Origin of the sequence: Candidatus Planktophila dulcis, from assembly GCF_002288225.1 — a bacterium.
In the GTDB taxonomy this organism is placed as follows: Bacteria; Actinomycetota; Actinomycetes; order Nanopelagicales; family Nanopelagicaceae; genus Planktophila; species Planktophila dulcis.
In genome coordinates, this window is sequence record NZ_CP016777.1 from 1,254,233 (window position 1) to 1,348,019 (window position 93,787).

The window sequence follows — 93,787 nt, forward strand, 5'->3', positions numbered from 1 at the left end:
GTATCTCACGGCCAAACAGAGATTGATATGTTGGTTGAAGATTTCCGTGAATTCGCTAAGGCAATACGCGCTTAAATTTAAGAATAGAAAAGGCCCCGCACTCTCCCTCAAAGAGTACGGGGCCTTTTCTATTTATTTAGTTGTGTCCCGGAGTTAAGAACCGAAAACAGTCTTCCAATCAGAGATTGTCAGGCTGTAGTAAGCGCCACCTTCAAGAGTCTTCTGGTTGAACTTCAAGATTCCAGAAGATGACTTTGTGGTCAGATCTGGACGCGCTGTATATGCGCCAGTTGTGTGTACCTGAGCGTTGAAGTAGAAGTACTTCTTTGTATCGCCAGGCCTTGCCACTATTGATGTGACATCGATGATTCCTGATGATTCCTCATCAGTTGTCATGAACTTTGAGCCATCCGCAGAGAAGTGATCTGGGTTGAACTGTGCAACTGTTGCAAGCTTTGAATCCTTAATGCGGAAAGCAACGATTCGTGCAACCAGTGCGTTTTTGCCTGGATCTTCTTGGATCAAGACAACGCCATCAGATGTAACAGCCAGGTTATCTGGCTTGCTCAAGAATGGAGCTTCTGTTCCATCAAGAAGGAGTTCAAGCTTTGCGCCAAGTTCAGGCTTTTGACCATCAACAAATGTCAGTCTCCATAGTCCGCCACCATCGCGTGAAACGCTTGGTGTTGCTGGGTTTGGAGTTGTTGCGCCTGGATCCTTGTTGGATTCAGTAGTCAAGAAGTAGAAGACGTTTGGATTTGATGGATCCCATTCGCCATCTTCAACGCGAGACATTTCTGTTCCCTTTGCAGCATGATCTACCTGCTGAGTCTTCATATCGCCATCCCAGATTGTCTTTGCGAATGTCACATCGACAGCCTTGTTCTTGCCATATGCGGCGCGGAATGCGTTGTCATTTGCGATATTTGGAATGCTCATAACGTGAAGGTCACCGTTTGTGAGGCCTGCCTTATCAGCAAATGTTCCTGACGCTGTCTTTGTTCCGACATACATGAAGAGCTGAGAATCTGTTGCATCTCCATCTTCGTTACCCATGACAACAGTGTTCTTGCCTGGCTTGAGGTTAGGCATCAAGTTCTCCCATGATGCAAGTCCCATACGTGGAAGGTTGATTCCCTTTCCATCCATGTCGAATGCGAATCCGCGACCGTAACCGCTATCGCCATCTTCTTCACCTGAAAGGAATACTGCTCCTTCATAACCAAGTGTTGTTGATCCATCCTTGAATGAAAGTGCTCCTGCTTGTACGAGAGTTGCTGAACAGAAACGGCTGATGAAGCTATCCATGCCAACTGTTTGTGTCTTTGGCGCAGCTCCAACTGGAGATTCTTGGTATTGACCTGTGTTGTAGTTGTAGAAGCTCCATGATGTAACCATGTCTGAAGCCCTGAGAACACGATCGCCTGCCTTGTTCAATGTGAACTTAGTAATTGATGTTCCCTGGATTGCCTTGCCCTTATCTGCAGCCTTAGCCAATGTTCCGATTGCTCCATATGAAGGAACTTCGTGAACTGAAAGAAGTGTGATTGTTCCATCTGCATTGCGCATTGCGCCCATTCCATCTGGAATACCTTGAATGGTAAAGCCAGAGAATGTATCTCCTGCGTAAGCAAGTGGCTTAATCTCTGCTGCATCTGTTGAAGAAGTGATGTATTCAGGCTTTGTAAGCACTGAGTTTGCTACAGCTGTTCCCGCAAGCAATGTTGCTATCGAGAGCACCGCAGCTACTTTGTAGCGAAGCTTCATATTGATCCATTTCCCTTGAGTCCGAATTGAGCCGGGTTCGGCTCGACCATGTGGCGAAAGTTTGGCTTGCCCGGAAATCTGAAGAGAAAATGCAGGGTGAAATTGAAGCAAAGACTTACCTCAACCTTTTCTCAGCAAATTCACTACCCGTTCACCTTTCTCATTTACGATATGAAAGTGAATGCAATTTCGCGAAGAATCCTGGGTTTCGGATTCATATCCGCCCTAGCCACAATCGCCTTTCCAGCGCTGGCTGCGACAACACCACCAATAAAGTGCCGAGTTCTTGGGCAAACCACTACCTACAAGGGCAAGCTCTATACCTGCATCAAGGCAAAGAGCAAAGGTAAGACTGTCCTGGCTTGGGATTCTGGGAAGGTTATTCCTGTTACAAAACCTTCTCCATCTGCATCAGCCACAGCATCCCCAGCACCTTCTGCGACACCAACTCAATCGGCCGCAGCTGTTGTTAATAAGATTGATATTCCTATTGCCAAATCTTCAGAAGTTCCAGCAAATTCAACAAAGTCATTTACCGCTAAGAATCGTTATGGGTATAGCACTACCTATTTCATCGCTCGAGGCTCAGATGGACTCATTGGGATGAATGCCACCTGCACACATAATGGGTGCACTGTGAAACAAGAGAGTGAAGGTCTGCTCTGTCCTTGCCATAGCGCGCTCTTTGATCCTAAGAATGGTGCGCTACTGCGGGGACCTGCCTCATATCCACTTGAGCGTGTACCAGTGCGTGAAGCAGATGGCACAATCTATATAACTGATTAAAGCTGCCAGGCACGCACTCCGCCAGCAACTCCAGCAGAGTTCGGAACAATCACAACGTCATCGCCCATCAAATTAAGGTCACGTTGTTGAATGCTGTGTGAATTACCGCCACCGATATAGAGGCGATCCCAGAGGAATACTGGGCGAAGTTCAGAGACCATCAAGCGCACGCGGCGTGACCAGAATGTATTTCCCATTCGGTGGCGTTCGCGATCGCCAATCCAGGTGTCATATGTTGTATTGCGGCGGGTTGTTGCATGTGAAAGTTCAAAGTGCGGAGAAAGCTTTCCGCCGTGGAAGACTGAGAAACCAAGACCAGTTCCAAGAGTCAGAACGATTTCAAGTCCTGAACCAGTAACTACGCCTGCACCATGTACTTCTGCATCATTTAAAACTTTAGCTGGCATGCCCAAACGTTCAGCAACTGCGGCTTCTGCATCAAAGCCCCACCACTGATCCTTTAGTTCTTGGTTCATACGTGTATGCGGACCGGCATCATTGATGTAGTGAGGGGTTGCAACTACAACACCATTACGAATCATCCCTGGCAGACCAACAGTGACGCGCGCTGCCTTAGGAAGAGACTTTGCGATTGACTCAACGGTGTCGAGGAAGCGTTCAGGTGAAAGTGGGTATGGGGTCTGCACACGCGTTGGAGCTGCGTGCATAGTTCCCGATTCATCAAGAACACAGCTCTTAATAAAGAGACCACCGCAGTCGATGGAGAGAGTGAATTGGCTCATGAGAGTGGATCCATAACGGTAATCATTTCACCAAAAACTAGATCTTTAGCCACGCTCTGCCATTCCTTACTGTTCTGATTAACCATATGCGAATCCCATGATGGGCGATCACTCCAGATTTCCCAGACATTTACAACGTTCTCTTTTTGAGTATCGCGATAAATATCGATGAATTCACACCCAGATTCGGTGCGAATCACAGAGATGTGCTTGGTAAGACCTTCAACAAACTCTTCATATTTTCCTGGGCGCACATCAATAGCCACAAAGAGGAAGATTTTGCTCACTGGATAACGATACCTGCTTATCCAATGACTGGTAAATGCACGTCAGGAATTCTATGTTCGCGATGAGCGACAACTGATGCGCTGTGATATTTCTCAATCTCACCCAAGAAATTGGCATCGAGGTATGGACGGCCATCAACCATTGAGCCCTTCACCCCTTCGATGACTGCTGCCACATCTTCTCCCGACATTGTTTTATATGTCTCGAGAGCATGCGCTAGCGCCAATACTTGATTGCGATTTTCAAGCAATATCTCTTCAGCTTGAGTCAACAATGAACTTAAGTTCTCTTCGATGCGATCGCTCAAAGCCATTCTCATCTGCTTCTCAGTGTCTTCTTTTCCTTTTCCACCACCAGGAGAACCCATCTCAAAGCGACGGTTACTCACGTGTGATGAAATGGTTGAGCCCATTCCCCAATGTCCTTCCATCAAGGATGCAATAGTGGTCGCACTCTCGAGGTCTCCTGAAACACCGGATGAGTTATCTCCATCAAAGAACATTCGCTCACCGGCCAATGATGCGAGTGAAACCAAAATATCTGACTTATATTCACTCTTCCAGCGAGTGAACTGATCATCGGGCGGAATACTTGCCACCATTCCTAAGTAATCAGAACCCTTTTCAATCGTTGCTAAATCAATAGACATATGTTGGCGCGTGCGATGGGCCATGACAGCGTGACATGCTTCATGAACAGCAATTGCATGTCGCTCGCGCTCGATGTATTCAACATCTTCCGATGGGCCAAGCTCTTTCTGTTGCTTGGCCTTAACAATGTCTGACCATTCAATAGATGTTCGGCCATTACGAATAGCCATAATCAACGCTTCGTTGATTGTGTCTTTAATCGTCGCACCAGTTGCATAAGGAGTAATCGTTGCAATCTTGTCGATCTCATCCGCCGTCAGTGAGTGTGAAACCTTTGAAAGATATCCCTCATATGTGCGCACGCGTCCAGCTTTACTTGGATATCCAACGCGATACATACGATCAATACGTCCAGGACGTAAGAGCGCTTCATCAAGTGCTTCAGGCATATTGGTTGCCATTACAACAAGGATTCGATACTTCGGTGGATTCTTTGGGCGCATGCCAAGTGTTCTGCGCACCACTCTGTTAAAGAAACCACGTGGCTTCTTAAGGCCAGAAAGTTCGGTCAAGAGCGCTTGCAGCGTTCCCATTCCACCGCCTCCACCACCTGCAGCTCCACCCATAACAAACTTCTCACGTGCAATCGCAGAGGTTGCAGATTCGGAGAGATACGTGCCTCCGTGGCAATTGCTCTTAAATATTGAGGTTGCATCCATAGTGGAATTTCTCTGTGGGCCACCGGCCGAGACAATTCCACGATTGCCTAGTGAATCTGCCTCATCGAAGAAGACAACAACTCCACCGTAGCGAAGAGCTAACTTACGAAGTTTGCGAAAGAGGCTCTTAACCTTGAGCACGCCAACACCAAAGAACATATTGGTAAAGGCACCTGGATCTACGAATACGAATGGTTTACCTGTTTCTCCCGCCATTGATTCAGCCATCAGCGTCTTACCTGTTCCAGGAGGGCCCCACAAGAGAATTCCGCCTGGGACATATCCACCATGCTTTTCAATCTCCTCCGGTGTTTCAAGGAAGAGAAGATTTTCACGGATGCGGTTGAGAACATGATCTTGTCCCCAGACATCGCTAAATCGAGTTCTGATGTCATCAGGGAAGTAAGTATCAACACCACCGCGGCTTAGGAACCAGAAGATTGCACCGAATTGAATGATGACAAAGAAGACAGCAAAGAGAAGTTGTCCTAGAAATGGAAGTGCGGTGATGAATGCTTTAGGGGCTAAGAAGAGCGCTTTGATTGGTGGTTCGTCATAAATAGCACCGAGGATGACGGCAAGAAGGAAGATAACAAGTGACCATTTGAGAACGCGCGAGAGGCGAAAACGAGTCCAGTCACTGAGTCTATGAACTTGACGATCGATAAATGCAAAATACTTTGTCCAAATGCCGTGATAGGGCGCAAGAAGCTCGGCGATAAGGAAGTGAATCTGGCGAATGACTTCAATGACAGCGAGAACTAGGAGCCAAGATTTAGAGCGCGCAGTCTCTCTCAGCGCATCTTCAACGCTAAGAATGGGGTTTTCCGCAAGGCTTGACCAAGTTAGAACTAGGAAGGTGATACCAAAGAGGAGTAAGAATTTAATGCGGTCGTAAAATGAGAGATGGATGCGAGTCTTTCTGTCAGTATCGCGTGGACGACTCGTTACTTTTTCAATCTGACTCATTTTGCTCCCTGTACTGTGTATGACTTCACGATCTCTTCAATGACTTTCTTATTCTTTGTGTAGCAAGTAGTCGCGCATCGAACCATGAAGATATATAGAGTCGAACGATCATTAGACATTAATGAGGTCTGGTTTAGTGTCTGTTCTACTCCATCGATGGAGAAGCTATAGATGGTTTGAATGCCACGGGCACCTTTTTCCACTACTTCCCCATCTTCAAGAATCTTAAAATCAGGAACTCCCAAATCAACTCCCTCAGCTAATTGCGTGATGGGGGTAATGACATCGCGAAGAGAGTTGTAGGAAAAATCATTTGCTTCAGGACCGGTCAAGTCTCGAACTCTGACAAAAACAAGCGGTGATGTTGGTGGCTTTAAGGTAAATACTTGTGAGACTTTTACCTTCGGATCAGTTGAGTATGCGACCTGCCATCTGACTAGAGATTGTCGTGAATCGGTTTCATCATCTGATGAACTCTTTTCATACTTATTGAGTGCAGCAGTGCTGAGTCCAGTCCAGTTCTTTGGGACCGAGAAGAAAACTCCATCTGCCTTTGAGGCTGGGTACAACTTGGAACTTTCACCGCAGCCTGTTAGTAGAAGGGTTAAGGTCAAAGACAGACCAAGGGCGCGCACGCTTCTCATTCCGAGATTCTGCCTGAGAAAACAGGAGTCCGCTAGATGAAATCAGGCTGCTACCGGCAGGTGCACGCCCGCTTTTTTCCTCTGGTGAGCGTGATTGGGCAAAAAGAAAAGCCCCCGGTGTGAAAGGCACCGAGAGCTTAACTTGTGCGCGCGAAGGGATTCGAACCCCTAACCTTCTGATCCGTAGTCAGATGCTCTATCCGTTGAGCTACGCACGCTTATTGAATTGTGTATTGCGAATGCGAATACTACAGGCTTTTTCTAACCTTGAAAAACTGCCCTAATTAAGCCTATTTCAATGCTTAACCACGCCAAGAAGTATTTAGTGGACGACCTTCTGCATAACCAGAGGCGGATTGAATTCCAACAACTGCGCGCTCTGCAAACTCTGCAAGGTTATGTGCACCTGCGTATGTGCATGATGAACGTAATCCAGAAATGATTTCATCAATCAAATCTTCAACTCCTGGGCGGTTTGGATCAAGGAACATTCGTGATGAAGAGATTCCTTCTTCAAAGAGTGATTTACGTGCACGATCGAATGCATCTTCTTGTGATGTGCGTGCACTTACTGCTCGCTTTGATGCCATACCGAAAGATTCCTTATAGGCACGGCCAGAACTATCGCGCATCAAGTCGCCAGGTGATTCGTATGTTCCGGCAAACCAAGATCCGATCATTACCTGTGATGCACCCGCAGCAAGGGCTAGTGCAACATCGCGAGGATGACGGACTCCGCCATCTGCCCAGACGTGTGCACCTAACTTCTTTGCCTCTGCTGCACATTCAAGAACTGCAGAAAATTGTGGACGGCCAACACCGGTCTGCATACGTGTTGTACACATTGCACCTGGCCCGACACCGACCTTAATAATGGTGGCACCTGCTGCAACAAGGTCACGAACACCATCTGCTGTAACAACATTGCCAGCAACGATAGGAACATTCAGGTTCAGCTTCTTAATAGCTTGTAGCGCTTCAATCATCTTCTTCTGATGGCCGTGCGCAGTATCAACAACAAGCACATCAGCTCCTGCTGCAACGAGTTTTGCTGCCTTATCGGCCACATCACCATTGATACCAACTGCCGCGGCAATTCGAAGCTTGTTGTTCTTATCAACAGCAGGTGTATATAAAGTCGCACGAAGTGCGCCCACCTTGGTGATAATTCCAACGAGTTCACCGCTTGCTGAAACCACAGGGGCCACAGTGCGAAGACGTTCATTGAGGAATTCAAATGCTTGGCGTGGATCAAGAGTGTCAGGCATTGTTGTGAGCTCTTGGGTCATTACTTGGCTCAGCTGAGTAAAGCGATCAACGCCAGCTAAATCTTCTTCAGTCACGATGCCAACAGGCTTCTTGCCATCGACAATGACGATTGCACCATGTGAGCGCTTATGGATAAGCGATGCTGCATCAGCCACAGTCTCTTTGAGAGTCAGAGTGATGGGTGTTTCAAAGAATGTGTGGCGAGCTTTGACGGATGCGATGACGTCGGCAACAACAGGAATCGGAATATCTTGTGGGATAACAACCATTCCACCGCGACGAGCCATGGTCTCAGCCATGCGACGACCTGCAATAGCGGTCATATTTGCAACTACTAATGGGATTGTTGTCCCGCTGCCATCATTGGATGTCAGATCAACTTCCATGCGGCTGGTGAGTTCGGAATTGCTAGGAACCATGAATACATCGTCGTAGGTGAGGTCATAGACCGGATTGTTAATAAATCGCACGTACTGAAGCCTACCGCCGATAAGGCAAGGGCGACATAATCGCCTCATGATGCGCTGGCGCGGGGCGATGCTCGATATATCTCGCCATTACTTTGATGCCACCTTCATCAAGAAGACCATCAGCTCCCTAGCCATCTTCGACTACAACACCTTGCACCTGCACCTAACTGATGATCAAGGTTGGCGCCTTGAGAGCAAGGTATTCCCGCTTCTTCATGAAGTGGGTTCGATTCGCAAGCAGAGTCAGAACAATCACGGCCTTCTAGAACCTACCTATGACGGCAAAGAACATTCTGGCTATCTCACACACAATGATGTGCGCGAAATAGTTAGCCATGCACACTCACTTGGGATGCAGGTAGTTCCTGAAGTAAATATCCCAGGACACACAGGTGCACTACTAGCCGCCTATCCTCAATTCGGAGTAAACAAAGCTGCAGTAGAAGTAAGTGGGCGTTGGGGAATTTCAGATTACTTACTTCGACCATTTCCAGAAACATTTGAATTTCTCACAAAGGTATTTGAAGAAGTAGCAGAGCTCTTTCCATCCGAATACATCCATGTTGGCGGAGATGAATCACTGATTGATAATTGGTTGAAAGATCCTGAAGTTGTTGCCTTTATGAAAGAGAAGGATTTTGCCTCAACGAAGGAACTCTTCATGTTCTTTATGAAGGAGATTGAAAAGATTATTTCAGGCTTGGGCAAGAAGATGGTGACCTGGGATGATGCTTTTGCATTTGATCCTGAGCAAGCAACACAAGCCACAGTGATGTCATGGCGTGGCTCTGCCATTGCACAGATTGCACTCGATCATGGACGTGAAGTAATTCAAGGTCCAGTCTTTCCAACATATTTAGATTACTCACAAGAAGTATCTGAATCTGAGCCCCTTGCCATTGGTGGTCCTGTCACTCTCGAAGATGTCTTGGCATTTACTCCACTTCCCGGTGTTACAGGAGTTCAATTCCAGCTATGGAGTGAATACATTCAATTCCCTTTGCATGCCGAATACATGACGTGGCCGCGAGCTGCAGCACTTGCTTTTCGCTGTTGGGGTGAAGGACAAGACTTTGAGAGCTACTTCGCAGAACGAAGGCCACTTCTTGAAAAACTCGATGTAACTATCCGCGATGTGGACCCTCTCAAGAGAGCCAAAATCGCCCACTTGGGAATAGGTCCCTACGATCGAGGATTCGACACAGCATCCATGATGGAAGCACTGGAGAAATCAGCTGTGGCAGGAGAAGTAGCGCACGATTTCTAAAGTTTCTTTGCAACTCCGATTTCACCGGGGCGTTCAAAGATGATCTGGTATCCAACAGCCTTATAGAAGGCGAGTGCGTTCTGATTCTTTGCACTTAAAATCAGGTGAACACCTTGAGAACCAGCGCTGCGCAACGAATCCTCCATTGCCTGCATCAACTTCTTTCCCCACCCTTTTCCTTGCATCTCTGGAACAAGGTTGATGTGTGCATGTGAGGGGAATTCTTCGAGGAACTCAGATGGTGACCGCAAAGGATTATGAATCAGATGAGCAATTCTTTCATCTCTGCTCCATGAATCCTGCTGAGAGAGATCGGGCTTTCTATAGAAGGCTTGCTTGGCAGGCCACCACACCGCGTCAGTAACTGATTCAAATGAGTTCGTATCAAGAGTTGCAATGCAATATCCCAGAGGGACTCCATCATCATTTTGCACTACATAACAATGATCTGCGGATAGGTGCAGATAGGGACCGACCCAAATATCACCCAATAGATCTGGTTGGTCAAAAATTCCCGTTGCATCTTTACCTGAATCCCCAGTGATGACGCAGATGTCATAGAGAGTTCGCTCATCTTCTAGAGAGGCTAAACGAATATTCATCGCTACTTCAATAGCGCTAGAAGTCGAGCAACTTCAGATGCAACAGCGTCGCGGCCTGGAGCGATGTATTTGCGAGGATCTACTAACTTCGGATTGGCACCGAGCGCTTGGCGAATTTCATGGGTGAAGACATTGTTAAGGTGAGTTGCAATATTGATCTTGCTCATCCCAGACTTCACAGCCCTCTGTAAATCAGGATCACTGACACCAGATGATCCATGCAAGACAAGAGGAACTCCCACAGTCTTTGCGATCTCTGCAATCAAGTCAAAATCAAGCGTTGCATCGCGAGTGGTCATTGCATGAGAAGAGCCAACAGCCACAGCCAATAAGTGCGCTCCAGTAGCCTCTGCAAAGGCCTTTGCCTCTAAGGGATTAGTTCGAACTCCAGGGGCGTGAACGCCATCCTTGCCACCGACTTCACCGATCTCAACTTCAAGGGTTGCGCCATAACTCTTGCAGAGATCTGCCATGCGAGCACTGGCTGCGACGTTCTCATCATAAGAAAGCTTTGACCCATCGAACATTACTGAGTCATAACCGAGATCAAGTGCTTGCTTAACTAGATCTTCACTCTCCGCGTGATCAAGGTGAACAGATACGGGAACAGTTGCACCTTCTGCGATAGCAATTGTTGCAACAGAGATTGGCTTTAACCCTTTGTGATAGCTAACGCAGTTCTCGCTGATCTGCAAGATGACAGGAAGTTTTGCTTGCTCTGCCCCAGCTACGAGTGCTTCAGCATGCTCGAGCAAGATAACGTTAAATGCACCAACGGCAGAACCAGCACTCTTAGCTTCGAGTACTAGCTTGCCTGCATTTGTCCGTGACATCGCGCTCCTTAGACAATCACGATTTCAACGCCAAGTGCGCGGAAATCTTTGACTATCTTAGGGTCTATTCCATCATCTGTAATGAGGACATCAATTTCACTAATGGGGCGGATAGATGCAAATGCGCTCTTGGCAAACTTGGAACTATCTGTGACAACGACAATCTTGCGGGCACGTGCTGCAATCTGGCGATTGACTCGGGCTTCATCTTCATGTCGAGCTGCTGCGCCAATGACTGAATCAATTGCTTCAACGCCAAGGAATGCAATATCAATATTGACTTCCTTCAATACCTCTTCAGCAAATGGTCCCGTGAGCTCATATGACTGTGGGCGAGCAACCCCACCAGTCACAACAATCTTGATTTGATGTCGCACAGTCAGCTCAGCCGCAATATTCACTGCGTTTGTAACGACAGTGAGCGCTGGTTGAAGATCAGATGGATCACCAGGTGCGAACTCTGAACGAGCAACAATGGCGCGAGCAACGGCTGTTGTCGTTGTTCCACCGTTGATGCCGATGATGTCATAGCGAGAGACCATCTCAGCCGCAGCCTGCGCTATCCGCTGCTTTACCTCATCTTCTTTTGCAACCTTATAGGTCAGTGGAATACCGAGTGATCCACCGGTTGCAACAGCGCCACCGTGTGTGCGAGAAAGAAGTTGTTTCTTTGCTAGCGAATCAAAATCTCTGCGAATAGTTGCAGCCGAAACTTCTAACTCTTGTGCGACATCTTCTACTTCAACGCTACCTTTTTCGACAACTATCTCCAAGATTCTGGAAAGTCGTTCTTGTCTACTCACTTCACGCTACCGGCAGTAAGTCCGCCAACGAGCCACTTCTCGATGAGACCAAAGAGGATGACGACTGGAACAATGGCAATCAAAGAGCCTGCAAAGAGGTACTGCCACTGCACTTGATAGAAACCAATAAGGGCGGTTAGGCCAACCGTCAGTGGCTCTTGCTCGGGCGATGATGTCAATGTGAGAGCAATTACGAACTCATTCCATGCGGCGATAAATGTGAAGATAAATGCCGTCGCAAGTCCAGGAAGAGAGAGTGGAAGAACGATGCGCACGAGTGTTGAGACGCGGCTGCATCCGTCAATCCATGCAGCTTCTTCAATCTCCTGAGGGATGCTTGAAAAGAAGCTAGAGAGGATCCAGATAGAAAATGCCATGTTAAATGCGGCATAGACAAGAATCAGTCCCAAATAAGTGTTTACAAGATTTAACTTTGCAATCTCGCGGAAGATTCCAATTACCAAAGCAGTAGGTGCAAACATTTGTGTGACAAGAACTAAGAAGAGGAAGACCTTGCGGCCGCGGAAATTATTACGTGCAACGTAATAGGCAGCAGGAACTGCAATAAAGATTACGATGAGGGTTGCTGACATAGAAATGATAAATGAGCTCTTGATAAAGGTTCCAAGAGGAATCTCTTTCCACACATTTATGAAGTTCTCAAATGCCCACTTCTTAGGAAAATATGTAGGGGGAATTGAGGTGATCTCTTCCTTAGGTTTGAGTGCTGTAAGAAGCATCTGAAAGTAAGGTGCAAAGAAGAGGAAACCCAAGACCCATGCAGAGATGGTCAAGCTGACCTTCTTGCCGGTAAAGCGCTTATGGCGCTTAGGAAGGAGGATTGTTGTCATGAGTTCCGCTCCTGGCTCTTGGAGACCTTTAGGAAGATGCCGATAAAGATCAGAATGATGATCAAGTTAAGAGATGCCATTGAGGCAGATTGGCCAATATCTTGATCACGGAAGGAGATCTTGTATCCAAGGGTTGTGGTCGTATCAGTCTCATAACCAGGGCCACCTGCAGTGATAACCCAGATGATTGGGAAGGCATTAAAGATATTAATCAAGTTAATTGCCATGGCAACTAAGAGTGCAGGCTTAATCAATGGGAATTTGATGAATCGATAACCCTTCCAGGCTGTTGCACCATCAACAGTGGATGATTCAACAATGTCATCTGGAATAGTTGCAAGTCCTGCAAGGATGACAAAGGATGTAAAGGGAATTGATACAAAGACTGCAACAATCATCAACCAGACAAATGATTGTTTTGGATTTGCAAGAAAATCTACTGGTTCCTTATATAAATGTAGATCAATCAAAATCTTGTTCAGCACACCGTAATATGGGTCGAGAATCCACTTCCAAATTGTTGAGCTCATAACTACTGATGCTGCCCAGGGAATAATCACTGCCCAGCGAACAACTTTGCGCCCCGGATACTTTGCATTGAGAAGTTGGGCCACCGGCAAAGAAATAATGATTGTAAAGAAGACAATTCCTACTACCCAAATAAAGGTGCGGATAAGGACGTTAGGTAGATCTGGGTTGGCAAGGAGTGTTTGATAGTTTTCAAGGCCTGCCCAACCTTTGGTAATTCCTGATGAGCTCACATCTTGGAAAGATGTGCGGATCATTTCAAATGCTGGCCAGAGTACAAATCCAAAGATCATAAAGAGCGCCGGGAAGATCCACGGAAAGGCACCGAGACGTGACTTGCGTTTGAGCATATTCGGCATTCGCCCTGATCTCCTTAGATGTGATTGCGGTCATTCTAATTGTTGCCAGAAATATAAAGTAGAGCGGGGGTTCGCGATTATTCGCGAACCCCCAACCCTTACTTCTTTGTCACCAAGAGTGACAGGTCGTGCGACTACTTAGAAGCTGCAAGCGCCTTTGCTTGGAGTGCATCCATAGTCTTCTTTGGATTTACAAGTGCTGTTCCGATCTGCTGCTGGATAGCACCCTTAACTGCTGGGAATGCTGCCTGATCTCCTGGATAGAAGATTGCAGATGGAAGCAACTTGATGAATGGTGCGAGCTTTGCATCCTTGGCTGCGATTGCTCCTGCTGACTTAGTCGCAGGAATAAATCCGCCTGCAGCCTTAAGGAATGCTGCGTAGTTTGTTGGCTCGAAGATGAAGTCCATCCACTTCGTGATTTCAGCCTTATGTCCATTTGCCTTGTATGCAGTGAAGTAATCCTGAACACCAAGTGTTACAGGCTTCTTTCCTGGAGCAGCAACGAATGAACCTGAACCGATGTTGATTGAAGCTCCACCGTTGTCCTTAAGCCATCCTTCAAGGAAGACTGAACCGTTGATGAATGCCGCCTTACCTGCTGCAAAGAGTGCCTGTGCACATGCCGTGCGGTCACACTTAGCTGGGTTTGGCTGTGTCAACTTCTGATCTGTGAGCTTCTTAAGGAATTCCATTGTCTGGATATTTTCCTTAGAGTTAAGAACCCACTTGCCATTCTTAAACATTACGCCACCGTTACCGCCAGCCCAGATTGCGAATTCAGCTTGTGCTTCTTCTGGTCCAAGTGGAAGTGCATATGGGTAAACGCCTGGAACCTTAGCCTTGATCTGCTTGAGAACCTTCTCAAGTTCAGGCCAGGTTGTTGGAAGCTTTGTTACGCCAGCCTTCTTAAGGATGTCCTTGTTATAGAAGAGTGCGCGTGCTGATGCTAAGTCTGGAACAGCGTAAGCAATGCCGTTGTACTTAGAGTTGTTAAGGAATGTTGGGACGATGTCATCAAGAGTTGCCTTGCTGACTACTTCATCCGCACGGTAGAGAAGACCTTCAGCAGCAGCTGCTGAGTAGTCGCCCTTGTTAACAATGTCAGGTGTCTGACCTGTTGCAACAAGTGTCTTTACCTTGTCATCGATTGTTTCCCATGAAACTACGTTGACTGAAACTTTGATTGTTGGGTTTGCCTTTGTAAATCTTGCTGAGAGTTCATCCCAGTATGGCTGCATATTTGCGTAATCTGCTGCGACCATCTTTAGTTCGACTGGATCTGCTGCCTTAGCTGATGTGCCAAGGACAGAAGCTGCGATCAAACCTGTAGCTGCAACGAGTGCGCTGAGGCGAGTCACTTTCTTCATGCGTATTACTCCTGACGGGTTTAGGCCCCGGTAAAGGGGCTTCGTTGGAGGTAGTCGACCACCTTCGATGAGGTAAAGCAACGATTTGCAGGTAACTGTTTGATAACGAACACATAACGACAAAAATGTGCAAAATTCTTGACTTTAGCATCGCCCTACGCCTACGGTTGCGCCATGACAACCGCCCTCCACGCAGATGCCGAAATCGCCTCCCAGCCCCAGATCTGGCGCCAGGTAGCTGACTTCGCCCCTAGCGTCTTTGGCAAGCTCCCCCAGAAGGGCGAGCGCGTTGCCGTCGTGGGCTGCGGAAGCTCCTGGTTTATGTCGATGGCATATGCCTCACTGCGTGAAGCTGCCGGCCATGGCGAGACCGATGTATACGCCGGATCTGAATTTAACTATGACCGTAAATATGACCGCGTTGTCTCCATCTCTCGCTCTGGGACAACATCTGAAATCGTAGAACTTCTTGGCAAAATCAAGACACCGTCAGTTGTCCTTACAGCGATTCATAACTCCCCTGTTGAAGATCGTGCAACTGAAACCATCATTATGGATTTCGCAGATGAGCAATCAGTACTACAAACTCGTTGGGCAACAGCGGCCCTTGGTCTGCTCCGCGCTCACCTTGGCTTTGATCTCAACTCTATTGTCAAAGATGCTGAGGCAGCACTTGCAAGTGATATCTCAAATCTCGTTGAAGTAGAACAGATCAGCTTCCTTGGACGTGGTTGGACAATCGGCCTTGCACATGAGGCAGCGCTGAAGACTCGCGAATCATCACAGTTCTGGGCTGAGGCATATCCGGCACTTGATTACCGCCACGGTCCTCTTTCTATCTCACAGCCAGGTCGCGCAGTCTGGGCATTTGGCGATATCCCTGCTGACTTAGTCCGCGATATCAAATCAACGGGCGCTCTCTTTGAATCAAGCACTCTCGACCCAATGGCCCATCTGATCCGTGCTCAGCGTGTAGCAATCGCTATCGCTAAGAAGCGTGGAGTAGATGCTGATAATCCACGCGGTCTAGCACGCTCCATCATTCTCGATAAGTAATTACACTCATCTCTGTGAGCTATGTAGTCGCAGTAGATGTAGGCGGAACCGAGATCAAGAGCGCTCTGGTCGACTCTGATTTCAACGTTATCGCAACTACCACTGCGCCTACTCCAAAGGCCGATACAACCGGCGTCGAAACCGTGAAAGCAATCGCTGCCATCGTCGCACAATTTTCCACACAACATCCTGTTGATGCTGTCGGATTAGCAGTACCAGGCGCACTCGATGAGCCAGCAGGAACATCTCGTTGGTCAGGCAATCTGCAGTGGAAGAACCTTCCTATTCGTAATCTCTTAGAAGATGCCATCAAGATTCCAGTTGCATTCGGCCATGATGTGCGCACAGCAGCTGTTGCTGAGATGCGCAGTGGCGCAGCAAAAGGTGCTCGCAATGCAATCTTTATTCCCGTTGGAACCGGTATTGCTGCAGCGCTGATCATCGATGGCGAGATTCGATCTGCAGAAGGATTTGCAGGCGAGATCGGCCATGTGAATGTCAATGGCAAATATCCATGCGTCTGTGGCAAGAGTGGATGTTTAGAACCTGCAGCATCGACTCTCGCAATCAGTAAAGCCTATGAAGCGCAATCCGGAAAGAGCGGAACTACCACTGAGGAAATTTACAAACTTGTTGTTGCAGGCGATGCTGTTGCAATAAATGTTTGGAACGATGCAACGGCTGCCATGGCGCGTGCATGTGAATTACTCATCACCATTCTTGCACCAGAAGTAATTGTCTTTGGTGGCGGACTATCTAATGCAGGAGAGACATTCCTTAAGCCTATTAGAGATTACTTAGATTCATCTCTGACCTTCCAGCGCAAACCCCGACTTGAAATTGCACATTACGGCGCAAAGGCCGGAACTATTGGTTGTGCGATGTTGGCATTTGATCGTGTGAAGGCAGGCAAGTAATGCATATCCACGGATCATCTGCCGTTGTTGATGGAAAGCTGCAAGAGAAGGTCTGCATTAAGGGTGCCGATGGAGTCATCACTGCAATCACTCTGAACTGCGCAGAAACTCCTGATTCAAGCCACTCTGGCACTTTGATTCCGGGCTTCGTTGATATCCACTCACATGGTGGCGCTGGCTTCTACTTCTCAGATCTCTCACCTGAAAATGTTGCAGCAGCGCGCAATACCCACCTTTCCCATGGCACAACAACTCATATTGCATCCCTTGTCACAGAACCCATTGGTGTTCTTGAAGAACAGATTCTGCGATTAGTTCCGATGGTTAACGCTGGTGTCTTTGAAGGCATTCACTTAGAAGGTCCTTACCTATCTCATGCACGCTGCGGAGCACACGAGCCATCCCTGTTGCGCTCACCTGATATCGATGAACTATCCGCTCTGCTTGATGCAGGGCAAGGTGCAATCACGATGATCACTCTTGCTCCAGAACTCGATAGCGGCATTGAAGCAGTTGAATACTTAACTTCCCGTGGAATTACTGTGGCCCTTGGCCATTCACAAGCAGATGCAGCAACTACTAACGCTGCCTTTGCAGCAGGGGCTAAGCTCGTTACCCACTTCAGCAATGGGATGCCTAAGCCATCAGCGGGTGCAACAACTATCGCTGAAGCATCACTTGCCGAGAAGCGAATTCCACTTGAAATGATTATTGATGGAGTTCACGTCTCTAATGAAATCCTCAAAGAAGTTCTCGCATCCGGTGATCAACGCACTATTTTGATTACAGATTCGATGTCGGCGGCAGGTGGTGCTGACGGTAGTTACTCGATTGGATCCCTGGATGTAGTGGTCATTGATGGAGTAGCACGATTGACTTCAAATCATTCTTTGGCAGGAAGTACGCTCACCATGGATCAGGCGTTTATCAACTTCCTCAAAGTAAATAACAACATTGTTGATTGCGTATTTGCAGCATCCACTCTGCCTGCAAAGACCCTTGGTCTGCATGCAGTCGGTGAGATCGCGGTTGGAAAGAAGACACATATTCTCGAATACACGGGTACTGAAATTAAGGTGGTTGCCTCATGAGTTCACTCGAATCTAATCGCCAAGCAGCTGCTGATTTCTTTGAACAAATCTGGAATCAGAAAGATGAATCAGCTATCGATCGCTTTATCGCACTTGATGCAGCAGGTAATGACCCAAAGTTTGGTGTGGGGCGTGAATCTTTTCGCGAACAGTGGAAGAAGTGGCATGCAGCATTTCCTGATCTTCACTTTGATGTTCGAGAAATCATCGCTGAAGGCGATCGCGTTGTAACTCGTTGGCATCTGACTGGAACACACACCGGTGCTGAGTATTTAGGTAAGGCGGCATCGGGTGCAAAGATTGCCGTTGATGGTGTTTCCATCGACACCATTAAAGATGGCGTTGTGCTTGATGGATTTGATGCCTGGGATTCACTCGGTTTCCGTGAACAACTAGGAATTATCAAGCCGCTTTAAAGTCCTGCATCTCTTTTTCTATCGCAGATTAGTTTGTTACAAAAGGTAAGAGGCGCCTAGTTTCCTAGGCGCCTCTAATCCCGATTACCCTCTAATCGAGAATTTACGCGACTTTCTTAATACGACCATCTGCTGCTGGAACTTGGGTTACCTTTCCAGCGGCTAGATCTGCCTTAAGAGCATCTACAAAGAGATCAAGGAGTGCTCCCTGAACCTTTGCTTGAGCTGGTGAGAACACATTCACATAGCCATCTCCACCGTAGATAACGAAGTCGAGTGTTGTGATTGTGTATTGCTTTGCATCCTTAGGAATTGCAGTTCCATCTAGCTTTGTTACTTCAACAATTCGGCTACCAGCCGGCTTTGTTGAGTCAAAGCTGAACTTGAATCCTGAAATCTGTGGGAAACGTCCATCACCTGGGTAGTTTCCTCCGACTCCATTTTCAAGTGCCTTCCACAGGTTTTCACCAGTTACTACTGATGTAGCAATCTGATTTCCAAATGGGAAGACTGTGAATGCATCTCCTAACGTCACATCAAGCGCCCCTGTCCCGGTGCGCACAAGTGAAGTATTTGCAGGAATGTATGTCTTTGCAGGGAAGGTATCGCGTATTCCACCACCATTTTGAACTGCGAAATCTGTCTTGTATTTAGCGCGCATGAGATCTGCAATGTAATTACCCATTGGAGTTTCTCCAGAGCGTTCTACTGCCGGTGTTCCACCACGTGGGAAGACACCTGAAACTGTTCCGATCTTCACATCTAGCTTGGCGGTGAGTTGGTCCTTATAGGTCTTCACCATCGCAGCAGCTGCAGCATCTTGAGTTGTTACTGTGCTTAAGACACCTGTGTTGATAGTTGGTGCAGCAGCCTTCAATACATGCTGGATTGATTGACCAACTACTTTTCCGCGCTTGATACAGATCTGGGTACGTGTGTACTCAACGCCTGCATTGCGAGTCTGGCCGAGGACAACTGGATTGGTTCGAATTGTTCCTGGAGTCAGTGTTGCAAAAGTCTGGTGGCTATGGCCACCGTAGATTGCAGTTGCTCCCTTGATCTGTGCAGCTAACTCATTGAGTTGACCCTTTGCAGTTCCATCAGAGTTCTGTAGCCAACCCTGGTGAAGGAGTGCAATAACAATCTCAGCGCCAGCAGCCTTAGCCTCTGTAATCGCCTTATTTACCCCAGCAACACCTGGGTTAATTGTGATGGTCTGCTTGGCACCAGATGCACTTACGTAATCCAAGTTACCTGGGAATACCTGTTCAATAGTCTCTGGGGTATTGGAGCCGACAACGCCGACTTTCACGCCACCACGTTCGATTATCGAGAAGTTCTTCATCTGCTTGGTTCCTGATTTAAGAACTGCAAGTGAGTCTGCGTCATAGTTTGAGACAACCCACTGGAAATTTGAGAGACCGATCATTTTATTGAGGTGATCTAGCTTTCGGTCATGCTCGTGATTTCCTGGAATTGAAACATCGAGTTTGATTGAGTTAAGAGTTTCAATGGTTGGAATTTCTTCAAATTCAGTTGAGATAGGTGGCGCGGCACCAATGTTGTCACCGGATGAGAGAGCAATGGTTGCTACGTTTGCTTTGCGGTCCGCTTCCCAGTTGCTAGCCAATAGCGCTGCTCCGAATGATGTGCCGACCTCAATCGCTCCATGGAGATCACTGAGCTGTAGGACCTGCACTGCTTTGTTCGTAGGAGAGGCAACAGTTGCAAGTTGTGCTGCTGTGTAGGACTTAGTTGATGCTTTTGGTTGTGAAAAACCATACTCATTCACTGCCTGAACAACAGGAGTACCTGCAGGTTGACCGATCACAACGGGCATTGTCACAACGTTATTAGCCTTCGCTGGGACAAAGATTGGACATGAGCCAGCACCAGCTGAAACTACATAACCAGAAATCTTTGGTTCCACATCCACACCTGGTGTCCATCGAACAACAACTCCACCAGAGCCAAGATATGAAGTAACACTTGTTGGCGCATTAGGTAGTGCATATGTTGATGCCTGTGCACTTGGGGCTATAACGAGCCCAGTTGCCGCGATGACCGCGGTTGATAGAAAGAATGAAAAAGCTGATTTGAGCATAATTGAGGATTTCATGAGAGGAGTTAACTCTTCTCCTTATTTTTTAATTGGAATAGAAAGTGAAGAGCAGGTTAATTACTGGTGAAAACTCCCTACAAGCCCGCTCTGCTTAGCAGATCCTGGCGGTCCACAAACTTGCGACGTGGCTTTCCAACCGATTCACCTGCAGCAACTTCAGCAGTGTTGATTGCCTGCCAGTGCTGCTGAGTTACAACCCTGTTATGTGTAATTACATCGGTGATATCACCTGAAGTTTTAGGTGTTCCAAGATCTTCAAGGAGCAACTGCATCACATCAGCTGCATCCGATTTATTGGTGCCGATAACCCCTGAAGGTCCGCGTTTTGCCCATCCAACGACATAGACATTTTCACTTACTCGGCCATCGGTATTAACAACCTTGCCCTTTTCGTAAGGAATTCCTTCAAGAGATGCTGCCTCATAACCAATGGCGGTAATTACTAAGCCACACTTAATACTGAAGGTTTCATCACTTCCGGTCTTCTGGAAGACAACTTCTTCAACACGAGCGTTGCCCTTGATCTCCTTAGGTGTTGCCAAAAACTGGAACTTCATCGTGCGTTCGTGGTTGGTGGCATCTTTTTCCGAAATCAAAAGCATTGCATCGAGATTGCTCTTCACATCTTTCTCAGGTGCATCTCCTGCGCGAGCAATGGCCGCTTCTATATCTGCCTTATCCATGACTACGTTGGTGTGTTCTAGCTTAGGAAGGTCGCGAAGTTCAGGTGAGGTAAAGGCTGCATGCTCAGGGCCACGACGGGCGCTGATGATTACTGTGCGCACTTTGCTCTCTTTAAAAGTATCAATTGCATGATCTGCCGTATCAGTTGGATCTAGCTCACTTGGCTCAAGTGCCAACATGCGAGCAACATCCATCGCTACATTTCCAGCGCCAATAACGACTGCCGTATTGGTACTCAAATCAATTGATTCATCTTTGAAATCAGGGTGCGAGTTATACCAAGGCACGAAAGTCGCTGCAGACATTGATCCCGGAAGATCTTCGCCAGGAATTCCGAGTTTCTTGCCGAGTGCTGTACCTGTTGCAATTACAACAGCGTCGTACTTCTCTTTAAGCTGTTCGATGGTGAGATCGCTACCAAGCTCAACGTTTGCAAATAATCTGAAGTTTGGTTCATTAGCAACTTTTTCAAATACCTTGGCAACTGTCTTAATCTTTGGGTGATCAGGTGCAACACCGCTACGAACCAAGCCCCAAGGGGTTGGAAGACGCTCAATCATGTCAATTGCGAATTGGAGTTCTTCTGTTTGAAGATTCTGCAGAGCAAGGGCTGCAAAGTAGCCGGCAGGTCCTGCACCGACGATTGCTACTTTGTATTGAGGCACACGAATCCTTTGCTAAAGAAATACTGGCGGAGACGAGGAGATTTGAACTCCTGAAGGCTTTTACACCTTACCTCGTTAGCAGTGAGGCGCACTCGACCGGGCTATGCGACGTCTCCAAGTGGTGAGGCAAGTCTAGCGCGTGAAGGAATGGGTAATCACTTCAGGCCTGAGACCGCTTCCGCGTGAAGATTCTCAGGGCAACGAGGCTAAAGAGTAGAGATGAAACTAGTAAGGCTGCGATGGAAAGTGGCTTCCAGGACGTTGGGTCTTGGGGGCGAATCTCATCACCGGGTACATCAATCAGCTGTTCTCCACCAACTGGCAATCCTTCAATTGTGTAGGGCGCATGATCATTCCCAACTAATTCAATGCTCACCAACTGCTCACCAGATTTATCAGCGAATTGGAAGGTATTCAGGTGAAACCATTGATTGTAAATACGCATTATCTTTCGTCCATCTAAGTACACATGAGCATGCCCTTCACCATTGACATGACGCATCGAAGCCATCTCGGGACGCCATGTAAAGCCTGCTGTGAGAACGCGAACATTAAACCCACCCGTTGGATCTTTGGTAATTTCAAGTGTGGCAGTGGGGGCATCAACCTTTGAAATCTCATGAATCGCACTTGCACCATCGGTGTGAGCAATGGCAGGACTACTGGTTGCAAATGTCAGAATCCATATGGTCAGTAGGGTGGAAATTAACTTCACCCTGAAAATATAGTGTAGGAAATGAAAATGTAATATCTCAAGTGTTCACTTTATATTCACTTAAGACGCTCTTTATCTTTTGACATGTTTTTTTCACCAACTTAGGCTTCTGGTATGAAGCTAAGAATTCTGACCTTAAGTGCCATTCTCATCGCATCCGGAGTAGCGCCTTCTCACGCTGCAACTGTGACAGATAAGATCGTTGTGAATAAGAAAACTGTTGTTACATATTCACTTGCTAACTCTGTCACTCTCAATCCCAATGGATGTGAAGAGGTCTACATCAAGTACACAATAGATAATTCTTACAACTTCCCAAATGCCTATGTCATGTTTGGACTTTATTCAGCCGAAAATAACGAGGCACAGTCAATTTATGTTCAACCTGGAAACGGGAAGAATGGACAAGGTAAAGATGCCTGGGTGGGTGATAAGGAAATGATCTTCTGTGGGAAAGCTAAGAGCTATGTCAATGAATACGGCGACAAGGTCACCGCACCTGCATTCTCAAAGGGGAAATACACTTTTTCTGCGCGCTTTACAATTCTCAAACCTAAATTGTCTACAACTCAATCTAAGAAGATAGCTTTCACGGTTAACTAGTAATTGGCTTAGGTAAGCCCTGAACATGCTGGCTTAGGCCCACCGTTGGGATTGCCATAACGGTGATAGGTGATTGCAACTGATTGCTCGAGCAACCATCGAGGAGTTTCGATATCTCCACGTTGCGCAATAGGGCGATGATCTACCGAAATGCCTTTGAGCATCTCCTCATAAATGGGTGGCTTACTTGAAGCAAGCCAGCGAATGCGAGCATATTTCTCTTTCACATCCCTTAAGTCAGTTGTGAAAATAACCTTTGCCCCAGTTTTTTCAGAGATGTAATGAATCAGTGACTTTTCATCTTGTGTCGTTGATTCATCGACTACAACAACAATTGGCGCTAAGTAATGACGATAACGCTGGAAGTTCTTCTCAACAATTAGACCACTTCGATCGATTGCTTGTGAACCAACTTTTGCCCACCATGTGTTCACACCAAAGATTGCAGCCTCTACATTCGTCACTTGCAGCCAGTTGCGAAGTGTGTTGACGTAGTTAAGTCCGCCAGCTTTAGCGTTAGGTCCAACAGCAGAGCGCTTCCATCCACCAAATGGTTGGCGATTAACAATCGCCCCAGTAATTCCGCGGTTCACATAAAGGTTTCCAGCCTCAATGCGATTGATCCACTCTTCGCACTCTTTCTCATCAAGAGATTGAATTCCAGCTGTTAACCCAAAATCTGTTTCATTCTGCCAAGTAATTGCTGTATCAAAATCTGGCGCTTCAATCACAGCAAGTACTGGACCAAACCACTCATTGCGATGTGACCAAGACTTTGCTTTCACTCCAAGCTTCACACCTGGGCGCCACATGAGTCCTGCATCATCTAATTGCTTAGGTTCAACAAGCCATGTTTCACCATGCTCAAGTTCTGTGAATGCGCGGGTGAGTGCTGCCTCTGATGGGCGAATGATGGGGCCTACCGTTGTTGAGAAATCCCATCCTGCTCCCACATGCAGAGATTCCACAGCATCTTTGAGCTGACGAACGAATGCTGGGTCGTTATAGATATGGGTATCAACGATTGCAATCGATGCTGCAGAGCACTTCTGTCCTGCGTGCCCAAAAGCTGATTGCACTAAATCTTTGACTGCTGCATCGATATCAGCACACGCTGAGATAAGGACTGCATTCTTTCCGCTGGTCTCAGCCATCAAATTGATTTCAGGGCGCCAAGAAGTAAAGAGTGATGCGGTATCAAAGGATCCGGTAAGGATTACGCCATCAATTCCTGAATTAGTAACGAGATACTTTCCATTTTCATCATCGCGCATCGGCAAGAACTGCAGAACATCTTGTGGCACTCCGCCAGCCCACAGATGGCTAACGATCTCCCATGCTGTGGCAACAGTCTCTGGTGCAGGTTTGAGAATGACGGTATTTCCTGCAGCAAGGGCAGCACACACTCCGCCCATTGGAATTGCATAAGGGAAGTTCCACGGTGGAATAACAAGAATGGTTCCAAGAGGAGTTGACTCACCAAAGTTCTGCGCAGTAGTTGCATAGAAGCGCGCGAAGTCGATTGCCTCTGCAACTTCAGGATCTGCCTCGGCTACTGTCTTTCCTGCATCGCGCGACATCACAGCAATTGTCTCTGTTGTTGCCTTTGCCATCACATCAGCTGCCTGAAAGAGAATATCTGTGCGCTCCTGTATTGAGAGTGCACTCCACTTCTCTTGTGCTTTTTTGGCTGTGGCAATCGCTGTATCAACATCTTTAGTCGAACCAACTGAATAGTGATACCAAACTTTGCCATTATCGGAAGGATCAGTTCCCTCTTCTTGCTCCTTGGTAAATACTTCTTTCCCATTGATTACTAATGGAATCTCTTGATCTTTAATCGCACGAACCTTCTTCATTGCCTTGGAGACGGCGTTGATGAAGTTAGGTTCAGTCGGATCAGCATTGCGTTCATTCTCAAAGGTTGTTGAAGTATTTGTCAGATGCTCCACATGGCGAAGGGACTCAGTAGTAATTGTGTGACGCTCTGAAATCGACTTGAGGAAACGCTCTTCTTGTTCCTTAAACTTCTTTGGGTTCTTCGAGATTTCAAATGCAGCCTTCAAATAGTTCTCATCCGATGTGTTCTCATCGAGGCGACGAACAAGATAGGCGACAGCTGCGGCAAAATCATCTTTACGAGTCACCGGCGCATAGAGAAGAACGGGCTGACCTGCACGAGTCACAGCAAGTGCTTCAGCATTTGCCATACCTTCAAGCATTTCAATATCTATTTGATCTAGGACACCGCGAGACTTTGCGACTTCAATCGCCCATGTCATGTGAAATAGGTTGTGGGATGCAATGCCGATGCGCACAGCCTTTGAATGTTCAGGGCGAAGGGCAGCATCGATTAGGCGCACGTAAGAAGCATCAACATCTGACTTTGTTCGATAAGGCGCAGGGCTCCATCCATGAAGTTCTGCTTCAGCACGCTCCATTGCAAGGTTTGCACCTTTTACTAAGCGCACCTTGATGGATCCACCGCTGCGTGCATAACGCTTCTGCGACCATTGCACGAGATCGCCAAAGAATTGATGTGCTTCAGGCAAATATGCCTGCAGAACAATTCCGGCCTTCATGGATTCAAACTCTGCTTCATCCAGTACGCGCATGAATGCTGCAACTGTCATTGGAAGATCGCGATACTCCTCCATATCCAGGTTTACAAATACTCCATGCTGTTGTGCTTCGCGATAGAGAATGCGCATCTTTTCTGAAACTCGAGTAATTGAACCTTCGACATCGATGATGATGAGTTGAGCAACAATGGATGAGAGTTTAACTGAAATGTAATTTACTTCTGGGCGGCGCATCATCTCCAGAATCGATTGGAAGCGAAGCTCTGCTTCATGATCACCAAGGACAGCTTCACCTAAAACGTTGATGTTCAGGGCAATACCTTTATCACTGCGCTTACCCATGTGCTTTGAAAGTTTCTCAACTTCAGATGCAAGAATTAAATCTTTTGAAAGAGCGCGCACTCTCTGGTGCACTGCTGCGACTACTGGTGTTGGCACTACATGTGAAAGAACTCCAATTGCATGTAGGCCAATACCGTTGAGTGGACCAAAGCCGGTGATGCTTGCCTTCTTTGCAGCCCGACGGAAAATACGTGAGGAAGATTTCACGGATGAAATGCGCATCACTTCATCGGTCAGAGTGATGGTCGCTTCAATTGCCTCAGGATCTTTAAATAATCGTGCAACTCGCTTACGGTTGGCTTTCTCGCGACGATCGCGCAACTTATCTGACTCTTTCATCAACGCTTGAGTTCGCGTGATTGCAGTGGCTGCTAGCTTGTCTAAGGCTGCATCTGTCTCAAAAATTGAGGGCATTTAGCAAGGTTATCAAGGGTTATTTGTCTTTGCTCACCCTATAAATGTGAGATTAAAGAGCGTAGGATTCAAATATGAATAACGAGAATGCAGACGTTACGACAGATAAGCCAAAGCGCGTTCACGACCAGGTGCCTTCTGAGCTCTTCGCTAACTTTATGAAATCCGGCTGGACGCCATCTGAGCTAACAGATATCGCGCCACTCGAAGTTGTGACCTACGCATATTCACGTCGCCAAGTGTTATCAGCTGCCTATAAGGGAATTCGTCTCGTTCTCCCTGCTGGCGGATACAAGGTTCGTGCCAATGACACTGATTACAACTACCGTCCACATAGTGCATTTGTGTATTACAGCGGTGTGCAAGGAGCTGATGCAACTGCAGATGCTGTTCTTGTCCTAGAACCATCAGGTGATTCACATATTACTTACCTCTACATGCACCCTCGCTCAACGCGCGATACTGATGCTTTCTATCGCGATGCAAAGTATGGAGAACTCTGGGTTGGGCGTCGCTTCACACTTGATGAAGCAAAGTCGCGCTATCAAATAGATACTCTTCAATTAAATGATCTTGAAGCTTTATTGAGTGATGGCAAAGAGACTCTCACGCTACGCAGCGTTGATCCCGCAGTGGACCCTAAGGTGAAGAAGCATGATCGTGAAGAAGAATTTGCAACTTTCGTCTCAGAGCAGCGTCTGTGCAAAGATGAATATGAAATCCGTGAGATGCAGGCAGCAGTTGATGCAACAGCGCTCGGCTTCAACGATGTCATCCATGCGATGCCTGCGGCAGTTGAAACACCTCGTGGTGAACGCGTTCTCGATGCTGCCTTCTATGGTCGTGCTCGAATTCTTGGTAATGATTTGGGATATAACACCATCGTGGGTGCAGGTTCACATGCATGTGTGCTGCACTGGATTCGCAATGACGGAGATGTTCGTCGCGGAGAGTTAGTACTTATTGATGCTGGTGTTGAAGTGGAATCCTTCTACACAGCAGATATCACCCGCACACTGCCCGTCGATGGCAAGTTCACTCCTGCTCAGCGCGCGCTCTATATGTTGGTCTATGAGTCACAACTTGCAGGCTTTGCAGCAATTAAGCCTGGAGTACTTTTCTCCGAAATTAATAAAGCCTGCCAAGCAGTATTGGCAAAGGGCTTGGCAGATATGGGAGTGCTTACCGTTTCAGCAGAGGAATCACTGAAGCCAGAAGTTGGTCTACATCGCCGTTGGACTCTTCACGGTGTGAGCCATCACTTAGGACTCGATGTTCACGACTGTGCACAAGCTCGTAAGGATCAGTATCTCGATGCACCTCTACGTGAAGGCATGGTTCTCACAGTTGAGCCAGGACTCTATATCCAACCTGATGATGAACTCTTCGCACCTGAATATCGCGGTATCGGAATTCGCATTGAAGATGATGTTGTTGTCACTGCAGATGGTTGCCGCAATATCTCTGAGGATATTCCACGCCACCCAGATGAAATTGAAAAGTGGATGAAGGCCGTCTTAGGACGCTAGCTGATAGCCCGCGTAAGCGGCAAGTAAACCAAAGGCGATAGAAGCCACGAGGTTTGCTGCAACCACTTTGTACTTCTTTAACTCATATCCAAGGTAAAGATCGATAATGAATGTCGACCATGTTGTGAATGAGCCAGCGAAGCCGATTGCTAGAAAATCATGCCAGCGCTCGGTTGTAGCAAAAGTTGCACCGATTAAGAATGATCCCAGAATATTGACTGTGAAAGTTCCCACTGGTTTATCGGTGAACTTCCTAAAGTATTGATCTACTAAGAAGCGAGCAGGGGCGCCGATTGCCGCACCAAGAATCACCATCAGCGTATTCATGCTCGCACCTTCACAAATCTACGTGCGGCCTTGAGTGATAAGTGAGCAACCACTAGTGATGCAACGATATTTACGAGTAAGTAGGTGAGGCCAGCTTCTTCAGGTGCTACAGCCTCATATGTCACGGCAGAGAATGTCGAGAGTCCACCGCAGAAACCTGGCAAGAGGAAATAACGCAATTCAGTGATGCCCCGTCGCTCCATGAAAACCATAAAAACCATAGCCAGAGTAACTCCAAGTAAGTTGGCAGCTAGAGTTCCGAGCCCGCTTGAAGGAATTAAGAGTGAGAGAAACCAGCGAGTGAGGGAACCGAGGATGCCTCCGAGGGAGACAAGCCAGACGGCCCTCAAGAGTTACACCAACTTCTTAGTTGATTTAAAGAGTGTGGTGATCACGCTGATGATGAGGGAGGCAAGAAGTGCGGACCAGAATCCTGTGACTTCTAACTTCTCACTCCATCGCGCGGTCAGCGACAGCATCGCCGCATTAACCACAAAGAGGAAGAGGCCGAAGGTAACGATGGAGACTGGAAAAGTTAAGACTTTAATGATGGAGCCGAAGACGCTATTAATGAGACCCAAGAGCAGAGCGACCCAGAGATAGGTAGTTAGGCCACCATCGACGGTGATGCCAGGAACTATCAGCGTTGCAATCCACATTGAGAATGCAAGCACTGCCCAGCGGATGAGCAACATTAGTTGCGCTTTTCTCGCTTTAACAGTCCTGAGAACATGCGAGCTGGATCGTATTTAATATCAACAACGCGCTCCTTCATTGGAATGATTGCGTTGTCGGTGATCTTGATGTGCTCTGGGCACACTTCAGTACAGCACTTTGTGATGTTACACATTCCGAGACCATGCTCTTCTTGTGCCGTGCGCTTACGGTTCTTCAACATATCAAGTGGGTGCATATCAAGCTCTGCGATGCGAATAAAGAATCGTGGGCCAGCAAATGACTTCTTGTTCTCTTCATGATCGCGGACTACGTGACATACATCCTGACATAGGAAGCACTCAATGCACTTACGGAACTCTTGGCTTCGCTCAACGTCAACCTGTTCCATGCGAGCTTGCCCTGGAGCTAGATCTTTTGGATGTTCGTATGCAGGAATCTCCATCGACTTCTTATAGTTAAATGAGACGTCTGTAACGAGATCTTTAATGATTGGGAATGCTCGAAGTGGCGTCACAGTAATGGTTTCATTCTCATCAAAGGATGCAACCTGAGTCATGCAAGCAAGACGTGGCTTTCCGTTGATCTCCATAGAACAAGATCCACACTTGCCAGCCTTACAGTTCCAACGAACAGCTAAGTCGCCCATCTGTGTTGCTTGAACGCGGTGAATAACATCGAGAACAACTTCGCCCTCGTTGACATCTACCTGAACATCTTTAAGACCACCGTCTGTTGCATCTCCTCGCCAGATGCGAAGATTAAGTTTGCGCGCCATTAGTTGGTTCCGCCTTTCGCAATTTCTGCCGGTGTCATGTACTTCTCGAGTTCGTGAACATCAAAGAGGTCAAAGAGCTCTTTCGGAATTACTGGGAGGGCCTGCGCCTTGATATTGACTTGGTTGCCATCGAAAGATGAGATGTGATTGACCTGACGCCAGGTGCTATTCATTCCTGGGAAATCATCGCGAGTGTGACCACCACGTGATTCTTCACGAAGCAGTGCTGACTTTGCAGTTGATTCAGCAACGAGCAACATATTGTCGAGATCGAATGCCAAGTGGAATCCTGGGTTGAACTTACGTCCACCAGCTACTGCAACCTCCTTACTGCGAGCGCGGATATCGGCAATCTTTGCGATTGCATCGATGATCTCAGCACGTGTGCGAATAATTCCAACCAAGTTGTGTGTGACTTCTTGAAGTTCTGCGTGAAGTGAATAGGAATTCTCTCCACCTTCACGACTAAAGGGAGCCTCAATGCGAATGGCTGCTGCCTTGATAGTTGCATCAGAGACAGGGTTTGCACCGGCGCTCTTCACATACTGCGCAGCACCTGCACCTGCGCGACGACCAAAGACAAGTAAATCTGTGAGTGAGTTACCACCGAGACGATTTGATCCATGCATACCGCCAGCGACTTCACCTGCGGCATAGAGTCCTGGGACTCCAATTGCCGCTGCTGTATCTGGCTCTACCTCAACGCCACCCATGACGTAGTGACATGTGGGGCCAACTTCCATCGCTTCCTTGGTGATATCTACGCCAGCCAGCTCATAGAACTGGTGCCACATAGATGGAAGACGCTTCTTAATAATCTCTGCGGGAATTCGCTTGGAAACATCGAGGAATACTCCACCGTGTTCTGTGCCACGACCAGCTTTAACCTCTGTATTAATCGCACGGGCAACCTCATCGCGAGGAAGAAGCTCTGGCGGACGTCGGTTATTGTCCTGATCTTCATACCAACGATCTGCTTCTGCTTCGTTATCTGCGTACTTATCCTTAAATACATCTGGGATGTACTTAAACATAAAGCGTTCACCCTCTGAGTTGGTAAGGATTCCACCTTCACCACGAACAGATTCTGTTACGAGAATTCCGCGTACTGATGGTGGCCAGACCATTCCTGTTGGGTGGAACTGCAAGAACTCCATATCAACAAGGTTTGCACCAGCTTTGAGAGCAAGTGCATGCCCATCGCCTGTGCCTTCCCAAGAGTTAGAAGTAATCTTGAAAGTCTTTCCTACGCCGCCAGTTGCAATAACAACTGCTGGTGCTTCAAAGAGAACTTCTTCGCCACTTTCGCGCCAGTAACCGTATGCGCCGGCAATCTTGCCATTCTCTTTAAGAATTTCAGTGATGGTGCACTCTGCAAAGACTTTAATCTTTGCTTCCATATCGCCAAATTCGCGACCATCTTTCTGCTGCAACTGAACAATCTTCTGCTGCATCGTGCGGATGATTTCAAGTCCTGTGCGATCTCCTACGTGTGCAAGGCGTGGATATTCATGTCCACCGAAGTTACGTTGTGAAATCTTTCCTTCTTTGGTGCGATCAAAGAGTGCGCCCCATGTCTCAAGCTCCCAGATGCGATCTGGTGCTTCTTTCGCATGAAGTTCTGCCATGCGATAGTGATTAAGGAATTTTCCACCGCGCATCGTGTCGCGAAAGTGAACCATCCAACTGTCGTTGTCATTGACGTTACCCATAGAGGCAGCAGCGCCGCCTTCTGCCATAACAGTGTGGGCCTTACCAAAAAGTGACTTGCAGATAATTGCAACGCTCAGGCCTGCCTCGCGTGCTTCAACAGCTGCACGAAGACCTGCTCCACCTGCACCAATTACTAGGACGTCGTACTTATGTCGTTCGAGTGTCATATCTGTCATCGTCCTTTAGAAGAAGTAGAAATTGGTCCAGGCGCCAGTTGCAACTTGGCGAACGTAGATATCTGCAAAAGCAACTCCAGCAAGTGAGTACCAAGCAAATTGCTGATGCTTATGGTTAAGAGCTGAAACCAAAGTCCAAAGCTTGTAACGCACAGGATGCTTAGAGAAGTGCTTTAAGCGACCACCAACTGTGTGGCGACATGTGTGACAAGACAATGAGTAGAACCAGAGAAGTGTTGAGCTCACAAGAAGCACAACAGTTCCAACGCTCATATGTCCCCACTCACCCTCAACGCTCTTAAAGGAAATGATTGCGTCATAGGTAAGGAATACGTTAAAGACAAGACCTGCATAGAAGAACCAACGGTGCGCGTTCTGCAAGATAAGAGGTGCACGAGTTTCACCCGTGTACTTTGTATGTGGTTCAGCAACTGCGCATGCAGGTGGTGATAACCAGAAAGCACGGTAGTAAGCCTTGCGGTAGTAGTAACAAGTCATACGGAAACCAAGTGGGAAGATCAAAATAATAAGCGCAGGAGAGAGTGCGAAGTTAAAGACTTGCGCACTAACTGGAGTCCATCCAAAGATTGTCGCTTCAGGTACACATGCCTCTGAAAGACACGGGGAATAGAAAGGTGAAATCAAATGGTCTTTGTAGTAATTCGCACCTTCGAATGCACGAAATGTTGCATAGATAACGAATGAGAAGAGAACTCCAAAGGTAATCGCAGGCTCTAACCACCATTTATCGGTGCGTAGCGTGCGCTCTTTGATCTTCGCGCGCGTTGGAGAAAAAACTCCGGACATATCTGCTCCCCTGGATTCTTACGACTTATGAGAGAAGTGTGCGCTTACAAGCGTAAGTGCGCTAGGCGGGAACCCTCGTAAAGCTTATGAAGTCAGCCACAACGCGAGAGGGAAATGCGAAACCCACCACAGTATCTGGGGCGGGTTTGGCATTACGCGCGGAGGACGTGGGATTTGAACCCACGAAGGTTTCCCTTGCCGGTTTTCAAGACCGGTGCACTCGGCCGCTATGCGAGTCCTCCGTGGGAGAGATTACCCGAAATCGGCTTCTTGGAAAAATCGTCTAGTTATTTACGCTGGAAGTTCAAGCAATTGCTCGATGATGATTGCAACACCATCTTCTTCACAAGGACCAGCAATGCCCTTTGCATATTTGACTCCATCAGGATGGCCATCTGCCATTGCAAATGATCGACCACACCATTCAAGCATCGAGAAATCATTGGGATTATCACCAAATGAAACACAATCGGCTGCATTTAGGCCAAGTCGTTCTGCCATCTTTGCAAGAGTCATTCCTTTAGAAACACCGAGTGCTGAAATTTCCAGAAGTGAATCAGAAGGGTTGGAGTGCGTCACTGTCACAACATCTTTGAGTTCAACGAGTGCGATTGCAAGCATCTCATCAGATGAAAGCTCCTGCTGAGAGCAACGGGCTAGGATTTTCAGCGCAGGAGAGGTAATTACCTCTTCAATCTTTTCAACACCGACATTATCAAGGCCCACATCCCAGCGTGGAATATATGCCTTCTCACGGTGGAAGTAATTATGTGATTCAACAGCAAATGAAATCTGTGGGATTACTTTGCGAAGACGGTTTACTGCCTCCAGTTGAGCATCTACTGGAATAAGCCATTCCTCTAAGACTTTAGCGTTATGCAAGTCATACAACATTGCACCATTGCCACAGATTGCATTGCCAATTCCAAATGCCTCTTTAATCTCAGGCATCCAACGTGGAGGACGGCCTGTCACAAAGAATATGTGCACGCCCATCTCATGCGCTTTTCTAAAGGCATCAATAGTGCGCTGGGTAATGTCGCCGTAGTGAGCGACGATGGTTCCGTCGAGATCAGATGCGATTAACTTTGGGCGGCGCTGGAAATCTTGGTGAACGCTCACACAAGCTCGAATTTCTTCATTCCAAGGAATGGTTGAAGGGCTGCAGGAACATTGACTGTGCCATCTGCATTCTGATGGTTTTCAAGAATGGCAACAATCATGCGAGGAATAGCTACCAAAGTGCCATTCAGCGTAGCAATCGCCTTAGTGCCCTCTGCATCCTTGTAGCGAATATTCAAGCGACGAGCCTGGAATTCGGTGCAGTTAGATGTACTTGTTACCTCGCGATAAGCGCCTTGTGTGGGAATCCACGCTTCGATATCAAATTTACGTGTTGCAGATGATCCAAGATCTCCTGATGCGACATCAATCACGCGGAATGGGATCTCCATCGCGTTCAGGAAATCTTTCTCCCACTGCAATAGACGCTGATGTTCTGCCTTGGCATCTTCTGGCTTACAGAAGGTAAACATCTCGACCTTATCAAATTGGTGCACGCGAATGATTCCACGAGTGTCTTTTCCATATGTTCCAGCTTCGCGGCGGAAACATGTTGAGTAACCGGCATAGCGAAGTGGCAACTTATCTGCAGGCAAGATTTCATCCATATGCATTGCAGCCAGTGGAACTTCAGAAGTTCCAACAAGATAGACATCATCTTTTTCAATGCGATAGACATTCTCTGCAGCTTGTCCTAGAAACCCTGTGCCTTCCATTGCAGCAGGATTAACAAGCACTGGTGGAATTACTGGTGAGAAACCGTTCTTGAGTGCACTTTGGATTGCATAGTTAACAAGTGCGAATTCAAGCAGTGCACCAACGCCAGTGAGATAGTAAGAACGAGAGCCTGCAACCTTGGCGCCGCGCTCAGTATCAATAGCGCCAAGCAACTTACCTAATTCGACGTGATCTTTTGGTTCAAAGCCATCTTTAGCAAAGTCACGTGGTGTGCCCACATGTTCGATAGTGACGAAATCTTCTTCTCCACCAATTGGTGCCTCAGTATCAAGCAAGTTTGAAAGCTGAAGAAGTAAAGCCTTTGCCTTGTCTTCAATCTCAGAACGCTTTGTGTCAGCTGCCTTGACCTTGTCAGCTAACTCTTTTGCATTGGCAAGCAGAGCCGCCTTTTCATCACCCTTAGCTGAGCCCACGCTCTTTGAGAGAACGTTCTGTTCTTGGCGTAGAGTTTCAAATTCTGAGAGGGCAGCGCGCTTGATCTCATCGATGGTAATGATCTGATCTACGAGCTCAACGTTTTCCCCACGGCCCTTTTGAGAAGCACGGACGACATCAGGGTTATCACGTAGGAACTTGATATCAATCATGAACGCACCTCTCGTGGATAAGAACCTAAGAATCTAATGTCATCGCATATCGCGCGAAGCTCTTCAATCGAACTACCGACGGGAGCATCCTTGATATGGCCTTCGACGTCAATAATGAAATGGTAGTGACCTAGTTCGCGACCTGTTGGACGTGACTGGATGAATGTCAGGTTGACGTCATGTTTTGCAAAAACCTGGAGGATTTCAAGCAAAGCGCCTGCATGGTCGATATCGATAAAGACCGCCATTGAGGTGCGATCGTTTCCTGTTGGCTCAGGCATCCATCCAGGCTTTTGAGCACAGATGAATCGAGTGACGGCTCCTGCATTGTCACCAATATTGTCTTGGCGGATTTCTAGCCCGAAATGTTCAGCTGCTGCACTCGATGCAATCGCTGCATCAAGATCGCCTTTGCTCACAGCTTCAGCTGCGGCAGATGTTGATGCGGTGGGAACAATCTCTGCATGCGGATAGTTAGCTGCAATATATGCACGGCACTGGGATTCAGCGTGTGGATGTGTGCCGATGCGTTTAATTGATGTAACACCTGGCTTTGTCATAAATGCAAAGGTGACAGGCAAAGTGACTTCACTTGCAATCGTCAGTGGGTCTCCACTTGCGAGTTCATCAAGTGTGCGAGCAACAACTCCCTCAACAGAATTTTCGATAGGAACCAGTGCATATTGTGCTTCGCCCTTGCGCACAGCATCGAGTGCGGCTGTGACATTTGCATAAGGAATCTTCACATCGCTATCGCATGTGATCTTCTTAAGAGCTGCCTCAGTAAATGTGCCGACAGGGCCTAAGTAGGCGAATGTATGGCTTTCGGTGGCGCTCACCGGTTAAGGATACCTGAGTACCTCGCGTGCATGTGACGGCTTATTTGTGATGAGAATATCGACGCCCACCTTCTCGCAGAGTTTGATATCTGCGGCATCATCAACAGTCCAGACATTGAGCGACTTTCCGAGCTTTTTGATTCGCATTGCACGGACGGGCTCTTCACGCAGCTCATTGATTCCAGGGCCGATGGAAGTCGCAGAAGATAACTTTGCCTGAAACCACTGGGTGTTCTTATGCATCAGAAATGTTGTTGAAATAGATGGATCAAGACGTTTCATCTTCTCTATTGCAAACCAACTAAATGACATTACTGACACCTCAATCTTTTCAATTCCTTTAGTTGTCTGCAGAGTTTCGACAACGACTTCTTCGATCCGATTGCCTGAAATGACTGGGTGCTTTGTCTCAATGAGCACGCCCTTTTTATTCTTGACTGCGAAGGCGAGAAACTCACCGAGAGTCAGAATCTGTGGGTATGCACGCGATACCTCTTTATATGTCATCTCGGCAATCAACCCAGGATTTCCTGCGCGCTCGAGCATGCTCGCGTTATGCCAGAGAACGGCAACCTCATCTTTGGTTAATCGGACATCGCACTCAAAACCATCAGCTCCTTGAGCCACCGCGCCTTCATAGGCAGCAAGGGTGAGCTCTGGATAGTCTGCGCTAGCGCCGCGGTGAGCATAGATAAGCATGAGACTTAAGAGTAGCAAAGAGATTAGGCTTACCCGCATGAGCTATTTCGCAACGTCTGCGCGATCTGCCGTTGGCCTTGTTCGAAGTGGCAATGAAGATAGCGGCCTTGCATCATCGCGCCTTGTTGCCGTTGCAGATGGAATGGGCGGACATGCTGCAGGTGAAGTCGCATCCAAGATTGCGATTACAACTCTTTCTGAACTCTCTGCAATCTTTACCAATCCAGAGATTGATTCAGAATCAGCCGATGACATCTATCTCAATGCATCTCACGAGATTGATCAAGCACTTAAAGTCGAAGTTGCTGAGAACCCACAGCTAGCTGGAATGGGAACGACTCTCACCTCTTTATTCCTGCGCGATAACTCGGTAGCGCTGCTCCATATTGGTGATTCCCGTGCCTATCGCCTGCGCGGTAACTCATTTGAGCAGCTCAGCGTTGACCACACTGTTATTCAAGAACTACTCAATCAGGGTGCCATCTCTGAATCAGATATTGCAACCCACCCTCAGCGCTCTGTGCTGACTCAAGTCTTGATGGGTGAGGGAAATCTGGAACTTCCTCTTCCGGTATTCGAAGGAAAAATTAAGGATCGCTATCTAGTATGCAGTGATGGTTTGAGCTCAGTACTGACTGATAAAGAGATGAAATCTCTTATCAAGGGCAAGGATCGTGATGAGGCAGTCAACGCTCTTATCGATGCAACCTATATCAACGGTGCACCCGATAACGTGACTGTAGTAATTGCAGATCTCGTGGAAGAAGAACAGCCATCTACTACCGAAAAGATAGGAGCAGCCCAATGATGAACTCATTGCTCGGCGGTCGCTATCTACTCGGTCAGATGATTGGCACAGGCGGAATGGCAGATGTTTATATCGCCCAAGATCAACGTCTCTCACGTGAAGTTGCCATCAAGATTCTCCGTAGTGATTTAGCAAAAGATCCAGCATTTGTTTCACGCTTTCGCAAAGAGGCAAAAGCTGCTGCTGGTCTTAACCATCCCGGCATCGTTGCTGTCTATGACTCTGGTGAAGAACCTGCTCCTTATATTGTGATGGAGCTTGTCTCAGGCCACACGCTGCGCGAACTTATTCATCAAGGTGAGCGCCTTCCACTGAATCGCGCGCTGGAGATAACAGAAGGAATTCTTGCAGGGCTTGAATATTCACATGAGCGCCAGATAGTTCACCGCGATATCAAACCTGCAAACGTCATGATTACCGATAACGGTGATGTGAAGGTGATGGACTTTGGAATTGCTCGCGCAATGGATGACCTCGGTGCAACACTAACCAGCACATGGAATGTTGTTGGAACTGCGCAATATCTCTCACCTGAACAAGCTGTGGGAGAACCTGCTGATTCACGTAGCGATATCTACTCAACGGGATGTTTACTCTTTGAATTACTGACAGGTGAGCCACCGTTTACTGGAGAGACACCTGTGTCGATTGCATACCAACATGCATCCAGTACTGCCCCACTAGTGCGCACTTTAAAATCTGAATTGCCTGAAGGTATTGAAATTGTTCTCGCTGTTGCACTCTCTAAGAAACCTGAAGATCGTTATCAAAGTGCACAAGCAATGCTCGATGACATTGCAAAGGTGCGTGCTGGTGAAGAGGTAACAACCAAGATTGCAACAGAGCCATTTATGACTCGACGCCGCGCCATCATCTTTGGCGGTTCATTCTTTGCTGCAATTGCCCTATCAATCACAGGATTACTGATGAGCGGTGGCGGTGCCAATTCAGGGCCAATGGTTCCAAACGTTGTGGGATTAAGTGAAGAGATGGCACGTGCTCTCCTTACTGATTATTCAGTAACAATTAAGCGTGCCCACGATGGTGTGATTCCAAGAGATCGCGTTGCTAGCCAATTACCGCTTGCGACAACACGAGCACAGATTGGTTCAGCTGTTGTCCTTACTATCTCTGACGGACCAGGAGATGCCATCGTTCCTGACAATCTTGTTGGCATGTCACTTATTGATGCGCGATCTGCGCTCACATCAGTTGGTCTTCTTGTCTCTCAAACAATTGCCTCGCCTTCAGATCAACCTCAAGGAACTGTTCTTGATGTGATGCCTGCAGTGGGATCAGTAACAGAGGCAGGAAGTTCTGTCATTCTCACCATCGCAAGTGGTGAGGTAACAGTTCCGAACTTGATCGGTATCGAAGCAATTCAAGCTAAGACTCTACTTATCCAAGCAGGATTTTTGATTAAGGAGTTTTATGATTACGACTCAGCACAACCAGCTGGAGTTGTTATTCGACAAGCACCGGAGGCTTCAACAACGCAGACAATTGGTAAGTCAGTAACAATTACGATTAACAGAGCTCCATAGGAGATACCCATGGATTGTCCACACAAGCACAATCTTCCATCCGATGGAACTCCACTAAAGCCTTCGCCCACTCTTGACTACTGGCGCGAATCATCTGCAATCACTCCACTTTCTTTTCCTGGTGGCCATGAAGGCTGGATTGCACTTGAGCAGCAAATTTCTCAAGAGATTCTTATGGATACGCGATTTAGCCAACAACCTCACCGCTTTCCAGGATTAGCTCCTCAGCAAAGTCCGGAAGAGTTCATTGATGAGCGAGATAAATTGGCCATAAAAACAGCAGATTTATTGGCCCTCGATGGGGATCAACATAGAAAGTGTCGCAAGACAGTTACATCCAAATTCTCATTTAAGGCAGTTAACTCCTATACAGAAGCGGTCTCTGCTCTTGTATCTAAACAATTGAGCCATCTTCTTGAACAACCGCAACCTGTCGACCTCACTGAACATTTCAGCGAGCCGATTTCAATTGCAAACCATGCCTTTGTACTCGGAATTCCAGATTCAATGGTGAAGGAATTTGAACGAACATTTGTTGGATCGGTGAGCAGAGAAGAGCGCATCAAGTACCTGCGCGATGTGTATCAATACAAATTAGAGAATCCTGGTGAGGACGTCATCTCTCACCTCATTCAATCCGAGCTCACACAAGCTGAGGTAGAAGGCCTTATCTACGTTTTCTTCACATCTGGTCGCGACTCCGTTGCTTACATGATCTCAACGAGTATGGTCGCGCTGCTTCAGAATCCAGATCAACTTAATCTCCTTCGAAATAGCCTTCCTGTACCTGCAGAAGCCATCGAGGAGCTCATGCGCTTCTGCGCCATGTTTGTCACTCTCTTTCCTCGAACCGCACTGGAAGATCTGGAGCTAAGTGGTGAGAAAATTCAAGCAGGTCAGAGCATTTCGGTATCCCCCGTCGCAGTAAACCGAGATCCACGAATCTGGAGTGAACCCAATTCGCTCAAGCTAGATCGTGAAGTAAAGGCGCATCTCTCTTTTGGCCATGGTATTCACGGATGTCTGGGACAACAGTTGGCACGATTGGTAATTCAAGAATCACTCACACAATTACTTAGAGCAATAAACTCGATTGAGTTGGTCTCTGCAGAGCAATTAGAGCCAATGGAGTTTGCTCACCCTGTTGCAACTTACAAAGTGGGAAGTGTGTTTATCAACTTTAAGAAGTAAGGCAATTACCTAGAGCTACCGACAACAGGAGATAGTCCAACAGCACGCTTTGGTGCATCTACATCTCCGCACTTGACTAACCAGTTCGCAAGCATGAGATGTCCATGTTCAGTTAAAACAGATTCGGGATGGAACTGCACACCTTCAATAGGAAGAGTTGTGTGTCGCATCGACATCACAACTCCTGATTCAGTAGATCCTGTAATTTCAAGAACTGCTGGAACAGTGTCGCGCTCTACTGCAAGTGAGTGATAACGAGTTGCCATAAATGGCGATGGAAGATTTGTTAGTACACCTGCACCGTTATGAATTACTTGTGAAGTCTTTCCATGAAGAAGCTCTGGTGCACGAGAGACAGTTGCACCAAATGCTTCACCGATTGCTTGGTGTCCAAGACATACTCCAAAGAGTGGGATGGATTTCTCTGCACAGAAATTAATCATCGCAATACTGACGCCAGCTTTATCGGGAGTGCCAGGTCCTGGTGAGATCAAGACCCCGTCGTATTTGCCCGCCTCACTCGCCTCGACTTCATCATTGCGAACAACGGTGCACTCAGCGCCCAATTGCTGCAGATACTGCACCAGATTGAAGACGAAGGAGTCATAGTTATCGATGACGAGGATTCGAGCCATGCCGTAATTGTGCTGTAACCTAGGCCCCATGCCAAAGTCGAAATTGCGTAAGAAGGTTCAGGAGCAACACGCTCACGAAGAACAGCACCACATTGAAGAAGAGTCAGTTCTTCTCGAGAGCCCCTCATGGCTTGCGCCCGTCATGGTCGCCAACTTCCTCATCGGCCTCTTCTGGATCGTAGTCTTCTATGTCAGCCAGACTGCATATCCAATCCCAGGCATCGGTGCTTGGAACATGATCATTGGATTTAGCTTTATTGCAGTTGGTTTCTCACTCGCAACCAAGTGGCGTTAATCCTTATAACTTCTTAAGTAAGGAATTGTGGCTGAGCAACTCAGCACTAAGAAGAAAAATGGAAGCCACAATCCAGCGCGTGCTCCAGAGTTATCAATCAATTGACCAGCAATGAAACTTGAAAGTGCTCCGGTTAATGGAATGCCTGCCGTTGCTAACGAAATCGCCTGAGTCATTTGTGACTCAGGGACCGAACCCGTAATGAGCGATAAGCCATTGGGAAGTAGCGGTGCAATACACATGCCCTGCAAAAATAGAGCTACACCTAGTAGATAAAAATTATTGATAAACGGAAATGAAAACGCGATAGTGGTCATTCCGACTATGTATCCAAGATATCGAGCTCCATGAGAAATCTTCCAACGGATTGCTCCGTTTATGATCGCAGAGACAGCACCACCTAGCGCCCACACTCCAAGAAGTAATCCTGCGGCAGATTTCATTCCGCGTTCATTTGCAAATGCGACGACGCTGATATTTATTGCTGAAAAAGATCCCCCTGCAATAGTGAGCGGGATTGCAATTGCTTGCAATTGTCTATTTCGCATTACAGATTTTGCTTTTATCCCAGACTCTCGTGGGTGGATTCCCGGATCCGAATTTCTGTGAAATGCAATGAGAGGTGCGCCGATGAGGAGAAAGATGATTCCAAGGATGATGCCGGCCATGGGCGCAATTGCAGTAACCACGGCTGTGGTGATTACAGGCCCGATGATGTAGATCATTTCATCGAGGAAACTTTCAAATACATATGAAGTTGAAAGTAGGTGTGGATCTTTCTTATCAATCATATGCATCCAGCGACGACGGGTCATAGAACCCACGCTCAGAGATGCAGATTCAGCTAAAAAGATTGTTAGGAACCAACTCCAGATCGGTGCTTCATTCTTGACTAAGAGAATGAAGGTGATGAATGCAGAAACTCGAATAGGAACTGCAGTGAGCAGAACTCTCCGCTGCCCAAAGTGATCGGCTGCCTTAGCCCAGAGTGGAATAGAAATTACTGTCGTTAGCGCAGCAACCCCAGTTAAAGCACCTGCAATCGAATATCGTTTATCGACAGAGTGAACAAAGAGAATAATTGCAATGGTGTCCATTGCAATTGGCATGCGAGCAATGAACCCTGCTGAAGCAATTCGCACCGCACCGGGTCTTGCAAATAATTCCCCGTAAGTACTTAACAATTATTCTCTGTTCTTAGCCAGCGACTTTAAATGCAGCGATTGATGGTGCACTCGCTGTCACTTCGTAAGCTCCGTATCCCACTTCAACGCCATTCGAGACCGTCTTGCCATTGACTCGAAGAACAGAATTAGTAGAGAGCGGGAAATCTATTACTGCGCGAGATCCAAATGGAACAGTAATCTTTGCAGATAGGACGCTATCCCCAACAATCTCCCAAGAAATTCCAGCTGCGCCAAAGGGAGTGTTGATATCGGCTGATGCATATGTAAATCCTTGACCAGGACGTGGAGCAAATGTGATGTGGCGATATCCAGGATTCTTTGTCGTAGGAGCGATTCCTGCGACATTACGGTAAACCCAATCAATCACTGCGCCATAGGCATAGTGATTGAAGGAGATCATTGATGCATCTGGCTGGTCCTCTGAAGCAGTTGCCATTTCACCCTTATGGATTGATCCATCTTCGCGGATAGCATCCCAACGCTCCCAAATAGTTGTTGCCTTCTGATCAACTTGGTAGAGCCATGAACGCACCTTGCGACGCATCAACATTGTGTATGCAGCATCAAAGTGACCATTTTTAGAGAGTGCATGCAAGATGAGTGGAGTCCCAAGGAAGCCAGTGGTGATCTTTCCTTCATCTGCAATAACCATATCGCTTAGGATCTTTGCAACTGCAGCTTTTTCAGAAGCTGGAACAATTCCGAACTCAAGTGCGATAGAACAACCAGCAGTTGTCTCTTTCGCTTCTTGGCCAAAGTGCTCCCAAATATCTTTCTTGAGTGTTGCCGCCAACTCTGTGAACTTCTTCTGGTGTGCAGCATCTCCCACAAGCGCCTCAGTATCAGCAGCAAGTTGGGCTGTGTTTGCAAAAAATGCATTGGCTACAAACTGTGCCTTAACCTTTGAAAGCCACGGTTGATCCTCGGGCGCATCTGGATCGCACCAATCGCCAAATTGGAACTCTTCAGGTAAAAACTTCTCACCTTTACGATGGGCAGACAAACTTTCAACGTATGCGCGAATACTTTCGACTTGTTGCTTGAGCGTTGCTGCGCTGCCGTATGACTCATACGCTGCCATCGGAACGATAGTTGCAGCATCTGCCCAGCCTGCGCGGTCTGTAATTACCCAGCCACCATCACCTGGTGACGGTTGCTTCGACAAAATATCTGGCACTACTGCGCCAACTCCTCCTACACGCTTCTGATCAACCCAAAGATCGGTCAACCAGTTTCGCCAGAAGCTACCGAGTTTGAAGAGAGTATTTGATGTCATCGCGATCGCCTGCGCATCACCTGTCCACCCAAGACGCTCATCGCGCTGTGGGCAATCGGTTGGAACAGAGACCATATTGTCTGCGATAGACCAGACAACATTCTGATGTAGGCGGTTAAGTCGCGCATCAGATGAAGTAAAGAATCCACGTCGTTCATTGGCAGATGAGATTGCAACACCGACTGCAGAAATGAACTTTGCAGGACCTGTCACTTCAGCAAACTGGAACCCGTGGAATGTGAACTTTGGTTCAAGAACATGGCGACCATCGCGATCGAGAGTGAAGTGATCTGTTGCCTTCGCTGTACGAAGTGCTGCAGTATGCAGATTTGGGCCCGGCTCAAGTACTTCAGCATGGCGGATAGTGACTACATCGCCCTTCTTGCCATCAACTGTAAGTCGAACCCAACCAGAAATATTCTGAGTGAAATCAAGAAGTGTGCGGGTAGTGTTCTTTGAATCGAGAATTCTTGAAGCAAATTCATCAACCTTTACAACGCGGGTAGAAGTACGTGCAACGAGTGTCTCCTTGGCAAATGGATATATAACAGGTGCTGCCCATGCCGAGTCATTAAACCCAACGAGCTGCCAACCCTTCTGGCGCTTTGTGTAGTCGATAGTTGTTCCGTCATAGATATCTGCAAACTGGATTTCACCACTAGATACTTTCCATGACTTATCGGATGCAACGACATCTTTAGAGCCATCCACATATGTAATCTCAAGTTGAGCAAGTAAATGCAGGTTCTTGCCATAGTTGTCATACATATTCATAAAGCCGAGCTTGCCGCGAGTCCATCCGTCGCCAAGTTCAGCGCTGATGCAGTTTCCACCATCTTGAACCAGAGAAGTGACATCGTAGGTAATGAAGGTGCGACGGTCATCGTATGCAGTCCAGCCTGGTGTGAAGAATTCTTGCGTTACCGGGATGGCATTGAGATACAGGGTGTGAATTCCTTCAGATGTTGCATAAAGGCGCGCCTTCGCAACTTTCTTTGAAGCTTGAAATTCTTTACGAAGTATAGGTGATGGCTCAGAGTGAGAAGATGCATCGCCAATGGACTCGCCAGTTAATTCACTTCCTGAAGCTAGGCCAGTCTCAAAGGTTGCATACGGGCTAAATTCTGACCAGCCATATTGAGTTGCAATACGTACGCGCAGATGACGGACTTCGCGGCCTTTGCTGATGTGACCAGAAGCTAGGATTTCTATCTGATCTGCACTTGTAACTGCAGCAGATGTAATGACATCACCCATCTCACCGACAGATGAAATCTCATAAGCCAATTGAACTGCATCTGGGCGTTCGCTAGTGATCTGCCATGTCAGTTGCGGGTCAACAATGGGAAGACCAATCAAGTCAGCTGAGAACTGTGTTTGAAGCCCAATAATTCTTGTTGCTTCATCGCGTTGTGATGCAGCTGGTAGTGATGACATGTCGATCCCCTTTATGTTGATTTAAAACTAACCCTTAACAGAGCCAGCTGTAAGTCCTGAAACGATTTTCTTATTGAAGATAATGAAGACAATCAGTGGTGGAATTGTGATGAGCAAAATGTCAGTGAAGAGTAAGTTGTACTGAGTCAAGTAAGCGCTCTGGAAGTAAAAGAGAGTTAACTGCACGGTAGCGTTATCACTGCCAGGCAGGAAGTAGAGCGGATTGGTAAAGTCATTAAAGACTGCCACTGAAGTTGTAACAATGATTGTTACATTAACAGGCATCAATAGTGGGAAAATGATTCGGCGCCATAGCGCAAATCCAGTGCAACCATCCATCGCTGCAGCTTCATCAATTTCTTTAGGAATTGATGCAATAAATCCCTTATAAATCAATATTGAGAACGCAGCACTGTATGCAACTTCAATGAAGATGAGTCCCTGGATTGTCTTGAAGAGATGAAGGCGTTGCAGAACCCAGATTGTTGGAACAACGGCTGGCGGAACTACCAGTCCAGCAAGAACCATAATATTTGCAAAATTTGTTAGCTTTCCAGGTCGGCGCGCGAAGATAAATGCTGCCATCGAGCACACAATTACAATCAGAGTGACCGAAACTACCGTGAGGATTGTTGAGTTGATGAATGCTCTGATCACAACTCCGTCGCTAGTCTCCAGCACGGTCTTAATGTTTTGCCAGAGCAGAAACTTCTCTGGCATTTCGAAATTGAATTGATATGACTCTTTGGAATTCTTGGCAGAAGTCAGAAATATTAGATAGAAGGGCGCTGCAAAGACAAAAAGCCCAATAGGGACTGCCACGAAATCTATCCAGTTCTTACGAAGGAATTTCTTCATGCCTGCTTCTCCTTCTTATTGAAGAACCAGTAAACAGGTCCGACGATTGCCAGAACGAAGAAGAGAAGAATTACGTTTCCTGCAGTTGCGAGGCCATAGAAGCCTGCTTGGTATTGCTTGTAATTAATTGAAGCAATCACATCTGAGAGGAAGCCCGGACCACCGTTAGTCATGGCCCAAATCAAATCGAATGAGCGCAGACCGCCGATAAAACTTAAAATGACTACTGCGGAAGTTGCTGGTTGGACTAATGGCAAGGTGATGTTTCTAAATTTGTCCCAGGCGCCTCCACCATCGACAGCCAGCGCTTCGTAATATTCTTGTGGAATGCTTGCAAGTCCTGCCATATAGAGAACTGTTGCTATTCCAACACCTTTCCACACATCAACAAAGGCGACAGAAAATAGGGGCAAGAGATTTGGGTCAACTAACCAGCCAGGTCCATAGGTTTCCCAGCCAATTGTTTTGCCGAAGGAGACAATCGCTTTATTGATCGCTCCATAATTCGGATCCATAAGGATGCTAAAGGTAAAGCCAACTCCAATTGTTGAAACCAATACCGGGAAATATACGACTGAGCGTAAGAAACCTTTAGCTCGAAGACGTCCGGTGAGTAGAAGTGCAAGAGCTAAACCAAAGACTACTTTTAGGCCTGATGTCACTACTCCATAGATCAAGGTATTTTTGAATCCGATAGCAAGTGAAGCTTCTTTAAAGTATTGAATAAAGTTCTCAAAGCCAACAAATTCCCAATCAAAGAGCGTCCATCGTGTCATGGAGAAGAAGAACGAAACAATTGTGGGAATAACGAAGAAAATTGTAAAGATAATTCCGATTGGCGCTACTAAGGCATAGGAGTACGGATTTTCAATCTTTTTTTGCTTTGCCTTACTCACAGATCACCATTTCATAAAAATTAAATAAGAGAAACTGGTGGGCCACCGAAGTGGCCCACCAGTTTTATTGATTCTTAATTACCAGCCCTTAATTCCGAGCTGCTTTGCCTGCTTAACGACATCTGCATCGTATGCAGCTGCTGCCTTCTTAGCAGTTGTGATTCCTAGTCCAACCTCGACGAGAATCTTTTCAAGGTTTGGACCCTTGATTGGTGAAACGAATTCAAGTGCCGGAGCAGTTGCATTCTTAGCGAAGTACTTCATGACGTCCTGTATTGCACCTGGAAGAGCGTTAGGAATGCTTGCTGCCTTGATGTAATAAGGTCCGCCAGCAAAACCTTCAACGCTGTTCATGACGTCGACTGCCTTAGCTGAAGTCAACCAGCCAACAAACTTCGCTGCAGCTGCAGCGTTCTTTGTAGCCGCCGGAATGTATGTGCCAGATGGAACCCATACTGTTACACCATTAACGCTCGCCTTTGGACCTGGTTGAGCAAAGAAGCCAACATCCTCAAGGTTTGCAGGCTGCTGTGCAGCAATCTGTGGGATAGCCCAAGTAGCCATTGGATAGTGAGCACCTTGACCTAGCGCAAGCTTATCGAGTGCTTGTGCATATGTGGTTGATGCATAGTCACGGTTGAAGTAGTTGAGCTTCTTGATCTCTTCAATGTACTCAAATCCGCGAAGTGCAGTTTTGTTCTTTGCATACTTCTCCTTATTTGCTGTGTAATCAGCAGCAAAGTTTGGGTGCGCAGCTTGAACGTTGTAGTAATCGGCAAGAACGAAGAGCTGTGAAGTCCAAGTTTCCTTGTATGACTGGATAACTGGATCAATTCCAGCAGCCTTGATCTTCTTGTTGTTAGCCATGAACTCATCCCAAGTTGTTGGAATCTTTAGCTTGAGCTTTGCGTAAATCTTCTTGTTGTAGAGGATTCCGCCAACGCTTGCTGTTCCAAATGGAACTCCGTAAATTTTCTTATTAGCAGAAACTACTGGGTAAAAACCGGAGAGAACATTTTTCATGAATGGCTGACTTGTCATGTCAAGAAGATTCTTTGTAGGAGCAAGAGCCTGGAAGAGTGATCCGGAGTTGTATGTGAATACATCTTCCATTGAACCTGTTGCAAGCTTTGTCTTAACAAGGTTATCTCCATCTGTGCCACCTGGACGAAGAACTACAGTGACCTTGTTGCCAGGGTTTGCTTTCTCGTAGGCAGTTACAAGTGCCTTAGCAACATCCTGGTTGCTCTGGCCGTTATCAATGAGCCAAGTAATTTCTGTATCTGCAGCTTGTGATGGAGCAGCAACTGTCGCTCCAAAGACAAGAGCGAGAGGTAGAGCGAGAGCAATCCCGCGCTTCATCATTGTCTTCATCTATCCTCCTGAGGTAGATTTTGGTTGAATCGTTTCAACCTTAAGGGGGAATTTAGTGGTGGTGTGACCTAGCCGTCAATGAATTTGGGGAGAAGATTGGTAACGGTTTCATCACGTTTTTACGCCTGCCAAAGCCTTGATTATTGAACATTTCAACCCATACCCTAGGGACTGGCCTTTTATACTTCGACTCGATCCTCCACCGATCTTCGATTTGTGGCAAAAAGGTCATATCTATTAAATGGATTCAATTCCACTGAGCGTAACTAAGGGCGGTTCCTGCGTGGGAAAGAATGTAAAGCGTCAGTTCCCAAAGCCCTCAGAGCTTGCACCGCTGCTTAAGTTTTCCTTGCCTACCCTGCGCCGCAAGAAGCGTCGCCTTGAGCAGGCTTACACAATCTGGGATCTGCGCGATATTGCCAAGCGCCGCACACCCAAAGGTCCATTTGATTACACCGATGGATCTGCAGAGAGTGAAGTAAGCCTCGAGCGAGCACGTCAGGCATATCGTGACCTCGAATTCATCCCAAGCATTCTTAAAGATGTATCAACTGCAGATTTAACGCGCACCTCTCTCGGTGAAACATTCTCAATGCCAGTAGGTATTGCTCCAACTGGTTTTACTCGCATGATGCAGACTCAAGGCGAAATCGCTGGTGCTCGTGCTGCTGAGAAATTTGGAATTCCATTTACTCTCTCAACTCTTGGAACAAGCACAATCGAAGATGTAGTCGCTGCTGCCCCTGATGGTCGCAACTGGTTCCAGTTATATATGTGGAAAGACCGCGAAGGAAGCATGGCACTTGTTGAACGTGCAAAGCGTGCTGGCGTTAAAAACCTCATGCTTACCGTTGATGTTCCTGCAGCGGGACAACGTATTCGTGATTACCGCAATGGACTTACCGTTCCTCCACGTTTAACTGCAGGAACAGTTATTAACGCAATCCCAAGACCTGCATGGTGGATTAACTTCTTAACCACACCTTCCATAGAATTTGCATCCATGAAGAATTGGGAAGGCACCGTTGGTGAACTCCTTGATTACATGTTTGATCCCACCATGACTTGGGAGGATCTCAAATGGATTCGCGAGCAGTGGGATGGCACATTGACTGTTAAAGGAATTCAGAATCTTGATGATGCAAAGAAAGCTGCAAAGTTAGGTGCTGACGCAATTCTTCTTTCAAACCACGGTGGTCGCCAGCTTGATCGTGCCCCAGTGATGTTGCATCTGCTTGCAGATATTAAGAAGGAATTTAAGAAGGATTACGAAATCCATATCGATACTGGAATCATGCATGGCGCAGATGTTCTGGCTGCTGTGGCACTCGGTGCTCAATTTACTTATGTGGGCCGTGCATACCTTTATGGCCTGATGGCTGGTGGGCAAGATGGTGTTGAGAGAGCTCTAGAGATTATGCGCACTCAGATGGTTCGTAATATGAAGTTACTTGGCGTCAATTCACTTGATGAGTTAACACCGAAGCATGTTCGCTTCCTCAATCGTCAGTAATTAGCGCTTTCCTGTTGATGCGCGTTCAACTAGTTGTGGTTGGAAGCGAATTTGCTGATGCTCATGCGTTTCAGCTTCTTCACACTCATTGAGCAATAAATCTGCTGCTGTAACGCCCATCTGATATGCAGGCTGAGAAATGGAAGAAAGTGGTACCGCCGCTGATGCAGCAAATTCAATATCATCATAGCCAAGAACTGAAACTTGTTCTGGGATCCTCAATTTGTTTTCTCGCAAGGTGCGCATAACTCCGAGTGCCAACAAATCATTTGCACAGAAGATTGCGGTGGGAATTGTCTTCAAGGCTAAAATCTTCTTAGCCGCCTCTTCGCCTTGAGTGGTATTCATAAGTGAAACTCGAATAGTTTCAACTGTGGCACCAGCAAACTTGGCAGCTTTTGCTACACCTGCACCACGATCTGCTACCTGTGGGATGCTGTCAGGACCACATACCCAGGCGATATCGGTATGACCAAGCCCAGTTAAGTACTCTATTCCAAGCTGTCCGCCATGTATGTCATCAACTGAAACCGAACATTGCTTGCGGCCCTTGATTTCTCGGTCAACGAGAGTCACTGCAATTCCACGTTCGCGCATTGCATCAAGACGATCAGATTTCACATCTGTAGGAGTAATTAGTACTCCACGAACTTGCTGCTCAATCAAGATATTGATGTAGCGATCTTCTTTGGTAGCAGATTCATCGGAGTTGCAGAGAAATACTGCGTAATCGCGCTTACTTGCAGCATCTTCAACGCCTCGGGCAACTTCAGTAAAGAATGGGTTTGCCACATCGGGGACTATTAAGCCAAGAGTTCGGCTATTGCCAGAGCGCAGGTGGCGCGCAAAGCCGTTGGGAACGAATCCAAGATCCTTGATAGTGCCTTGCACGCGGGCCAGGGTCTCGGGGGCCACAACCTCGGGGCGGTTTAAGACATTGGAGACGGTGCCGACTGAGACCTTTGCTGCCTTTGCTACATCTCGAAGGCTTACGCTCATGGAACGAGAGTCTGCCTGTGCAATTGAACCGTGTCAATTGACGGGATAGACGATCACTAAATTGTTATCTCCACGGGGTTGACTCACGCTCAAATTCACCTTACGGTCTGTCTATTGTTAATGAATCGTTTCAATTGAGGTAACCATGGAGAGAGTTGGGTTCAGGCTCAAGCTTCGCAAGGAGAAGCTTGATGAGTACGTCCTGCACCACCAAAACGTCTGGCCAGAGATGCTTGAAGCCCTTTCTGAAACTGGATGGCATAACTACTCACTCTTCCTTGATCGCAGGGATGCAACCTTGATTGGTTACTTCGAAACCCCTGATCTTCAAAAGGCTCTCGATGGAATGGCTGCAAAGGATGTCAACGAACGTTGGCAGGTATTTATGGCTGAGTACTTTGAATCACTCGAAGGTCGCAGACCAGATGAAGGTTTCCTCAAGCTCGAAAATGTTTTCTACCTTAAATAAGAAGAAATGGAATACGACTATGGCAAGCACAAATGAAGTAAAAGCAGTTCTCAACCGTTTAGGTGTTGAGACTCCTTCATGGGCCTATGGCAACTCCGGAACTCGCTTTAAGGTATTTGGTCAGCCGGGTGTGCCGCGCGATCCATACGAGAAGGTCGCAGATGCTGCGCAAGTACATAAGTACACCGGTGCTGCGCCAACAGTTGCTCTCCATATTCCATGGGACAAGGTTGCTGATTACAAAGACTTTGCAACACATGCACAAGGCCTTGGGGTAAAGCTCGGCACTATCAACTCCAATACCTTCCAAGATGATCAATACATTCTCGGATCTGTCTGTGCTCCAGATCCTAAGGTTCGTGCAAACGCCGTTGCTCACCTACTTGATTGCATCGACATCATGGATCAAGTCAACGTTCAAGATCTCAAACTCTGGTTTGCAGATGGAACTAACTACCCAGGACAAGACAACATCTCAGATCGTCAGAACCGTCTGGCTGAATCACTTGAAAAGGTTTACGCCCGCCTCGGTGCTAACCAGCGTATGTTGCTTGAATATAAGTTCTTTGAGCCAGCGTTCTATCACACCGATGTTCCTGACTGGGGCACTTCACTTTTACATTGCATGGCATTAGGGCCAAAGGCAATGGTCGTTGTTGATACTGGCCATCACGCACCTGGAACAAACATTGAATTCATTGTTGCTGGCTTGCTTCGTGCAAAGCGCCTTGGTGCATTCGACTTTAACTCACGTTTCTATGCTGATGATGACCTCATTGTTGGTGCAGCAGATCCATTCCAGCTCTTTCGCATTATGCATGAAGTAAATATCAATGGTGGTTTTGATATGGGAACACCTGTTTCATATGTACTGGATCAATGCCACAACGTTGAAGCGAAGATTCCTGGTCAGATTCGTTCCATTATGAATGTGCAAGAGGCTGTTGCTAAGGCAGTTCTTGTTGATCAAGATGCACTCAAGAGGGCTCAGCTTGCTGGAGATGTTCTTGCAGGACATGAAGTATTAATGGATGCATACAACACCGATGTTCGCGGACTTCTTCGCGAATGGCGCAGTGATAAAGGTATTGATCCAGAACCAATGAAGGCATATGCAGCAAGTGGATATGCAAAGAAGATTGCGACAGACCGCGTTGGCGGAAATCAAGCAGGTTGGGGAGCTTAAGTTAATGTCGAATAAAACTATTGAAGAGTTATTGGGTCGATCGAACCGTCTCGGGAGTAACCCAAAGTTCACCAACTATGCAGGTGGAAATACATCTGCAAAGGGCGCCGCACAAGATCCATCAACAGGCAAAGACGTTGAAGTTCTTTATGTAAAAGGATCTGGAGGCGATTTAGGTACGCTTAAAGAGGCCGGTCTTGCTGGTCTCTATCTTGATCGCATGCGCGCTTTAAATGATGTCTATCGCGGTGTCGAACATGAAGATGAGATGGTCGCACTCTTTGATTACTGCACCTTCGGTCGCGGTGGCGCAGCTCCTAGTATCGATACAGCAATGCACGGACTTGTTGATGCTGCGCATGTAGATCACTTGCATCCTGATTCCATCATCGCACTTGCAACGGCTGCAGATGGTCCAGCACTTACAAAAGAGTGTTTTGGAGATGAAATTCTCTGGGTTGATTGGCGCCGTCCAGGGTTCCAACTTGGTCTTGATATCGCAAAGATGGCGAAGGAAAATCCAGCAGCAAAAGGTGTGATTCTTGGAGGGCATGGGCTCACAACATGGGCGCAAACTTCTGCTGAGTGCGAGAAGCGCTCTATCGATGCAATTGAGAAGGCTGAAAAGTTCTTAGCTGCAAAGGGTAAGAAGGATCCATTTGGAACACTCGTCAAAGAGTGGGCTCCACTTTCACCAGATGCCCGCAAAGCAAAGGCGGCACTTCTTGCACCTGCACTACGAGGCATCGCATCTATGGATGCACCGATGCTCGGTGGCTTTAGCGATACAGATGTAGTTCTAGATTTCATTTCACATTCAGAGTTGCCACGTCTTGCAGCTCTTGGCACATCATGCCCGGATCACTTCTTGCGCACGAAGATTTCACCGATGGTTCTAGACACACCTGCTGATGCATCTGTTGAAGATGTTATTGCACGTGCACATGAGCTTCATGAGAAGTATCGCCAAACATATGCCGCCTACTACAAGAAGTATGCAAAGCCTGAAAGCCCAGCGATGCGTGGAGCCGATCCACTCATCATCTTGGTCCCAGGCGTTGGAATGTTTAGCTACGGGAAAGATAAGCAGACTGCACGTGTTGCAGGTGAGTTCTATATCAACGCTATCAACGTCATGCGAGGAGCTGAATCTGTTTCAGCCTATAAACCAATTGCTGAATCTGAAAAGTTCAATATTGAGTACTGGGATCTTGAAGAGGCAAAGCTGCGTCGCATGCCAAAACCAAAGCCGCTAGCGGGCCGCGTCGCCATCGTCACAGGTGGTGGCTCAGGTATTGGTAGGGCAACATCACTGCGCCTTGCAGCTGAAGGTGCCTGTGTTGTTGTTGCAGATCGCGATCTAGATGCTGCTACAGCTGTTGCTGCTGAGATTGGTAATTCAGATAGAGCGATTGCAGTCAAGGTAGATGTCACTGATGAGGATGCAATCATCGCAACCGTTCATGCTTCTTCCCTTGCATTCGGTGGCGTTGACCTCGTTGTCAATAATGCAGGTCTTTCACTGAGTAAGTCACTTGTTGATACAACGGTTGCGGATTGGGATCTTCAGCATGATGTGATGGCTCGTGGTTCTTTCTTGATGTCTCGCGAGTCAGCAAAGGCCATGATTGCGCAGAAGATGGGTGGAGATATTGTCTATATCTCATCAAAGAACTCAATCTTCGCCGGTCCTAATAACATCGCATACGGTGCAACTAAGGCAGATCAAGCACATCAAGTTCGACTTCTAGCTGCCGAACTTGGTGGACATCAAATTCGCGTCAATGGCATTAATCCTGATGGTGTTGTTCGTGGTTCAGGAATTTTCTCATCAGGGTGGGGTGCAAACCGTGCAGCTGTCTACGGTGTAGAAGAAGAGAAGTTAGGTGAGTACTACGCACAACGTTCCATTTTGAAGAGAGAAGTACTGCCAGAAAATATCGCAGCTGCTGTCTTTGTTCTCTGCTCATCTGATCTTTCACTGACAACCGGTCTTCATATTCCAGTTGATAGTGGAGTCGCTGCCGCATTTATGCGATAGACCTCTATGTTTGAATTTCTTGCAGTAGATCTTGGTGCAACCAGTGGTCGAGTCGCTATAGGACGGGTTGGTAGCGATTCGATCTCACTGGATGTTGTGCACCGTTTCCTGCATGAAGTTCTTCCTCAAGAAGATGGTTCCCTCTTATGGGATTGGGATTTGATTCTCACTGAAGTTCTCACAGGTCTTAAAGAGGCAATTAAGACATCAGATCCAATAAGCCTTGCAGTTGATTCATGGGCAGTTGATTACGGCTTTATCAGCCCCACACACCAGTATTTGCCCCCTGTTCACGCCTATCGCGATCCTCGCAATGAGATTGCCTATCAAGAGCTCTCAAAGAAAATTGGCAAAGAGCGAATCTATTCAACAACTGGGATTCAATTTCTTCCCTTCAATACGATCTATCAGCTCTATGCAGCGCGCAATCTTCCTGAATACACAAAGGCTGCAAAGTTTTTAATGCTTCCTGATCTTGTTAACTTTCTCTTCACTCAGAAACTTTCTACCGAAGTCACTAATGCATCAAGCACACAAGCGCTGAATACTCGCACCCGAGAGTGGGATCGTGAATTAATCAAGCTTGCAGGTATCCGCGATGATCTCTTCACCGACCTTCACGAACCGGGCACTTTGATTGGCGTTGTCCACGGATTCGATGAACTTGATGGAATCAATGTCGTTGCAACGGCATCACATGACACAGCAGCTGCCATTGCTGGTGTTCCTTTCGGTAATCGATTGACCGAGGCATATATTTCAAGTGGCACGTGGTCACTCGTTGGCGTTGAACTTGATGCACCTGTGTTAACTCCTGAAGCATTTGCTGCCAATGTCACTAATGAATTAGGTGCTGATGGAACTGTGCGCGCGCTCAAGAATGTCACCGGAATGTGGATACTGGAAGAGTGCCGTCGCACCTGGCACCTTGAAGGTCGCGATTATGAAATGCCTGAACTCCTAACACTTGCATCCGCAGCTAAATCTTTCACAACTCTTATTGACCCTAATGATCCACTCTTTGCACCCCCTGGTGGGATGCCGCAACGAATTCGCGCTTACTGTGTGGAGCGCGGATTGACTCCACCTCAAACAGATGGCGAATATGCAATCTGTATTCTCAACAGCTTGGCTCATGCATATAAGAAGACTCTCGCTGAAATTTCTGCAGTCACAGGTCGCACCATCGAAGTGATTCACATCTTGGGTGGTGGCTCTCAGAATGATCTACTCAATCAACTCACTGCAGACATCTGCGGGATGACTGTAAAGACAGGGCCAGTTGAGGCAACTCTCTTTGGAAATATCGCCGTCCAGGCTATCTCTGCAGGGGTTGTGGCCAATCTGACCCAGGCCCGTGCACTAATCGCAAAATCCTTTACTTCAAAGGTCTTTCAGCCCGCTTAACGATTACTCTAGCGTTCATGAAGTTAGCGCTTGCAAGCATCTCCTATCTCATCACTGTATTTGCATTAGTCCTGCTTGCAATTCGAGTTCGCCAACTCATCGCTATCTATAAGAAGCAGCAACCTGACCCAACTCGCAGCAACGATAAATCTGCGCGCTTTAAGAACATGCTCAAAGAAGTTCTGGGTCACACCAAGATGCTTAACTTCACTGGGACTGGAATTGCACACTGGTTTGTGATGATTGGTTTCGGAGCACTCTTTGGAACTCTTGTCACTGCATATGGTCAAGTAATCAACCCAGAATTCGCACTTCCCATCATTGGTCACTTCGTGGGTTATGAACTCTTTGCAGAAGTCATTGCAGCCCTGACTGGTATCAGCATTGTTACCCTCATTGGAATTCGCCAAGTAACTCGCTTTAGAATGCTCAATCGCTTTAGTGGTTCTGGAATGGGTAAGGCGTATTACGTTGAAGCAACGATCTTGGCTGTTGTCTTCTGTGTTATTGCACTGCGTGGGTTAGAAGGTGCACTGGCTGGTGAAACGAGTTGGAACTGGCATTACGCAATCTCTTGGCCTGCAGTTGCGGCATTTGACTCAATGTCCACTGCATCCATTGAAAGTGCGATTGTTATCGTTGCAACGCTCAAGATTGTTGTGTCGATGGCTTGGTTTATTGTCATTGCATCCAATCTCACCATGGGTATTGCATGGCACCGCTTCTTAGCCTTCTTTAACATCTACTACAAGCGCAATATTGATAAGCCAGCACTCGGTGCACTGCCTGAAATGCTTTCCAAGGGCAAGCCTGTTAACTTCGAAGACCCTGCAGAAGATGATGTCTTCGGTCTTGGCACACGTGGAGATATCTCCTGGAAGGGCTTGCTGGATATGACCAGCTGTACTGAGTGCGGCCGGTGCCAATCTCAGTGCCCTGCTTGGCACACCGATAAGCCTCTCTCTCCCAAGCTTCTCATTATGGCAATGCGCGATCACGCAATGGCAAAGGTTGTTGAGACTGAGAATTTGGTGGGTGAGAACGCACCCATTGATCTTGATGTCCTCTGGTCCTGCACATCATGTGGCGCATGCGTTGAAGAGTGCCCAGTAGATATTGAACACGTTGATCACATCGTGAATATGCGCCGCTTTCAAGTACTTGTTGAATCTGAATTTCCGACAGAGCTTGGTGGGACATTTCGTAATCTTGAAAAAGCAGGCAACCCATGGGGTGCTAATAAGCAAGATCGCGAAGGATGGATTGCAGAGTGTGACTTCCCTGTTCGTGTTGTCAGTGGCGAACTGCCTGAGGAAGTTGAATACTTATTCTGGGTTGGATGCGCTGGCGCATATGAAGAGCGTGCAAAGAAGACAACAAAGGCAGTTGCTGAACTTCTCCATATGGCTGGTGTGAACTTCGCAGTTCTAGGAAAGCGCGAGACCTGCACAGGAGATCCTGCACGCCGTTCCGGAAATGAATTCCTCTACCAAATTCTTTCGCAAGAAAATATTGCAACATTTAATGAAACTTTCGGTGATCGCCCTAAGGGGAAGAAGAAAGTTGTTGTTACCTGTCCTCACTGCTTCACAACCATCGGTCGCGATTATGCACAAAGTGGTTTTGAACTTGAAATGTTGCACCACACACAACTTCTCAATACTTTGATTAAAGAAGGACGCCTGAAGCCAAGCCCACATAAGTCAGATAAGAAGCTGACCTATCACGATCCTTGTTACCTCGGTCGTCATAATCAAATTTATGCACCACCACGCGAACTGCTTGAAGCAAGTGGTTGCGATGTGGAAGAGATGCCACGTAATAAGGAACGCTCATTCTGTTGCGGTGGCGGTGGCGGTCGCATGTGGATGGAAGAGAAGATTGGTACTCGCATTAACCTCAACCGCGTTGATGAAGCAATTGACACAGGAGCGCAAGAAGTTGCTGTTGCATGTCCGTTCTGTCGCATCATGGTTGGCGATGGAATGGTTGCTCGTCAATCAGATGTTGAAGTACTCGATGTTGCGCAGATTTTGCTTAGGAACGTGAAGAGCTAAGCAAGACCTTTGTAACCGCAAGGCCAGCAATAAGTCCGCCAAGGTGTGCGCGCCAATCAACTCCACCGATAGTAAAGCCCAGAACAAAGTTAAGTCCGATGATGACAAGGGTGCTCTTGACTTCTGCGCCAATTCTTCTCCCAATAATTATCCAGGAGCCAAAGAGGCCAAAGACAGCTCCTGATGCTCCGATGGAGTAACCGCTATAGCCAAGAAACATTGCAGAGGCGATAGATCCACCGATGAGGGATGCAAAGAAGATGATCAGAAACTTGCTTCGTCCAAGGAGCGTTTCAATGGGAGTGCCGAGTGAATGCAGCGCAAGCATGTTAAAAGCCAAGTGAATCGGAATTGTGCTTGAGTTATCGTGAATTAATGCGACGGTAACTAGTCGATACCACTGATTTGTTACTTGAAGTAGATCGATTCCATAGAGTGCAAATGTTCCAATAATCCCTGAATCAACGAGTTCCCAGAGATAAAAGGCGCAGATAACAGTGATCAGCGTTAGGACTGCTGATCGCTGCTTCATGCGTGGCATTAATTAAGCGATAGTGACGCTATTGATAACAACTGGTGTCACAGGCTTATCTTGCGCACCTGTTGGTGTTGCACCAATCTTGTCGACGACAGCTTGTGATGCAGCATCTTTTACTTCACCGAAGATTGTGTGCTTGCGGTTGAGCCATGTTGTTGGAGCGACAGTGATGAAGAACTGTGAACCATTTGTTCCAGGTCCTGAATTAGCCATTGCAAGGATGTATGGGCGATCAAATTGAAGTTCTCCGTGGAATTCATCTGCGAACTGGTAACCTGGTCCGCCGAATCCCTGACCAAGTGGATCTCCACCTTGAAGCATGAAGCCTGCGATGACGCGGTGAAAGATTGTTCCGTCATAGAGCTTCTCTGTTGACTTCTTACCTGTGCGTGGATCAGTCCACTCTTTAGCTCCTGTTGCAAGACCGACAAAGTTTTCTACAGTCTTAGGTGCGTGGTTAGGAAAGAGCTCGATGACGATATCGCCAAGAGATGTGTGCAGAGTTGCTGTTGATGACATGTGATTTCCAATCGCTGCTTGATAGTAAAAAACCCACCATAAGGTGGGCTTCTTGTGGAGACCAGGGGAATCGAACCCCTAACCTCTGCCTTGCAAAGGCAGCGCTCTACCAATTGAGCTAGGTCCCCGTATTAGAACGGGTGGGCCCAGGTGGACTTGAACCACCGACCTCTTCCTTATCAGGGAAGCGCTCTAACCAGGCTGAGCTATGGGCCCGCAAACGAACTTTCGAACGTGAGCAGAAGCGCAAGGTTACTTGAAATTCATCAAGGAGCCAAAACGGCTAAGCCATAACTACAGGCGTGAACCCTACTACTTTTGCGGAGAAATCTCATCTTCGCTGTTGCAGGTCACAGATAACAGGGTGGCACCTTCATCGAGGTTGACCAGGCGAACGCCCATTGAGTCACGCCCAGTTTGGCGCACTTCAGCAGCTGGGGTGCGCATCACGGTTCCAGCAGATGTGATCGCCAGAATTTCATCGCTATCGACTAATACCAATGCTGAGACAAGTGTTCCGCGAGAACCTTCATCAATCTTTGCAGCCTTGATTCCAATTCCACCGCGACCTTGTAAACGATATTCATCAATTGGAGTCTTCTTGCCATAACCACCATCGGTGGCTGTAAAGACAAATGCACCCACAGATGTTTGCGCATCTACTCGTGACATGGTGAGAAGTTGATCTCCTGCGCGGAACTTCATTCCAATCACACCTGATGTTGATCGACCCATTGAACGAAGTGATTCATCATCTGTTGTAAAGCGCAGTGACATCGCCTTCTTTGAAACCAGTAGCAACTCATCGCCGTTGCGAACGAGGGATGCTGAGACAACTTCATCTCCAGGCTTAAGTGAAATTGCAATCAATCCACCTGTGCGAGGTGAGTCATACTCAGAAAGCGGAGTCTTCTTCACAAGACCATTCTTTGTTGCAAGAACTAAGAATGGTGCTGCGTTGTAATCCTTAAATGAAAGTACTTGTGCAATCTGCTCATCAGGCTTAAATGCCATCAAGTTAGCAACGTGCTGACCGCGGGCATCGCGACCTGCATCCGGCAACTCATGCACCTTGGCGCGATAGACGCGACCTTGGTTGGTGAAAAAAAGTAGCCAGTCGTGAGTAGAGGCAACGAAGAAGTGATCGACAACGTCATCTTGCTTAAGAGCTGCACCCTTCACGCCACGACCACCGCGACGCTGTGATTTATAGAGATCAGCGCTGGTGCGCTTTGAGTATCCACCACGAGTAATGGTGACAACAGCATCGTGATCTGGAATTAGATCTTCTGCAGAGAAATCACCTTCGCTTGCAACAAGCTGTGTGCGGCGCTCATCGCCATACTTTGCGATCAAATCTGAAAGCTCTGTCTTGATAATTTCGCGCTGTTTAGCCTCTGATGCCAAGATTGCATTGAGCTCGATGATGTCAGCCATCAAACCTTCATACTCATCATTGATCTTCTGGCGCTCAAGTGCTGCAATACGACGCAGCTGCATATCCAAAATTGCATTTGCTTGAATCTCATCAACATCAAGGAGCTTCATCAAACCTGTGCGGGCTTCCTCCGGTGTCTTTGATGCACGGATAAGTGCAATCACAGCATCGAGTGCATCGAGCGCCTTGAGGTAACCCTTAAGAATGTGTGCGCGCTTTTCTTTCTCAACCAAGCGGAACTTGGTGCGACGGACAATAACTTCAACTTGGTGCTCGATGTAGTACTTGATGAATTCATCAAGGCGCAGTGTGCGAGGAACGCCATCGACGAGTGCCAACATATTGGCACCGAATGTGTCCTGAAGCTGTGTCTGCTTATAAAGATTGTTAAGGATGACCTTAGGAATTGCAGATGATTGAAGAACAATGACAAGGCGCTGGCCTAAACGCTCATTACCTTCATCGCGCACATCAGCGATGCCCTTGATCTTGCCATCTTTGACGAGCTCGGCAATCTTCAAAGCTAAATTATCTGGGTTAACTTGGTATGGAAGTTCAGTGACAACAAGACATGTGCGCTTATTGATCTCTTCAACATTGACCACTGCGCGCATCGTGACTGAACCACGACCTGTGCGATATGCATCTTCGATTCCACCACGGCCAACAATGAGCGCCTTTGTAGGGAAATCTGGGCCTTTAACGATGGTGAGCATGTGGTTGAGAAGATCAGGGGCTGCCATATCAGGATGTTCGAGCGCGTAGATGACTGCTTCACCGATTTCGCGAAGGTTATGTGGCGGAATATTTGTCGCCATACCCACTGCAATACCTGCAGAGCCGTTGACGAGAAGGTTAGGAAAACGTGATGGCAATACATCTGGCTCTTGTGAGCGACCGTCATAGTTAGGTGAGAAGTTGACGGTATCTTCATCGATATCGCGCATCATCTCCATCGCGATCGGCGCAAGACGCGCTTCTGTATAACGCATTGCAGCAGCTGGATCGTTACCAGGTGAGCCGAAGTTTCCATTTCCATCTACTAATGGATAGCGAAGAGACCACGGCTGGGCTAATCGAACAACGGTGTCATAGATCGCGGTGTCACCATGAGGGTGGTAATTACCCATGACGTCACCGACGATGCGAGAAGATTTGTAATAACCCTTATCTGGGCGATAGCCAGCGTCATACATTGCATATAAAACACGGCGGTGCACAGGCTTAAGACCGTCACGAACATCGGGAAGTGCGCGACCGACAATAACTGACATCGCATAGTCGAGGTAGCTTCGCGCCATTTCAACTTGAAGGTCAACTTTTTCGATGCGATCGAAAGTTACCTCTTCCGGTGTTGTCTCATCAATAGCCATTAGATATCCAAGAACCTAACATCCTTAGCGTTGCGCTGAATAAATGCGCGACGTTGTTCAACATCTTCACCCATAAGAACTGAGAACAAATCATCGGCAGCTGCTGCATCGTCAAGAGTTACTTGAATCAGAACTCGGTGCTCAGGATCCATTGTGGTATCCCACAACTCTTTAGCGGGCATCTCGCCAAGTCCCTTAAAGCGCTGAATTCCATCTTCCTTAGGTAAACGCTTTCCGGCATCCAGACCAATCTTGATCATGCCATCGCGCTCTCGATCGCTAAATGCGTATTCGACAGGATCTTTTCCGCCCCACTTCAACTTATATAAAGGAGGCTGTGCGAGATAGACGAAACCATTTTCAATCAGTGGGCGCATAAAGCGGAAAAGAAGAGTGAGCAGCAGTGTGCGGATGTGTTGACCATCAACGTCAGCATCTGCCATCAAAATTATCTTGTGATAGCGAAGCTTTGCAATGTCGAAATCATCGTGAACACCTGTGCCGAGCGCCGTAATAAGCGCCTGCACTTCATTGTTCTGCAAGACGCGATCAATGCGCGCCTTCTCAACATTAAGAATCTTTCCACGGATAGGCAGTACAGCTTGATTACGTGAGTCGCGTCCACCCTTTGTTGAACCACCCGCAGAGTCACCTTCGACAATGTAGAGCTCACACTTTGAAGGATCAGTCCACTGACAATCAGCAAGCTTTCCTGGCATTCCGCGACCTTCAAGCAAACCTTTTCGATTACGCGCTAAGTCCCGCGCTTTACGTGCTGCAACGCGAGCAGATGCTGCATCAATTGATTTACGAATAATGTCTTTACCCTCTTGAGGATTTTGTTCAAACCAAGCAGTCAGATGTTCATTAACAACTTTTTGTGTAAAGGACTTTGCTTCAGTGTTACCCAGCTTTGTCTTTGTCTGTCCTTCAAACTGTGGCTCACCAAGCTTGATTGAGACAATAGCTGTCAGACCTTCACGAACATCATCTCCTGTGAGGCGGTCTTCCTTCTTACGAATCAAACCTTGTTCTTCAGCAAACTTATTAACCACTGATGTGAGCGCAGTGCGGAAGCCTTCTTCGTGTGTTCCACCTTCATGTGTGTGAATGGTATTTGCAAAGGTATAGACAGATTCAGAGAAGCCGTTATTCCACTGCATGGAAACTTCAAGTGACAGACGTGCCTTCTTATCTTCGGCAACGAGTGCAATGACTGATTTATGCAGTTCTCCACGAGTTGAATTCAGGTGCTTTACAAAGTCAGTAATTCCACCTTGGTATTGATAGCGCACGGTGAGCTGTTCGCCCTTTTCATCAACGTGGCCAGGTCGCATATCTGTCAGAGATAAAATCAACCCGCGGTTAAGAAATGCCATCTCTCTAAATCGTGCAGAGAGAACTTCGAAAGAAAAATCTGTTGTTTCAAAGATATCTTCAGATGGCCAGAATTGAATTGTTGTTCCGGTCTCTGTTGTTGCCTCACCTTTTTTCACGGGAGCAGTTGGAACACCGAGTTTGTACTCTTGTGTCCAGATAAATCCATCTCGCTTTACCTTTGCAGATAAATTAGTTGAGAGCGCATTAACAACGGAGGAACCAACACCGTGGAGACCACCAGAGACTGAGTAGCCACCGTCTCCGAACTTTCCACCTGCGTGCAAAACGGTGAGAACTACTTCAAGAGCTGGCTTCTTCTCAATCGGGTGGATATCAACAGGAATTCCTCGACCGTTATCGATAACTCGAAGAGATCCATCTTCCATCAGCGTTACGGCAATCTCTGTGCAATAGCCTGCGAGCGCCTCATCTACTGCGTTATCGACGATTTCATAGACAAGGTGGTGAAGGCCGCGCTCACCTGTGGAGCCGATATACATACCTGGGCGCTTGCGGACTGCCTCAAGACCCTCAAGGACGGTGATCGAGGAGGCGTCATATCCGCCGGATTCCTTCTTCACATCAGCCAAGGGGGGCTCCTTCAAATGTCCTGTATGGGGCTGTAGAGCGGTAATTCCTCTAGAGCAGGCTCAAATCCTATCGCTAAATGGAAAGTCAAATAACCCTGAAAAGCCTTAGGAGTGGGAAATACCGCGCGAAGAGCAGCAGGGTGAGGGTTCCCATTAAAAAGTTGTAGAAATACCGTCTCTCCACAAGCTTTATCCCCATTGTGTATGAAGTTACATCAATGTAATTCAGCGTGTGCAGTCACTGAGTAACATCGCACGATTCTCAGCAAAGACTCAGGTTGTAAGAGGATGGTGTGGCCATGGCAACTAAAGAAGTGAGTGAATCAAAGGGTCAGCGCATCCTCGTCGTCGATGACGAATCAAGCATCAGCGATCTCATCGCAACAAGTTTGAAATTTGTTGGTTTCGATGTGCGCACAGCTGCAACAGGATCACAAGCGTTAACAATTGCTGAAGAATTTAAACCCCACGCAATGATTCTCGATGTCATGTTGCCTGACCTTGATGGATTTGAAGTCTGTCGCCAGATTCGCAATGAAGGAATTGAAGTAGGCGTTCTCTTTCTCTCTGCCAAAGATGAGATGAAAGATAAAGTACAAGGCTTAACTATTGGCGGCGATGATTACATGACCAAGCCATTTAGCCTTGAGGAACTTGTCGCACGACTTCGCGCACTCCTTCGTCGCATCGGTGTTACTGAGCAGAAAATGGATGAAGAGAGGATTCGCTTTGCAGATCTTGAGCTCAATGAAGCAACACACGAAGTTCATCGCGCAGGGCACTTACTCGAAGTATCCCCCACTGAATTTACTCTCCTTCGATACATGCTCATCAATGCAGATCGCGTAGTAAGTAAGGCACAGATTTTGGATCATGTTTGGGACTATGACTTTGGCGGCGATGCTGGAATCGTTGAAACCTATATCTCCTACCTTCGCAAGAAGATTGATATCTATGAACCAGCACTCATTCACACTGTGCGCGGTGTTGGCTATCGACTTAGATTGCCTGCAGCTAAGTAGATTCAATGAATTCGCCATTTCGCACCTGGAGCTTGCGCAGCAGACTTTCGCTAGGAATTGTTCTACTCACAGCGATGGGATTTATCGCTGCTAGCTTTGCTACACAATCACTTCTTAAGGGTTACTTACTCACACAAGTAGATGACCAATTGGTTGCAATTTCAGAAGCAGCCGTTCCTCGAATTGAGCGCGGTGGAATTGCTATTGACGAAGATGATGACGATGAACGACCTGGTCGTGGACTAGGGCGCGGGCTTGGTGCTCCTGCACCACTCTCTCAAATACCAACGTCAACATCGATCACAGTTCTTGGCTCTGATGGCGCTGTTCTAGGCGGTTTAGGTGGCAATTTAGGAGGCGCATCAATTACTTCCTATCTAGCAGGTCTACTGCCTGAAGAAGTTGCAGTTCATGGTGATGAAGCTTTTACGATCGCAGCTCCTGGTCCTGACTTCAGAGTTATTGCAAGGCCACTGACATCACCTGCTGGAACATTTGTCGCTGCGCAAAATCTTGGTGAGCTAGAGCGAACTCTGGCGCGACTTACTTTCTTATTTGGCCTTATCGGTCTGGCACTTCTTATCCTGATTGCCACAGCATCACGAGCTGTAATCAAAATTGGGCTTCGTCCATTGGAAGATGCGGAAAAGACTGCCGGAGAAATTGCAGCTGGGAATTACTCTGCGCGTATGCCAGAGACTGATCCTGGAACTGAAGTTGGTCGTTTAGTCTCATCGCTGAACTCGATGCTCTCACGTATTGAAAAGTCATTTGCAATCCAGAACGAGAGTGAAAACAAGTTACGTCGCTTCGTTGCAGATGCATCTCATGAGCTGCGCACACCAATCACGGCAATTCGCGGATTCTCTGAACTTCATCGACAAGGCGCTGTCACTGGTGAGAAAGAAACTACTGAACTAATTGGTCGTATTGAAAATGAATCAAAGCGTATGGGTTCACTTGTGGAAGATTTACTTCTTCTAGCTCGCCTGGATCAATCACGCGAAATGGATTCAAAGCCAGTTGATATCAATAAGGTTGTTGAAGATGCCGTTATCTCTGCTCGCGCTGCCGGCCCTGATCACCCAGTTGAATTCATTTCAAGCAACGATGAGATTTTTACCTTGGGTGATGAAGTGCGCATCCATCAAGTGGTTGCAAACTTACTTGCCAATGCTCGCGCTCATACGCCAGCAGGTACTCCAATTACAGTCTCTCTTTCAACAACAGATGCAGGTGTTGAAGTCACAGTTGCAGATAAGGGTCCTGGGTTATCACTAGAGGATCAGAATCGGATCTTTGAACGGTTTTATCGCACAGATGCATCACGTGTTCGAACCGGAAGTGATGGCAGTGGGTTAGGTCTTTCTATCGTTGATGCTGTGATGCGCGCCCATGGTGGCAGCGTCTCTGTGGAATCAACGCCAGGTATAGGCGCTGTATTTACCTTGTTATTCCCCCGCAGGGCCGAGTGACTCCATCGCCTTTAACGTGGCGATACGTTCTTGAATTGGTGGATGGGTACTAAATAACTTAGAGACTGCTTGTCCATCCAGTGGGGATTCAATCCAAATATGTGCAACTGCATTTGATTTCTGACGCACCACAGTGGAATCAGCAGCTAATACCTCAAGTGCTTTACGAAGACCCGCAGGATTTCTTGTGAAGGAGACTGCAGTGGCATCAGCTAGCGCCTCACGCTTACGTGAAATCGCAGATTTTAATAACATCGCTGCAATGGGAGCGAGCATAAGAACTACAAGAGAGAAAACAAGTGCGAGTGGATTTGAATTGCCACCGCGATCTCTATCTCTACCTCCACCAAACCACATCATGCGGGTAAGGAAATCACTCAAGATTGCAATCGCACCTGCCGTTGTTGCAGCAACTGCTGAGACTAATGTGTCACGGTTTGCCACGTGAGATAACTCGTGGGCAATAACTCCTTGCAATTCATCGCGATCCATTACTTCAAGTATGCGTGTAGTAAAGGCAATGAGGGCATGTTCTGGATTTCGCCCTGTAGCAAAAGCATTAGGAGCGCTATCTTCAACGATGGCAACCTTCGGCATGGGCAGTCCACTTGCGATGACAACTTCTTCAATCACATTAAAGAGCTCTGGCGCATCCTCGCGTGTAATGAGTTTGGCACCTGTCATGGTTAGAACTAATTTATCTGAGCCGTAATACGAACCCCACACGCCAATGAGTGCAAAGCCCACCGCTATCGGCACCATCGTTGATGCTGTGCCCACTCCGAAATATGTCATTGCAGCATATGCAACAAACCATGTCAGAACACCCATCGATGCCAGAAGGAAGTAAGTCTTTCCTTTATTGGCAGATTGCAGTGCGCGGAAGTTATTTTCAGCCATAGATAAAACTAGAACTTAACGTTAGGAACGTTACGATCTGCTGCATTTTCTACTTCATAGAATTCGCGAGCATCAACCTTGGCAAAGCCTGCAAAGAAGTTGGTAGGCACTGTCTTCACAGCTGTATTGAGCGAGCGCACAGTGTCGTTATAGAACTGGCGCGAGAATGAAACTTTATTCTCTGTAGTGGAAAGTTCCTCTTGGAGAGATAAGAAGTTAGAAGATGCTTTCAAATCTGGATACGCCTCAGCAACTGCAAGCAAACCACGTAGTGCATTGGTGAGTGCGCCATCTGCTGCTGCAACATCTGCAACAGTGGATGCACTCGTTGACTTAGCACGGGCTGCAACGACAGCATCAAAGGTGCCCTGTTCATGTGCGGCATAACCTTTAACGGTCTCAACGAGGTTAGGGATCAAGTCTGCACGGCGCTTGAGTTGAACCTCAATCTGCGCGAATGCCTCATCGACTGTGATGTTCAGTCGTATGAGGCGGTTGTATTGAGCAACAGCAAAGATAACGAGAAGGACGAGTGCGCCAATGACGATAAATTCCATACTTACTTCAACCCCTTTTGCCTGGTTGGTATTCCCCAGATAGAGATTATCTAGGTGTTATTTGATTTTACTTTGGTGGAAATTCATAAAGGAACGGCTTGGGGTTGGCCCACGCTGTCCTTGATAACGAGATGCATAGATTGCTGAGCCGTAAGGATGCTCAGCAGGGGATGAGAGTTTAATCAGACAGAGCTGACCGATTTTCATGCCTGGGAATAACTTCACCGGCAGGTTGGCAACGTTGGAGAGTTCAAGAGTGATGTGGCCAGAAAAACCTGGATCGATAAAGCCAGCAGTTGAGTGGGTAAGAAGTCCAAGGCGCCCTAGAGATGACTTTCCCTCTAAGCGACCTGCGATGTCATCAGGCAGTGTGATGATTTCGTAGGTGGATGCCAGAACGAATTCACCTGGGTGCAAGATAAATGCTTCGCCATCTTCGGCGATGACTTCGCGGGTGAGCTCAGATTGTTCGATCGATGGATCGATCACTGAGTACTTGTGGTTCTCAAAGACGCGGAAGAACTTATCCAGGCGGACATCAACTGATGATGGCTGGATCATCGCCTCTTCATAGGGCTCAACGGCAACGCGGCCTGATTGAATTTCGGAGCGGATATCGCGGTCACTGAGTAGCACGGCGCGAGCCTACCTTTTTTACCCCATAAAAAGGCCCTTGGCACGCTTGCGTAAGTTACTGGCGGGTAGCACCATTGCCCCATGAGCCATTACACAGCCAACCTGCGCGATATCGAATTCTGCCTCTTTGACCTCTTGGGCCGTGAAAAAGTTCTGGGTACATCTATCTACTCAGATCTTGATCGCGACACAGCGATGGGCATGTTGGAGGAGATGAAGCGTTTATGTGAAAACGATCTTGCAGCATCTTTTGTTGAAGGCGATCGAGTCGGTGCAATCTTGAATAAAGCAACTGGAGATGTCAATCTTCCTGCAAGTTTTATCAAATCCTATAAAGCATATGTCGATGGTGAGTGGTGGCGCCTTGATGCACCCGTTGATTTAGGTGGAATGAAAATCCCACAATCGGTTCGTTGGGCAATTGCTGAAATGGTTCTTGGGTCCAATCCTGGAATTCATCTCTATGCATCTGGTTATGCATTCGCTCAAGTTGCTTATGTCTTAGGAACAGATGAGCAGAAGATTATGGCAAAGCACATGGTGGAACGCCATTGGGGTGCAACGATGCAGCTAACAGAACCAGATGCTGGTTCAGATGTCGGTGCAGGTCGCACCAAGGCTGTGCAGCAAGCAGATGGAACTTGGCACATCACTGGTAATAAGCGTTACATCACATCAGGTGATGCTGACTTCTATGAAAATGTCATGCACTTTGTTCTTGCGCGTCGCGAAGGTGGCGGACCTGGAACAAAGGGTCTCTCACTCTTTCTTATTCCAAAGTTTATGTTTGATCTTAAAACGGGAGATCTTGGAAAGCGCAACGGCGTCTATGTCACAGCGCTGGAAGATAAAATGGGCTTGAATGTCTCTGCAACGTGTGAAGTTTATCTTGGTGAGAATGAACCAGCTGTTGGTTACCTACTTGGCGATGTTCACCAAGGTATTGCGCAGATGTTTAAGATCATTGAGTTTGCACGCATGATGGTGGGAACAAAGGCAATCGCAACTCTCTCTGCCGGTTATCACCAAGCTCTCGCCTATGCCAAGACCCGTGTACAGGGCGGTGATATGAAGGTCATGAACGATAAGGCGAGCCCTCGTGTGACCATCATTAAGCACCCAGATGTGCGCCGTTCACTGATGGTGCAGAAGGCTTACTCGGAAGGTATGCGTGCACTCATTCTCTACACAGCATCGATTCAAGATGAGATTGAACTCGCTCGCGCTGCAGGAGATACCGAGAAGACTGAAACGATGGAAAAGTTGAATGATCTCCTACTTCCTGTTGTTAAAGGTTTTGGTTCTGAAAAGTCATGGACTCTTCTTGGCACAGAGTCGCTACAAACATTTGGTGGAGCCGGCTTCACACGTGACTGGCCACTAGAACAATATGTGCGCGATGCAAAGATTGATACTTTGTATGAAGGCACCACTGCAATTCAAGGTCTTGACTTCTTCTTCCGCAAGGTTGTAAAAGATGGTGGACGCTCACTTGGGCTACTTGGCAAAGAGATTCAAGCATTTGCTGAAAGCGGTGGCGTTCATGCAGATGAGAAGGCGGCGCTTTCTAAGGCGCTCGGTGATCTCAATGGAATCATTGGCGTTCTTGTAGGACACGCAATGGCATCTCAAGAAAAGGCTGATGAGATTTATAAGGTGGGCCTGAGCACATCACGTGCACTGATGTGCGTGGGTGATGTCATCATCTCGTGGCTCCTTCTTCGCCAAGCAGATATCGCAGCTGCAAAGCTTGCTGCAGGTGCTGGAAAAGATACTGATTTCTACACAGGCAAAGTTGCATCAGCAAAGTTCTTTGTAGCAACAGTTCTTCCTCACATCACAGCAGATCGCAAGATTGTTGAAGGAACTGACGCATCCATCATGGAGATTCCTGAGTCCGCTTTCTAAGTAATTAAGTTAGACTCCGCAGGTGCTCACCAAACATCGCGGCGAATTCCTGCTTGTTCTGGGAGCTTTCTTCTTCTCATTCTCAGGCATCATTGTCACTGTTGTCATGAAGCACCTTCCGGCACTTCGCTTAGCTGAGGTGCGCTCAGTCTCAGCCGTTGTCATCCTTGGAACCTACGTTCTTCTGACCCGTCCTGAAATTATTAAGGTGAAGAAGGCAGAGATTCCTCGCCTTGCTCTTTATGGCGTTGTGGGCTTTGCCTTTGTGAACTTTGGCTATCTCCTTGGCATACAGCGCGGAGTCCCACTGGGCCTAGTCCTGATTATCGAATTCACCGCATCTATCTGGATCGCACTCTGGATTAAATTGGTGCGCAAAGGATTTGTCTCAAATCAAATGTGGCTCGCAGTTGCACTCTCATTCACTGGCCTTGTTCTTGTTGCCAAAGTGTGGGAAGGCTTTAAATTCGATCTGATTGGAATTACAGCAGCAACTCTCTGTGCATTCTGTTTGGCTGCATACTTCCTCATGAGTGAGCGCATCGGAAAGAGTCGTGAACCGATTGCAACTCTGATTTTCGGTATGGGTTTTGCATCCGCCTTCTGGCTCATCGTTCTACCACCTTGGACATTTCCTTTTGAGGTATTTACCGTGCAGATGGATTTGGGTGGAATTGCAAAGGGCACGATGCTTCCAGGTTGGTTACTCATCGGCGCAGCTGCAATCTTTGGAACTGTCGTTCCCTACATGCTCGTTCTCTCAGGAATGAAATTACTCACCGCATCAACAAGTAGTGTTATTGGAATGTTGGAGCCAGTTATCGCTGGTGCATTTGCATGGATCTGGTTTGCACAGAGCTGGGATGGGATTCAACTGATGGGCGCTGCAACGGTACTTGTGGGAATCTACTTAGCTGATCGCGCTAAGACTGTTGCGAGTTAAGTAACTACTCGTTCCAACCGCCATCACCAGGTGAAGATGGTTGAATATCTGAAGCACCCGTTGACTGTGTGAAGTCGCGGCCTGCACCCACATTTGGTGCCATATCGAAGAAGCGTGCAAAGTGAAGTTGTGCTGAGACTGTAATAGTTCTTGTTGGTCCATTACGGTGCTTTGCAACGATGAAATCTGCTTCACCTGATCGGTTCTGTGAGTCATACATATCATCGCGGTGGAGCAAGATAACAACGTCAGCATCTTGTTCGATAGAACCAGATTCACGAAGGTCAGAGAGCATCGGCTTCTTATCAGAGCGTTGTTCCGGTGAACGATTGAGCTGAGAGATAGCAATTACAGGAACATTGAGTTCTTTTGCCATCAGCTTGAGGTGACGTGAGAATTCAGATACTTCTTGCTGACGGTTTTCAACGCGTTTACCTGATGACATCAGCTGCAGGTAGTCGATAACAATGAGTTTGAGATCATGGCGCTGCTTCAGGCGACGGGCCTTTGCGCGAATCTCCATCATCGAAAGATTTGGTGAATCATCGATAAAGAGCGGTGCATCAGAGATCTCACCCATACGACGAGCAAGCTTTGCCCACTCATCATCGCTGAGTTGTCCGGAGCGAATATTGTTAAGGCCAACACGCGCTTCAGCTGACAACATACGCATCGTGATTTCAGATTTCGACATTTCGAGTGAGAAGATCACAGCTGCTTGGTTCTCATGGATTGCAGCATGGCGCGCGATATCAAGACCGAGTGTTGACTTACCCACTGCAGGACGTGCCGCAAGAATAATCATGTTGCCTGGATGGAAACCATGTGTGAGCGCATCGAGATCACGGAAACCAGATTTCACACCTTCAATACCAATACCTTTAGAGATCGCTTCGATTTCATCAAGGGCTGCAGGTAGCAAAGTACTGAGCTGCACATAATCCTCTGATGAACGTCGCTCTGTTACTGCATAAACTTCCGCTTGCGCAGCATCTACTGCATCATCGACTTCACCGTTTTGGTCATACCCGAGTTGAACAATCTTTGTTCCAGCTTCAACAAGGCGGCGCATAATTGCATGTTCTAAAACAATCTTTGCGTAGTAACCAGCATTAGCTGCAGTTGGAACAGATGAGATAAGAGTATGTAGATATGGCGCACCACCTGCGCGTGCTATCTCACCGCGCTTTGTGAGCTCTGATGCAACAGTGACCGCATCTGCGGGTTCTCCACGACCATAGAGATCAAGAATTGCATCATAGATAAGTTCATGCGCTGGGCGATAGAAATCGCGTTCGCGTAATACTTCAACAACATCTGCAATTGCATCTTTTGATAACAACATTCCACCGAGAACAGATTGTTCTGCTTGTAGATCTTGTGGTGGTGTGCGCTCATACTCTGCACCGACTGTATTAAAGGTGGCAGCGCCTCGAGAGTTGTTAGGTAGTTCTGCAATACTCATGCGACATACCTTCCTCTAGACCACTGACATCACTCGTTATATGCGAGAAATTTGGGTTGAAGTCAGCGTGGCCCGGACAGCCTTCACACCTCTTAAGAAGGCGTGAATGCGGGCTCCAACGGGGCAAAGGTATGTCTGTGGCTCTCCTTAAGCGAGAAAGCTTCGATCGTGATGGGGATAAAGGTGTGCATAAGTAGGTGGATAAGCGTGTATTGCTGTGCATAAGGTGTTGATGAAATGTGGGTAAGTACGCGATTGGTGCTATCACTCAGTAAAGGTGCAGGTCATGCACTAGATAGAAGTGCACAGCCTTGTGGAGGAAAGTAAATATCAACTTCTCACATCGTGGGACTCAAGGGTGCTCAGATGTCGCTCCACGTTCACTTTAATGCGCAAGACTTCATCCATGATCGTTGATTACGCGCTCTATCAAAGTGGTCGCAGATTTACTGAGCCTTCCAATCTTCCTTCGCTGATTCAGAAAGCAAAGAGTGAAGGTGGATTTGTCTGGTTAGGTCTTGCCGAGCCAACACAGAGTGAATTTGAAAAGGTCGTAGCTGACTTCGCATTCCATCCTCTTGCTATTGAAGATGCGGTGATGGCTCATCAACGTCCAAAGTTTGAAGAGTATCCCGGTGTTCAAGCATTTGTATTAAAGACTGCATTCTATGAAGAGAAGGGGAGCCAGATTTCAACTGGTGAAATCTTCTGCTTTATCGGTGATCACTTCATCGTTGTCGTGCGCCACGGCAATGGGGCTCCACTTATCAATACGCGGCATGCGCTTGAATCAAACCCTGAGCAGTTAGCAAAGGGTCCTTATGCAGTACTCCACGCAATCCTCGACCACGTTATCGATTGCTACATTGATATCTCACTTGAGCTAGAGACAGATGTTGTGCAGGTCGAACACAAAGTCTTTGGTGATACACGTGAGAGCGCATCACAAGAGATTTATCTCTTGAAGCGCGAGGTCATCGAGTTCCGCCACGCTATCGATCCATTGCTCTCCCCGCTTCAACAGATTGCAAGTATCGGCGCTCGTAACGTACCTGCAGAGCTCACACCATTTTTCAGAGACACTCTTGATCACCTGTCGCGTGCCTCCGATGCGGCCTCTGGGCTCGATGCTCTGCTGACTTCAGCCCTTCAAGCAGAAATTGCTCAGGTTCAACTGCAACAGAATGAAGATATGCGCAAGATAACTTCCTATGTAGCTCTCGCATCAGTTCCAACAATGGTGGCTGGAATCTATGGAATGAACTTCGATGTGATGCCTGAACTACGCTGGAAATTCGGCTATCCGCTGGTGGTGGGCTCACTTGTTCTTATCTCAATCCTGCTCTATCGCAAATTTAAGAAATCAGGATGGCTCTAAAAGTTTGAGTGAAATAAGAAAGACCCGCCGCATATAGCGACGGGCCTTTCAATTGAGAACTAATTAGATCAATTAAGCAGAGACGACAGTGAGTGAGACTGTTGCAACGATGTTGTGTGCAAGAGAGACCTTTACTGTGTGAGTTCCTGTCTTTTTGATATGTCCTGATGTCTTGAGGTTATGGCGATCGATATCAACGCTTGTAGCTGACTTAATTGCAGCTGCAATGTCCTTATCTGTCACAGAACCGAAGAGGCGACCAGCTGTGCCGGTCTTAACCTTGACGGTCACTGTTGCCTTTTCAAGAGTTGTCTTGATCTCTTTAGCGTGATCGAGATCGCGGACTTCGCGTGCAGCACGTGCACGACGGATTCCTTCGATCTGCTTCTCGCCACCTAGTGACCAAACAATTGCAACGCCACGTGGCAACAAGAAGTTGCGTGCGTAGCCATCTTTAACTGTTACGACATCGCCTGCATTACCAACCTTATTAACTTCACGAGTAAGAATGAGTTTCATAATTCTGGCCCCCTTATCGTGCTGAAGATGTGTAAGGCAGAAGAGCTACTTCACGGCTGTTTTTAACAGCTGTTGCTACTGCGCGCTGATGTTGTGTGCATGCACCTGTTACTCGGCGAGCGCGGATCTTGCCGCGATCTGAGATGTACTTACGAAGGGTCGCAATATCTTTGTAATCGATATAGGTGACCTTGTCGCGACAGAAGCTGCATGGCTTCTTCTTGAACTTCTTATTAAGGGCAGCAGCCTTCGCGCCCTTGTTCTTTGGCTCTCGTAGAGCCCGGTTATTTCTTGCTCCCATTGTGGTGCTCCTTTTCGGGTGCCCCTCTATCTCTAGAGGGAATGGATTGTCGGTTGGTTATTATTTAAAAGGGTGGTTCGTCGGTTGTAGATGTTCCCCATCCACCACCGGCTGGTGACGTTGTTGCTGCAGCCCAAGGATCATCGTTAAATGACTCTGTAGCAGCAGGTGCGACAGCTCCACCGGTTCCGCCTGCGCGCTGGGTACGTGTGACCTTAGCTGTCGCATTGCGAAGTGATGGACCTACTTCATCTACCTCTACCTCAAAGACTGTTCGCTTTTCGCCTTCTTTTGTTTCGTACGAACGCTGCTTAAGTCGTCCAGAGAGAATGACGCGCATTCCCTTTGTCAGTGACTCTGCAACATTCTCTGCAGCTTGACGCCAGATCTGGCATTGAAGGAAGAGGCTCTCGCCATCTTTCCATTCATTTGTAGCCTTATCTAAATAACGAGGTGTTGAGGCAACACGAAATTTCGCTACCGCTGCACCGCTTGGGGTGAAACGTAGCTCTGGATCGTCAACTAGGTTGCCGATCATTGTGATTGTTGTATCTCCTGCTGCCATTTTATTTCCTCATTTCTAGTTTTCTTCTCTGGGTGGTCTCTACTGGTGGAGTCCGTACGGATAAATTACTCGTCCATTCCGACAGCGCCGACGAAAATCGCCGACCCTGTTGATGAATGTTTATTCTGGACGCATAACCTTTGTGCGCAAGACAGATTCGTTCAGGTTGAGCTGACGATCTAACTCTTTGATTGCCGCTGGCTCGCAGTGCATATCGACTACTGCGTAGATGCCTTCTGGCTTCTTATTGATTTCAAATGACATACGGCGCTTGCCCCAAACATCGAGCTTGTCGACGCGGCCTCCGCTGTCTTTGATGATCTTGAGATATGTCTCAAGTGATGGTGTGACTGTACGTTCTTCGAGTTCTGGATCGAGAATGACCATTAATTCATAGTGACGCATGCGTTAACCCGACCTCCTTTGGACTAAGACGGCCACGGCATTTCCGTGACAGGAGGGTTAATACTCCTCATAAACAATCCCAGGTGGGCTCGCTTACGAGGAGGTTAAGGGTAACTCTCGCCTGTAGATAAGAGAAATTGGCTAGGAAATACGCGTGAGCTTTGATGGCGGGCGGCCAGGCGGACCAACAAGATAAGTGAGGCTCCGATGCGCACCAGCGCAATGGCTGAATAGGCCACAACTGGCAGTCCAAACTGCGCACCCGTTACTTGAGCAAGATGCTGCCAAATCGCCAGGTGATAGATCACTTCCGCACCCTGCCAAAACCAGAAGACGGTGAGGTCGCGCCTATCAATGAGTGCAATGACTGCAAGTGGTGTTAGCCATAAAACATATTGCGGTGAATACACCTTACTCACCGCCATCACAATAATCATCACAAAGATTGCAGTGTGAGCAAGAGTGGGTGGTGTTCGCAGTTGCAACAAGAAGATTGTCAGAGCAGAAAGCCCGATCATGAGAAGAAGAATCGATAAATAATTTTGATGTGTGAGATTAAGTCCCAGGTTAGAGAGTGCATACCAGAGCGATCCCCAATCAGAACCGCGGTTGAGGTTAAGGTCATAGAAGCGCCACCAACCAACAGGTGTTGTCAGTGCAACCGGTAAGTTGATGAGAGCAAATGTTGCAACTGCTATCGCTGCATACTTGAGAAACTTGGAAATCTTCTCTTGTCTGAAGAAGATGATTGCAATGGGGACCAGTAAGAAGATTGGTAAGAACTTTGTTGAGATTGCAATACCGAGTGCAACGGCGCTCGCAACTTCCGCTTTTCTATCAAACCAATAGATGGCAAGCATCATCATTGCAATCGCCCACAAATCCCAATTGATATAGAGGGAGGCGACAGCTGCAGGCGCAAGTGGGAGCAAGTATCCAAACTCAGGTTTCATTCTGAAGGTAATAAATGAAATGAAAATAAAGAGAAGCGCTAGCAATAACGCACTTGTATAGAAGTAGTTATTGATTCCATTGGGAATTACCTTTGCAGTAATCCACATAATGGCGCCTTGGATGACGGGATACTCAACTGAGTCTGCGCCGCTGCTATATGCCCACACTCCTTTATCCAGGCCTCGCTCGCCATAGAGAGCAGGAATATCTGAATAGCATGCGTGCACATATTGATCAGGTGATTGCCAGCCAGTTTGCGCGCAATGGTTGAACTTTGCAAAACTTAAGAGGGATGCAAGCAGAGCAAGAAGTAGAACTACGCGAGTAGAAACGCGCATTGGTTACTACTTCTTCTTCATTGTTTGGCGACCACCGCTAGTCATCACGACTGGGTCTAGGCCACCGATATTTGATGGTGCTGGAAAGCTCATAACCGGCTCATCTTTGAGAGCGCCCTTCATAAATGCTGTCCAAATCCTTGCTGGGAAGGTTCCACCTGTGACAGATGTCAGGCCACCGATACCGTTAAGGGATTCAGATGCGCTATCGCGAAAGAGTGCAACCGATGCTGCAAGTTGCGGCGTGTAAGCGCTAAACCAAGCCGATGCATTCGATTGTGATGTTCCAGTCTTGCCAGCTGCAGGGCGACCAAGTGCAAGAGCTGCGCCACCCGTTCCGCCGTTGACTACGCTTTTGAGTGCATAGGTCAGATCTGCCATCACATCTTTACTAAATACTTCTTGAGTTACAGGCTTTCCTTCATACAAGATGCCTTTATTAGGTCCTGTGACAGATGTGACCATATAAGGCTTTGAGTACACGCCTTGCGCTGCAAATGTTGCATAAGAGTTGGCAACATCGATCACGTGAGGACTTGCAACACCGAGTGTGACAGATGGTGTTGCAATCATTGCTACAGATTCTGGAATACCTGCTCGTCGTGCGGCATCAACAACTTTATCCAAGCCAGCTTTCATGCCAAGTGGCACAAAGACAGTATTAATGGAGTGTTGCATCGCTGACAGTAGATCTATTTGACCCCAACCTTCATCACCGTAATTTGAGACAAGATATGGCTTACCTAAATCATCAAATGTTTGTGGTGAATCACCGTTCCATATTGATGTCAGTGGAATGCCAGCTTCAAGAGCTGCGATCATCGCAAAAGGTTTAAAGGTAGAGCCGGCTAGCGCAATGGATTGAGTGGCATCATTTAATTGGCGCACTACATAATCTTTTCCACCATACATAGCAATGACTTCACCAGTACCTGGGCGAATAGCAACAAGTGCTGTGTGTAAATTAGATGGCGCAGGGGTAGGTGTGAACTTATTTACCGCATCCACTGCAGATTGCTGTGCTCGCTGATCCAGAGTTGTCTTGATGACATAGCCGCCAACAAGAAGTTGGTCTTGTGTAAATCCAAGTTTGCTCAGCTCTTTCTGAACAGCATCAATGATGTATCCCTTAGGACCGCTCAGTTGCCCAGATGTGGTGCGTGGTGCAATTGGTGGAAGCTTTGCAGCTTTTGCCTCTGCCTCAGTAATCCACTTCTTGTCAAGCATTCCTTGGATGACATATGCAAAACGCCCCTCTAGCCTCTTTGCATTCTCCTTCGATAAAACGGGATCGTAATAACCAGGTGAGCGCAAAATACTTGCGATGACCGCGCTCTGGGAAATAGAGAGTTGGTTTGCATTGCGGTTGAAGTACTGCTGCGCAGCTGTCTGCACGCCGTATGAACCGCGACCAAAGTAAATAGTATTTAAGTAATTTTCAAGAATCTGATCTTTTGTTAACGCATTCTCAAGTTTGAGTGAGATAACAAGTTCTTTGATCTTTCGTTGGATTGTGCGGCTCGGTGTTAAGAATGCAGTCTTTGCATACTGCTGGGTGATGGTGGAACCACCTTCACCGTTGAGTGAACCTGATTTCAAGTTATTGATAAGTGCACGTGCAATACCTGTTGCACTAAATGCGCGGTTGGAATAGAAGTTGCGATCCTCCGCTGCCATCACTGCATTGCGAAGTCGAAGTGGAATCTTTGAAAGCGGCAAGATTTGTCGGTTCTGAGTTCCGATGCGACCGATTTCAGATCCGTTGGAATATTGAATGATGGTGGATTGGCTATTGACGTATGCATTGGGATCAGGGATGGAGACGGTGAACCACGCAAAGGCAAAGAGAGTTGCTCCGGCGACAAAGCCAAAGCCAGCAAGGAATACTCCGGCGCGGATTAACTTTGTCTTGATCATGTGGCTAGATTACTGGGGAAATACAGCTACTTCAGCGAAGCAAAGTCTTCGTCTTCAAGTGTTCGAGTTTTGCGAGGCGCTTTACGCTCGCGACCATCTCCCAGTAAGTAGGTTGCGCAGAGATGATTCCACGAACAATCGCGGCAGACTTCAACCACATACACAGAGAACTCACCGAATTCGGATTCCATCTCCAGTAATTCATCACCATTCTTAATGCGACCTGAGTACTGACCGAGTTGATCGCCAAATGTGTAGCGAAGTTCAACGAGAGAATCTTTCTTGCAGACCGGGCACTTTCTGCCCGCCTTCTCACCATGGTGCTTGGCAGCACGCATCAAGTAGGGATCTGCATCGCATGCATCGACAACACCACGAAAGAGTGCAAGCAGGGTCGCACGCTTATCAAGTGAATAATCGATGAACCCACGCTTTGTTTTCATAGCAGGAGAAGAATAATCCAAATTCTTTAACTACGCTTGCTTCATGACCTTTTGGCAACTTCTAAGAGATGTCAAACTCTTTCGCCTGCTGAGAGTGCGGTGGACAGGTCAACTCACCGATGGAATCTTTCAAAGCGCACTTGCATCCTTCGTTCTCTTCTCACCAGAGCGACAAGCAAGTGCAGTAAATGCTGCAGTTGCATTTGCTGTTGTCTTACTTCCTTACTCCATTGTTGGTCCATTTGTTGGCACGATTCTTGATCGGTTCTCAAGACAGCGCGCAATCTTCTTTGCCAACATCACTCGTGCTGCAACGCTTGTAATAATTGCCTTGCTTATGTTTAACGATTACACAGGTGTTGAAATAACAGTCTTTGTGCTTGTGGCATTCGGTGTGAATAGATTAATTCTTGCAGGACTCTCCGCAGGTATTCCTTTAGTAACAACTCCGCATTCCCTTATCTCTGCCAACGCGATTGCTGTCACGGGTGGATCTGTCTGGGTTGTGCTCGGTGGTGGAATTGGTCTTGGCGTTCGCCAATTACTTGATGCAAGTGCATCTGCTGATCATGCTGACGCCATCATTATTCTTCTTGGCGCCTGCGGTTTTCTCGCTGCAGCACTTCTTGCAGGGCTTTTAAAGAAAGATGAAATTGGTCCACTTCCTCATGAGAAAGTTCGAGGAAGCTTTACTCAAGGATTACGTGAGATGCGCGATGGATTTAAATTCCTTGAGGAACACGCAGATGCTGCGCGCGGCATTGCTGCAACTGCTATTCACCGCGGTGGTCTCACAGCTTTCACTTTGACTGCGCTATTACTCGAGCGCAATACATTTAATGATCCTGCAGATAGTGAGGCAGGCCTTACTGGCTTAAGCCTCACGCTCTCCATCGCTGCAGTGGGCTTTGTTATCGGTGCGATTGCTGCACCTTACGGTGTGAGAAGAGTGGGACGCCATCGTTGGATGCGCTTATCTATTGGAGCCGCAAGTGTCAGCGCGCTCTTTCTCGTTTTTGATCGCACTCCAGTCTTACTCGCACTCACCGCCTTCTTCACCGCGCTCTGCGGACAGAGTGTGAAAGTTACTAATGATGCACTTGTGCAATCAAAGATTGCAGATGTCTTCCGTGGTCGCGTCTTTGCTGTCTATGACGTATTAGTCAATGGTGCGATTGTTACCGGTGCACTGATTGCTGCGTGGGTACTGCCGATTAGTGGTGACACATGGGTATTACCACTCATGATTTCTGTGGCATGGGCCTTTGTTGCCCTCGTTGTGTTACGCCCAAAGAAGTTCTTCCTTAAGGGTGTCGCCTAGCTTTCCACCATTGCAGTAGCTCTTGCGTTGCACGTTCTTCACCGAGCGGTCCGTGTTCCATGCGAAGTTCCATAAGGAAATCAAGTGCTTTACCAACATCGGCAGATGGCTTGATGCCAAGAAGTGACATTACTTGCGCGCCATCGAGATCTGGGCGAATCTTTGAGAGTTCTTCTTCCTCTGAAAGTTTTGCAATGCGCGCCTCTAATCCGTCATAAGTGCGTGCAAGACGATCTGCCTTCTTTGCATTGCGGGTTGTGCAATCGGCGCGGGTGAGAACATGAAGATGTGTGAGTAAATCACCAGCATCGCGCACATATCTGCGCACAGCAGAGTCGGTCCATTCACCATCTCCGTAACCATGGAAGCGAAGGTGAAGTGCGACAAGGGTTTCAACGGCATCGATAGTCTCATTATCAAAGCGCAGCGCCTTCATGCGGTTCTTAGATAGGCGCGCACCAACGACTTCGTGATGATGGAAGGAAACCCCACCACCAACAATTAAATTACGAGTCTTTGGTTTTCCAATGTCATGTAAAAGTGCGGCAAGACGAATAACAAGGTTGGGTCCACCTAAACGGTCTTCTTGCGCGATCGCTTGCTCAAGGACAGTAATGGAGTGCTCATAGACATCTTTATGGTGATGATGTTCATCAATTTCAAGACGTAGCTTTGGAATTTCAGGCAGGACAAGTTCAGCAATTCCTGTGTCCACCAAAATAGTAATACCAACACGAGGATGAGCTGACATTAGTAACTTTGTGAACTCTTCACGGACGCGCTCTGCTGAGATGATAGAGATGCGAGATGCCATAGAGCTCATCGCCGTAAGAACATCATCATGGATGTCAAAGTTAAGTTGACTTGCAAAACGAGCAGCACGCATCATGCGAAGTGGATCATCGGTAAATGATTGTGTTGCACTTGCTGGTGTGCGCAAGATTCCTTTACCTAAATCACCAAGTCCATCGAATGGATCGATAAATTCTGGTTTTGCACCAGTAAGTTCAAGTGCCATGGAGTTAACGGTGAAGTCACGGCGTGAGAGATCACCTTCGATGGTGTCGCCGAATTCAACATCAGGGTTACGAGATTCTTCTTCATACTTTTCTGTGCGATATGTTGTTACTTCAACAGTTGTGTCACCACGTTTACCCGCAACAGTTCCAAAGAGAATTCCTGTATCCCAGGTGTTATCTGCCCAGGAGTTAAGAATCTTCTTTGTCTGATGCGGATGCGCATCAGTTGTGAAATCTAAATCATTTCCGAGGCGACCAAGAATTGCATCGCGCACTGGTCCGCCAACGAGAGCAAGGCGAAATCCCTCTCTCTTAAATTCTGCAGCGAGTGAGCTGGCAAGGGGAGCGCGTTCGATCAGGGAGCGAATAGCTAATTCGCCCGCTGCTCCTAAATTAACCTTCTCAGCGCTCACAATAGGTAAGGGTAGTCGCGTACGATTACTCCATGACCCCGGCACCTGGTGCGGGCAGCGAAGGTACGAAAAAGAAACGCAGGCGTAAACGCCCAGCTAATCGCTCTCCGCAATCTCAAGATTTAGCGAGCTCTACCAACCCTGGTTCACAGACCCCAAAACCCGCACCGAAAAGTTCCAAGGCTAAGGCGCCCTATGCAAAGCGGGTTGATGAAGTCAGCGCAGGCGGACTCGTCGTCGACACAACGGGAAAACTCGGATTACTGATCGGCCGTCGCGATCAAAAGGATGTATCGGGCAAAAGAATTCTCTGGTCACTACCTAAGGGCCATATCGAAGAAGGTGAATCACCAGAGCAAGCAGCACTTCGCGAAGTGCAAGAAGAGACCGGCATTGAATCTGTTATTGAAAAATCCCTTGGTGTTATCGATTTCTGGTTTATGGCAGGCGGTAAGAGAATTCATAAAACTGTTCATCACTATCTCTTTCGTGAGAGTGGAGGTCTTCTTGCACCGCAAGAGACTGAAGTCGATGAGGTTGCATGGTTTCCGCTTGCAGAAATTGTTGAGCGTCTTGCCTATCCCGATGAGAAGAAGCTGATTGCACGTACCAATGCATCACAAGAGTTGAGTGCAATATGAGAAAACTTCTGATTTCACTCTTTGCGCTTTCATTCTTAGCAATGCCGAGTGCCCAGGCAGAGACACCTGTTATCCGCATCGTGGATAAGGCACATACAAATTTTGATGGGACTTTTCGTAATAATGAGTTAGCTGTCACTCTCTTACCTAATGGCAAGCTTGGCAAATTAATCTATGGGCAAACATCAACTAGGCGCACATTTGTCATTGATGCCGCACTCATCGATGAAATCCAAAATATGGCTGATGGTTATTCATTTTCTGGCAAGGAAGATCCGGCAGGTGCACAAACTGCTCGTACGTGGCTCTCTCGTTTAAGAAGCGTTATTGCATATAACGATGTCGTTGCACTTCCTTATGGAAACCCTGATGAAAAATTAGCGAAATCACTTGCACCCAGTGAATTGAAGTTCTATTCACTCTATGCACAGACCCAGTTGCAAGAGGCGCTAAAGCGCCCCGTGAGCGCTCAAAATGGTTGGGGTGCAGGCGCTGCGCGCGTTGGAAATGAAATCATTTATAACTACACACAGAGCAGGCGCATGCTGACTGGTCTTTCAACCATTATTGAATCAGATGAGATTTTCCAAGCACGCGCTCGTCTAGCAATTGTCTTAAACCCACTTTTGACTCGCGATGATCGCGCATACTTTAGTTATAACCTCACAACAGCTGTTGAGAAGTTATCTAATCGCCTGAAAGTGATTCCTGGTCGCTACCAAATCACATCACAGACTGCGAAGCTTCCTATTACTTTGGTCAATAACTTTGATACCGCATCTGTTGTGAGCGTCTCGCTCATTCCGATGAATTCACGTATGCAGGTTGAGAACATCAATAACATCACAATTGCTGCTAAATCTCGCCAACAGATTCTTGTACCGGTCGATGTAATTGCACCAGGCTCCACTCTTGTTCTTGCCCAGTTAATGAATTCAAAGGGACAGCTTGTTGGCCAAGTCTCTAAGTTAAATCTGACTGCAACGATTATTGATTCGCGTGTTGCGTGGTTTACAACAGGTGCAGCAGTTCTACTCTTCTTAGGTGCTGTAACACAATCTGTGCGCCGTGTGAGGAGGTCTCGTAAATGAAAAACAATGAGCTCTTCCGCGCATCAGGCATTATGGCTATCGGCACCATTCTCTCTCGCATCACTGGTTTTATTCGCGCGCTCCTTGCAGTAGCAGTACTGGGAACAGCGCTTCTTGCCGATACCTACAACGTGGCAAATACGATGCCCAACATTTTATATAACTTACTTGTCGGTGGTGCACTCACTGCAATCTTCGTTCCGCAACTCGTACGCTCATTTTCAGATGAAGATGGTGGCCATGCATTTGCATCACGCTTAGTGACAACAATTTCAGGAATCCTTCTTGCACTTGTTGTTATCGGTGTGATCTTCGCACCCGCTCTCGTGCGCCTCTATGCACCAGAGTTTTCAACGCCAGGCTTTGAAACCGAGCAACACATAGCTGTTGCCTTTACTCGTTACTGCCTGCCTCAGATCTTCTTCCTTGGCCTCTTTACGATGCTGGGCCAAGTGGCCAATGCACGAGGCTCCTTTGCACCTCTGATGTGGGCACCGATTGCTAACAATCTTGTTGTCATCGTGGTCTTTGGAGCAATCCTTGTTGTGCAAAATGCAATCACCATTGATTCCATTACAGATTTCCAAGTGCAGTTACTGGGTTGGGGAACAACCCTCGGCGTTGTTATTCAAGCCCTGATCTTGATTCCTGTTGTGAAGAGATCTGGAATTCACCTGCGCCCGATGCTGGGAGTAAAAGGCCTCGGTAAATCATTTGGTTTAGCTGGGTGGACTCTTGTCTATGTACTTGTTTCACAGCTTGGTTACTTAGTTACTGTCAACGTTGCAACCAGTGCTGCTGTGCGCAGTGCACAAGCAGGAATTTCAACAGGCGTTGGTTTTACTCCTTACACAAGCGCCTACTACATCATGCTCTTGCCATATTCAATTGTGACAATTTCAATTGTGACTGCGCTGCTGCCACATCTATCAAAACTAGCAATTGCAAAAAATGTTGAAGAGGTGCGCAAGCAGCTGATTCGCGCAATTCGCATGGTTGGAGTTGTTACTGTGCCGAGTGCGGTTGCGCTGCTTCTCTTTGGCCCACTCATGACAGAAGTTCTCTATATGGGAATTAGTCTTGAGGATTCTCGCTACATTGGTTTTGTTTTATCCGCGCTCAGCCTTGGCCTTGTTGCATTTTCTATCAACCTCATTCTTATCCGTGGTTTTAACGCCTTTGAAGATACAAAGACGCAAGTGACATCTATCGTCATTATCAATGTGATCTCTGTGGCTCTTTCTTATGTATTCCTTGCAACCCTCGATAGCAATTGGGTAACAGTTGGCTTAGGTATTGCATTCTCTGCCAGCTATATCGTCGGTCTCTTTATTACGATCTCACTTTTAAAGAAGCATGTGGGTAAGTTGCAGGTCAGTGAGTTTGCATCACAACATGGTCGCCTTTTGGTGGCAGCGCTCATGGGAATGCTTCCCTTCTTTGCACTTACTCAGTACTACGGCTGGGCATATGAAGAGACAACACTGACTATTCGTGCACTTCGACTCATCCTCGTGCTCGGTGGAAGTGGTGTGGCTTACTTGCTTTGCGCAAAGCTTTTCAAGGTGAGTGAAATCTCAGGGCTGCGAGCCTTCGCCACCTCTGTTCTGCAACGACGTCGCAAGAACTAGTACGCCCATGGGAGGTATTGTCCGCATATGAGCACTGAAGTACGCGAACTCGTCATTGTTGGATCAGGTCCTGCCGGTTATACCGCTGCTATCTATGCAGCACGTGCGCAGTTAAACCCTGTTATGTATGAAGGCTCGGTTACTGCAGGTGGCGCGCTCATGAACACTACAGAAGTTGAAAACTTCCCAGGATTTATCGACGGCATCATGGGTCCAGATCTGATGGATAACATGCGCAAGCAATCAAAGCGCTTTGGAACAGAACTAATCACCGATGATGTTGTTGAGATGGATCTGACCGGAGATATCAAAATCATTAAAGATGGTTCAGGAAATACTGTGAAGGCTAAGGCTGTCATCCTCGCAATGGGATCTGCTTATCGCGAGATCGGTTTAGAGAATGAGAAGCGTCTATCTGGTCGTGGTGTCTCATGGTGTGCCACATGTGATGGTTTCTTCTTCCGCGATCAAACAATCGCTGTTGTGGGTGGCGGAGACTCTGCAGTTGAAGAGGCAACATTCTTAACAAAGTTTGCAAGCAAAGTTGTTCTTATCCACCGCCGCGATTCACTTCGCGCATCAAAGATTATGCAAGAGCGTGCATTTGCCAATCCAAAGATTGAAATGTTGTGGGATACAGAAGTCACAGATGTTTTAGGTGAGCAGAAGGTAGAAGCTTTGCAGCTTCACAATCTCAAGACTGGTGAAGTCTCCAAGCGTGATTTCACAGGACTCTTTGTTGCTATCGGGCATATTCCACGCTCTGAACTTGTTACATCTTCTGTAACCCTTAATAGCGAGGGTTATGTGCAGGTGGAGGGGCGTTCAACGAAAACAAATCTTGCAGGAGTTTTTGCTTGTGGCGACTTGGTCGATTACACCTACCGCCAAGCAATTACTGCAGCAGGTTCTGGCTGCCAGGCGGCGCTAGACGCAGAAAAATTCTTATCCCACTAGTAACCTTCACACATAGACGAGAAGATAAATAGGAGTAATGATGAGCGCACCAACTAAGGTCACAGCAGCTGATTTCGATCAGGTTGTTCTCAAGAGCAGCATCCCAGTTTTGGTTGATTTCTGGGCTGAATGGTGTGGTCCATGCCGCGCAATCGCTCCCATCCTCGATGACATTGCAGCAGAGCACGGCGCAAAGCTTAAGATCGTCAAGCTCAATACTGATGAAGAGTCAGCAATCGCTATTAAGTATGGAGTGACATCTATTCCAATGCTCAATGTTTATGTCAACGGTGAAGTTGTCAAGACAATCATCGGTGCAAAGCCAAAGCCAGCTCTTCTTAAAGAGCTCGAAGGCTTTATTTAATATCTTCTTAAGATATTGATAATAAGTTTGTAGGAGATCAATTATGAAAGAGATGTCTCCCGATGAGATTCGCGCTTTCCAACAAGAACGTGGCCTGCATGTAACAGGTGAACTCAATGAGCAGACAGTGCGCGCACTTGATGAATCGCGCTGGAAGCTCGGTGATCGCTCTCTCTATCTACAGGCATCTCCCTTCATGCGCGGTGATGATGTTGCAGCTCTGCAATCTCGATTAACTGAGATGGGATTTAACTGCGGTCGCGTCGATGCAATCTTTGGTGTGATGACAGAGGCTGCAGTAAAAGAGTTCCAACAATCAGTGGGTGTGAAAGTCGATGGCAAGTGTGGTCCCGCCACGATCATCGCACTTCTTCGCCTCACAAAAATTGTCTCAGGTGGAGCACCTGCTGCCCTTCGTGAAAGTGCTGCGCAAAAAAATCGTGGACCAGCACTTGCCAATAAAGTAATTGTCATCGATCCAGCAACCGAAGAACATGAAAAGGAAGTTGTTTACGACATCGCACAGCGCCTTGAAGGTCGCCTACTTGCACTCGGTGCAAGCGTCTTCTTAACACGCGGTGTCAATAACAATCCAAGTGAAGCAGAGCGCATTACCTTCACCAATCAAAATGGCGCAGATTTATTAATCTCACTACATGTTGATCACCACAAGAATTCTGCAGCGCGTGGTGTTGCAACCTTCTTCTATGGCCATGACCAGCATGGCATTCATTCGATTGTGGGAGAGAGATTTGCATCTTTAGTGCAGCGCGAAATTTGTGCGCGTACTGATTTTCTTAACTGTCGCACCCATGCAAAGACCTGGGATTCACTACGCCTAACAAAGGCACCTGCGGTGCGCGTAGATCTTGGATATGCATCCAATGATGGCGATGCCAATCGCCTTGCCCGCCCTGATTTTCGCGATACCGTTGCTGAAAGTTTTGTTATTGCTATTCAGCGCCTGTATTTAGCTGCCGAAGATGATGCAAAGACGGGAACTTTGCGAATTTCTGACCTTCGTAGCGCAGGCATCCGCCGATAATCGGCGCGCAGGCATCTAAAGGTTTGTGGGAGACTAATCCTTATGTCCGAGCTTTCCGTTCGCTATCAAACTGGTGCCCCACAACATCTCGAGACGAGATTTGCTGCGCGAGCTGCCGGAATGTTGCCGTCTGAAATTCGCTCACTCTTTGCTGTTGCATCGCGTCCTGAAATTGTTTCACTTGCAGGTGGAATGCCAAATCTTTCAGCACTTCCTATGGAGATGATGGCTGGCGTTGTCAATGAACTTATTCTCACCAATGGCGCTGAAGCACTTCAATATGGAAGTGGACAAGGCCATCCCAAGCTTCGTGAACAGATCTGCGATGTCATGGCACTTGAAGGAATTCGCGCCAATGCTGATGACATTGTTGTGACAACTGGTTCACAGCAAGCGCTCGATCTCATCTCTCGTATCTTTATCGATCCAGGCGATGTTGTTCTCGTTGAAGCGCCTTCTTATGTGGGAGCACTTGGAACATTCCGCCAATATGAAGCATCTGTCGTTCACGTTGAGATGGATCAAGATGGAATGATCCCTGAATCACTGCGTGCTGCAATCAAGAGCGTTCGCGCAGCAGGTCGCAAGATTAAGTTCCTCTATTTGATTCCTAACTACCAAAATCCAACAGGTGTCTGCCTTCCGGCAGATCGCCGCACAGAGATCCTGGCTATCTGCCGCGAAGCTGAGATATTTGTTGTTGAAGATAACCCTTATGGCCTACTTGGCTTTGATAAGCCATCACCGAATGCGATGCGCGCTGAAGATTCAGAGAATGTCATCTATTTAGGTTCATTTTCAAAGACGATCGCATCAGGTCTTCGTGTGGGCTGGGCTCTTGTTCCACAATCACTCAAAGATAAGTTAGTGATTGCTTCAGAATCATCAATTCTTTGTCCTTCAAACTTCACACAGCTGACAATCTCTAGTTATTTAGCAGATCAGCCATGGCGTGATCAGATTGCTAGCTTCTGTGAGCTCTATAAGGTGCGCCGCGATGCGATGCTGGAATCTCTTGAACAACATTTCCCTGCCGAGGCAACATGGACAAAGCCTGGCGGTGGTTTCTATGTGTGGGTCAATCTTCCTGCTGAAATCGATACAAAAGCTTTGATGCCAAAGGCGATTGTTGCAAAGGTTGCCTATGTTCCAGGAAATGCTTTCTATGCAGATGGACTTGGCTCATGGTCGATGCGACTTTCTTACTGCCACCCAACTCCTGAACGAATCCGCGAAGGTGTGAAAGCTCTCGGTGGAGTGATTAAGCAAGAGATGCAGCGCCGCGGCACTGCAATCAAGTAATACTTCTTACTTTCCTTCGATTAAATCAACGATGCGCTGCAAGTCTTCGCTGCCAGCAAATTCAATAACAATCTTTCCTTTTCCTTTGCCGCTCTCAACGCTGACGCGTGTATCAAGGTAATCACTTAACAATTCAGCAGCCGCAAGCCCTGCACCAGAGACACCTTTGGTTGCAGATTTCTTTGTTGTTTTTGTACTTGGCTTCATCGTTGCAATGATCTCTTCGACTGCGCGCACAGATAAACCTTCAGCAACGATGCGAGATGCGAGCTTTTCAATATCGGCTGAATCTGTAAGACCCAGGAGTGCGCGTGCATGTCCTGCAGAGATTACTCCTGCTGCAACCTTGCGCTGCACAGCATCTGGCAGATTAAGAAGACGGATGGTGTTGGAGATCAGCGGGCGTGAGCGACCGAGCTTGAGTGCGAGTTCATCATGTGTACAACCGAAGTCAGTAAGAAGTTGTGCATATGCAGCACCTTCTTCCAATGGATTGAGGTTGCTGCGGTGAATATTTTCGATGAGAGCATCGCGAAGTAATTCATTATCGGGAGTTTGGCGGATGATGACAGGAATTGAGGTTAGCCCTGCAGCTTTTGCTGCGCGATAGCGACGCTCTCCCATAATGAGTTCATATTTATTATCTGCCACTTTGCGAACAACAGGTGGTTGCAAGATACCGATTGATTTAATCGATGAGATGAGTTCGTTTAGCGCAGTCTCATCAAAGACTGTGCGAGGCTGGCGCGGGTTAGGAAAGATTTGATTGATAGGAATTTCATTCTGTTGTGCAACTTCTGTGCCTGCAACAGTTAAGGATGTTGGGATAAGTGAATCAAGATTTGTTCCAAGACCACCGCGCTTAATAGCCATTATGCGATTCCACCTTTGTAATTGATGCTGACAACATTGCCATCGAATACGACTTCATCTTTAGCTTTACCGCGCTCTGCAATCTCTCGCGCAACTTGCATATAGGCGATAGCTCCAGGTGAGAGTGGATCGTATGTCATCACTGTCTGGTTATAAGAAGGTGCCTCTGAGACGCGCACAGCGCGAGGAATAGGAATATCAATAAGTTCATTGGGAAAGTGAGAACGAACATTTGCTGCAACATCATTAGATAGTCGCGTGCGTGAATCAAACATCGTTAAGACAATCGTTGAAAGGCTAAGGTTGGGATTTAATCGCTTCTTCACAACGCCATAAGTTTCAAGAAGTTGTGACAAGCCTTCAAGTGCGTAGTACTCGGTTTGAATAGGGATTAACAACTCTTTCGATGCAGCAAATGCATTGATGGTAAGTAAGCCAAGGGAAGGTGGACAATCGATAAAGATGTAATCGTAATTAACGCTAATACTTTCAATCGCTTCTTTAAGTTGTAGTTCGCGTGCAACCATTGAAACTAAATTAATTTCAGCATTGGCGAGAGATGTATTTGATGAAACACAATCAAGAACAGGAAAGCCAGCAACCTTCTGAACAACATCGGCCATCTGCGCATTGCCCATTAAAACTTCATAGACACCTGCGCTCTCGCGATGTTCAACACCGAGGGCAGTTGATGCATTTCCTTGTGGGTCTAAATCAATCACCAGGACTCGAAGGCCACCCATTGCTAGGGCTGCTGCCACATTGACGGTGGTGGTGGTCTTACCCACCCCGCCCTTCTGATTGGCCACAGTGAAGATGCGGGTGGAGGCGGGCTTTGCCATGGGATCTTTCAGGCGCCGGACACCTACGACCTTTGTTTCACGTGAATCATCGCCAGGCATGCACGAATCTAATCACTAAAGGGGTGCGCTTCCTTTACGTAGCTCAACGATGCGCCCGAGTCCGATTCCTTCAAGGGTAATTTCATGCAATTTGGCATTTTTCATATCAGCCATTTCAGCTGCTGCGCCCTCCCCCTTCATGGCAAGGAGCGCTCCATTGGTCTTGACCATATGCCAGCTCATCTTCTTCAACTTCTCAAGGGGTGCCACCGCTCTGGCGGTGACGAAATCAGCCGTCTTTTTCACATCCTGGGCCCTGCCGCGGATTACTTCGATAGAGGTGCCGGCCGTTGCCTCTTTGAGGAATTCCACTCTGCGCTCAAGGGGTTCAATCAGGGTTACCTGTAGATCTGGGCGGGCCAGGGCGATAACGATGCCAGGCAAGCCTGCCCCTGATCCGATATCAAAGAGGGAGGCTCCTTGTGGGAGGAGGGTGGTGATATGAAGGCAGTTGAAGATATGGCGCTCCCAGATGCGCTCGCCTTCGCGGGGCCCAATGAGGCCACGCTCAATTCCGGCTGAGACCAAGAATTGGGCAAAGGCTGCAATCTCAGCTTCTCGCTCTGGGAAGTAGCGGCCGACTAGCCCCTCTACTGATTGTTCCACGTGAAACTTAAGCCGGGTAGATAACTACGAAGCGGTTTGGGTCTTCCCCATCGGATTCTGAGGTTAAGCCCAGAGTCTGTATTGTGTCGTGGATGATCTTGCGCTCAAAGGCATTCATTGGATCTAACTTGATTGAGCTACCTGTGGTCTTAGCCTGCTCAGCCATCTTTTCGGCCAAAGCGGTCAGCTCCTTGCGGCGGCCTGCGCGGAATCCATCGATATCGAGCATAAGGCGGCTGCGATCTCCTGTGGAGGTCTGAACGGCAAGGCGTGTGAGCTCTTGGATTGAATCAAGGACTTCACCTTCGGCGCCAACGAGGTGCTTAAGCTTGCCACCGACGATTGCTAGGGATGCGCGGCCATTTTCAACATCGATATCGATATCTCCATCGAGATCTGCGATGTCGAGTAAGCCCTCTAGGTAGTCGGCTGCGATATCGCCCTCTTCCTCAAGCTTTGCCACGCTCTTTGGAGCCTTGGCAGTTGCCTCAACACTCTCTTCTACTTCTACAACTTCAGTTACATCTGACATTGTCTGCCCCTTTTATCTTTATAAAGCGTTATTAATACTATTTGTCTGAATTTACTTCTTCTTCTTTTTCTTCTTCTTTGGTTGTTCTCGTTGTCCCTGAACTTCTGGCTCTGTCGCCTCGTTCTGGTCAATTCCATCTATGCCCTTGCCATCGAGTTTGTCTTTCTGGGCGCGCTTTCTCTGGAGCTCTTCATAGGCAGGAGATCCCGGCGTTGGGTTTCTTTTAATCACGTAGTACTGCTGTCCCCATGTCCAAAGGTTTGTTGTCGACCAGTAGATCAAAACACCCACAGGGAAGTTCACACCTGAGATTGCAAAGATCACTGGGAATAAATACAACATGATTTTCTGCTGTTGAAGCATCATGTTATTTGATGCATCCATCTTTGGCATTCCTTTAACCATCAACTGACGTTGAGTTGTAAAGGTTGTTGCCGACATAAAGATAATAAGTAGAACGGTGACGATCTTTACTGTGGTGTCAGTTGAGCCAAGGAAGCTCTGTGAAATCTTTGCACCGAAGAAGGCAGCCTGTGCTGCGCTATCTAAGTATTCACCCTTAAGGAATCCGCGGGCAATCGGTGCTGAAACGCCTTCTGGTGTCTTTGCTGCGATGCCATTAAGAACTGTAAAGAGTGCGAAGAAGATAGGTGCTTGGGCAAGGATGGGAAAACATGACGCGAGTGGGTTTGTCTTATGCTCTTTATAGAGCTTCATCATCTCTTCTGATTGCTTCTGACGATCATCTTTATACTTCTTTTGAATCTCTTTCATATGTGGCTGCAGTGCTGTGAGAGCGCGCTGGCTCTTGATCTGCTTCACAAAGAGTGGAATTAAAATAATACGGATGAGAACAACGAGTCCCATGATGGAGAGAGTCCATGTCACACCAGAGTCTGCACCGAATATTGGTTCCAGGAGTCTATGGATAAAGACAATAACGCCAGAGACGATGTTATAGAGAGGGTTAAGAATAAAGCCCATTAGTTAGCGCCCACCACTTCTTTTTCGTTATCGTGTATAAAGTTCTTTACATCAGCACAATCAAGGTGGGCATCGACATAATCGACTCCGCCTTGTGACCATGGGTTGCAGCGCACAATGCGCCATGTCGCCATAGCTAAACCTTTAACTCCATAACGTCCAATTGCTGTGATCGCATAATGTGAACATGATGGATAGTACTTACACCGTGGTGCGACATTTGTAGTTGCCACCTGATATGCGCGCACGAGAGCGGTAAGAATCTTTCTCATTACTTCACCGCTATCTTGTGAGAGCGAGAGATTAACTTTGTAATCAGCTCTGAGATTTCGGTTTCAAGGTTGCTATCGCCATCTTGTCCGAGTGCGCGGATGACTAGAAGAGATCCTGTTGGAAGAGATGGGATCAGTGGTGTGATTGCGTGGCGAACTTTGCGCGCAACGCGATGGCGCTTAACTGATCCACCCACTGCTTTACTAATGATGAGTCCGCATTTGGCAGATGCATCATTTGTGACAGGTGAGATGTAGAGATATCCAACGAAGTGTTGTGTGGTAACTCGGATACCGCTCTTAGTTGCGCGAGCGAAATCTGAGCTTTGAGTTAAACGTGCATCGACTGGGAGCACGAGAAGTTCCTGTGCGCTCTTTAACTTTACGCTGAGAGCTTTATACGGCCCTTAGCGCGGCGAGCAGAGAGAACTGCACGTCCTGCACGAGTTGCCATGCGTGCGCGGAAGCCATGCTTCTTGGCGCGGCGACGCGTATTTGGCTGGAAGGTGCGCTTTGTCATGAGAACTCCAAAATCTGTGAGGCGCTAATTACGCCTATCGGGTCATAAGTACGGGGGAAGCAAGGAGGTAACGGTAATGGTGTGGATAAGGGCGGGTCAAACTCGCGATCAGCTCCCTTGAAACCCTCAACTTGTGGATAACCACTTGCTATTTAGCCAAATCGGGTCTACTTTGCGGGTTC

General features: G+C 47.4%; 89 protein-coding genes and 5 tRNA genes (1 of these 94 only partly in view). 32 read left to right on the plus strand and 62 right to left on the minus strand.

Annotated features, from left to right (window positions below; translation table 11 throughout):
• On the plus strand, positions 1-75 hold the 3' portion of the coding sequence (locus tag A1sIIA65_RS06505) for an aspartate aminotransferase family protein (RefSeq protein WP_095676724.1). 1,332 nt of this gene lie to the left of the window's left edge; only the last 75 of its 1,407 coding nucleotides appear in the window; the start codon falls outside the window, past its left edge; it ends in the stop codon at positions 73-75.
• Positions 76-153: 78 nt separating this feature from the next.
• Here A1sIIA65_RS06505 and A1sIIA65_RS06510 read toward each other — a convergent pair whose 3' ends face one another.
• Positions 154-1,767, minus strand: coding sequence for an alkaline phosphatase PhoX (locus A1sIIA65_RS06510; protein ID WP_095676725.1), 1,614 nt, complete (start codon positions 1,765-1,767; stop codon positions 154-156).
• A 171-nt stretch (positions 1,768-1,938) separates the two neighbouring features.
• On the opposite strand from A1sIIA65_RS06510, the gene A1sIIA65_RS06515 reads away from it, so the two are divergent.
• Positions 1,939-2,553 carry a Rieske (2Fe-2S) protein gene (locus A1sIIA65_RS06515; RefSeq protein WP_420021970.1) on the plus strand — a complete coding sequence of 205 codons (615 nt, stop codon included), beginning with the start codon at positions 1,939-1,941 and terminating at the stop codon, positions 2,551-2,553.
• Here the strand turns inward: A1sIIA65_RS06515 and A1sIIA65_RS06520 are convergent.
• From A1sIIA65_RS06520 to A1sIIA65_RS06545, 6 genes are all read right to left on the minus strand, one after another.
• Entirely contained in the window at positions 2,550-3,296 is a 747-nt protein-coding gene (locus A1sIIA65_RS06520; protein WP_095676726.1) for an ROK family protein, read from the minus strand. The two genes, A1sIIA65_RS06515 and A1sIIA65_RS06520, sit on opposite strands and share 4 nt — an antisense overlap.
• Complete coding sequence (locus A1sIIA65_RS06525; RefSeq protein WP_095676727.1) at positions 3,293-3,583, minus strand: putative quinol monooxygenase; 291 nt, start codon at positions 3,581-3,583, stop codon at positions 3,293-3,295. The genes A1sIIA65_RS06520 and A1sIIA65_RS06525 overlap by 4 nt, the downstream gene beginning before the upstream one ends.
• Positions 3,584-3,600: 17 nt before the next feature.
• Positions 3,601-5,862 (minus strand): AAA family ATPase, encoded by a 2,262-nt coding sequence (locus A1sIIA65_RS06530; protein WP_095676728.1) that lies wholly within the window; start codon positions 5,860-5,862, stop codon positions 3,601-3,603.
• The gene (locus A1sIIA65_RS06535; RefSeq protein ID WP_095676729.1) at positions 5,859-6,506 is read right to left on the minus strand and encodes a hypothetical protein; all 648 of its coding nucleotides are present in this window, start codon (positions 6,504-6,506) and stop codon (positions 5,859-5,861) included. The genes A1sIIA65_RS06530 and A1sIIA65_RS06535 overlap by 4 nt, the downstream gene beginning before the upstream one ends.
• 145 nt (positions 6,507-6,651) lie before the next feature.
• Positions 6,652-6,724: transfer RNA gene (locus tag A1sIIA65_RS06540), tRNA-Arg, on the minus strand.
• Between the two features lie 84 nt (positions 6,725-6,808).
• On the minus strand, positions 6,809-8,245 hold the full coding sequence (locus A1sIIA65_RS06545; protein WP_095676730.1) for a GuaB1 family IMP dehydrogenase-related protein: 1,437 nt from the start codon (positions 8,243-8,245) through the stop codon (positions 6,809-6,811).
• Positions 8,246-8,291: 46 nt separating this feature from the next.
• On the opposite strand from A1sIIA65_RS06545, the gene A1sIIA65_RS06550 reads away from it, so the two are divergent.
• A complete protein-coding gene (locus A1sIIA65_RS06550) occupies positions 8,292-9,512 on the plus strand; it encodes a beta-N-acetylhexosaminidase (RefSeq protein WP_095676731.1) in 1,221 nt (406 codons plus the stop codon).
• On the opposite strand, the gene A1sIIA65_RS06555 is transcribed toward A1sIIA65_RS06550, so the two are convergent.
• From A1sIIA65_RS06555 to A1sIIA65_RS06580, 6 genes are all read right to left on the minus strand, one after another.
• Positions 9,509-10,114 carry a GNAT family N-acetyltransferase gene (locus tag A1sIIA65_RS06555; protein ID WP_095676732.1) on the minus strand — a complete coding sequence of 202 codons (606 nt, stop codon included), beginning with the start codon at positions 10,112-10,114 and terminating at the stop codon, positions 9,509-9,511. The genes A1sIIA65_RS06550 and A1sIIA65_RS06555 overlap by 4 nt on opposite strands.
• Positions 10,115-10,116: 2 nt before the next feature.
• Positions 10,117-10,947 carry a class II fructose-bisphosphate aldolase gene (locus A1sIIA65_RS06560; RefSeq protein WP_095676733.1) on the minus strand — a complete coding sequence of 277 codons (831 nt, stop codon included), beginning with the start codon at positions 10,945-10,947 and terminating at the stop codon, positions 10,117-10,119.
• A gap of 8 nt (positions 10,948-10,955) precedes the next feature.
• Positions 10,956-11,750, minus strand: coding sequence for a DeoR/GlpR family DNA-binding transcription regulator (locus tag A1sIIA65_RS06565; RefSeq protein WP_095676734.1), 795 nt, complete (start codon positions 11,748-11,750; stop codon positions 10,956-10,958).
• Positions 11,747-12,601, minus strand: a complete 855-nt coding sequence (locus A1sIIA65_RS06570) for a carbohydrate ABC transporter permease (protein WP_095676735.1) — start codon at positions 12,599-12,601, stop codon at positions 11,747-11,749. Before A1sIIA65_RS06570 ends, A1sIIA65_RS06565 begins: the two co-directional genes overlap by 4 nt.
• Complete coding sequence (locus A1sIIA65_RS06575) at positions 12,598-13,479, minus strand: carbohydrate ABC transporter permease (protein ID WP_190277113.1); 882 nt, start codon at positions 13,477-13,479, stop codon at positions 12,598-12,600. Before A1sIIA65_RS06575 ends, A1sIIA65_RS06570 begins: the two co-directional genes overlap by 4 nt.
• A 143-nt stretch (positions 13,480-13,622) precedes the next feature.
• Positions 13,623-14,858, minus strand: coding sequence for an extracellular solute-binding protein (locus tag A1sIIA65_RS06580; protein ID WP_095676737.1), 1,236 nt, complete (start codon positions 14,856-14,858; stop codon positions 13,623-13,625).
• Between the two features lie 174 nt (positions 14,859-15,032).
• Here A1sIIA65_RS06580 and A1sIIA65_RS06585 point away from each other — a divergent pair, with 174 nt between their 5' ends.
• From A1sIIA65_RS06585 to A1sIIA65_RS06600, 4 genes are read left to right on the plus strand one after another with little or no spacing between them, the layout of a single operon-like run.
• Positions 15,033-15,914, plus strand: a complete 882-nt coding sequence (locus A1sIIA65_RS06585) for an SIS domain-containing protein (RefSeq protein WP_095676738.1) — start codon at positions 15,033-15,035, stop codon at positions 15,912-15,914.
• Between the two features lie 14 nt (positions 15,915-15,928).
• On the plus strand, positions 15,929-16,831 hold the full coding sequence (locus tag A1sIIA65_RS06590) for an ROK family protein (protein WP_190277114.1): 903 nt from the start codon (positions 15,929-15,931) through the stop codon (positions 16,829-16,831).
• Positions 16,831-17,922 (plus strand): N-acetylglucosamine-6-phosphate deacetylase, encoded by a 1,092-nt coding sequence (locus A1sIIA65_RS06595; RefSeq protein ID WP_095676740.1) that lies wholly within the window; start codon positions 16,831-16,833, stop codon positions 17,920-17,922. Before A1sIIA65_RS06590 ends, A1sIIA65_RS06595 begins: the two co-directional genes overlap by 1 nt.
• On the plus strand, positions 17,919-18,338 hold the full coding sequence (locus A1sIIA65_RS06600) for an ester cyclase (protein ID WP_095676741.1): 420 nt from the start codon (positions 17,919-17,921) through the stop codon (positions 18,336-18,338). Before A1sIIA65_RS06595 ends, A1sIIA65_RS06600 begins: the two co-directional genes overlap by 4 nt.
• Before the next feature lie 103 nt (positions 18,339-18,441).
• Here the strand turns inward: A1sIIA65_RS06600 and A1sIIA65_RS06605 are convergent, their stop codons facing one another.
• From A1sIIA65_RS06605 to A1sIIA65_RS06620, 4 genes are all read right to left on the minus strand, one after another.
• On the minus strand, positions 18,442-20,457 hold the full coding sequence (locus A1sIIA65_RS06605; RefSeq protein WP_095676742.1) for a bifunctional metallophosphatase/5'-nucleotidase: 2,016 nt from the start codon (positions 20,455-20,457) through the stop codon (positions 18,442-18,444).
• Positions 20,458-20,534: 77 nt separating this feature from the next.
• The gene (locus tag A1sIIA65_RS06610) at positions 20,535-21,809 is read right to left on the minus strand and encodes an FAD-dependent oxidoreductase (protein WP_095676743.1); all 1,275 of its coding nucleotides are present in this window, start codon (positions 21,807-21,809) and stop codon (positions 20,535-20,537) included.
• 24 nt (positions 21,810-21,833) lie between these two features.
• Positions 21,834-21,925, minus strand: a tRNA-Ser gene (locus A1sIIA65_RS06615).
• A 44-nt stretch (positions 21,926-21,969) separates the two neighbouring features.
• Entirely contained in the window at positions 21,970-22,524 is a 555-nt protein-coding gene (locus tag A1sIIA65_RS06620) for a hypothetical protein (RefSeq protein ID WP_190277115.1), read from the minus strand.
• Between the two features lie 114 nt (positions 22,525-22,638).
• Here A1sIIA65_RS06620 and A1sIIA65_RS06625 point away from each other — a divergent pair, with 114 nt between their 5' ends.
• Positions 22,639-23,127 carry a hypothetical protein gene (locus A1sIIA65_RS06625; protein ID WP_095676744.1) on the plus strand — a complete coding sequence of 163 codons (489 nt, stop codon included), beginning with the start codon at positions 22,639-22,641 and terminating at the stop codon, positions 23,125-23,127.
• Between the two features lie 8 nt (positions 23,128-23,135).
• Here A1sIIA65_RS06625 and A1sIIA65_RS06630 read toward each other — a convergent pair whose 3' ends face one another.
• A complete protein-coding gene (locus A1sIIA65_RS06630) occupies positions 23,136-26,465 on the minus strand; it encodes a bifunctional proline dehydrogenase/L-glutamate gamma-semialdehyde dehydrogenase (RefSeq protein ID WP_095676745.1) in 3,330 nt (1,109 codons plus the stop codon).
• 74 nt (positions 26,466-26,539) lie between these two features.
• Between A1sIIA65_RS06630 and A1sIIA65_RS06635 the strand changes: the two genes are divergently transcribed.
• On the plus strand, positions 26,540-27,994 hold the full coding sequence (locus tag A1sIIA65_RS06635; RefSeq protein WP_095676746.1) for an aminopeptidase P family protein: 1,455 nt from the start codon (positions 26,540-26,542) through the stop codon (positions 27,992-27,994).
• Here A1sIIA65_RS06635 and A1sIIA65_RS06640 read toward each other — a convergent pair.
• The 11 genes from A1sIIA65_RS06640 to A1sIIA65_RS06690 form a co-directional block, all read right to left on the minus strand.
• Positions 27,983-28,321, minus strand: a complete 339-nt coding sequence (locus tag A1sIIA65_RS06640; RefSeq protein ID WP_095676747.1) for a fluoride efflux transporter FluC — start codon at positions 28,319-28,321, stop codon at positions 27,983-27,985. The genes A1sIIA65_RS06635 and A1sIIA65_RS06640 overlap by 12 nt on opposite strands.
• A complete protein-coding gene (locus tag A1sIIA65_RS06645; protein ID WP_095676748.1) occupies positions 28,318-28,671 on the minus strand; it encodes a fluoride efflux transporter FluC in 354 nt (117 codons plus the stop codon). The genes A1sIIA65_RS06640 and A1sIIA65_RS06645 overlap by 4 nt, the downstream gene beginning before the upstream one ends.
• Before the next feature lie 3 nt (positions 28,672-28,674).
• On the minus strand, positions 28,675-29,016 hold the full coding sequence (locus A1sIIA65_RS06650; RefSeq protein WP_095676749.1) for a phage holin family protein: 342 nt from the start codon (positions 29,014-29,016) through the stop codon (positions 28,675-28,677).
• Positions 29,016-29,774 (minus strand): succinate dehydrogenase/fumarate reductase iron-sulfur subunit, encoded by a 759-nt coding sequence (locus tag A1sIIA65_RS06655; protein WP_095676750.1) that lies wholly within the window; start codon positions 29,772-29,774, stop codon positions 29,016-29,018. The genes A1sIIA65_RS06650 and A1sIIA65_RS06655 overlap by 1 nt, the downstream gene beginning before the upstream one ends.
• A complete protein-coding gene (locus A1sIIA65_RS06660; RefSeq protein WP_095676881.1) occupies positions 29,774-31,654 on the minus strand; it encodes a fumarate reductase/succinate dehydrogenase flavoprotein subunit in 1,881 nt (626 codons plus the stop codon). The genes A1sIIA65_RS06655 and A1sIIA65_RS06660 overlap by 1 nt, the downstream gene beginning before the upstream one ends.
• A 15-nt stretch (positions 31,655-31,669) precedes the next feature.
• The gene (locus A1sIIA65_RS06665) at positions 31,670-32,470 is read right to left on the minus strand and encodes a hypothetical protein (protein WP_095676751.1); all 801 of its coding nucleotides are present in this window, start codon (positions 32,468-32,470) and stop codon (positions 31,670-31,672) included.
• Positions 32,471-32,629: 159 nt separating this feature from the next.
• Positions 32,630-32,712: transfer RNA gene (locus A1sIIA65_RS06670), tRNA-Ser, on the minus strand.
• A 49-nt stretch (positions 32,713-32,761) separates the two neighbouring features.
• Positions 32,762-33,592: an HAD family hydrolase gene (locus A1sIIA65_RS06675; protein ID WP_095676752.1), complete on the minus strand. Its 831-nt coding sequence runs from the start codon at positions 33,590-33,592 to the stop codon at positions 32,762-32,764.
• Complete coding sequence (gene serS / locus A1sIIA65_RS06680) at positions 33,589-34,857, minus strand: serine--tRNA ligase (RefSeq protein ID WP_095676753.1); 1,269 nt, start codon at positions 34,855-34,857, stop codon at positions 33,589-33,591. The genes A1sIIA65_RS06675 and serS overlap by 4 nt, the downstream gene beginning before the upstream one ends.
• Positions 34,854-35,696, minus strand: a complete 843-nt coding sequence (gene pheA / locus A1sIIA65_RS06685; protein ID WP_095676754.1) for a prephenate dehydratase — start codon at positions 35,694-35,696, stop codon at positions 34,854-34,856. Before pheA ends, serS begins: the two co-directional genes overlap by 4 nt.
• A gap of 3 nt (positions 35,697-35,699) precedes the next feature.
• Positions 35,700-36,395, minus strand: a complete 696-nt coding sequence (locus tag A1sIIA65_RS06690) for a glycerophosphodiester phosphodiesterase (protein WP_095676755.1) — start codon at positions 36,393-36,395, stop codon at positions 35,700-35,702.
• Positions 36,396-36,432: 37 nt separating this feature from the next.
• Between A1sIIA65_RS06690 and A1sIIA65_RS06695 the strand changes: the two genes are divergently transcribed.
• From A1sIIA65_RS06695 to A1sIIA65_RS06705, 3 genes are read left to right on the plus strand one after another with little or no spacing between them, the layout of a single operon-like run.
• Positions 36,433-37,203, plus strand: coding sequence for a PP2C family protein-serine/threonine phosphatase (locus A1sIIA65_RS06695; RefSeq protein ID WP_095676756.1), 771 nt, complete (start codon positions 36,433-36,435; stop codon positions 37,201-37,203).
• Positions 37,200-38,747, plus strand: coding sequence for a protein kinase domain-containing protein (locus A1sIIA65_RS06700; RefSeq protein WP_095676757.1), 1,548 nt, complete (start codon positions 37,200-37,202; stop codon positions 38,745-38,747). Before A1sIIA65_RS06695 ends, A1sIIA65_RS06700 begins: the two co-directional genes overlap by 4 nt.
• A gap of 9 nt (positions 38,748-38,756) precedes the next feature.
• Positions 38,757-39,938, plus strand: a complete 1,182-nt coding sequence (locus tag A1sIIA65_RS06705; protein ID WP_095676758.1) for a cytochrome P450 — start codon at positions 38,757-38,759, stop codon at positions 39,936-39,938.
• A gap of 5 nt (positions 39,939-39,943) precedes the next feature.
• Here the strand turns inward: A1sIIA65_RS06705 and A1sIIA65_RS06710 are convergent, their stop codons facing one another.
• On the minus strand, positions 39,944-40,573 hold the full coding sequence (locus A1sIIA65_RS06710) for an aminodeoxychorismate/anthranilate synthase component II (protein WP_095676759.1): 630 nt from the start codon (positions 40,571-40,573) through the stop codon (positions 39,944-39,946).
• A 28-nt stretch (positions 40,574-40,601) separates the two neighbouring features.
• On the opposite strand from A1sIIA65_RS06710, the gene A1sIIA65_RS06715 reads away from it, so the two are divergent.
• Positions 40,602-40,868 carry a cell division protein CrgA gene (locus A1sIIA65_RS06715; RefSeq protein WP_095676760.1) on the plus strand — a complete coding sequence of 89 codons (267 nt, stop codon included), beginning with the start codon at positions 40,602-40,604 and terminating at the stop codon, positions 40,866-40,868.
• On the opposite strand, the gene A1sIIA65_RS06720 is transcribed toward A1sIIA65_RS06715, so the two are convergent.
• The 5 genes from A1sIIA65_RS06720 to A1sIIA65_RS06740 all read right to left on the minus strand — a co-directional run bounded on the left by A1sIIA65_RS06720 (position 40,865) and on the right by A1sIIA65_RS06740 (position 47,896).
• Entirely contained in the window at positions 40,865-42,010 is a 1,146-nt protein-coding gene (locus A1sIIA65_RS06720; RefSeq protein ID WP_095676761.1) for an MFS transporter, read from the minus strand. The two genes, A1sIIA65_RS06715 and A1sIIA65_RS06720, sit on opposite strands and share 4 nt — an antisense overlap.
• A gap of 55 nt (positions 42,011-42,065) precedes the next feature.
• Positions 42,066-44,768, minus strand: coding sequence for an alpha-L-rhamnosidase (locus tag A1sIIA65_RS06725; RefSeq protein ID WP_095676762.1), 2,703 nt, complete (start codon positions 44,766-44,768; stop codon positions 42,066-42,068).
• A gap of 27 nt (positions 44,769-44,795) precedes the next feature.
• Positions 44,796-45,626: a carbohydrate ABC transporter permease gene (locus tag A1sIIA65_RS06730; RefSeq protein ID WP_095676763.1), complete on the minus strand. Its 831-nt coding sequence runs from the start codon at positions 45,624-45,626 to the stop codon at positions 44,796-44,798.
• Positions 45,623-46,522 (minus strand): carbohydrate ABC transporter permease, encoded by a 900-nt coding sequence (locus A1sIIA65_RS06735; protein WP_190277117.1) that lies wholly within the window; start codon positions 46,520-46,522, stop codon positions 45,623-45,625. The genes A1sIIA65_RS06730 and A1sIIA65_RS06735 overlap by 4 nt, the downstream gene beginning before the upstream one ends.
• A gap of 78 nt (positions 46,523-46,600) precedes the next feature.
• The gene (locus tag A1sIIA65_RS06740) at positions 46,601-47,896 is read right to left on the minus strand and encodes an ABC transporter substrate-binding protein (RefSeq protein ID WP_095676764.1); all 1,296 of its coding nucleotides are present in this window, start codon (positions 47,894-47,896) and stop codon (positions 46,601-46,603) included.
• 241 nt (positions 47,897-48,137) lie between these two features.
• On the opposite strand from A1sIIA65_RS06740, the gene A1sIIA65_RS06745 reads away from it, so the two are divergent.
• Positions 48,138-49,409 carry an alpha-hydroxy acid oxidase gene (locus A1sIIA65_RS06745; RefSeq protein ID WP_125898790.1) on the plus strand — a complete coding sequence of 424 codons (1,272 nt, stop codon included), beginning with the start codon at positions 48,138-48,140 and terminating at the stop codon, positions 49,407-49,409.
• On the opposite strand, the gene A1sIIA65_RS06750 is transcribed toward A1sIIA65_RS06745, so the two are convergent.
• Positions 49,410-50,408 (minus strand): LacI family DNA-binding transcriptional regulator, encoded by a 999-nt coding sequence (locus A1sIIA65_RS06750; protein ID WP_095676765.1) that lies wholly within the window; start codon positions 50,406-50,408, stop codon positions 49,410-49,412.
• Between the two features lie 145 nt (positions 50,409-50,553).
• Between A1sIIA65_RS06750 and A1sIIA65_RS06755 the strand changes: the two genes are divergently transcribed.
• Genes A1sIIA65_RS06755 through A1sIIA65_RS06775 form a run of 5 tightly spaced genes read left to right on the plus strand, consistent with a single transcriptional unit; the run spans position 50,554 to position 57,568 of the window.
• The gene (locus tag A1sIIA65_RS06755; RefSeq protein WP_095676766.1) at positions 50,554-50,877 is read left to right on the plus strand and encodes an L-rhamnose mutarotase; all 324 of its coding nucleotides are present in this window, start codon (positions 50,554-50,556) and stop codon (positions 50,875-50,877) included.
• Positions 50,878-50,896: 19 nt separating this feature from the next.
• The gene (gene rhaI / locus A1sIIA65_RS06760) at positions 50,897-52,063 is read left to right on the plus strand and encodes an L-rhamnose isomerase (protein ID WP_095676767.1); all 1,167 of its coding nucleotides are present in this window, start codon (positions 50,897-50,899) and stop codon (positions 52,061-52,063) included.
• Between the two features lie 4 nt (positions 52,064-52,067).
• Entirely contained in the window at positions 52,068-54,104 is a 2,037-nt protein-coding gene (locus tag A1sIIA65_RS06765; RefSeq protein ID WP_095676768.1) for a bifunctional aldolase/short-chain dehydrogenase, read from the plus strand.
• Between the two features lie 6 nt (positions 54,105-54,110).
• On the plus strand, positions 54,111-55,511 hold the full coding sequence (locus A1sIIA65_RS06770; protein WP_095676769.1) for a rhamnulokinase: 1,401 nt from the start codon (positions 54,111-54,113) through the stop codon (positions 55,509-55,511).
• Positions 55,512-55,528: 17 nt separating this feature from the next.
• Positions 55,529-57,568, plus strand: a complete 2,040-nt coding sequence (locus A1sIIA65_RS06775; RefSeq protein WP_095676770.1) for a (Fe-S)-binding protein — start codon at positions 55,529-55,531, stop codon at positions 57,566-57,568.
• Here A1sIIA65_RS06775 and A1sIIA65_RS06780 read toward each other — a convergent pair.
• The 6 genes from A1sIIA65_RS06780 to gyrB all read right to left on the minus strand — a co-directional run bounded on the left by A1sIIA65_RS06780 (position 57,549) and on the right by gyrB (position 63,406).
• On the minus strand, positions 57,549-58,109 hold the full coding sequence (locus A1sIIA65_RS06780; protein WP_223298525.1) for a rhomboid family intramembrane serine protease: 561 nt from the start codon (positions 58,107-58,109) through the stop codon (positions 57,549-57,551). The genes A1sIIA65_RS06775 and A1sIIA65_RS06780 overlap by 20 nt on opposite strands.
• Before the next feature lie 3 nt (positions 58,110-58,112).
• Positions 58,113-58,625, minus strand: a complete 513-nt coding sequence (locus tag A1sIIA65_RS06785) for a peptidylprolyl isomerase (protein ID WP_095676771.1) — start codon at positions 58,623-58,625, stop codon at positions 58,113-58,115.
• Between the two features lie 55 nt (positions 58,626-58,680).
• Positions 58,681-58,753 (minus strand) — tRNA-Ala (locus A1sIIA65_RS06790).
• 13 nt (positions 58,754-58,766) lie between these two features.
• A tRNA-Ile gene (locus A1sIIA65_RS06795) sits at positions 58,767-58,841 on the minus strand.
• Between the two features lie 96 nt (positions 58,842-58,937).
• Positions 58,938-61,436, minus strand: coding sequence for a DNA gyrase subunit A (gene gyrA, locus A1sIIA65_RS06800; protein WP_095676772.1), 2,499 nt, complete (start codon positions 61,434-61,436; stop codon positions 58,938-58,940).
• A complete protein-coding gene (gene gyrB / locus A1sIIA65_RS06805; protein ID WP_190283217.1) occupies positions 61,436-63,406 on the minus strand; it encodes a DNA topoisomerase (ATP-hydrolyzing) subunit B in 1,971 nt (656 codons plus the stop codon). The genes gyrA and gyrB overlap by 1 nt, the downstream gene beginning before the upstream one ends.
• A 299-nt stretch (positions 63,407-63,705) precedes the next feature.
• On the opposite strand from gyrB, the gene A1sIIA65_RS06810 reads away from it, so the two are divergent.
• Positions 63,706-64,428 carry a response regulator transcription factor gene (locus A1sIIA65_RS06810; RefSeq protein ID WP_095676773.1) on the plus strand — a complete coding sequence of 241 codons (723 nt, stop codon included), beginning with the start codon at positions 63,706-63,708 and terminating at the stop codon, positions 64,426-64,428.
• 5 nt (positions 64,429-64,433) lie between these two features.
• Positions 64,434-65,903, plus strand: coding sequence for a sensor histidine kinase (locus tag A1sIIA65_RS06815; RefSeq protein WP_095676774.1), 1,470 nt, complete (start codon positions 64,434-64,436; stop codon positions 65,901-65,903).
• On the opposite strand, the gene A1sIIA65_RS06820 is transcribed toward A1sIIA65_RS06815, so the two are convergent.
• Genes A1sIIA65_RS06820 through dcd form a run of 3 tightly spaced genes read right to left on the minus strand, consistent with a single transcriptional unit; the run spans position 65,880 to position 67,996 of the window.
• Positions 65,880-66,803, minus strand: a complete 924-nt coding sequence (locus tag A1sIIA65_RS06820; protein WP_095676775.1) for a M48 family metallopeptidase — start codon at positions 66,801-66,803, stop codon at positions 65,880-65,882. The genes A1sIIA65_RS06815 and A1sIIA65_RS06820 overlap by 24 nt on opposite strands.
• 8 nt (positions 66,804-66,811) lie before the next feature.
• A complete protein-coding gene (locus A1sIIA65_RS06825; RefSeq protein ID WP_095676776.1) occupies positions 66,812-67,360 on the minus strand; it encodes a LemA family protein in 549 nt (182 codons plus the stop codon).
• Between the two features lie 57 nt (positions 67,361-67,417).
• Positions 67,418-67,996 (minus strand): dCTP deaminase, encoded by a 579-nt coding sequence (dcd, locus tag A1sIIA65_RS06830; protein WP_095676777.1) that lies wholly within the window; start codon positions 67,994-67,996, stop codon positions 67,418-67,420.
• A gap of 81 nt (positions 67,997-68,077) precedes the next feature.
• On the opposite strand from dcd, the gene A1sIIA65_RS06835 reads away from it, so the two are divergent.
• Both A1sIIA65_RS06835 and A1sIIA65_RS06840 read left to right on the plus strand, forming a co-directional pair.
• Entirely contained in the window at positions 68,078-69,904 is a 1,827-nt protein-coding gene (locus A1sIIA65_RS06835; protein WP_095676778.1) for an acyl-CoA dehydrogenase, read from the plus strand.
• Positions 69,905-69,926: 22 nt separating this feature from the next.
• Positions 69,927-70,847 (plus strand): EamA family transporter, encoded by a 921-nt coding sequence (locus tag A1sIIA65_RS06840; protein ID WP_095676779.1) that lies wholly within the window; start codon positions 69,927-69,929, stop codon positions 70,845-70,847.
• A 4-nt stretch (positions 70,848-70,851) separates the two neighbouring features.
• On the opposite strand, the gene dnaB is transcribed toward A1sIIA65_RS06840, so the two are convergent.
• Positions 70,852-72,312, minus strand: coding sequence for a replicative DNA helicase (gene dnaB, locus A1sIIA65_RS06845; protein WP_095676780.1), 1,461 nt, complete (start codon positions 72,310-72,312; stop codon positions 70,852-70,854).
• A gap of 388 nt (positions 72,313-72,700) precedes the next feature.
• Between dnaB and A1sIIA65_RS06850 the strand changes: the two genes are divergently transcribed.
• Positions 72,701-73,690 (plus strand): magnesium and cobalt transport protein CorA, encoded by a 990-nt coding sequence (locus tag A1sIIA65_RS06850; RefSeq protein ID WP_223298526.1) that lies wholly within the window; start codon positions 72,701-72,703, stop codon positions 73,688-73,690.
• A gap of 72 nt (positions 73,691-73,762) precedes the next feature.
• Here the strand turns inward: A1sIIA65_RS06850 and rplI are convergent, their stop codons facing one another.
• The 7 genes from rplI to A1sIIA65_RS06885 all read right to left on the minus strand — a co-directional run bounded on the left by rplI (position 73,763) and on the right by A1sIIA65_RS06885 (position 79,132).
• The gene (gene rplI, locus A1sIIA65_RS06855) at positions 73,763-74,209 is read right to left on the minus strand and encodes a 50S ribosomal protein L9 (protein WP_095676781.1); all 447 of its coding nucleotides are present in this window, start codon (positions 74,207-74,209) and stop codon (positions 73,763-73,765) included.
• Positions 74,210-74,222: 13 nt separating this feature from the next.
• The gene (rpsR, locus tag A1sIIA65_RS06860) at positions 74,223-74,510 is read right to left on the minus strand and encodes a 30S ribosomal protein S18 (RefSeq protein ID WP_017955648.1); all 288 of its coding nucleotides are present in this window, start codon (positions 74,508-74,510) and stop codon (positions 74,223-74,225) included.
• A gap of 64 nt (positions 74,511-74,574) precedes the next feature.
• Entirely contained in the window at positions 74,575-75,075 is a 501-nt protein-coding gene (locus A1sIIA65_RS06865) for a single-stranded DNA-binding protein (RefSeq protein WP_095676782.1), read from the minus strand.
• A 120-nt stretch (positions 75,076-75,195) separates the two neighbouring features.
• The gene (gene rpsF / locus A1sIIA65_RS06870) at positions 75,196-75,480 is read right to left on the minus strand and encodes a 30S ribosomal protein S6 (protein ID WP_020046108.1); all 285 of its coding nucleotides are present in this window, start codon (positions 75,478-75,480) and stop codon (positions 75,196-75,198) included.
• 104 nt (positions 75,481-75,584) lie between these two features.
• Positions 75,585-76,772 (minus strand): glycosyltransferase family 87 protein, encoded by a 1,188-nt coding sequence (locus A1sIIA65_RS06875; protein ID WP_095676783.1) that lies wholly within the window; start codon positions 76,770-76,772, stop codon positions 75,585-75,587.
• Positions 76,773-76,778: 6 nt separating this feature from the next.
• Positions 76,779-78,689, minus strand: a complete 1,911-nt coding sequence (locus A1sIIA65_RS06880) for a transglycosylase domain-containing protein (RefSeq protein WP_095676784.1) — start codon at positions 78,687-78,689, stop codon at positions 76,779-76,781.
• A gap of 26 nt (positions 78,690-78,715) precedes the next feature.
• Positions 78,716-79,132, minus strand: a complete 417-nt coding sequence (locus A1sIIA65_RS06885) for a DUF5318 family protein (protein ID WP_095676785.1) — start codon at positions 79,130-79,132, stop codon at positions 78,716-78,718.
• A gap of 43 nt (positions 79,133-79,175) precedes the next feature.
• Here A1sIIA65_RS06885 and A1sIIA65_RS06890 point away from each other — a divergent pair, with 43 nt between their 5' ends.
• Complete coding sequence (locus tag A1sIIA65_RS06890; protein WP_190277118.1) at positions 79,176-80,453, plus strand: MFS transporter; 1,278 nt, start codon at positions 79,176-79,178, stop codon at positions 80,451-80,453.
• Here A1sIIA65_RS06890 and A1sIIA65_RS06895 read toward each other — a convergent pair.
• On the minus strand, positions 80,437-81,885 hold the full coding sequence (locus A1sIIA65_RS06895) for a CCA tRNA nucleotidyltransferase (protein ID WP_095676786.1): 1,449 nt from the start codon (positions 81,883-81,885) through the stop codon (positions 80,437-80,439). The two genes, A1sIIA65_RS06890 and A1sIIA65_RS06895, sit on opposite strands and share 17 nt — an antisense overlap.
• A 32-nt stretch (positions 81,886-81,917) precedes the next feature.
• On the opposite strand from A1sIIA65_RS06895, the gene A1sIIA65_RS06900 reads away from it, so the two are divergent.
• Genes A1sIIA65_RS06900 through A1sIIA65_RS06930 form a run of 7 tightly spaced genes read left to right on the plus strand, consistent with a single transcriptional unit; the run spans position 81,918 to position 88,916 of the window.
• Positions 81,918-82,526 carry an NUDIX hydrolase gene (locus tag A1sIIA65_RS06900; protein ID WP_095676787.1) on the plus strand — a complete coding sequence of 203 codons (609 nt, stop codon included), beginning with the start codon at positions 81,918-81,920 and terminating at the stop codon, positions 82,524-82,526.
• Complete coding sequence (locus A1sIIA65_RS06905; RefSeq protein ID WP_095676788.1) at positions 82,523-83,617, plus strand: DUF6049 family protein; 1,095 nt, start codon at positions 82,523-82,525, stop codon at positions 83,615-83,617. The genes A1sIIA65_RS06900 and A1sIIA65_RS06905 overlap by 4 nt, the downstream gene beginning before the upstream one ends.
• On the plus strand, positions 83,614-85,248 hold the full coding sequence (gene murJ / locus A1sIIA65_RS06910; RefSeq protein ID WP_095676789.1) for a murein biosynthesis integral membrane protein MurJ: 1,635 nt from the start codon (positions 83,614-83,616) through the stop codon (positions 85,246-85,248). The genes A1sIIA65_RS06905 and murJ overlap by 4 nt, the downstream gene beginning before the upstream one ends.
• 27 nt (positions 85,249-85,275) lie before the next feature.
• Positions 85,276-86,205 carry a thioredoxin-disulfide reductase gene (gene trxB, locus A1sIIA65_RS06915; RefSeq protein ID WP_095676790.1) on the plus strand — a complete coding sequence of 310 codons (930 nt, stop codon included), beginning with the start codon at positions 85,276-85,278 and terminating at the stop codon, positions 86,203-86,205.
• 40 nt (positions 86,206-86,245) lie between these two features.
• A complete protein-coding gene (gene trxA / locus A1sIIA65_RS06920) occupies positions 86,246-86,569 on the plus strand; it encodes a thioredoxin (RefSeq protein WP_095676791.1) in 324 nt (107 codons plus the stop codon).
• Between the two features lie 43 nt (positions 86,570-86,612).
• The gene (locus A1sIIA65_RS06925) at positions 86,613-87,614 is read left to right on the plus strand and encodes an N-acetylmuramoyl-L-alanine amidase (protein ID WP_095676792.1); all 1,002 of its coding nucleotides are present in this window, start codon (positions 86,613-86,615) and stop codon (positions 87,612-87,614) included.
• Between the two features lie 42 nt (positions 87,615-87,656).
• Positions 87,657-88,916 carry an aminotransferase-like domain-containing protein gene (locus A1sIIA65_RS06930; protein ID WP_095676793.1) on the plus strand — a complete coding sequence of 420 codons (1,260 nt, stop codon included), beginning with the start codon at positions 87,657-87,659 and terminating at the stop codon, positions 88,914-88,916.
• A gap of 6 nt (positions 88,917-88,922) precedes the next feature.
• Here the strand turns inward: A1sIIA65_RS06930 and A1sIIA65_RS06935 are convergent, their stop codons facing one another.
• The 8 genes from A1sIIA65_RS06935 to rpmH are packed head-to-tail and all read right to left on the minus strand — an operon-like array spanning position 88,923 to position 93,605.
• The gene (locus tag A1sIIA65_RS06935) at positions 88,923-89,789 is read right to left on the minus strand and encodes a ParB/RepB/Spo0J family partition protein (RefSeq protein ID WP_095676794.1); all 867 of its coding nucleotides are present in this window, start codon (positions 89,787-89,789) and stop codon (positions 88,923-88,925) included.
• Positions 89,789-90,691, minus strand: coding sequence for a ParA family protein (locus A1sIIA65_RS06940; protein ID WP_095676795.1), 903 nt, complete (start codon positions 90,689-90,691; stop codon positions 89,789-89,791). Before A1sIIA65_RS06940 ends, A1sIIA65_RS06935 begins: the two co-directional genes overlap by 1 nt.
• A 15-nt stretch (positions 90,692-90,706) precedes the next feature.
• Positions 90,707-91,297, minus strand: a complete 591-nt coding sequence (rsmG, locus tag A1sIIA65_RS06945) for a 16S rRNA (guanine(527)-N(7))-methyltransferase RsmG (protein ID WP_095676796.1) — start codon at positions 91,295-91,297, stop codon at positions 90,707-90,709.
• Positions 91,298-91,304: 7 nt separating this feature from the next.
• The gene (locus A1sIIA65_RS06950; RefSeq protein ID WP_190277119.1) at positions 91,305-91,829 is read right to left on the minus strand and encodes a Jag family protein; all 525 of its coding nucleotides are present in this window, start codon (positions 91,827-91,829) and stop codon (positions 91,305-91,307) included.
• Positions 91,830-91,880: 51 nt separating this feature from the next.
• Positions 91,881-92,813: a membrane protein insertase YidC gene (gene yidC, locus A1sIIA65_RS06955; RefSeq protein ID WP_095676797.1), complete on the minus strand. Its 933-nt coding sequence runs from the start codon at positions 92,811-92,813 to the stop codon at positions 91,881-91,883.
• A complete protein-coding gene (gene yidD, locus A1sIIA65_RS06960; RefSeq protein WP_095676798.1) occupies positions 92,813-93,085 on the minus strand; it encodes a membrane protein insertion efficiency factor YidD in 273 nt (90 codons plus the stop codon). Before yidD ends, yidC begins: the two co-directional genes overlap by 1 nt.
• The gene (gene rnpA / locus A1sIIA65_RS06965; protein WP_095676799.1) at positions 93,085-93,441 is read right to left on the minus strand and encodes a ribonuclease P protein component; all 357 of its coding nucleotides are present in this window, start codon (positions 93,439-93,441) and stop codon (positions 93,085-93,087) included. Before rnpA ends, yidD begins: the two co-directional genes overlap by 1 nt.
• 26 nt (positions 93,442-93,467) lie before the next feature.
• Positions 93,468-93,605: a 50S ribosomal protein L34 gene (gene rpmH / locus A1sIIA65_RS06970; RefSeq protein WP_095675443.1), complete on the minus strand. Its 138-nt coding sequence runs from the start codon at positions 93,603-93,605 to the stop codon at positions 93,468-93,470.
• Positions 93,606-93,787 lie beyond the last annotated feature (182 nt).

Bases quoted from the DNA above. Each gene is read 5' to 3' on its own strand.
- A1sIIA65_RS06730 (WP_095676763.1), bottom strand. From the start codon at position 45,626: ATGAAGAAATTCCTTCGTAAGAACTGGATAGATTTCGTGGCAGTCCCT.
- A1sIIA65_RS06555 (WP_095676732.1), bottom strand. From the start codon at position 10,114: ATGAATATTCGTTTAGCCTCTCTAGAAGATGAGCGAACTCTCTATGAC.
- A1sIIA65_RS06785 (WP_095676771.1), bottom strand. From the start codon at position 58,625: ATGTCATCAACAGCAACTCTGCACACATCTCTTGGCGATATCGTCATC.
- A1sIIA65_RS06820 (WP_095676775.1), bottom strand. From the start codon at position 66,803: ATGGCTGAAAATAACTTCCGCGCACTGCAATCTGCCAATAAAGGAAAG.
- A1sIIA65_RS06715 (WP_095676760.1), top strand. From the start codon at position 40,602: ATGCCAAAGTCGAAATTGCGTAAGAAGGTTCAGGAGCAACACGCTCAC.
- A1sIIA65_RS06515 (WP_420021970.1), top strand. From the start codon at position 1,939: ATGAAAGTGAATGCAATTTCGCGAAGAATCCTGGGTTTCGGATTCATA.
- A1sIIA65_RS06770 (WP_095676769.1), top strand. From the start codon at position 54,111: ATGTTTGAATTTCTTGCAGTAGATCTTGGTGCAACCAGTGGTCGAGTC.
- A1sIIA65_RS06775 (WP_095676770.1), top strand. From the start codon at position 55,529: ATGAAGTTAGCGCTTGCAAGCATCTCCTATCTCATCACTGTATTTGCA.
- A1sIIA65_RS06905 (WP_095676788.1), top strand. From the start codon at position 82,523: ATGAGAAAACTTCTGATTTCACTCTTTGCGCTTTCATTCTTAGCAATG.
- rplI (WP_095676781.1), bottom strand. From the start codon at position 74,209: ATGAAACTCATTCTTACTCGTGAAGTTAATAAGGTTGGTAATGCAGGC.
- murJ (WP_095676789.1), top strand. From the start codon at position 83,614: ATGAAAAACAATGAGCTCTTCCGCGCATCAGGCATTATGGCTATCGGC.
- A1sIIA65_RS06630 (WP_095676745.1), bottom strand. From the start codon at position 26,465: ATGCCCTCAATTTTTGAGACAGATGCAGCCTTAGACAAGCTAGCAGCC.
- trxB (WP_095676790.1), top strand. From the start codon at position 85,276: ATGAGCACTGAAGTACGCGAACTCGTCATTGTTGGATCAGGTCCTGCC.
- A1sIIA65_RS06885 (WP_095676785.1), bottom strand. From the start codon at position 79,132: ATGAAAACAAAGCGTGGGTTCATCGATTATTCACTTGATAAGCGTGCG.
- rpmH (WP_095675443.1), bottom strand. From the start codon at position 93,605: ATGACAAAGCGCACCTTCCAGCCAAATACGCGTCGCCGCGCCAAGAAG.
- trxA (WP_095676791.1), top strand. From the start codon at position 86,246: ATGAGCGCACCAACTAAGGTCACAGCAGCTGATTTCGATCAGGTTGTT.
- A1sIIA65_RS06850 (WP_223298526.1), top strand. From the start codon at position 72,701: ATGCGCAAGACTTCATCCATGATCGTTGATTACGCGCTCTATCAAAGT.
- A1sIIA65_RS06605 (WP_095676742.1), bottom strand. From the start codon at position 20,457: ATGAAATCCTCAATTATGCTCAAATCAGCTTTTTCATTCTTTCTATCA.
- A1sIIA65_RS06560 (WP_095676733.1), bottom strand. From the start codon at position 10,947: ATGTCACGGACAAATGCAGGCAAGCTAGTACTCGAAGCTAAGAGTGCT.
- A1sIIA65_RS06950 (WP_190277119.1), bottom strand. From the start codon at position 91,829: ATGTCAGATGTAACTGAAGTTGTAGAAGTAGAAGAGAGTGTTGAGGCA.
- A1sIIA65_RS06880 (WP_095676784.1), bottom strand. From the start codon at position 78,689: ATGATCAAGACAAAGTTAATCCGCGCCGGAGTATTCCTTGCTGGCTTT.
- A1sIIA65_RS06810 (WP_095676773.1), top strand. From the start codon at position 63,706: ATGGCAACTAAAGAAGTGAGTGAATCAAAGGGTCAGCGCATCCTCGTC.
- A1sIIA65_RS06900 (WP_095676787.1), top strand. From the start codon at position 81,918: ATGACCCCGGCACCTGGTGCGGGCAGCGAAGGTACGAAAAAGAAACGC.
- yidD (WP_095676798.1), bottom strand. From the start codon at position 93,085: ATGAGAAAGATTCTTACCGCTCTCGTGCGCGCATATCAGGTGGCAACT.
- A1sIIA65_RS06640 (WP_095676747.1), bottom strand. From the start codon at position 28,321: ATGAATACGCTGATGGTGATTCTTGGTGCGGCAATCGGCGCCCCTGCT.
- A1sIIA65_RS06940 (WP_095676795.1), bottom strand. From the start codon at position 90,691: ATGCCTGGCGATGATTCACGTGAAACAAAGGTCGTAGGTGTCCGGCGC.
- A1sIIA65_RS06595 (WP_095676740.1), top strand. From the start codon at position 16,831: ATGCATATCCACGGATCATCTGCCGTTGTTGATGGAAAGCTGCAAGAG.
- serS (WP_095676753.1), bottom strand. From the start codon at position 34,857: ATGATTGATATCAAGTTCCTACGTGATAACCCTGATGTCGTCCGTGCT.
- A1sIIA65_RS06815 (WP_095676774.1), top strand. From the start codon at position 64,434: ATGAATTCGCCATTTCGCACCTGGAGCTTGCGCAGCAGACTTTCGCTA.
- A1sIIA65_RS06725 (WP_095676762.1), bottom strand. From the start codon at position 44,768: ATGTCATCACTACCAGCTGCATCACAACGCGATGAAGCAACAAGAATT.
- A1sIIA65_RS06695 (WP_095676756.1), top strand. From the start codon at position 36,433: ATGAGCTATTTCGCAACGTCTGCGCGATCTGCCGTTGGCCTTGTTCGA.
- gyrA (WP_095676772.1), bottom strand. From the start codon at position 61,436: ATGGCTATTGATGAGACAACACCGGAAGAGGTAACTTTCGATCGCATC.
- A1sIIA65_RS06550 (WP_095676731.1), top strand. From the start codon at position 8,292: ATGATGCGCTGGCGCGGGGCGATGCTCGATATATCTCGCCATTACTTT.
- A1sIIA65_RS06700 (WP_095676757.1), top strand. From the start codon at position 37,200: ATGATGAACTCATTGCTCGGCGGTCGCTATCTACTCGGTCAGATGATT.
- A1sIIA65_RS06635 (WP_095676746.1), top strand. From the start codon at position 26,540: ATGAATAACGAGAATGCAGACGTTACGACAGATAAGCCAAAGCGCGTT.
- dnaB (WP_095676780.1), bottom strand. From the start codon at position 72,312: ATGAGTATTGCAGAACTACCTAACAACTCTCGAGGCGCTGCCACCTTT.
- A1sIIA65_RS06925 (WP_095676792.1), top strand. From the start codon at position 86,613: ATGAAAGAGATGTCTCCCGATGAGATTCGCGCTTTCCAACAAGAACGT.
- A1sIIA65_RS06865 (WP_095676782.1), bottom strand. From the start codon at position 75,075: ATGGCAGCAGGAGATACAACAATCACAATGATCGGCAACCTAGTTGAC.
- A1sIIA65_RS06535 (WP_095676729.1), bottom strand. From the start codon at position 6,506: ATGAGAAGCGTGCGCGCCCTTGGTCTGTCTTTGACCTTAACCCTTCTA.
- A1sIIA65_RS06890 (WP_190277118.1), top strand. From the start codon at position 79,176: ATGACCTTTTGGCAACTTCTAAGAGATGTCAAACTCTTTCGCCTGCTG.
- A1sIIA65_RS06530 (WP_095676728.1), bottom strand. From the start codon at position 5,862: ATGAGTCAGATTGAAAAAGTAACGAGTCGTCCACGCGATACTGACAGA.
- A1sIIA65_RS06655 (WP_095676750.1), bottom strand. From the start codon at position 29,774: ATGGCGCGCAAACTTAATCTTCGCATCTGGCGAGGAGATGCAACAGAC.
- A1sIIA65_RS06520 (WP_095676726.1), bottom strand. From the start codon at position 3,296: ATGAGCCAATTCACTCTCTCCATCGACTGCGGTGGTCTCTTTATTAAG.
- A1sIIA65_RS06930 (WP_095676793.1), top strand. From the start codon at position 87,657: ATGTCCGAGCTTTCCGTTCGCTATCAAACTGGTGCCCCACAACATCTC.
- A1sIIA65_RS06575 (WP_190277113.1), bottom strand. From the start codon at position 13,479: ATGCTCAAACGCAAGTCACGTCTCGGTGCCTTTCCGTGGATCTTCCCG.
- rpsR (WP_017955648.1), bottom strand. From the start codon at position 74,510: ATGGGAGCAAGAAATAACCGGGCTCTACGAGAGCCAAAGAACAAGGGC.
- A1sIIA65_RS06710 (WP_095676759.1), bottom strand. From the start codon at position 40,573: ATGGCTCGAATCCTCGTCATCGATAACTATGACTCCTTCGTCTTCAAT.
- A1sIIA65_RS06765 (WP_095676768.1), top strand. From the start codon at position 52,068: ATGTCGAATAAAACTATTGAAGAGTTATTGGGTCGATCGAACCGTCTC.
- rpsF (WP_020046108.1), bottom strand. From the start codon at position 75,480: ATGCGTCACTATGAATTAATGGTCATTCTCGATCCAGAACTCGAAGAA.
- A1sIIA65_RS06690 (WP_095676755.1), bottom strand. From the start codon at position 36,395: ATGCTTATCTATGCTCACCGCGGCGCTAGCGCAGACTATCCAGAGCTC.
- A1sIIA65_RS06755 (WP_095676766.1), top strand. From the start codon at position 50,554: ATGGAGAGAGTTGGGTTCAGGCTCAAGCTTCGCAAGGAGAAGCTTGAT.
- A1sIIA65_RS06780 (WP_223298525.1), bottom strand. From the start codon at position 58,109: ATGCCACGCATGAAGCAGCGATCAGCAGTCCTAACGCTGATCACTGTT.
- A1sIIA65_RS06625 (WP_095676744.1), top strand. From the start codon at position 22,639: ATGAAGCTAAGAATTCTGACCTTAAGTGCCATTCTCATCGCATCCGGA.
- A1sIIA65_RS06750 (WP_095676765.1), bottom strand. From the start codon at position 50,408: ATGAGCGTAAGCCTTCGAGATGTAGCAAAGGCAGCAAAGGTCTCAGTC.
- A1sIIA65_RS06935 (WP_095676794.1), bottom strand. From the start codon at position 89,789: ATGGCTATTAAGCGCGGTGGTCTTGGAACAAATCTTGATTCACTTATC.
- A1sIIA65_RS06570 (WP_095676735.1), bottom strand. From the start codon at position 12,601: ATGACAACAATCCTCCTTCCTAAGCGCCATAAGCGCTTTACCGGCAAG.
- A1sIIA65_RS06585 (WP_095676738.1), top strand. From the start codon at position 15,033: ATGACAACCGCCCTCCACGCAGATGCCGAAATCGCCTCCCAGCCCCAG.
- A1sIIA65_RS06875 (WP_095676783.1), bottom strand. From the start codon at position 76,772: ATGCGCGTTTCTACTCGCGTAGTTCTACTTCTTGCTCTGCTTGCATCC.
- A1sIIA65_RS06665 (WP_095676751.1), bottom strand. From the start codon at position 32,470: ATGTCCGGAGTTTTTTCTCCAACGCGCGCGAAGATCAAAGAGCGCACG.
- A1sIIA65_RS06580 (WP_095676737.1), bottom strand. From the start codon at position 14,858: ATGAAGAAAGTGACTCGCCTCAGCGCACTCGTTGCAGCTACAGGTTTG.
- A1sIIA65_RS06825 (WP_095676776.1), bottom strand. From the start codon at position 67,360: ATGGAATTTATCGTCATTGGCGCACTCGTCCTTCTCGTTATCTTTGCT.
- A1sIIA65_RS06740 (WP_095676764.1), bottom strand. From the start codon at position 47,896: ATGAAGACAATGATGAAGCGCGGGATTGCTCTCGCTCTACCTCTCGCT.
- A1sIIA65_RS06835 (WP_095676778.1), top strand. From the start codon at position 68,078: ATGAGCCATTACACAGCCAACCTGCGCGATATCGAATTCTGCCTCTTT.
- A1sIIA65_RS06705 (WP_095676758.1), top strand. From the start codon at position 38,757: ATGGATTGTCCACACAAGCACAATCTTCCATCCGATGGAACTCCACTA.
- A1sIIA65_RS06745 (WP_125898790.1), top strand. From the start codon at position 48,138: ATGGATTCAATTCCACTGAGCGTAACTAAGGGCGGTTCCTGCGTGGGA.
- A1sIIA65_RS06650 (WP_095676749.1), bottom strand. From the start codon at position 29,016: ATGTTGCTCATCCGCTGGGCAGTGCTTGCATTCTCAATGTGGATTGCA.
- yidC (WP_095676797.1), bottom strand. From the start codon at position 92,813: ATGGGCTTTATTCTTAACCCTCTCTATAACATCGTCTCTGGCGTTATT.
- A1sIIA65_RS06660 (WP_095676881.1), bottom strand. From the start codon at position 31,654: ATGACACTCGAACGACATAAGTACGACGTCCTAGTAATTGGTGCAGGT.
- A1sIIA65_RS06510 (WP_095676725.1), bottom strand. From the start codon at position 1,767: ATGAAGCTTCGCTACAAAGTAGCTGCGGTGCTCTCGATAGCAACATTG.
- A1sIIA65_RS06600 (WP_095676741.1), top strand. From the start codon at position 17,919: ATGAGTTCACTCGAATCTAATCGCCAAGCAGCTGCTGATTTCTTTGAA.
- rhaI (WP_095676767.1), top strand. From the start codon at position 50,897: ATGGCAAGCACAAATGAAGTAAAAGCAGTTCTCAACCGTTTAGGTGTT.